111 protein-coding genes, 2 tRNA genes and 2 pseudogenes (2 of these 115 running past the window's edge) are annotated in these 111109 nt (G+C 64.7%); 51 read left to right on the top strand and 64 right to left on the bottom strand.

The annotated features are described in order from the left end of the window. The 3 genes from smpB to dapA form a co-directional block, all read right to left on the bottom strand. Positions 1–32: the 5' portion of an SsrA-binding protein SmpB gene (gene smpB / locus FNV92_RS15740; RefSeq protein WP_015685647.1), read on the bottom strand. It extends 442 nt beyond the left edge of the window; the window shows 32 of its 474 coding nt (coding positions 1–32); the start codon lies at positions 30–32; its stop codon lies beyond the left edge, outside the window. Between the two features lie 74 nt (positions 33–106). Continuing rightward, positions 107–523, bottom strand: coding sequence for a large conductance mechanosensitive channel protein MscL (gene mscL, locus FNV92_RS15735; RefSeq protein ID WP_041748865.1), 417 nt, complete (start codon positions 521–523; stop codon positions 107–109). Positions 524–578: 55 nt separating this feature from the next. After that, the gene (gene dapA, locus FNV92_RS15730) at positions 579–1469 is read right to left on the bottom strand and encodes a 4-hydroxy-tetrahydrodipicolinate synthase (protein ID WP_015685645.1); all 891 of its coding nucleotides are present in this window, start codon (positions 1467–1469) and stop codon (positions 579–581) included. Between the two features lie 295 nt (positions 1470–1764). Between dapA and FNV92_RS15725 the strand changes: the two genes are divergently transcribed. Further along, the gene (locus tag FNV92_RS15725; RefSeq protein ID WP_168213698.1) at positions 1765–4194 is read left to right on the top strand and encodes a lytic transglycosylase domain-containing protein; all 2430 of its coding nucleotides are present in this window, start codon (positions 1765–1767) and stop codon (positions 4192–4194) included. 490 nt (positions 4195–4684) lie between these two features. Here FNV92_RS15725 and FNV92_RS15720 read toward each other — a convergent pair whose 3' ends face one another. Next, positions 4685–6256 carry a porin gene (locus tag FNV92_RS15720; protein ID WP_015685643.1) on the bottom strand — a complete coding sequence of 524 codons (1572 nt, stop codon included), beginning with the start codon at positions 6254–6256 and terminating at the stop codon, positions 4685–4687. A gap of 664 nt (positions 6257–6920) precedes the next feature. On the opposite strand from FNV92_RS15720, the gene FNV92_RS15715 reads away from it, so the two are divergent. Next, positions 6921–7013 (top strand) — tRNA-Ser (locus FNV92_RS15715). 257 nt (positions 7014–7270) lie between these two features. Here the strand turns inward: FNV92_RS15715 and FNV92_RS15710 are convergent. The 8 genes from FNV92_RS15710 to FNV92_RS15675 all read right to left on the bottom strand — a co-directional run bounded on the left by FNV92_RS15710 (position 7271) and on the right by FNV92_RS15675 (position 15151). Then, the gene (locus FNV92_RS15710; protein WP_015685642.1) at positions 7271–7537 is read right to left on the bottom strand and encodes a hypothetical protein; all 267 of its coding nucleotides are present in this window, start codon (positions 7535–7537) and stop codon (positions 7271–7273) included. A 1527-nt stretch (positions 7538–9064) separates the two neighbouring features. Beyond that, a complete protein-coding gene (gene gatB / locus FNV92_RS15705; protein WP_143845761.1) occupies positions 9065–10543 on the bottom strand; it encodes an Asp-tRNA(Asn)/Glu-tRNA(Gln) amidotransferase subunit GatB in 1479 nt (492 codons plus the stop codon). Then, complete coding sequence (locus FNV92_RS15700) at positions 10540–10842, bottom strand: hypothetical protein (protein ID WP_143845762.1); 303 nt, start codon at positions 10840–10842, stop codon at positions 10540–10542. Before FNV92_RS15700 ends, gatB begins: the two co-directional genes overlap by 4 nt. Beyond that, complete coding sequence (gene gatA, locus FNV92_RS15695; RefSeq protein WP_143845763.1) at positions 10833–12308, bottom strand: Asp-tRNA(Asn)/Glu-tRNA(Gln) amidotransferase subunit GatA; 1476 nt, start codon at positions 12306–12308, stop codon at positions 10833–10835. The genes FNV92_RS15700 and gatA overlap by 10 nt, the downstream gene beginning before the upstream one ends. Further along, the gene (locus FNV92_RS15690) at positions 12305–12520 is read right to left on the bottom strand and encodes a hypothetical protein (RefSeq protein ID WP_014494728.1); all 216 of its coding nucleotides are present in this window, start codon (positions 12518–12520) and stop codon (positions 12305–12307) included. Before FNV92_RS15690 ends, gatA begins: the two co-directional genes overlap by 4 nt. Before the next feature lie 24 nt (positions 12521–12544). Next, positions 12545–12832 carry an Asp-tRNA(Asn)/Glu-tRNA(Gln) amidotransferase subunit GatC gene (gene gatC, locus FNV92_RS15685; protein WP_015685636.1) on the bottom strand — a complete coding sequence of 96 codons (288 nt, stop codon included), beginning with the start codon at positions 12830–12832 and terminating at the stop codon, positions 12545–12547. A gap of 76 nt (positions 12833–12908) precedes the next feature. After that, positions 12909–13985, bottom strand: a complete 1077-nt coding sequence (locus tag FNV92_RS15680; protein ID WP_143845764.1) for an NAD(P)H-dependent flavin oxidoreductase — start codon at positions 13983–13985, stop codon at positions 12909–12911. Between the two features lie 143 nt (positions 13986–14128). Then, positions 14129–15151 (bottom strand): NAD(P)H-dependent flavin oxidoreductase, encoded by a 1023-nt coding sequence (locus FNV92_RS15675; protein WP_143845765.1) that lies wholly within the window; start codon positions 15149–15151, stop codon positions 14129–14131. A 96-nt stretch (positions 15152–15247) separates the two neighbouring features. On the opposite strand from FNV92_RS15675, the gene FNV92_RS15670 reads away from it, so the two are divergent. Then, positions 15248–16138: a LysR family transcriptional regulator gene (locus FNV92_RS15670; protein WP_143845766.1), complete on the top strand. Its 891-nt coding sequence runs from the start codon at positions 15248–15250 to the stop codon at positions 16136–16138. Here FNV92_RS15670 and FNV92_RS15665 read toward each other — a convergent pair. After that, positions 16125–16340 carry a hypothetical protein gene (locus tag FNV92_RS15665; protein WP_143846306.1) on the bottom strand — a complete coding sequence of 72 codons (216 nt, stop codon included), beginning with the start codon at positions 16338–16340 and terminating at the stop codon, positions 16125–16127. The genes FNV92_RS15670 and FNV92_RS15665 overlap by 14 nt on opposite strands. A 47-nt stretch (positions 16341–16387) precedes the next feature. Between FNV92_RS15665 and ruvX the strand changes: the two genes are divergently transcribed. Beyond that, the gene (ruvX, locus tag FNV92_RS15660) at positions 16388–16879 is read left to right on the top strand and encodes a Holliday junction resolvase RuvX (protein WP_162006282.1); all 492 of its coding nucleotides are present in this window, start codon (positions 16388–16390) and stop codon (positions 16877–16879) included. A gap of 3 nt (positions 16880–16882) precedes the next feature. Next, a complete protein-coding gene (locus FNV92_RS15655; protein ID WP_143845768.1) occupies positions 16883–17806 on the top strand; it encodes an AEC family transporter in 924 nt (307 codons plus the stop codon). Positions 17807–17943: 137 nt separating this feature from the next. Here FNV92_RS15655 and FNV92_RS15650 read toward each other — a convergent pair whose 3' ends face one another. The 4 genes from FNV92_RS15650 to FNV92_RS15635 form a co-directional block, all read right to left on the bottom strand. Next, positions 17944–18708 (bottom strand): CPBP family intramembrane glutamic endopeptidase, encoded by a 765-nt coding sequence (locus FNV92_RS15650; RefSeq protein ID WP_143845769.1) that lies wholly within the window; start codon positions 18706–18708, stop codon positions 17944–17946. 147 nt (positions 18709–18855) lie between these two features. Next, a complete protein-coding gene (locus tag FNV92_RS15645; protein ID WP_143845771.1) occupies positions 18856–20499 on the bottom strand; it encodes an acyl-CoA dehydrogenase family protein in 1644 nt (547 codons plus the stop codon). Positions 20500–20518: 19 nt separating this feature from the next. Further along, positions 20519–21238, bottom strand: coding sequence for a M15 family metallopeptidase (locus FNV92_RS15640; RefSeq protein WP_244623834.1), 720 nt, complete (start codon positions 21236–21238; stop codon positions 20519–20521). A 50-nt stretch (positions 21239–21288) separates the two neighbouring features. Beyond that, positions 21289–22683 (bottom strand): NADase-type glycan-binding domain-containing protein, encoded by a 1395-nt coding sequence (locus FNV92_RS15635; protein WP_168213700.1) that lies wholly within the window; start codon positions 22681–22683, stop codon positions 21289–21291. Positions 22684–22854: 171 nt separating this feature from the next. Here FNV92_RS15635 and FNV92_RS15630 point away from each other — a divergent pair, with 171 nt between their 5' ends. The 4 genes from FNV92_RS15630 to FNV92_RS15615 all read left to right on the top strand — a co-directional run bounded on the left by FNV92_RS15630 (position 22855) and on the right by FNV92_RS15615 (position 27101). Further along, positions 22855–23802, top strand: coding sequence for an aspartate carbamoyltransferase catalytic subunit (locus FNV92_RS15630; protein WP_143845774.1), 948 nt, complete (start codon positions 22855–22857; stop codon positions 23800–23802). Between the two features lie 5 nt (positions 23803–23807). Next, entirely contained in the window at positions 23808–25109 is a 1302-nt protein-coding gene (locus tag FNV92_RS15625) for a dihydroorotase (protein ID WP_143846307.1), read from the top strand. Positions 25110–25156: 47 nt separating this feature from the next. Further along, positions 25157–25753, top strand: coding sequence for a glycerol-3-phosphate 1-O-acyltransferase PlsY (gene plsY / locus FNV92_RS15620; protein WP_015685624.1), 597 nt, complete (start codon positions 25157–25159; stop codon positions 25751–25753). 148 nt (positions 25754–25901) lie between these two features. Further along, positions 25902–27101, top strand: coding sequence for a patatin-like phospholipase family protein (locus FNV92_RS15615; RefSeq protein WP_168213701.1), 1200 nt, complete (start codon positions 25902–25904; stop codon positions 27099–27101). On the opposite strand, the gene FNV92_RS15610 is transcribed toward FNV92_RS15615, so the two are convergent. Then, a complete protein-coding gene (locus FNV92_RS15610; RefSeq protein ID WP_143845776.1) occupies positions 27093–28337 on the bottom strand; it encodes an amidase in 1245 nt (414 codons plus the stop codon). The two genes, FNV92_RS15615 and FNV92_RS15610, sit on opposite strands and share 9 nt — an antisense overlap. A 90-nt stretch (positions 28338–28427) precedes the next feature. On the opposite strand from FNV92_RS15610, the gene dprA reads away from it, so the two are divergent. After that, positions 28428–29570, top strand: a complete 1143-nt coding sequence (dprA, locus tag FNV92_RS15605) for a DNA-processing protein DprA (protein ID WP_143846308.1) — start codon at positions 28428–28430, stop codon at positions 29568–29570. A 199-nt stretch (positions 29571–29769) separates the two neighbouring features. Here the strand turns inward: dprA and FNV92_RS15600 are convergent, their stop codons facing one another. Further along, positions 29770–30180, bottom strand: a complete 411-nt coding sequence (locus FNV92_RS15600; protein WP_143845777.1) for a winged helix-turn-helix transcriptional regulator — start codon at positions 30178–30180, stop codon at positions 29770–29772. A gap of 83 nt (positions 30181–30263) precedes the next feature. Between FNV92_RS15600 and FNV92_RS15595 the strand changes: the two genes are divergently transcribed. Continuing rightward, the gene (locus FNV92_RS15595) at positions 30264–30872 is read left to right on the top strand and encodes an FMN-dependent NADH-azoreductase (protein WP_143845778.1); all 609 of its coding nucleotides are present in this window, start codon (positions 30264–30266) and stop codon (positions 30870–30872) included. Between the two features lie 57 nt (positions 30873–30929). Here FNV92_RS15595 and FNV92_RS15590 read toward each other — a convergent pair whose 3' ends face one another. Together FNV92_RS15590 and FNV92_RS15585 are read right to left on the bottom strand one after the other, a co-directional pair. After that, the gene (locus FNV92_RS15590; protein WP_143845779.1) at positions 30930–31112 is read right to left on the bottom strand and encodes a hypothetical protein; all 183 of its coding nucleotides are present in this window, start codon (positions 31110–31112) and stop codon (positions 30930–30932) included. Between the two features lie 177 nt (positions 31113–31289). Next, a complete protein-coding gene (locus tag FNV92_RS15585; protein ID WP_015685616.1) occupies positions 31290–32069 on the bottom strand; it encodes a glucose 1-dehydrogenase in 780 nt (259 codons plus the stop codon). 121 nt (positions 32070–32190) lie between these two features. On the opposite strand from FNV92_RS15585, the gene FNV92_RS15580 reads away from it, so the two are divergent. Continuing rightward, complete coding sequence (locus FNV92_RS15580; RefSeq protein ID WP_015685615.1) at positions 32191–32658, top strand: winged helix-turn-helix transcriptional regulator; 468 nt, start codon at positions 32191–32193, stop codon at positions 32656–32658. Between the two features lie 205 nt (positions 32659–32863). Here FNV92_RS15580 and FNV92_RS34615 read toward each other — a convergent pair whose 3' ends face one another. Then, positions 32864–33007 (bottom strand): hypothetical protein, encoded by a 144-nt coding sequence (locus FNV92_RS34615; RefSeq protein WP_240536176.1) that lies wholly within the window; start codon positions 33005–33007, stop codon positions 32864–32866. A 323-nt stretch (positions 33008–33330) separates the two neighbouring features. Here FNV92_RS34615 and topA point away from each other — a divergent pair, with 323 nt between their 5' ends. From topA to arsA, 11 genes are all read left to right on the top strand, one after another. Continuing rightward, a complete protein-coding gene (topA, locus tag FNV92_RS15570; RefSeq protein ID WP_143845781.1) occupies positions 33331–36078 on the top strand; it encodes a type I DNA topoisomerase in 2748 nt (915 codons plus the stop codon). 8 nt (positions 36079–36086) lie between these two features. Then, positions 36087–38444 carry a ribonuclease R gene (gene rnr / locus FNV92_RS15565; RefSeq protein ID WP_143845782.1) on the top strand — a complete coding sequence of 786 codons (2358 nt, stop codon included), beginning with the start codon at positions 36087–36089 and terminating at the stop codon, positions 38442–38444. Beyond that, the gene (locus FNV92_RS15560; RefSeq protein WP_015685611.1) at positions 38438–38878 is read left to right on the top strand and encodes a DUF983 domain-containing protein; all 441 of its coding nucleotides are present in this window, start codon (positions 38438–38440) and stop codon (positions 38876–38878) included. The genes rnr and FNV92_RS15560 overlap by 7 nt, the downstream gene beginning before the upstream one ends. A gap of 32 nt (positions 38879–38910) precedes the next feature. Continuing rightward, positions 38911–39663 (top strand): NUDIX hydrolase, encoded by a 753-nt coding sequence (locus FNV92_RS15555; protein WP_143845783.1) that lies wholly within the window; start codon positions 38911–38913, stop codon positions 39661–39663. A 258-nt stretch (positions 39664–39921) separates the two neighbouring features. Next, entirely contained in the window at positions 39922–41247 is a 1326-nt protein-coding gene (locus FNV92_RS15550; RefSeq protein ID WP_143845784.1) for an LLM class flavin-dependent oxidoreductase, read from the top strand. 124 nt (positions 41248–41371) lie between these two features. Next, positions 41372–41539, top strand: a complete 168-nt coding sequence (gene rpmG, locus FNV92_RS15545; RefSeq protein WP_008139339.1) for a 50S ribosomal protein L33 — start codon at positions 41372–41374, stop codon at positions 41537–41539. Positions 41540–42821: 1282 nt separating this feature from the next. Next, positions 42822–44060, top strand: a complete 1239-nt coding sequence (locus FNV92_RS15540) for an acyltransferase family protein (protein ID WP_143845786.1) — start codon at positions 42822–42824, stop codon at positions 44058–44060. A 111-nt stretch (positions 44061–44171) separates the two neighbouring features. Further along, positions 44172–44591 carry a RidA family protein gene (locus tag FNV92_RS15535; protein WP_244623691.1) on the top strand — a complete coding sequence of 140 codons (420 nt, stop codon included), beginning with the start codon at positions 44172–44174 and terminating at the stop codon, positions 44589–44591. A 243-nt stretch (positions 44592–44834) separates the two neighbouring features. Next, positions 44835–45521 carry a DUF6064 family protein gene (locus tag FNV92_RS15530; protein WP_143845788.1) on the top strand — a complete coding sequence of 229 codons (687 nt, stop codon included), beginning with the start codon at positions 44835–44837 and terminating at the stop codon, positions 45519–45521. Further along, positions 45518–46021 carry a DUF6789 family protein gene (locus FNV92_RS15525; RefSeq protein ID WP_015685605.1) on the top strand — a complete coding sequence of 168 codons (504 nt, stop codon included), beginning with the start codon at positions 45518–45520 and terminating at the stop codon, positions 46019–46021. The genes FNV92_RS15530 and FNV92_RS15525 overlap by 4 nt, the downstream gene beginning before the upstream one ends. 55 nt (positions 46022–46076) lie before the next feature. Next, complete coding sequence (arsA, locus tag FNV92_RS15520; protein ID WP_143845789.1) at positions 46077–47831, top strand: arsenical pump-driving ATPase; 1755 nt, start codon at positions 46077–46079, stop codon at positions 47829–47831. A 47-nt stretch (positions 47832–47878) separates the two neighbouring features. Here arsA and FNV92_RS15515 read toward each other — a convergent pair whose 3' ends face one another. Beyond that, a complete protein-coding gene (locus FNV92_RS15515) occupies positions 47879–49111 on the bottom strand; it encodes an MFS transporter (RefSeq protein WP_143845790.1) in 1233 nt (410 codons plus the stop codon). Between the two features lie 129 nt (positions 49112–49240). Between FNV92_RS15515 and FNV92_RS15510 the strand changes: the two genes are divergently transcribed. Then, positions 49241–49822 (top strand): TetR/AcrR family transcriptional regulator, encoded by a 582-nt coding sequence (locus FNV92_RS15510; protein ID WP_015685602.1) that lies wholly within the window; start codon positions 49241–49243, stop codon positions 49820–49822. Between the two features lie 92 nt (positions 49823–49914). Here the strand turns inward: FNV92_RS15510 and FNV92_RS15505 are convergent, their stop codons facing one another. After that, positions 49915–51177, bottom strand: coding sequence for a serine hydrolase domain-containing protein (locus FNV92_RS15505; protein WP_143845791.1), 1263 nt, complete (start codon positions 51175–51177; stop codon positions 49915–49917). A gap of 10 nt (positions 51178–51187) precedes the next feature. Further along, entirely contained in the window at positions 51188–52408 is a 1221-nt protein-coding gene (locus tag FNV92_RS15500) for an ABC transporter substrate-binding protein (protein WP_143845792.1), read from the bottom strand. Between the two features lie 298 nt (positions 52409–52706). Between FNV92_RS15500 and FNV92_RS15495 the strand changes: the two genes are divergently transcribed. After that, on the top strand, positions 52707–53423 hold the full coding sequence (locus tag FNV92_RS15495) for a TetR/AcrR family transcriptional regulator (protein WP_015685599.1): 717 nt from the start codon (positions 52707–52709) through the stop codon (positions 53421–53423). Positions 53424–53482: 59 nt separating this feature from the next. On the opposite strand, the gene FNV92_RS15490 is transcribed toward FNV92_RS15495, so the two are convergent. Continuing rightward, the gene (locus tag FNV92_RS15490; RefSeq protein WP_015685598.1) at positions 53483–54856 is read right to left on the bottom strand and encodes a PleD family two-component system response regulator; all 1374 of its coding nucleotides are present in this window, start codon (positions 54854–54856) and stop codon (positions 53483–53485) included. Positions 54857–54870: 14 nt separating this feature from the next. After that, positions 54871–55236, bottom strand: a complete 366-nt coding sequence (locus tag FNV92_RS15485) for a response regulator (protein WP_015685597.1) — start codon at positions 55234–55236, stop codon at positions 54871–54873. 228 nt (positions 55237–55464) lie between these two features. Here FNV92_RS15485 and FNV92_RS15480 point away from each other — a divergent pair, with 228 nt between their 5' ends. Continuing rightward, the gene (locus FNV92_RS15480) at positions 55465–55776 is read left to right on the top strand and encodes a DUF3572 domain-containing protein (RefSeq protein ID WP_143845793.1); all 312 of its coding nucleotides are present in this window, start codon (positions 55465–55467) and stop codon (positions 55774–55776) included. Next, a complete protein-coding gene (locus tag FNV92_RS15475; protein ID WP_143845794.1) occupies positions 55773–57062 on the top strand; it encodes a DNA polymerase IV in 1290 nt (429 codons plus the stop codon). Before FNV92_RS15480 ends, FNV92_RS15475 begins: the two co-directional genes overlap by 4 nt. A gap of 70 nt (positions 57063–57132) precedes the next feature. On the opposite strand, the gene FNV92_RS15470 is transcribed toward FNV92_RS15475, so the two are convergent. From FNV92_RS15470 to FNV92_RS15455, 4 genes are all read right to left on the bottom strand, one after another. After that, positions 57133–57534 carry a hypothetical protein gene (locus FNV92_RS15470; protein ID WP_143845795.1) on the bottom strand — a complete coding sequence of 134 codons (402 nt, stop codon included), beginning with the start codon at positions 57532–57534 and terminating at the stop codon, positions 57133–57135. 324 nt (positions 57535–57858) lie between these two features. Next, positions 57859–58020, bottom strand: coding sequence for a hypothetical protein (locus tag FNV92_RS15465; RefSeq protein WP_168213702.1), 162 nt, complete (start codon positions 58018–58020; stop codon positions 57859–57861). Positions 58021–58029: 9 nt separating this feature from the next. Beyond that, positions 58030–58431 (bottom strand): RidA family protein, encoded by a 402-nt coding sequence (locus FNV92_RS15460; RefSeq protein ID WP_143845796.1) that lies wholly within the window; start codon positions 58429–58431, stop codon positions 58030–58032. Positions 58432–58505: 74 nt separating this feature from the next. After that, positions 58506–59351, bottom strand: coding sequence for a cell envelope integrity EipB family protein (locus FNV92_RS15455; RefSeq protein WP_143845797.1), 846 nt, complete (start codon positions 59349–59351; stop codon positions 58506–58508). 247 nt (positions 59352–59598) lie between these two features. Here FNV92_RS15455 and FNV92_RS15450 point away from each other — a divergent pair, with 247 nt between their 5' ends. From FNV92_RS15450 to FNV92_RS15435, 4 genes are read left to right on the top strand one after another with little or no spacing between them, the layout of a single operon-like run. Beyond that, entirely contained in the window at positions 59599–60066 is a 468-nt protein-coding gene (locus tag FNV92_RS15450; RefSeq protein ID WP_015685590.1) for a RidA family protein, read from the top strand. 5 nt (positions 60067–60071) lie between these two features. Then, entirely contained in the window at positions 60072–60818 is a 747-nt protein-coding gene (locus FNV92_RS15445) for a glycerophosphodiester phosphodiesterase (protein ID WP_143845798.1), read from the top strand. A gap of 56 nt (positions 60819–60874) precedes the next feature. After that, positions 60875–62116: a GNAT family N-acetyltransferase gene (locus tag FNV92_RS15440; protein WP_143845799.1), complete on the top strand. Its 1242-nt coding sequence runs from the start codon at positions 60875–60877 to the stop codon at positions 62114–62116. 53 nt (positions 62117–62169) lie between these two features. Further along, positions 62170–62598 (top strand): HIT family protein, encoded by a 429-nt coding sequence (locus FNV92_RS15435; protein WP_015685587.1) that lies wholly within the window; start codon positions 62170–62172, stop codon positions 62596–62598. Positions 62599–62611: 13 nt separating this feature from the next. Here FNV92_RS15435 and tsaA read toward each other — a convergent pair whose 3' ends face one another. The 4 genes from tsaA to FNV92_RS15415 all read right to left on the bottom strand — a co-directional run bounded on the left by tsaA (position 62612) and on the right by FNV92_RS15415 (position 65361). Next, positions 62612–63103, bottom strand: a complete 492-nt coding sequence (gene tsaA / locus FNV92_RS15430; RefSeq protein WP_015685586.1) for a tRNA (N6-threonylcarbamoyladenosine(37)-N6)-methyltransferase TrmO — start codon at positions 63101–63103, stop codon at positions 62612–62614. Positions 63104–63135: 32 nt separating this feature from the next. After that, positions 63136–63486, bottom strand: coding sequence for an AzlD domain-containing protein (locus FNV92_RS15425; RefSeq protein ID WP_041748253.1), 351 nt, complete (start codon positions 63484–63486; stop codon positions 63136–63138). Further along, positions 63483–64223, bottom strand: coding sequence for an AzlC family ABC transporter permease (locus tag FNV92_RS15420; protein WP_143845800.1), 741 nt, complete (start codon positions 64221–64223; stop codon positions 63483–63485). The genes FNV92_RS15425 and FNV92_RS15420 overlap by 4 nt, the downstream gene beginning before the upstream one ends. A 223-nt stretch (positions 64224–64446) precedes the next feature. Continuing rightward, on the bottom strand, positions 64447–65361 hold the full coding sequence (locus tag FNV92_RS15415) for a transglycosylase SLT domain-containing protein (protein WP_168213834.1): 915 nt from the start codon (positions 65359–65361) through the stop codon (positions 64447–64449). A gap of 144 nt (positions 65362–65505) precedes the next feature. Between FNV92_RS15415 and FNV92_RS15410 the strand changes: the two genes are divergently transcribed. Next, positions 65506–66522, top strand: coding sequence for a TRAP transporter substrate-binding protein (locus tag FNV92_RS15410; protein WP_168213703.1), 1017 nt, complete (start codon positions 65506–65508; stop codon positions 66520–66522). Between the two features lie 69 nt (positions 66523–66591). Here FNV92_RS15410 and FNV92_RS15405 read toward each other — a convergent pair whose 3' ends face one another. From FNV92_RS15405 to FNV92_RS15380, 6 genes are read right to left on the bottom strand one after another with little or no spacing between them, the layout of a single operon-like run. After that, positions 66592–66786: a hypothetical protein gene (locus FNV92_RS15405; protein WP_015685581.1), complete on the bottom strand. Its 195-nt coding sequence runs from the start codon at positions 66784–66786 to the stop codon at positions 66592–66594. 41 nt (positions 66787–66827) lie between these two features. Then, the gene (locus FNV92_RS15400) at positions 66828–67070 is read right to left on the bottom strand and encodes a hypothetical protein (protein WP_015685580.1); all 243 of its coding nucleotides are present in this window, start codon (positions 67068–67070) and stop codon (positions 66828–66830) included. A 58-nt stretch (positions 67071–67128) separates the two neighbouring features. Next, positions 67129–68430 (bottom strand): glycoside hydrolase family 130 protein, encoded by a 1302-nt coding sequence (locus tag FNV92_RS15395; RefSeq protein WP_143845804.1) that lies wholly within the window; start codon positions 68428–68430, stop codon positions 67129–67131. 34 nt (positions 68431–68464) lie between these two features. Further along, positions 68465–70750, bottom strand: coding sequence for a glycosyltransferase family 4 protein (locus tag FNV92_RS15390; RefSeq protein ID WP_143845805.1), 2286 nt, complete (start codon positions 70748–70750; stop codon positions 68465–68467). A gap of 45 nt (positions 70751–70795) precedes the next feature. Continuing rightward, entirely contained in the window at positions 70796–71044 is a 249-nt protein-coding gene (locus tag FNV92_RS15385; RefSeq protein ID WP_143845806.1) for a hypothetical protein, read from the bottom strand. A gap of 55 nt (positions 71045–71099) precedes the next feature. After that, complete coding sequence (locus FNV92_RS15380; RefSeq protein ID WP_015685575.1) at positions 71100–71294, bottom strand: hypothetical protein; 195 nt, start codon at positions 71292–71294, stop codon at positions 71100–71102. Between the two features lie 326 nt (positions 71295–71620). Between FNV92_RS15380 and FNV92_RS15375 the strand changes: the two genes are divergently transcribed. Then, entirely contained in the window at positions 71621–72259 is a 639-nt protein-coding gene (locus FNV92_RS15375; protein WP_143845807.1) for an HAD family hydrolase, read from the top strand. Here FNV92_RS15375 and FNV92_RS15370 read toward each other — a convergent pair whose 3' ends face one another. Continuing rightward, on the bottom strand, positions 72260–73300 hold the full coding sequence (locus FNV92_RS15370; protein ID WP_143845808.1) for a phenylacetaldoxime dehydratase family protein: 1041 nt from the start codon (positions 73298–73300) through the stop codon (positions 72260–72262). It lies immediately after the preceding gene. 28 nt (positions 73301–73328) lie between these two features. Next, positions 73329–74345 carry a carbon-nitrogen hydrolase family protein gene (locus FNV92_RS15365; RefSeq protein WP_143845809.1) on the bottom strand — a complete coding sequence of 339 codons (1017 nt, stop codon included), beginning with the start codon at positions 74343–74345 and terminating at the stop codon, positions 73329–73331. A gap of 195 nt (positions 74346–74540) precedes the next feature. On the opposite strand from FNV92_RS15365, the gene FNV92_RS15360 reads away from it, so the two are divergent. The 6 genes and pseudogenes from FNV92_RS15360 to FNV92_RS15335 all read left to right on the top strand — a co-directional run bounded on the left by FNV92_RS15360 (position 74541) and on the right by FNV92_RS15335 (position 79460). After that, positions 74541–75494 carry an AraC-like ligand-binding domain-containing protein gene (locus FNV92_RS15360; protein WP_143845810.1) on the top strand — a complete coding sequence of 318 codons (954 nt, stop codon included), beginning with the start codon at positions 74541–74543 and terminating at the stop codon, positions 75492–75494. A gap of 168 nt (positions 75495–75662) precedes the next feature. Next, a complete protein-coding gene (locus FNV92_RS15355) occupies positions 75663–76688 on the top strand; it encodes an aldo/keto reductase (protein ID WP_041748251.1) in 1026 nt (341 codons plus the stop codon). A gap of 121 nt (positions 76689–76809) precedes the next feature. Then, positions 76810–76971 carry a hypothetical protein gene (locus FNV92_RS15350; RefSeq protein WP_168213704.1) on the top strand — a complete coding sequence of 54 codons (162 nt, stop codon included), beginning with the start codon at positions 76810–76812 and terminating at the stop codon, positions 76969–76971. Between the two features lies 1 nt (position 76972). Continuing rightward, positions 76973–77302 carry a c-type cytochrome gene (locus FNV92_RS15345; RefSeq protein ID WP_143845811.1) on the top strand — a complete coding sequence of 110 codons (330 nt, stop codon included), beginning with the start codon at positions 76973–76975 and terminating at the stop codon, positions 77300–77302. A 156-nt stretch (positions 77303–77458) separates the two neighbouring features. Next, a pseudogene (locus tag FNV92_RS15340) lies at positions 77459–78879 on the top strand (MFS transporter). A gap of 122 nt (positions 78880–79001) precedes the next feature. Next, positions 79002–79460: a peptidase associated/transthyretin-like domain-containing protein gene (locus FNV92_RS15335; RefSeq protein WP_015685566.1), complete on the top strand. Its 459-nt coding sequence runs from the start codon at positions 79002–79004 to the stop codon at positions 79458–79460. Between the two features lie 70 nt (positions 79461–79530). On the opposite strand, the gene clpA is transcribed toward FNV92_RS15335, so the two are convergent. The 3 genes from clpA to FNV92_RS15320 form a co-directional block, all read right to left on the bottom strand. Beyond that, positions 79531–81930 (bottom strand): ATP-dependent Clp protease ATP-binding subunit ClpA, encoded by a 2400-nt coding sequence (clpA, locus tag FNV92_RS15330; protein WP_015685565.1) that lies wholly within the window; start codon positions 81928–81930, stop codon positions 79531–79533. A 295-nt stretch (positions 81931–82225) separates the two neighbouring features. Then, entirely contained in the window at positions 82226–82558 is a 333-nt protein-coding gene (gene clpS, locus FNV92_RS15325) for an ATP-dependent Clp protease adapter ClpS (RefSeq protein ID WP_015685564.1), read from the bottom strand. A 431-nt stretch (positions 82559–82989) separates the two neighbouring features. After that, positions 82990–83328, bottom strand: a complete 339-nt coding sequence (locus tag FNV92_RS15320; protein WP_015685562.1) for a phasin family protein — start codon at positions 83326–83328, stop codon at positions 82990–82992. 390 nt (positions 83329–83718) lie between these two features. Between FNV92_RS15320 and FNV92_RS15315 the strand changes: the two genes are divergently transcribed. Then, a complete protein-coding gene (locus FNV92_RS15315) occupies positions 83719–85554 on the top strand; it encodes a D-alanyl-D-alanine carboxypeptidase (RefSeq protein ID WP_143845813.1) in 1836 nt (611 codons plus the stop codon). A 217-nt stretch (positions 85555–85771) separates the two neighbouring features. Here the strand turns inward: FNV92_RS15315 and FNV92_RS15310 are convergent, their stop codons facing one another. The 4 genes from FNV92_RS15310 to FNV92_RS15295 all read right to left on the bottom strand — a co-directional run bounded on the left by FNV92_RS15310 (position 85772) and on the right by FNV92_RS15295 (position 89556). Beyond that, positions 85772–86500 carry a DnaJ domain-containing protein gene (locus tag FNV92_RS15310; RefSeq protein WP_015685560.1) on the bottom strand — a complete coding sequence of 243 codons (729 nt, stop codon included), beginning with the start codon at positions 86498–86500 and terminating at the stop codon, positions 85772–85774. 59 nt (positions 86501–86559) lie between these two features. Then, complete coding sequence (locus FNV92_RS15305) at positions 86560–87309, bottom strand: vWA domain-containing protein (protein ID WP_143845814.1); 750 nt, start codon at positions 87307–87309, stop codon at positions 86560–86562. Between the two features lie 123 nt (positions 87310–87432). Next, positions 87433–88293, bottom strand: a complete 861-nt coding sequence (locus FNV92_RS15300) for an alpha/beta fold hydrolase (RefSeq protein ID WP_015685558.1) — start codon at positions 88291–88293, stop codon at positions 87433–87435. Between the two features lie 339 nt (positions 88294–88632). Beyond that, a complete protein-coding gene (locus FNV92_RS15295) occupies positions 88633–89556 on the bottom strand; it encodes a division plane positioning ATPase MipZ (RefSeq protein ID WP_143845815.1) in 924 nt (307 codons plus the stop codon). Positions 89557–89837: 281 nt separating this feature from the next. Here FNV92_RS15295 and panC point away from each other — a divergent pair, with 281 nt between their 5' ends. Then, positions 89838–90689: a pantoate--beta-alanine ligase gene (gene panC, locus FNV92_RS15290; RefSeq protein ID WP_143845816.1), complete on the top strand. Its 852-nt coding sequence runs from the start codon at positions 89838–89840 to the stop codon at positions 90687–90689. 57 nt (positions 90690–90746) lie between these two features. On the opposite strand, the gene FNV92_RS15285 is transcribed toward panC, so the two are convergent. From FNV92_RS15285 to FNV92_RS15270, 4 genes are all read right to left on the bottom strand, one after another. Then, a complete protein-coding gene (locus FNV92_RS15285; RefSeq protein ID WP_143845817.1) occupies positions 90747–91187 on the bottom strand; it encodes a DUF1489 family protein in 441 nt (146 codons plus the stop codon). Between the two features lie 42 nt (positions 91188–91229). Then, complete coding sequence (locus FNV92_RS15280; protein ID WP_143845818.1) at positions 91230–92219, bottom strand: hypothetical protein; 990 nt, start codon at positions 92217–92219, stop codon at positions 91230–91232. Positions 92220–92372: 153 nt separating this feature from the next. Further along, positions 92373–92564 (bottom strand): hypothetical protein, encoded by a 192-nt coding sequence (locus tag FNV92_RS15275; RefSeq protein ID WP_015685553.1) that lies wholly within the window; start codon positions 92562–92564, stop codon positions 92373–92375. Between the two features lie 286 nt (positions 92565–92850). Beyond that, a complete protein-coding gene (locus FNV92_RS15270) occupies positions 92851–93513 on the bottom strand; it encodes a glutathione S-transferase family protein (RefSeq protein WP_143845819.1) in 663 nt (220 codons plus the stop codon). A gap of 124 nt (positions 93514–93637) precedes the next feature. Between FNV92_RS15270 and FNV92_RS15265 the strand changes: the two genes are divergently transcribed. Continuing rightward, positions 93638–94363: a DUF599 domain-containing protein gene (locus FNV92_RS15265; protein ID WP_143845820.1), complete on the top strand. Its 726-nt coding sequence runs from the start codon at positions 93638–93640 to the stop codon at positions 94361–94363. Between the two features lie 312 nt (positions 94364–94675). Here the strand turns inward: FNV92_RS15265 and FNV92_RS15260 are convergent, their stop codons facing one another. The 4 genes from FNV92_RS15260 to mgtE all read right to left on the bottom strand — a co-directional run bounded on the left by FNV92_RS15260 (position 94676) and on the right by mgtE (position 98627). Beyond that, a complete protein-coding gene (locus FNV92_RS15260) occupies positions 94676–95674 on the bottom strand; it encodes a hypothetical protein (protein ID WP_143845821.1) in 999 nt (332 codons plus the stop codon). 49 nt (positions 95675–95723) lie between these two features. Further along, on the bottom strand, positions 95724–96542 hold the full coding sequence (locus tag FNV92_RS15255) for an aldo/keto reductase (protein ID WP_143845822.1): 819 nt from the start codon (positions 96540–96542) through the stop codon (positions 95724–95726). Between the two features lie 157 nt (positions 96543–96699). Next, a complete protein-coding gene (locus FNV92_RS15250) occupies positions 96700–97002 on the bottom strand; it encodes a helix-turn-helix domain-containing protein (protein ID WP_143845823.1) in 303 nt (100 codons plus the stop codon). 203 nt (positions 97003–97205) lie between these two features. After that, complete coding sequence (gene mgtE, locus FNV92_RS15245; RefSeq protein WP_143845824.1) at positions 97206–98627, bottom strand: magnesium transporter; 1422 nt, start codon at positions 98625–98627, stop codon at positions 97206–97208. Between the two features lie 83 nt (positions 98628–98710). Here mgtE and FNV92_RS15240 point away from each other — a divergent pair, with 83 nt between their 5' ends. Together FNV92_RS15240 and FNV92_RS15235 are read left to right on the top strand one after the other, a co-directional pair. Then, the gene (locus tag FNV92_RS15240; protein ID WP_143845825.1) at positions 98711–99517 is read left to right on the top strand and encodes a polysaccharide deacetylase family protein; all 807 of its coding nucleotides are present in this window, start codon (positions 98711–98713) and stop codon (positions 99515–99517) included. 162 nt (positions 99518–99679) lie between these two features. Next, a complete protein-coding gene (locus FNV92_RS15235; protein ID WP_143845826.1) occupies positions 99680–100981 on the top strand; it encodes a polysaccharide deacetylase family protein in 1302 nt (433 codons plus the stop codon). A gap of 3 nt (positions 100982–100984) precedes the next feature. Here FNV92_RS15235 and FNV92_RS15230 read toward each other — a convergent pair whose 3' ends face one another. Next, positions 100985–101359, bottom strand: a complete 375-nt coding sequence (locus tag FNV92_RS15230; RefSeq protein WP_143845827.1) for a hypothetical protein — start codon at positions 101357–101359, stop codon at positions 100985–100987. Positions 101360–101622: 263 nt separating this feature from the next. Here FNV92_RS15230 and FNV92_RS15225 point away from each other — a divergent pair, with 263 nt between their 5' ends. Beyond that, positions 101623–101895, top strand: a complete 273-nt coding sequence (locus FNV92_RS15225) for a hypothetical protein (protein ID WP_041748247.1) — start codon at positions 101623–101625, stop codon at positions 101893–101895. A 207-nt stretch (positions 101896–102102) separates the two neighbouring features. Then, entirely contained in the window at positions 102103–103344 is a 1242-nt protein-coding gene (gene zigA / locus FNV92_RS15220) for a zinc metallochaperone GTPase ZigA (RefSeq protein ID WP_143845828.1), read from the top strand. Here the strand turns inward: zigA and FNV92_RS15215 are convergent. Further along, positions 103325–104593 carry an ABC transporter substrate-binding protein gene (locus FNV92_RS15215; RefSeq protein ID WP_143845829.1) on the bottom strand — a complete coding sequence of 423 codons (1269 nt, stop codon included), beginning with the start codon at positions 104591–104593 and terminating at the stop codon, positions 103325–103327. The two genes, zigA and FNV92_RS15215, sit on opposite strands and share 20 nt — an antisense overlap. An 86-nt stretch (positions 104594–104679) precedes the next feature. After that, positions 104680–105366, bottom strand: coding sequence for a DJ-1/PfpI family protein (locus tag FNV92_RS15210; protein WP_143845830.1), 687 nt, complete (start codon positions 105364–105366; stop codon positions 104680–104682). 92 nt (positions 105367–105458) lie between these two features. Between FNV92_RS15210 and FNV92_RS15205 the strand changes: the two are divergent. Further along, positions 105459–106396: pseudogene (locus tag FNV92_RS15205) on the top strand (GlxA family transcriptional regulator). An 89-nt stretch (positions 106397–106485) separates the two neighbouring features. On the opposite strand, the gene FNV92_RS15200 reads toward FNV92_RS15205, so the two are convergent. Next, positions 106486–106570, bottom strand: a tRNA-Leu gene (locus tag FNV92_RS15200). Between the two features lie 173 nt (positions 106571–106743). Next, a complete protein-coding gene (locus FNV92_RS15195; RefSeq protein ID WP_015685538.1) occupies positions 106744–106986 on the bottom strand; it encodes a FliM/FliN family flagellar motor switch protein in 243 nt (80 codons plus the stop codon). 67 nt (positions 106987–107053) lie between these two features. On the opposite strand from FNV92_RS15195, the gene lipB reads away from it, so the two are divergent. Together lipB and FNV92_RS15185 are read left to right on the top strand one after the other, a co-directional pair. Then, on the top strand, positions 107054–107791 hold the full coding sequence (gene lipB / locus FNV92_RS15190) for a lipoyl(octanoyl) transferase LipB (protein ID WP_041748246.1): 738 nt from the start codon (positions 107054–107056) through the stop codon (positions 107789–107791). Between the two features lie 200 nt (positions 107792–107991). Continuing rightward, positions 107992–108705, top strand: a complete 714-nt coding sequence (locus FNV92_RS15185; protein ID WP_168213705.1) for a DNA helicase — start codon at positions 107992–107994, stop codon at positions 108703–108705. A 44-nt stretch (positions 108706–108749) separates the two neighbouring features. Here FNV92_RS15185 and FNV92_RS15180 read toward each other — a convergent pair whose 3' ends face one another. Then, positions 108750–109112: a tautomerase family protein gene (locus tag FNV92_RS15180; protein WP_143845831.1), complete on the bottom strand. Its 363-nt coding sequence runs from the start codon at positions 109110–109112 to the stop codon at positions 108750–108752. A 108-nt stretch (positions 109113–109220) separates the two neighbouring features. Between FNV92_RS15180 and FNV92_RS15175 the strand changes: the two genes are divergently transcribed. Both FNV92_RS15175 and FNV92_RS15170 read left to right on the top strand, forming a co-directional pair. Beyond that, positions 109221–110072 (top strand): LysR family transcriptional regulator, encoded by an 852-nt coding sequence (locus FNV92_RS15175; protein WP_143845832.1) that lies wholly within the window; start codon positions 109221–109223, stop codon positions 110070–110072. A 136-nt stretch (positions 110073–110208) separates the two neighbouring features. Further along, a protein-coding gene (locus tag FNV92_RS15170) for a PAS domain-containing sensor histidine kinase (RefSeq protein ID WP_143845833.1) crosses the window boundary here: on the top strand, positions 110209–111109 show its 5' portion. Its footprint extends 620 nt past the window's final position; the window shows 901 of its 1521 coding nt (coding positions 1–901); it begins with the start codon at positions 110209–110211; its stop codon lies beyond the right edge, outside the window.

Here is a 111109-nt window from a genome sequence, read left to right as displayed (position 1 = left end):
ACCTTGATCGGACGCTCGTTCTTCTCGGCCATAACTTGTCAAAACCTGGCAAACAAACCTGAGCAGGATGCACGTGGACGCTAACAGTTCGGATGAAGCGAGCGCCTCAGGGCTTCCTGAGGAGATCGCGGATCTCGGTCAGCAACTCGACCTCGGCCGACGGCTTCGGCGGAGTGGAGGGCGCGGCCTCCTCCTTGCGCTTCAGCGTATTGATGCCGCGGATCACCAGGAACAGCACGAAGGCAATGATGACGAAGTTGATCGTCAGCGTGAGGAAGCTGCCCCAGGCAAGTACGGCACCTTGCTTCTTCGCATCAGCTAAGTTGGTGGCGGTGACCGCCTTGGACAAGGGGGTGAAGTAGTTCGAGAAGTCGAGACCACCGGTGATCGCGCCAATCAACGGCATGATGATGTCGCCGACCAGCGACGTGACGATGGCGCCGAAGGCCGCGCCGATGATGACGCCGACCGCGAGGTCGACGACGTTGCCCTTCACGGCGAATTCGCGGAATTCCTTGAGCATCCGGGTGCCCTTTTCCTCGATTGCGCTCATGACGGACTCCCCGGCAGCTGGCGTATCAGTTGATCAGACCAGCATGGACCATGGCGCTGCGCACGGCAACGCGCGTCGGCTCGGTGACCGGCACCATCGGCAGCCGCAGCGTCTCGTCCAGCTTGCCGAGCAACGACATCGCGTACTTGATCGGCGCCGGATTGCTCTCGATGAAGAGGTTGTTGTGCAACGGCATCAGCTTGTCGTGAATCTTCAGCGCGGTGGCGTGATCGCCCTTTGCCCAGGCGGCCTGGAACTCCGAGCACAGCCGCGGCGCGACGTTCGAGGTCACCGAGATGCAGCCGTGGCCGCCATGCGCCATGTAGCCGATGATGGTGGCGTCCTCGCCGGACAGCTGGTTGAAATCCTCGCCCATGGCCGCACGCTGCTGCGACACGCGGACCATGCTGGCGGTCGCGTCCTTGACGCCGGCGATGTTCTTCAGCTCCCACAGCCGCTTCATGGTGTCGACCGACATGTCGATCACCGAGCGCGGCGGGATGTTGTAGATGATGATCGGAATCCCGATCGCATCGTTGATCGCCTTGAAGTGCTGGTACATGCCCTCCTGGGTGGGCTTGTTGTAGTAGGGTGTCACGACCAACACGGCGTCCGCGCCCGCCTTCTCGGCGTGCTGGGCGAGCTCGATCGCCTCCTTGGTGGAATTGGAGCCTGCCCCCGCAATCACGGGCACGCGGCCCTTGGCTTCAGCGATGCACCATTCGACGACCTTCTTGTGCTCGTCGTGGCTGAGCGTCGGGCTCTCGCCGGTGGTGCCGACCGGGACGAGGCCGTTGGTGCCCTCCGAGATCTGCCAGTTGACCAGGGAACGGAAAGCCGCCTCGTCCAGCGAGCCGTTCTTGAACGGCGTGACCAAGGCGGTGAACGACCCCCGGAATTTCGTCTTGGCTGCCATGGACTTCCTCCGCACGCGGCAATCTTGTGAGCAAGCCCCATTCATACCGGGTCTAATCAGGCGGTAAAAGGGCCGCAGCCGTGTGACTCACCGTTTAGGCCGCGATTTTGCCGCGGTGCTGGTGCAAACCGGCCCCAGGTAAGCGGCTGTTGGTATTTTGTCCGCATATTCAATCAAATACAGCCAGATCTTGTACAGATAGGTCTTGAGCCAATTGACTGATTCGGGGCGACGAAACGCCGTGACCTCTTTTCCTCGTGCTGTATGGCGATCCGCGGGTCTGGTTGTGAGCCTGATGGCAGGGCTGTCGGTCGGCTGCGCCGCCTTGGCCAAGTCCAACGAGACGACCGCGGAAGCAGCCAAGGAGACCACAAAGCCAGCTGCCAAGGATGCGGCAAAGGGCTCCACCAAGGGAACCGGCAAGGAAACGGCGAAGGACGCAGCCAAGGAAACGGCCAAGGGCGCGACCAAGGGTGCAAGCGCCCCAGCCAAGGACGCCGCAAAGAAACCCGCCAAGGATGCAAACAAGAACGCCGGCAAAGAGCCCGCGAAGGATAAGCCTAAACCTGCCGCGCCCAAGGCTGCTTCGTCCAAGCCTGCCGTACCCAAGGCTGCCGCAGCGGCCCCTGCGCCAAAATCGACACCGGCCGCCAACAGTTCGTCGCCCAAGGCCGCACCTGCGCCCACCGCGACGGCCACCGTCAGACCGACCGCCCCTGCCCCCGCCAAACCGCTCGCCGCTCCAGTGCTTGCTCCTGCGACCCGCCAGCACGCCGCGCCGCGCAAACCCGTGACGCCGGCTGCTGTCGCTGCGACCTCGTCGACGTCGCAAGCCGACAAGGACACGCTGGAGAGCGTCATCGAGCTCGTTCGCAAGCGCAAGGCGGGTGACGCCACCAACGCCGCAGCCTCGATCTCGGATCCCGTCGCGCGAAAGCTCGCGGAATGGATCATCCTGCGCAGCGAGGACAATGGCGCGACCGTGGAGCGTTACCGCGCCTTCCTCTCCGCCAATCCGAGCTGGCCGTCGCAGACCTTCCTGCGCCGCCGCCTCGAAGCTGCGATGTGGGACGACAGACGCGACGATCAGGTGGCGTGGTCGTGGTTCGAGAACGAATCCCCCGTGTCCGCCAAGGGCCGCTTCACGCTCGCCAAGGCGATGCTGGCGCGCGGCGACCGCGCCAATGCCGAGCGGCTGGTGCGCGATGCCTGGCGCAGCGATCCGATGTCGGAGGATACCGAGAACAACGCGCTCGAGCAGTTCGGCGCGTTGCTGACGCCGGGCGACCAGAAGGCGCGGATGGACACGCTGCTCTACGGCAGCGAGAACGAGGCCGCGCTGCGCGCAGCAAAACGTCTCGGCGCGGGCTACGTCGCGCTCGCCAAGGCCCGCATCGCTTCCCTCAAGAAAGCGCCGAACGCGCGTGCGCTGCTGGAGGCCGTGCCGCGCGAGCTGCACAGCGATCCCGGCTTCATGTTCAGCAAGATCCAACTCCTGCGCCGCGAGGAGAAGTTTGCCGAAGCCGCCCAGCTCATGCTGTCGGCGCCGAAGGATCCGAACCGGCTCTACAATCTCGACGAATGGTGGATCGAGCGGCGCCTGCTGGCGCGCAAGATGATCGACACCGAGGAATTCCGCAGCGCCTATCTGATCGCGCGCGATGCGGCCCTGCCCTCGCGCGACATCTACAAGACCGAGCAGGAATTCACCGCGGGCTGGATCGCGCTGCGCTTCCTCAACGATCCCGCCTCGGCCGCGCAGCATTTCGCCCGCATCGGCGTCGGCAGCGTCAACCCGACCGCGCTGGCGCGCGCCGGCTATTGGCAGGGCCGCGCGGCGGAAGCGGCGGGCCGCCAGCAGGAGGCCCGCAACGCCTATGCAAGGGCGGCGGAGCAATCCACCAGCTATTACGGCCAGCTCGCGCGCGCCAAACTCGGCCTGCCGCAGATCGAGCTCAACAGCCAGCCGCGCGGCCGCGGCGCCGAACGGCTCGAAATCGTGCGCGCCGCGCAGCTGCTCTACGAGCTCGACGAGCGCGAGATGGCGGTGCCGATGCTTGCCGACATGGGCGAGAACGGCGATCCCGAAGCCCTCACCGGCCTTGGCGAGCTCACCCAGCGCTACAACGATGCGCGCGGCATGCTGCTGGTCGGCAAGGCCGCGCTCAACCGCGGCCTGCCGTTCGACTTCTATGCCTATCCCGTCAACGGCATTCCGCAGTTCACGCCGATCGGCCCCGAGGTCGAGCGCAGCATCGTCTACGCGATCGCCCGGCAGGAGAGCGCGTTCAACCCTTCGGTGGTCTCGCCGGCGCAGGCCTACGGCCTGATGCAGGTGACGCCGGATGCCGCGCGCTATGTCTGCAAGCGGCACGGCGCGACCTACGATCTGGGGAGGCTGAAGAACGATTCGGTCTACAACGCCACGCTCGGCTCGGCCGAGCTCGGCGGGCTGCTCGAGGACTATCGCGGCTCCTACATCATGACGTTTGCCGCCTACAATGCCGGCCGCGGCAGCGTGAAGAAGTGGGTCGATCGCTATGGCGATCCGCGCGACCCCAAGGTCGACGCAGTCGACTGGGTCGAGCTCATTCCATTCTCCGAGACGCGCAACTACGTGCAGCGGATCATGGAGAACCTTCAGGTCTACCGCGCCCGCTTCGGCGGCGGCACGCGGTTGCAGATCGAGGCCGACCTGCGCCGCGGCGCCGGCAGCGTGGAATAAGGCGCCTCTTCACCGTTTCGGTTGGGAGGAGATCGGCGGCGCGCCGTACGTGCTGCCGTTTGTTCGGCAGCCTCTAGAGCGATATCAATCCGCTCTGAAGGTACGTTGAGAGCTGCCGGCGTCGCAGTCATGCCGACTGTTCACCACCACCAATCAGCCCTCGAAGACAGCTGCCGATCCCCCAACCACGCCGCCGCTTCGTCGTGACGATCACGTCCCTTGCCCGCCGCCGACGCGAGGCGCTCCGCGGGCCTGGTCGGTGATGCGGGGCACAGGTGATCGCTTCCGAGGTGAAGCCGCTCGCGGCAACTGTCAGAGAGAGGTTCGCTTACGGCCTGCCGCTCCGGCGGGCCGCACTGCTCTCTTGCCGAAGACGGGGAGCTGTCCGCCGGACCGGTGCAGCACGCCGGCATCGCCAGAGCACGACCGGCAAAAAGAAAAGCCCCGGCGGTTTCCCGCCGGGGCTCTCGGTCAGATCGTTAGACCGAACTTACCAGTTGCGCTGAGCGCGGAGGAGCAGGGTGATGCTGTCCTGATCCTTCAGCTCGTACACGGCAGCCGGCTTGGCGGTCGCGCCGGATCCAGCGTAGCCGACAGTGCCGGCATACTTCTGGTCGAGGTGCGTCCAGTTGAGGTCGGCCGAGAACGTCAGGTTCTTGACCGGGGTCCAGCGGGTGATCAGGCCGATCTGGCCGATGGCGAAGTCCGGGTTACACGAGGTAACGCCAGCCTGAGCCACACCCGTGACGAACACGCCGCCGACGCCGCAAAGTGCGTTCTTGGCGAGCGAGCCGTACTGAGCCTGAGCGTAGGCACCGTACAGCGCGGTGTTCCAGTAGGGATCCCAGTTGTGGGTGTAAGCACCGCGGAAGCCCCAGGTCTTGACGGTCTCCTGCGAGCTGCCCGTGATGTACACGGTGTCCGGAGCATTGGCGAAGCCGACGCTCTGGTAGGCAACGCCCGAGCTGCCGAACATCGAGTAGGAGCTGCCCGCCAGGTTCTGGAAGTTGTAGCGGGTCGCACCGTCGGTGTAGACGCCCTGGATGTTGATCACGTCACCCGCGCCGGTCGGGATGTTCTTGATCGAGAGAGCCAGCTGAACCGCCCAGCCCCACTTGTCGTCGGGGTGGCCAGTCGGCTCGGTCGCGCCGTAGTAGGCAACGTGGTTGTCATGCGCGGCAACCGACGCCTGGAAGAGACCCCAAGCCTGGTCGACACGGACCATACCAACGAGGTTCGGCGAACGCGAACCGCCGATGGCGTTGGAACCGTACGCACCACCGATCATACCGGTCGCGGACGCGCCGGTGAGGTTCTGGTTGCCGGCCTGCATGTAAGCAGTCGGGTCTTCAGCCGAGAAGGCCGCCGTCACGCCCTGACCGAAGTCAGCGGTATAGCTGAACTGGTTGATACCAGTGACCGTGCCGCTGCCGCCGACGAGACCGTCGAAGTTGTTGCCGGGATAGTTGGTCCAGGGCGCGTCGAACTGCGACACGGCCTTACCCATCGTGAAGCCAGCGAACTGGATGAAGGCGTAGTACACGCCGAGCGAACCGGCCGAGGTGTTGCCGTCGGTGCCGTTGATCGAAGAACCAACCAGCGCCGGGGTCGCACCCGAGGTGTTGAGGGCCAGCGTACCGGTGTAGGCGGTGCCGCCCGTCGCGGAGCCGGTACCTTGATAACCGCCGGTGGTCCAGGAGAACACGCCGTCGAAGAAGGTACGGACGACGCCGTATTCGGTCGCGGTGCGCGTGTCGATGTTGAGGTCTTCACGAGCGCGCATGGTGTAGTAGTTGCTCAGACGGTTATGCGCACCACCGGGCGAGCCGTTGGCCGGACCGTAGTCTGCGTTGGTGCCCAACGCGACTTCGGCGCGCAGGTAACCACCCAGCTTGATGCAAGTGTCAGTGCCCGGGATGTAATAGAATCCGGCACCGTACAGGGAGCAGATCTTCACGTACTCGACCGCTTTGGCCTTCACGGGGAGATCGGCTGCCTGAGCTCCGCCAACGGCGATCAAACCCGCCGCTGAACCGAGCAAAAGGCTCTTAACCAACTTCATGTCAAACCTCCAAGTTTGCTCTATAGGGAAGGTTCCGGATCCGCTGGGTGAAGACACCCTAAGGTTGGTTCCCTTGTCCCTTAACTTCACCGCTTAGCCGCTTCGCGCTTTCGGACACACCCGCTAACGCGAGGGACTTAAGCGAACCACCTAAACCGGGACGACCTCGGGATGCCCCCCTCCGTCGCTCAGTGACAATTACCGAACGTCCTTGCACACACAACAAAAGAACGCTCCGAAACGGGCCAACTAAGCTCGTTTTCCGAAGGGTGTTGCACAAATAACACGCAGATGTGATCGGGCCACCCTCATAACAAATTGTTTTTATTGACGTTTTTTCTGCGGTTCCATCTGCTGCAAAAGTTCCCCGCTGGGAGACGCCCGAGGCGAAGCCTTGGCGTGAGGGGGCTTTTGCGTGCTCGAATGGTGGAATCAGAAGGAGACTCGGGGCTTCCAATCTGGCGCAAGCCCGGTCGCGGGGATGGCCACCGCGCGCGGTGGCCACTCATTATGAATGAAGGCGCGAATTATCGGGATCGGGGCGGCTTTACGCTCTCGCCCGGAGAGCAACCTGCATGTTTTGAAAATCGCTGGGAATATTCGAGCGAAAACACACGCTTCCAAATTGACCGGCCCAAGCAATTAGATGCATAAGGCTGGCACCGGAGAGGTGGCCGAGTGGCTGAAGGCAACGCTTTGCTAAAGCGTCATACGGTCTCAAGCTGTATCGAGGGTTCGAATCCCTCCCTCTCCGCCACCCAGCAGCAGAATCAAGTCTGAGCGTTCTTTGAACGGCGACGGGCGCGAAAGACTGACGCAAGGATCTGCGCGGCTGATTTCAGTCCGATTCGTCTATATATATATGTGCGCTGAGATGGGGGGCGCCGTGTCCGCTCATGCGAAGGCGATATCGACACCGCCTCCCCGGCCCAAGCCTTGACTCAAGATGCCGGAACTCCGCCGGCACGGAAACCGGCTTGCCGAGAAAACGTGGGTCCCGAAGCGCGTCTCCGCTCAGTTGGCGGAGATCCAGGCCCTTGCGTCGCGCTGCGCGGCCGAGATCTCGGCATCCGACATCTGCCCGGCGACTTCCTGGCGCAGCGTCACGGCGTCCTTGCGGCCTTTCAGGGCGGCGAGGTTGAACCATTTATGCGCGGCGACCAGATCGACGAGGCCGGAGCGGCCGCTCGCCCAGTAGATCCCGCGCTCGAACAGCACGTCCGACAGCGCGCTGGCGTCGATCGGCGTCGCCGTCTCCAGATCGAAAGTACCCTGAAACATAACGCATCCCCTTTTTCTTATGCCGCCTCGTCCCCCGAGCGCGGCTCCCGTCCAGAAACTGTTCAACTCATCCCATGCCGTTTGCCGGCTTGTTGGAGGCGATGATGGCGGGCAAATTTGAATGGCAGTTTAAGTATCGCGATGAAGCAGACGTAAACGCAGCGACGCGCATCCCGCGCGTGAAATTCAAAAAGCCCCGTTTTGCAGGCACTTCTGCGATTCGTCAGATTCGGTTTACCCTGGGATTTTCGCAGAACGATAACCATCGCGCGTTGTGGCGTGGGCGTCGGGGATTTGGCGCCGCTCGTTGTCGCCACCCGCGCCCCGGCCACGCCAGGGCTGCACCGGGCTTGCGATCCTGGAACGCCGAAGTTCAGCGAAGGCGGCAGGCGGGTGCCCCGACAATCCTGAGACGGCAATCGTCTCACTGGAGGCCGCGGCATGCTGGATCGCGCGGTCGGCGCGGAACGATGACACCGTGAGCCGGGAAGCACCGCGCGAACGCCGAACGCGCCCGCCCAAGGCAGCGCGGCCACGTCGCGATCAGATCAGCAATGTCGGGAAAGGAATGCCGGCAATACCCCGGCCTCAAGGAACGAGGGCGTCGGCGAACACGTCAGGACCAGATTCCACTTTGACCGCAAGGTTACTCGTGAAATTGCAGAACCGGCGAACCGACCCCGCACCGAACGAAGAAAACTTGTTTCTTCTGCCGGATCGTACTTTGGCGAGCGAACCCGCGAAAGAGAACGATCCGACCGTTGACCTGATGTCTCGCCGACACCCTCTATCGTCGACCAGAACCTGTTAGGAGGCGCTGATGACGTGCCGGCTCACAGGGAGCCGGCAACTTCAGAAGTCGAAGTTACTTCTTCTTCGCGACCTTGCGGGTCTTCTTCGCAGTCTTCTTCACTGCGCTCTTCGCCTTCTTCGCCTTCTTCGCCTTCTTAGCTTTCTTGGCCATGTTGCCCTCCGATGTGTGAGATGGCTTATTCGCTGTGTGCACTCGCGGATCGAATGCACTCATCTGGAATACACCAACACGACGAAAAAAACAGCTTCCCGCTTAAAGAAGTGTTGACGCAGCAAGGCGCGTGCGCTTGGCGAGCGCGATGCAAGCGCACCGCATGACGTGTTCGCGCGATCGCGAAGAGCGGGCGCATCATCGGTGTTCGCTAGAGTAGTGATTGCAGGAAAACACTATGCAGAAAGTATTTTTCTGCACTCACGCACCGCGCATGATCAACACGATGACGCGTCTCGCGACGCGCGCGATCGCCTCGCAAAGGCGTTTCGCGGACTCTGAGTCGCGAGTTTTGGCAACGAAAATATTTTCATGATTAACGGCGCGAGCGCTCGCCGGAGCGTGTGCAAGTCGCCGTTTCGCACGAATCGCGTGACGGCGATTCGGTCGTCGCATCACCGTCGGTCGGGATGAAGTGTGCCGCCGAGGGCGCACGCGAGCATCGCATCGCGAACTGAAAACGAGGTGACGGAGCATCCGTCACCTCGTTCGAACGCGTGAGATCAGATGCCGAGCTTGGACTTGAGCAGGTCGTTGACGCTCTGCGGGTTGGCCTTGCCGCCGGACGCCTTCATCACCTGGCCGACGAACCAGCCGAGCGACTGCGGCTTGTCCTTGACCTGCGCGGCCTTGTCGGGATTGGCCGCGATGATGTCGTCGACCACCTTTTCGATCGCCGAAAGATCCGTCACCTGCTTCATGCCGCGGCTTTCCACCAGCGCGCGCGGATCGCCGCCCTCCTGCCAGACGATCTCGAACAGGTCCTTGGCGATCTTGCCCGAGATCGTCCCCTCGCCGATCAGGTCTATGATCGCAGCCAGTTGCTCGGCGTTGACGGGCGAGCCCGTAATATCCCGGCCTTCCTTGTTGAGACGGCCGAACAGCTCGTTGATCACCCAGTTCGCCGCCATCTTGCCGTCGCGGGCGCGGTTGCCGAGCTTGTCCAGCGCGGTTTCGTAGAACACCGCGCTCTCGCGCTCGGCGACCAGCACGCTCGCGTCATAGGCCGACAGGCCGAGATCGGCGACGAAGCGCGCCTTCTTCTGGTCCGGCAGTTCGGGCAGCTTCGCCTTCAGTTCCTCGACGAAGCTCTGCGAGAACTCCAGCGGCAGCAGATCCGGATCGGGGAAGTAGCGATAGTCGTGCGCCTCTTCCTTGGACCGCATCGAGCGCGTCTCGCCCTTGTTGGGATCGAACCGACGCGTCTCCTGCTCGATCTGACCGCCGTCCTCCAGGATCTCGATCTGGCGCCGCGCTTCATACTCGATCGCCTGACCGATGAAGGTGATCGAGTTCATGTTCTTGATTTCGCAGCGGGTGCCGAGCGGCGCGCCGGGCTTGCGCACGGACACATTGACGTCGGCGCGCAGGCTTCCCTTCTCCATGTCGCCGTCACAGGTGCCGAGATAGCGCATGATCGAGCGCAGCTTGGTCACATAAGCCTTGGCCTGCTCGGCGTCGCGGATGTCCGGTTTCGAGACAATCTCCATCAGCGCCACGCCGCAGCGGTTGAAATCGATGTAGGACAGCGACGGCGACCGGTCGTGGAGCATTTTGCCGGGATCCTGCTCCAGATGCAGCCGCTCGATGCCGATGGTGGCCGTCTTGCCGCCGTCGAGATCGACGATCACCTCGCCTTCGCCAACGATCGGAGATTTGTATTGGCTGATCTGGTAGCCCTGCGGCAGGTCCGGATAGAAATAGTTCTTCCGGTCGAACACCGAACGCAGGTTGATCTGCGCGTTGAGACCGAGTCCGGTCCGGACAGCCTGCCTGACGCATTCCTCGTTGATGACCGGCAGCATGCCCGGCATCGCCGCATCGACCAGGGACACATGCGAGTTCGGCTCGCCGCCGAACGCGGTGGAGGCGCCCGAGAACAATTTTGCGTTCGAGGTCACCTGGGCATGGATCTCCATGCCGATGACCACCTCCCAGTCACCGGTGGCGCCTTTGAGAAGCTTGTGCGTGGCCGTGCTCATGTCCTGCTCCCAAGCAGCGTGGCAGCGATACGCTCCCACTCCGCCTCCAATGAATCCTTTGCCGCCGGCTGGCCGGCCTGGCGATACCAATAGCCGGCATTGCCGAGATCGCCTTCGACGCGGTGCAGATACGCGTGCACCCAGGCCGCGTCGCGGCTGCTCTCGTCCTGAACGATCCTGTGCGCCTGATCCCAGTCGCCCTTGCCGGCCCACCAGAGACCCGCGAGCGGCGCGTTCAGGTCCGGCGCCGGCGCCGCGCCGTCGAGACTCGCGATGAATGCCGCGACATTCACCACCACCTCGCGGGCGTGAAGCGGCCGGCGGCCTGCTCGATCACGTCACCGAGCGAGAACAACGTCTCCTCTTCGAACGGGCGGCCGATGAGTTGCAGGCCGAGCGGCAGGCCCTGCGCGTCCTTGCCGGCGGGCACCGCGATGCCTGGCAATCCCGCCATGTTCACGGTCACCGTGAAAATGTCGTTGAGATACATCTCGACGGGGTCAGCGCCGCCCTTCTCGCCAATGCCAAAGGCCGCCGACGGCGTCGCCGGCGTCAGAATCGCGTTGACGCCCTTGGCGAAGCAATCCTCAAAGTCCTTCTTGATCAGCGTACGCACCTTTTGGGCGCGCAAATAGTAAGCGTCATAATAGCCGGCCGAAAGCACATAGGTGCCGATCATGATGCGGCGGCGGACCTCCGCGCCAAAACCTTCGGCGCGAGTGTTCTCGTAGAGCTCATTGATATTCCTGCCCTGCTCGCGCAGGCCGTAGCGGACGCCATCATAGCGCGCGAGGTTGGACGAGGCTTCTGCCGGCGCGACGATGTAATAAGCTGGCAGCGCGTACTTCGTGTGCGGCAGCGAAACCTCGACGAGCTCGGCGCCGGCGGCCTTCAGCCATGCCGCGCCCTCGCTCCAGAGCTTCTCGATCTCGGCCGGCATGCCCTCGAGACGATATTCCTTGGGGATGCCGATCTTCATACCCTTCACGGACTTGCCGACTGCCGCCTCGTAATCCGGCACGGGGATATCGACCGACGTCGTGTCCTTCGGGTCGTGCCCGGCCATCGAGCGCAGCAGCATCGCGCTGTCGCGCACGCTGCGCGCGATGGGGCCAGCCTGGTCGAGCGAGGAGGCAAAAGCGACGATGCCCCAGCGCGAGCAGCGGCCGTAAGTCGGCTTGATGCCGACCGTCGCGGTGAACGCCGCCGGCTGGCGGATCGAGCCGCCGGTGTCGGTCGCGGTCGCACCCATGCACAGCAGCGCCGCGACGGCCGAGGCCGAGCCGCCGGACGAGCCGCCCGGCACCAGCGTCGTGTTGGAGCCATCGCGCCGCCAGGGATTGCCGACGGGACCGAAGCACGAGGTCTCGTTCGCCGAACCCATAGCGAACTCGTCATTGTTGAGCTTGCCGAGCATCACCGCACCGTCGCGCCAGAGCTGCGAAGTGACCGTCGACTCATAAGTCGGCACGAAATTGCCGAGGATCTTCGAGCACGCCGTGGTGCGCACGCCCTTGGTCGCGAACAGATCCTTGATGCCGAGCGGGATACCGGCGAGCGGGCCGCCCTCGCCTTTGGCGATCTTCTCGTCGACGGCCTTCGCCATGTCGCGCGCCCGGTCCGGCGTCTCCATCACGAAGGCATTGAGCACGCGCGCTTTCTCGATCGCGCTCAGATGCGCGTCGGTCAGCTCGAGTGACGTGAAAGTCTTGGCCGCGAGACCCTTGCGGGCCTCGGCGAGCGTCAGCGATGTCAAATCGGTCATTTATTGATCGGGCTGCAGAAGAAGGGGGACAGGGTCTTGTCGTTGGCCGGATCGTCTTTTTTCTTGGCGGCGGCGTTCGCGGCGGCCTCGATCTCGTCGAGCACGGCATTGACGGCGACATTGGGGTCGGCAGCCTTGCCCTGCCGCTCCATCTTGTCGAGATAGTTCATGTAGGCCTGATAGGCCTTCTCATCGTCGCAAAGCATGCACATCGGACGGCGTCCTGAATAGAGATCTTACTCGACGACCTTCGGCACCAGGAAGAAGTGACCTTCGGTCGCGGGCGCGTTGGCAACAATATCGTCGGCGATCTCGCCGTCATTGACCACGTCCTGCCGCTTCTTCATCTGCATCGGGGTGACCGAGGTCATCGGCTCCACGCCCTCGACATTGACCTCCGAGAGCTGCTCGACAAAGGCGAGCATGGCGTTCAGCTCGCCCTGCAGATGCGGAACCTCACCCTCGGAAACCGCAATGCGCGCCAGATGCGCGATGCGGCGGACGGTAGCGACGTCGACAGACATTATATAAGGCCTCTCACGGCAAAATCTAACTGCCGTATAGCAGAGGCCGGTTTTGCGCCGCAACCGGCGCCGGGAGCTAGCCCGCCATCTTCCGCAGGCGCGCCAGCGCCGATTTGGCGAGATCGCGGGTTAATTCGGCCGCCGGGACCTCGCGGCCCAGGGCGATGGCCTGGCCGGCCCAGAGATTGGTGAAATCCACCCTGCCCTGCTTTTCGGCTGCCGCCTTCAGCGGCCCCAGGGGAGTCGCCGCGTGGGGGAACGGCGGCGCATCCGGCGAGATCGGGCCAGCCTCGCGCATCAGGCGATTCTGGACCCCGCGCGCGGGCCGGCCGGTCATGACATTGGTAATGACGGTGGAATCGTCCCGCGCCTCGGCGAGCGCCTTGCGGCCCCCCGCGCTGACCTTGGATTCCGAGCAGCGCAGATAGGCGCTGCCGATCTGCACGCCGGAAGCGCCGAGCGCGAAGGCCGCGGCAATGCCGCGCCCGTCGGCGATGCCGCCCGCCGCGATCACCGGCACCTTCACGGCATCGGCAACCTGCGGCACCAGCGCGAACGTGCCGGGCTGCTCGGAAATCTTGTCGGTCAGGAACATGCCGCGATGGCCGCCGGCCTCCGCACCTTGCGCAATGATGGCATCCACGCCGCGCTGCTCGAGCCAGACCGCTTCCTTCACGGTGGTGGCGGAGGAGATCACGAGGCAGCCCGCCGCCTTGACGCGTTTGAGCAGCGCCTGCTCCGGCAGGCCGAAATGGAAGCTCACGACCTCCGGCTTCAGCTCCTCGACCACTTCGCAGAAGGCCGCATCGAACGGCGCGCGGTTCGCAGCGTTGATCGGCGCCGCCGGATCGAGACCATGCTCAGTGTAATAGCCCGCCAGCCGCTGCTTCCAGCGCGCTTCGGCCTCGGCCGTGAGCTCGATCGGCGTATGGCAGAAGAAGTTCATGTTCACCGGCGCCTTCACACGCTGGCGGATTATGTTGACCTGCTCGCGCGCCTTCTCCGGAGACAGCATCGCGCTTGGCAGTGAACCGAGCCCTCCGCCCTCTGCCACGGCAATCACCAGCTCCGCATCCATCACGCCGGCCATCGGCGCCAGCACGATCGGGAATTCGGTCTTGAAGAGATCGATCAGTCGACGGTCAGGCCACATGGTTTTCTCTCTCGTTGTGCTTACCCTCCCCTGGAGGGGGAGGGTCGATCGCGCGTAGCGCGAGCGGGGTGGGGTGACAGTCTCTCCACGGAGGCGGTGCCCGAATGGAGAGATCACCCCACCCCGCTCCGCATTCCGCTTCGCTACATGCGCAGCGACCCTCCCCCTCCAGGGGAGGGTGAAAAATTCTGCGGCGCCGTCACGGAATTCCGTCGCCCAGCAAGCAACTGCTCCGCCTCAACCGCAATCCGCTCCACGATCTCGGCCGCCGGTGGAATATCATGGATCAATCCGACCGCCTCGCCTGCGATCACCGCGGCAATATCGAAATTGCCGGCCGCTTTCGCCGCAGCATAGTCCGCCGCGACTGCGGCAACATTCTGCATCAGTTCGACCTCGCGCCCGATCCAGCGCCGAGCGTGGTCGTTGACCAGACACCGTCCCGTGAACGGCGCCGGCCAGACATTGTTGCGGGAGAGGTCGAAGATGATGCCGCGCACGGTCGAGCCGCTGTTCGCCGCACAGATGCGCCGCTTCGCTTCCTCCGCGCCGTCGGCCTCCTGGCTTGCATAGAAGCGCGTGCCGAGCAGCACACCGCTCGCGCCAAGCATCATCATGGCGGCGAGGCCGCGCCCGTCGGCAATGCCGCCGGCCGCAACCACCGGCACGCGCCCGGCCGCGAGATCGACGATGGCTGGCACGAGATCGACAGTGGTCCGGGAGGCACCGTGACCGCCCGCCTCGCTCCCCTGCGCGATCAGAACATCGGCGCCGGCATCGAGCGCCTGCCGCGCCATCGCTTCGTCCTGCACCTGGCAGATCAGGCGCGCCCCCGCAGACTTGATCCTTGGCGCGAACGGCGCAGGATCGCCGAACGACAACATGATTGCGGATGGTTTTGCCGCGAGCGCGATGTCGAGAAGCTCGGGCCGCCTGGCGAGGCTCCAGGTGATGAAGCCGACGGCGAACGGCGCGGACAAGCCGGCGAGCTTGGCACTCTCCCGCTCAAGCCATTCGCGCTCGCCATAGCCGCCGCCGAGAATGCCAAAGCCGCCTGCACGGCTCACGGCCGAGACCAGTCGGCTGCCGGCAACGACGTCCATCGGCGCCAGCAGGATCGGATGCGTGATCTCCAGCAGCGTGATCAGCGGCGTTGCAATCGGCATCGTTTCTCCCCGTCTGGACAGCGAGACTACGCGCGACTAACATTCTCGAAAAATGAATTATCGCGAACGCTGTCATCACAAAAACGAAACGACGCCATGGAACTCAGCGACATCCAGACCTTCGCCGCGGTCGCCCGCACCGGCGGCATCACGCGTGCCGCCGAAGAGCTCAACACAGTGCAATCCAACGTCACTCAGCGCGTGAAGGCGCTGGAGGCCGAGATCGGCACGCCGCTGTTCGAACGCCACAGCCGCGGCATGACGCTGACCGGCGCCGGCAAGCGCCTTTTGCCTTACGCGCAGCGGATGGCGGCGCTGTCGCGCGAGGCCGTGCTCGCCGCGCGCGACGATGGCGAGCCGAAGGGGCCGCTGGCGATCGGTTCGATGGAGACGACCGCCGCGGTGCGGCTGCCGCCCCTGCTGGCCGATTTCCACCGCCGCTTCCCGGCCGTGCGGCTGAGCCTGCGCACGGCTACCACAGCGGACCTCGTCGCCGGCGTGCTTGAAGGTACGTTCGACGGTGCCTTCGTCGCAGGTCCCATCGCGCATGCCGACCTCACCGCGACCAGCGCCTTCCGCGAAGAGCTGGTGCTGGTCAGCGCGCGGCGCTGGAGCTCGCTCGCCGAGCTGCGCGCCGGAACGCCGGAGTCCGGTCCGACCGCCCTGGTGTTCCGCACCGGCTGCACCTACCGCCAGCGTCTCGAACAGATCTTCGTCGAGTTCGGCTGGCCCTCGGCGGCGCGCTTCGAACTCGGCACGCTCGACGGCATGATCGGCTGCGTGGCCGCCGACATGGGCGTCACGCTTTTGCCGCGCACTGTCGTCGAGCGCAGCGCGATGAACGGCAGCGTGTCGATCCACGCGTTGAGCCCCCTGCACGCGCGCGTCGAGACGCTCTTCATCCAGCGCAGCGCCGGACATCAATACAGCGCGTTGAATGGCTTCATCTCCTGCCTGAAGAGGGACGATCAGGTCATCGCGGCCTGAGATGCCACCGCCGCAGTGCGACGACGGCCCAGATCGCCTCGACCACGCCGAACGGCCAGGCGCCCTGCAGGAAGCCGTAGGCTGAGCCGAGCGCACAGGACACCGCGAACACCAGCACGAACCAGTGGCTGCGGTCCTCCAGCGCGTAGGTGACCAGCATCGCGGTCACGGCAAACAGGCCGAATAAAGTCAGCGCATCCATCATTCCGGGTTCACTCCGCGGCGCGACGCGTGATAAGCGCTAGTCCCATGCCGGCTCTTATCCTGCCCCTGGTCGATGCTGCAACCCACTGGCCCGAGCGCGGCGGGTTGGTCGGCCTTGATCTCGGCACAAAAACCATCGGCGTCGCCGTATCCAACCCCGACCGGCGGTTAGCAACCGGCGTCGAGACGATCCAGCGCAAGGCGTTCAAGCAGGATGCCGCCCGGCTGCTTGCGATCGCGGCCGAGCGCAAGGCGGTCGGCTTCGTGCTCGGCCTGCCCATCAACATGGACGGCAGCGAAGGCCCGCGCGCGCAGTCGACGCGGGCGTTTGCCCGCAATCTCGCCGGGCTGACCGCGCTCCCGATCGGCCTGTGGGACGAGCGTCTTTCGACCGCGGCGGTCGAGCGCGAGCTGATCGGGATGGATGTCAGCCGCGCCAAGCGCGCGGAGGTGATCGACGAGCACGCCGCGATCTTCATCCTGCAAGGCGCGCTCGACCGCCTCGCCAATCTTCGCGCCAGCCCGGGGGCCGTCTGATCCATGGCCGTCGTGATCGCGGCGCTGCTCCCGGTCTTCATCCTCATCGTGCTCGGCGTGGTGCTGAGGCACAGTCTGATGCGGCTGGACACGCAATGGCACGGGTTGGAACGGCTGACCTATTACGTGCTGTTTCCGATGCTGCTGGTCCAGACGCTGGTGAAGGCCGATCTTACGAAAGTGCCGGTCGCCGGCGTCGGCGGCGCGCTGCTGCTGTCGGCGCTGGTGATGTCCCTGCTCTGCCTCGCGCTCCGCCCGGCTCTCGCCCGGCTCGACATCGACGGTCCTGCCTTCACCTCGATCTTCCAGGGGGCGACGCGCTGGCAGACCTACGTGGCGCTGTCGGTGTCCGCCAACATGTTCGGCGACGTCGGACTGGCGCTGGCCTCGGTCGCGATGGTCGCAATCATTCCGCTGGTCAACGTGTTCAGCGTCGCCGTGCTCGCGCATTATGCCTCGCCCGAGAAGCAATCGGCGCGCGCCATCGTCATGACGGTGATCCGCAATCCCCTGATCTGGGCCTGTGTCATCGGTCTCGTCATCAACGTCGTCCATATGCCGCTGCCGAAAATCTGGCATGAGGTCGCCGATGCGCTCGGCCGTTCCTCGCTCGCGATAGGCCTGCTCGTCACCGGCGCGGGCCTGCAGCTCAAGGGCCTATTCCATCCCAGCGTCAGCGCGACGCTCGGCGTGACGTTCAAGCTCGTGCTGATGCCGGTGCTCGCGCTGGCGCTTGCCGTGTGGTTTGGTCTGTCCGGCAACAGCCTCGCCATTGTCGCGATCTGCGCGGCGGTTCCGACCTCGCCCAGCGCCTACGTGCTGGCCCGCCAGATGGGCGGCGACGCCCCGCTGCTGGCGCAGATCATCACGTTGCAGACGATTCTGGCGGCAATCACGATGCCGATAGCGATCGCGCTGGTGGCGTAGACCCCCGTCATTGCAGCGCAGGTCCCACCTCGTCATTGCGAGGAGCGAAGCGACGAAGCAATCCAGACTGCCTCCGCGGAAGGACTCTGGATTGCTTCGCTGCGCTCGCAATGACGGAGGATGAGGCAGCCGCGGGGTTAGCTCCCCAGCCACATCGTCAGCACCACCGCCGTCAGGTTGTTCAGCGCGTGCAGCAGGATGGTGAGCCAGAGCGAGCCAGAGCGGTAGCGCATGTAGCCGAACCACAGGCCGATGCTGAAGACCTCGGCGAGGAAGTACATGTCGTATTGCAGATGCACGACCGTCCACAGCAGCGACGACAGGATGATCGCGCCGGGAACGCGCAGGAAGCTCGCCGACCAGCCGCGATAGAGGAAGCCGCGCGCCAGAACTTCTTCCGACATCGGCGCGGCCACGCTGAAAGCGAACAGCAGCAGCAGAGCCGCCCCCTTATCACGGCCCGATTTCAACAGATCGGTCATGAATCCGGGTGTCGCCTCGCGTCCGAGGCTTCGCGATATCGTCTCCCACGCCACCACGATCAGGATAAGCCCGACGGCCCCGAGCAGCAGCTGCTTCCAGGACGGCCAATGCAGCGCGAGGTAATCGACGAAGGACGCCTTCTTGATGCGGATGGCGAGCCACACCGCGACAAGCGTCGCCGGCAGGCCCATGGTCACCGACAGCGCGAGCGCCTGCGGCTCGCGACCGACGAGCTGGATCGAGGCAAGGTCCATCGGCAGGCCGCGCAGCGCGACCAGCAGGGCGACGCCGCCGATCTGCCCGACGAACATCGCGGCAAAAATGAAGAGGCCCCACAGCGCCGTGCCCCAGAACTTCCAGACGCGCGGCGGCACCGGCGTCACTGTCAGCGGCGGCAGATCGGGATTGAGGGAGTCCATTGAAGGGCTTTCGTTACAAACGGCGAAACATCGAAAGATCGTCATGCCCGGGCTTGTCCCGGGCATCCACGTTCTTCGTGACGCTCCACAAGACGTGGATGGCCGGGTCAAGCCCGGCCATGACGGAGTGGAGAGCGCCTGTCCCTTTCAAGGCAGCGCCCGCTCCAGCAAAGCACGCACGTCGCCGGTCTCCAACTCCACCGCGCCATACATGCTGGCATGATTGGCGGCAAGCCGCGTGGCGGCGAACAGCTCGGCATGACGTGGTGTTACGCCGTTGAGCGCGGCGGCAGCCGCAAGCAGCGCCAGCTTCTCGACTGCGAGGCGCGCGACGCGCTCGCCGTCGGCGCGGCGGAACGTCTTGCCGACGAACGCGGCGGCCTCGCTTGCCCCGGGCAGCCCCTTGGTCTCGGCCGCCAGCGATTGCAGCACAGCCATCGCCGCCTCTGGCTCGCGCGCGAGCGCGCGCAGCACGTCGAGGCACATCACGTTGCCGGAGCCTTCCCAGATCGCGTTGACCGGCGATTCCCGGTAGTGGCGCGCGAGGATGCCGTCCTCGACATAGCCATTGCCGCCGAGGCACTCCATCGCCTCATAGAGAAACGCCGGCGCGCTCTTGCAGGTCCAGTATTTGATCGCGGGCGTCAGCAGCCGCATATAGGCGGCCTCGGCCGCATCGTACGGCGTGCGGTCGAAGGCACGGCAAAGCCGCATCACCAGCGCCGTGCTCGCCTCGACATGCAAGGCCATGTCCGACAGCACCGCCTGCATCAGCGGCTGGTCGGCTAGATGCTTCTGGAACACGCTGCGGTGACGGGCGTGATGCAGCGCATGTGCGAGCCCCGAGCGCATCAGGCCGGTGGAGGCAATAGCGCAATCCTGCCGCGTCAGCTGCACCATCTGGATGATGGTGCGGATGCCCTTGCCCTCCTCGCCGACCCGTTCGGCATACGCACCTGTGAACTCGACTTCCGAGGAGGCGTTCGAACGATTGCCGAGCTTGTCCTTCAGCCGCTGGAACTGGATCGCGTTGACCGACCCATCCGGCGCAAAGCGCGGCATGAAGAAGCAGGTCAGCCCCTCCTCGGCTTGCGCCAGCACCAGGAATGCGTCGCACATCGGCGCCGACATGAACCATTTATGGCCGGTGATACGGTAGGCGTTCCCGTCCCGCACCGCGCGCGTCATGTTGGCGCGAACGTCGGTGCCGCCCTGCTTCTCGGTCATGCCCATGCCGAGCGTCATGCCGCGCTTCTCCCACCACGGCGCGAACGTGGAATCGTAGCTCTTGATCGAAAGCACCGGCATCACCTTGCCAAGCAGGTCCGGCTGCATCGCCAGCGCGCCGACAGAGGCGCGCGTCATTGTGATCGGACAGAGATGGCCGGTCTCGACCTGCGAGGCCATGTAGAATTTTGCGGCGCGGATGACCTCGGCGGCATCGCCGGCCGGCTTGCCATCCGTGGTCCACGTCGAATTGTGCACGCCGCCCTGCGCGCTGTGCGCCATCAGCTCGTGATAGGCCGGATGAAACTCGACCTGGTCGCGGCGATTGCCCTTGGCGTCGAAGGTGCGCAGCTTCGGTATATTCTCGTTCGCCAGGCGCCCGCGATCGGCCATCGCGGCCGAGCCCCAGGTCTTGCCGAACTGCGACAGCTCGCGCTCCGCCGTCGCGCCGCCATTGGCCTTCACCGCGTCGACCAGCGGACGGTCCACGGCGAACAGGTCGACGTCCTCGAACGGCGGCGACTGGTTGAAGACCTCATGGGTCGCAAAGCTTGGCTGGGTCATCTGCTTCCTCGGCGCGGACTCAGTTCCGTCGCGGCTGGATCGGGAAATCATAGGCTGCCCCGCCGGCCCCAGGCAGCGAAAAATGCCACCACTCCTTCGAATAGTTCACAAAGCCTTGCTTCGCCATCGTAGCCACCAGCCGCCTGCGCCAGGCGCGTTGTTCCGGCGTGATCGACGGTGCCGCAGTATGGCCTTTCGTGTCGGTGCAGTCATAGCCGGTGCCCATGTCGACGCTGCCCTCTGGCAGCCGCGCCTCAACCGGCGCCGTGCAGTCGGCATAGGTTTTCGACGGATCGTACTTGCCGGAATTGTCAGCCTTCAGGTCGACCAGCGTCAGGTCCAGCGCCGCGCCGGTGGAATGCTGCGAGCGGCTCGCGATGTAGCCAAGCCGGAACAGCTCGGTCTTGGGAATTTTGGGATTGTAGCGCCGCTCGGCGGCCGTCTCGCGGCCGTTCTGCGACCACTTCACCATGTCGAGCGAGGCCCGCGCCGGCCGGTAGCAGTCGAACATTTTCAGCGACAGGTTCTGCGCCGCCAATTCCTGCTGAACCGCCTTCAGCCGCAGCCCAACCTCGCGCTTCACCACGCACTCGCCGGCGCCGTAGCCCGCGAGCGGACGGCCGACGAAATTGTTCGAGGTGGCGTAGCGGATGTCCTGGATGATCGTGGGATCGATGTCTCTGAGATAGACGAACCCACCAGGCAATGTCTGGGCTCGCGCCGGCGCGAGGGTCGACATCGCAAGCAGCACGACGAGCGCCGCGCGCTCTATGATTGCCGGCTTTGCGATCATTGCACCGGATCCGAGTTGACCAGCAGCTTCGTGATCGCGGTGTCTGTGTATTTGTTGCCGGCCCAGACGTCGTCGATGATGAATTGCATCCAATAGGCCGAGACCTGCGGCCGCAACGTCAACAGCTGCGCCGACAGCTTGTCGTCGAGGATGAAGATCTGCGACTCGCCGCCCGAGAACAGCACGCGGATCTGACGGACCCTGTTGTTCTTGGCGAAGATGTCCTGGTTCTTCTGGTAACCGTTCTGCACGTGGATCGACTTGACCCGACGCAGGGTTTCGAACTCGACCGTGATCCATTCGCCGATCCCGTTGCCCGAGGCGCCTTCGACCCAGGCGGTCCCGGTCGACGCGTCGAACAGATTCGATGCGCCATATGAATTGCCGAATTGCGGCTTCAGCATCGAGCTGACGCAATAAGTTTCAAAGCCGCTGCGGGCGCAGCTTTCGCCGGGCGCGGACGGACGCGGCGGCCGCATCGCCGCGCGCTCCGCGACGGCAGGCTTTGCCGGTGGTTTCACCAGCATGCCAGCCACGGCCTGTTCCGACGACAGCGGCGCCCAGAGAAATATCCGTCCGCCGAGCGTCTGGTCATAATAGGCCGGCGTCTGCTCGTGCGGCGCGGGTTGTCCTGCACGGTCGCTCGCCGTCAGCGCCAGCGCCGCCACGCGCTCGCGCACCTCGACGGCGAGATCGCCGAGATGCAGTTCGGGTCGCTTCAATTGCTCGACGAAGATTCGCGTGAACACCGAATTATGCGCCGGATCGTTGCTGCCCAGCTGGTCGAGCGCGGTCTGGCCGATGCCTGCGGAATAGAGCGTGAAGATCCCGCGCGCGGGCCGAGCATCGGCGAGGCCCCGCGTGTTCCCGATCGAACGCCCCGCGGCGCGCGGAAACGGGTTGTCGCGGCAGGCATCGATGACGACGAAGGCGACGCGCACCGACTTCGCCTGCAGCTCCGCAATCACGTCGGGCTCGGCGATCGAGGCACCGCGCACCCGCGCTTCGGCGCCCTCGGTGACGGCAGGCACGTCGCTCGGCACGAGATAATTCACACCCCCGATCGCAACGCCATGTCCCGCATAGAACACCGCAGCCGTATCGCCTGGCTCGAGCCGCGCGGTGAAATCCGAAAGCCGGTCGATCATGCCCTGACGGCCGAGATTGGTCCCCAATACGATCTCGAACTGGAGCGCCCGCAACGCGTCCGCGACGCTGGTCGCATCATTGGCCGCCTTCTTCAGCTGCCGGTCCACAGGCAAATTCGGATAGAGATCATTGCCGATCACGAGCGCGACGCGCTTGTCCGCCAGCGCCGGCGCCGCCAGGCCGACCACACATGCGGCTGCCAGCGCAGCAACATTGCGCGCCAGTCGACTAAAATACCGCATGCTCGTCATAACCCGGTCCGTGACGCAACGAATGGCACGAGTCTAGCGCAAAGCGGCAGCCCCGGACACAGGCCGGCGGCGCCCCCTTGCATGCATTGCACCGTGGATAAGTCCGCAGGCCGGATTTGTGGCTTGCCCCCCCCGCCATCCCCGCCTATAGCTCTCGCTTTAATGACATCCAAATCGACCTTCGTCCTCGGCCACCGGCATTTGCTGGGCATCGAGGGCCTTTCCGCGGCCGACATCACCGGCCTGCTCGACCTGTCCGAAGAATATGTCGAGCTCAACCGCCAGGTTGACAAGAAGCGTACCGTCCTGCGTGGACGGACGCAGGTGAACCTGTTCTTCGAGGCCTCGACCCGGACCCAGTCCTCGTTCGAGCTCGCCGGCAAGCGGCTCGGCGCCGACGTCATGAACATGTCGGTGTCCTCCTCGTCCATCAAGAAGGGCGAGACGCTGGTCGACACCGCGATGACGCTGAACGCCATGCACCCGGATATCCTGGTGGTCCGGCATCACGCCTCGGGCGCGGTGGAACTGCTGGCCCGCAAGGTCGACGGTTCCGTGATCAATGCCGGCGACGGCGCGCACGAGCATCCGACCCAGGCGCTGCTCGATGCGCTCACCATCCGCCGCAACAAGGGCCGGATCGAGGGCCTCGTGGTCGCGATCTGCGGCGACGTGCTGCATTCGCGCGTCGCCCGCTCCAACATCATCCTGCTCAACACCATGGGCGCCCGCGTCCGCGTGGTCGGCCCCTCCACCCTGCTGCCGCCCGGCATCGAGCGGATGGGCGTCGAGGTGGCGCGCGACATGCGCGAGGGGCTCAACGGCGCCGACATCGTCATGATGCTGCGGCTCCAGCGCGAGCGCATGAACGGCTCCTTCGTGCCGTCGACCTCGGAATATTTCCACTATTTCGGACTCGACCAGAAGAAGCTCGCCTACGCCAAGCCGGACGCGCTCGTGATGCATCCCGGCCCCATGAACCGCGGCGTCGAGATCGACACCGCGGTCGCCGACGGCGCGCAATCGCTGATCCGCGAACAGGTGGAGATGGGCGTGGCCGTGCGCATGGCCGTGCTCGAAGCGCTCGCCCGCAATTTGCCGAACGCGTGATGCTCATGCTGACTGACCGCCGCCCCATCCTGCTCGCCAACGCCCGCGTCGTCGACCCCTCCAGGGATTTCGACGGCCCCGGCGATGTCCTGATCGCCGACGGCATCATCCGCGAGACCCGCCGCGGCATTGGCGCGGCCGGCGTCCCCGAGGGCACCGACGTCGTCAACTGCGCCGGCAAGATCGTGGCCCCCGGCCTGATCGACATGCGCGCCTTCGTCGGCGAGCCCGGCTTCAGCCATCGCGAGACATTTGCGTCCGCGAGCCAGGCGGCCGCGACCGGCGGCATCACCACCATCATCTGCCAGCCCGATACGTCTCCGGTGATCGACAATTCGGCGACCGTCGACTTCGTGATGCGCCGCGCCCGCGACACCGCGATCGTCAACATCCAGCCGATGGCTGCGCTGACCAAGGGCATGCACGGCGAGGAGATGACTGAGTTCGGCCTGCTCAAGGCCGCCGGCGCGATCGCCTTCAGCGACAGCGACAAGAGCGTGACCAATGCGCAGGTGATGCGCCGCGCCCTCACCTACGCGCGCGATTTCGACGCGCTGATCGTGCACTACACCGAGGATCCCGATCTCGTCGGCGAAGGCGTGATGAACGAGGGCGAGTTCGCCTCGCGGCTCGGCCTGATGGGCATCCCCAATGCCGCCGAGGCCGTGATGCTCGAGCGCGACATGCGCCTCGTCGCGCTCACCGGCGGGCGCTATCACGCGGCCTCGCTGACCTGCATCGACTCGCTCGACGTTTTGAAGCGCGCCCGCGACGCCGGCCTCGCGGTGACCGCCTCGGCCTCGATCAACCATCTTGCGCTGAACGAGAACGACATCGGCCCCTACCGTTCGTTCCTGAAGCTGTCGCCGCCGCTCCGCACCGAGGACGACCGCCGCGCGCTGGTCGCCGCCGTGGCCTCCGGCCTCGTCGACGTCATCATGTCGGACCACAATCCGCAGGACGTCGAGGTCAAGCGCCTGCCGTTCGCGGAAGCGGCAGCCGGCGCCATCGGGCTCGAGACCATGCTGCCGGCCGGCTTGCGGCTGGTCCACAATGAAGAACTCGACCTGAAGACGCTGATCCGGGCGATGTCGACGCGGCCCGCCGAGATCCTGGGACTGCCGGGCGGAACCCTTCGCACCGGGGCGCCAGCGGACGTCATCGTGATCGACCCTGACGTGCCCTGGGTGGTCGATCCCGCCGACCTCAAATCGCCCTGCAAGAACACCCCGTTCGACGAGGCACGCTTTACAGGTCGCGTGGTGCGCACCATTGTCGGCGGACGGACGGTCTATGAGCATGTCTGACGTGCGGAGCTGCAGCCAGGGAATTTGCAGACAGGGAATTTGCAGACATGGCGCTTGAATTGTTTCTGCCGGTCGCCTTCGTCATCGGCTACCTGCTCGGCTCGATTCCGTTCGGGCTGATTCTCACCAGGCTCGCCGGCACGCAGGACATTCGCTCGATCGGCTCCGGCAGCATAGGCGCCACCAACGTGCTGCGCACGGGACGCAAGAGCCTTGCCGCTGGCACCCTGCTGCTCGACGCGCTCAAGGGCACCGTGGCCGTGGTGATCGCCGGCTACATCGCCGGCCCCAATGCCGCGATGCTGGCCGGACTCGGCGCCTTCCTCGGCCATCTCTTCCCGGTCTGGCTCAAGTTCAAGGGCGGCAAGGGCGTCGCCGTCTATATCGGCATCCTGCTCGGATTGTTCTGGCCGGCCGCACTGGTGTTCTGCCTGCTGTGGCTGGCGACCGCCTTCACCACCCGCTATTCCTCGCTCTCGGCGCTGGTGGCGTCGTTCATCACGCCGCTGTTCCTGTGGTGGTTTGGCCACCTCGCGCTCGCAGCGCTGGCCGCGGTGCTGACGCTGCTGCTGTTCTACGCGCATCGCGAGAACATCAAGCGGCTGCAATCAGGCAAGGAAAGCCGGATCGGCGAGAAGGCGTAAACCGGAAAAAGTACGGATACCGCCGCACCTCCTCCGCATTATATGCCAAATCCTGTTCGCAACTCGGAAGCCCATCGCGGCCGGAGTAGCGAACAGGTTCCATGCCTGTCATCCTGACGGCGGAAATGGCGTCACGCGGTTGCTCAGAATGAGCGAGAAGACAGTCGGCACGCATATCGACGGTGGTACGCAAGGTGCGGCGCGCACCGCGGCGAGCCAGCTGCTCTCGGCGACCAACATCTGGTCCGATGCGCCCTCGCCGCCTCCCGCATCGCAACCAATCCCCCTTGCGCCAACGGCGTCGCCACCTGATCCCGTCGCGCAAGTGCCTGTCACGGTCGCGGTCGCCATCACGGCCGCGCCGGTCGCCGCCGCGCGCATCCGCTCCGACCAATGGCCGCCGCGAAAACTGTCGATGGCGCTTCAGGGCGGCGGCACCTTCGCGGCCTTCACCTGGGGCGTGCTGGAGCGGCTGCTGGAGGAGCCGTCGATCGAATTCGACACGATCAGCGGCGCCAGCGCCGGCGCCATCAACGCGCTTCTGCTCGCGTGCGGCCTTGCCGAGGGCGGCCGCGAGGCCGCCCGCAGCCGGCTGAACCGGTTCTGGATCCGCCTGATGCACGAGGCCTCGTTCCGCTCGCTGATGCTGGTCGGTGGCTTCTCTGCGGCGGGAAGCTCGGTCGCGTTCGGACCGACGCTGCGCTCCGGCCAGTTCGATCCGTTCGACCTCGATCCGCTGCGGCAGGCGCTGTCGCGGGACATCAATTTTGCGGCGCTGCGCGACGCGGCCTGTCCAAAGCTGCTGATCGCGGCGACGCGAATCCGCGACGGGCAGCAGCAGATCTTCGGCAACGACAACGTCACCGCCGATGTCGCGCTGGCCTCGACCTGTCCACCGCTGGTCCACTGCGCCGTCGAGATCGAGGGCGAGGCCTATTGGGATGGCGGCCTTGGCGGCAATCCGCCGCTGCTGCGTCTGGCGCAGCAAACCACGGCGACCGACGTGCTGCTGATCCAGGTCACGCCGGCGCGCGATAGCTTCGTGCCGATCACGCTCGCCGCGATCGACCGCAGGCTCGACCAGATTGCGGCCAATGCCGCCCTCAAGGCCGAGATCGCCGCGATCGAATGGGCGCAGTCGCACGCGGCCCCGTCGCTGCGCCTGTTCAGGATCGCGGCCGAAGACTCCGTCGACGGGCTGGCGCAACGCTCATCCACCGATCTCGGTCGCGGCTTCATCCGCCTCCTGCACCGCAGCGGCCGCGAGGCCGCCGAGCGCTGGCTCGGGCAAGGCGCGCCCCCGACGCAAAGCGCCGCGCCCCGAGCGGCCGAGCCGGCGCTAGCCTGACTTCGCCAGCGCGTCCTCCAGGAACCATGCGGCCGCCAATGCGACGGGATCGTTGCCAAAGCGCGCAATCACCTGCACGCCGATCGGCAGGCCGCCGACCTTCATCACCGGCACGGCGACGCAGGGATTGCCCATCAACGTCCAGAGCCGGTTGTAACGCGGCGAGCCGGTCGAGGCGAGCTCCTTGGCCGGCGCGGTACCCGGCGCCGAATAGGTCAGCAGCACGTCGAACCCTTCGAACAGCTCGCCGAGCTCGCGACGGCCACGACGCGCGACCCGGCGGGCGTCGTCATATTCCTTCGGCGTCAGTCCGACGGTCTCGTCGAGGCTGGCGCGCAGCATCGGCGCGATCTCGTCGTGGTGCTCCGAAAATTCCCAGGCGAGCGCGCGATGCGCCTCGAAATCCTGGATGATGGGATGGATGCGCCATGCCTCCTGCACCGACTCGGGCAGGTCGATGGTCTTGACGCTGGCGCCGGCCTTCTCGGCCGCCTTGATCGCCGCCTGCAAGCCCTCTTCGGCCGCCGGCTCGACGGCCTCGGCGAACTCCTGCCTGACCACGCCGATGCGCGGCGCCTTGGCCGGCACGATGCCGGAGAATTCGGTGCGCCCGGTCATCGCCAGCAATCCGCGCGCGAGATCCTCCGCCCGCGATCCGAACAGCCCGACCGTGTCGAGCGCCCACGAATAGCACTTCACTCCGATGGTCGGCAGCATTCGGAACGACGGCTTGATCGCGGCAGCACCGCAATAGGCGGCGGGGCGGATCACCGAGCCACCGGTCTGGGTGCCCAGCGCCAGCGGGATCATGCCCGCGCCAACCGCTGCCGCCGAACCCGAGGACGAGCCGCCCGGCGTGTGGCCGGGATTGTGCGGATTGAGCGTCGGGGTCGGATCGCGCGAGGCGAACGCCGTTGTCGTGGTCTTGCCGATGATGGTGGCGCCTGCCCGCTTCAGCATCATCACGACCGGCGCGTCCGAGCGCGGCTGCCAGCCGCGGTAGATCTCGGAGCCCATCTCGGTCGGCATGTTGGCGGTGTCGATGATGTCCTTGATGCCGACCGCGATGCCGCGCAGCGGGCCGGAGGCCTGCGCCTTCGCGGATTTGTCATGGCGGACGAAGGCGCGGACATCCTTCTCTTTGGCCTCGATCGCCGCATGCGACTGGGCGATGGCGTCATCGGGCGAAAGCTCGCCGGCTTCGATGCGGCGCTGGAGGTCGGCGAGTGAGATCATGACAAAACCCTTCTTATTGGGATCGCTTTTAGCATCGCGACGGGGTCGCGCAAGCACACGAAGCCGTTGCCCACGTCCTCAGGTTGTTCCATTCTGTCCTTGCAAGGAGACGCCGTGGACGCCATCAATCCCCGCATGGAGCTGACCGAGGCTGAGCGGATCGACCGCCTGCGGCTGATCCGGTCCGACAATGTCGGGCCGCGCACGTTTCGTTCGCTGGTCGATCATTTCGGCACCGCGCGCGCCGCGCTGGAGCGGCTGCCCGATCTCGCACGCCGCGGCGGGGCCGCGCGATCGGGACGGATCTGCAGCGCCGACGACGCCAGGGCCGAGCTCGCCGCCAGCCGCAAATCCGGCATCGCCTGGCTCGCGCCCGGAGAGGACGGCTATCCGACGCGGCTGGCGATGATCGACGATGCGCCGCCGCTGCTCGCCGTGCGCGGCGACAACGCGACCTTGATGCGGCCGATGATCGCCATCGTCGGCTCGCGCAACGCCTCCGGCGCCGGCCTGAAATTCGCCGGCCAGCTTGCCCGCGAGCTTGGCGAAGCGGGCTTCATCGTCATCTCGGGACTCGCCCGCGGCGTCGACCAGGCCGCGCACCGTGCCAGCGTCGAGAGCGGCACGATCGCAGTGCTGGCCGGCGGCCAAAATTGCATCTACCCGCCCGAACACGGCGATCTGCTGGCCTCGATCCTCGATCACAACGGTGCGGCGATCTCCGAGATGCCACTCGGTCACGAGCCGCGCGCCCGCGACTTTCCCCGCCGCAACCGGCTGATCTCGGGCGCCTCGCTCGGCGTGGTCGTGGTCGAGGCCGCGCACCGCTCGGGCTCGCTGATATCAGCGCGCATGGCCGCCGAACAGGGCCGCGAGGTGTTCGCGGTGCCCGGCTCGCCGCTCGATCCGCGCGCCGCCGGCACCAATGACCTGATCAAGCAGGGCGCGACCCTCGTCACTGAAGCTGCCGACATCATCAACGCCGTCGCACCGATCATGGAGCGGCCGCTGATGCATTCCGCCGATGAGCCCGACAGCGACCCGTTCGAGAGCGATCCGCAAGGGCACGACCGTGACCAGATCACCGGCCTGCTCGGCCCCACCCCCATATCGATCGACGACCTCGTGCGGATGTCCGGCGCCTCGCCCGCGATCGTGCGCACAGTCCTGTTGGAGCTCGAACTCGCGGGACGGCTCGAACGCCACGGCGGCGGATTGGTGTCACTGCTCTGATGGAAATCAGGCTCGAACTGTTACCCTCCCCTGGAGGGGGAGGGTCGATCGCGCGCAGCGCGAGCGGGGTGGGGTGATCTCTCCACTCGAGCACTGTCCGACATGGAGAGACCGTCACCCCACCCCGGCTCACGTTTCGCTACGCTCAACATGAGCCGACCCTCCCCCTCCAGGGGAGGGTAAAAGCGGCCCGCGCGCTTCAGCTGCCGTTCCTCTCATCAAACCGCGTCCGTGCCGTCGCGATCTGCTCCTGGTGCTCGATCGCCCATTGCCCGAGTGCCTTGACCGGCTGCTGCAGCCCGCGGCCGAGATCGGTCAGCTCGTAATCCACGCGCGGCGGGATGGTCGGAAAGATCGTGCGCGTGACGAGGCCGTCACGCTCGAGGCCCCGTAGCGTCAGGGTCAGCATCCGCTGCGAGATGCCGTTGATCATGCGCTTCAGCTCGTTGAAGCGCTTCGGACCGTCGCTCAGCATCATGATGACGAACACGCTCCATTTGTCGCCGACGCGGGACAGGATCGAGGCCACGCCGCGGCAGTCGGCATGGTCGCGATCCGGCATCTGCGCGGCAGGCAAATCGGTGTGTGCAGGTTTCAAGGATGTGCCCATGGCTCAAAAAAGTGCGTTCTTGCGGGAAAATCGACAGTCACTCATGTAGCTCCGGTTACAAACATATACCATGGGTGACCCCAATGAAACTCCTCCACATCGATTCCAGCGTGCTCGGCCCCCACTCCGTCTCCAGGCAGGTGTCCGCCGCCATCGTCGACCGGCTACGGGCGGCGACGCCGTCGCTCGAAATCGCCTATCGCGACCTGACCCAGACCCCGCTCGCCCATCTCTCCGGCTCGCACCTTGCGGCCGCGCAAGGCGCACCTGCGCCCGCGGAACTCGGACCCGACCTTGCGGCGAGCGCCGCGGTGCTGAACGAGTTTCTCGATGCCGACATCGTCGTGATCGGCGCGCCGATGTACAATTTCACCATCCCGAGCCAGCTCAAGGCCTGGATCGACCGCGTCCTCGTGGCGGGGAAGACGTTCAAGTACGGCGCTAACGGTCCGGAGGGCCTTGCCGGCGGCAAGCGTGTGATCGTGGCGATCTCGCGCGGCGGCTATTATGGAGCCGGCACGCCTGCGGCGTCGCTGGAGCACCTCGAAACCTACTTGCGCGGCGTGCTGGCCTTCATGGGCATCACGAGCCCCGAATTCATTATCGCCGACGGCATCCAGGTCGGCCCAGAGCATCGCGAGAAGTCACTCGCGAACGCACTTCAGGCCGCCACCAGCTTGCGCGCGGCGTAAGACTCGCACCGACACAGCCGCTGCCGGACCCCGGCGGCGGCTGACAGATCGATCGAGCTAAAACCAGGCGCCCTGAACGCCGAGGATGACGGCGACGAGCGAAATGAACAGGCCGATGCCGGAGAAAAGCGCCACTCCAACCAGCTCCGAAATGTTGGAGCGTTCGGCGGGAATGGCGGAACGTTCGGTGTCAATGCGCGGTGCTGAAATCGACGAAAAAATGCGAGCTGCCTTTGGCATCACGGGCTCCCTGAAAATTGAGTCTTGTGACCCCTCGCCCGTAAAAATGTCTGTGCGGCGGATGCGAAGGTTCAACGCCTCACGCAAGGTTCAGCCAAATACGTTCTCCGAGATGCAGGAATCGGCCGGCACAACCGCAGAGATCGCGCCGGCCGATTCAATTTTCGCAAATGTCGATCAGCCGCGATAGATCGGCGCGCCGGCCGGCGAGGCAACCGCGCCGCCGTCGACGAAGATCTCCTGGCCCTGAATGTGCGCGGCATCATCGGAAGCGAGGAACAGCACCGTCTTCGAGATGTGATCGGGTTCGCCAATGCGGCCGAGCGGCGTGGACAATCCGATGCGCGCTTCGAACGCCTTCTCGGCTTCAGGCGTTGCGATCGCGGCGCCCCAGATCGGCGTGCGGATCGCACCGGGCGCGACGACGTTGACGCGGATGCCGCGCGGAGACAGTTCCGAGGCCATGATCCGCGCCATCGCACGCACGCCGGCCTTCGCGGCGCCGTAAGCCGAATAGCCGGGAATGCCGAGCACTGAGATCACCGAGCCGTTGAGGATGATCGAGGAATTGTCGTTGAGGTAAGGCAGCGCGGACTGCACTGTGAAAAACACACCGGTGAGGTTTGTGCGGATGACCTTTTCGAAGGCCTCCAGCGTTGCCGAACCGAGCGGCGTGCCGCCGGCGCCGGCGATACCGGCATTGGCGAACACGATGTCGAGCTTGCCGAATTTTTCGCTGCCCTTCTTGATCGCGGCATCGGTCGCCGCGATGTCGGTGGCATCAGCGACGAGCGCGAGCGCATTGGGACCGAGTTCCTTCGCCGCGGCGTCCAGCGTCTCCTTGTTGCGCCCGGTGACGATCACCTTCGCGCCCTCCGCCACGAACAGTTTGGCCGTCGCCAGGCCAATGCCGCTGTTGCCGCCGGTAATGAGGGCCGTCTTGTCTTTCAGTCTCATGCTCGTCTCCAGTGGTTTCATAATGAAACTATGTTGCCATCTAGGCTAGATGGTTTTATGATGCAACCACACAAGCGCGTGATCGGTTCTGAAATCGGGCGAATGCGATAGGACGAGGACGATGGTGAAACGAACGAGCTTCGAGGGTGATGCCTGCCCGATCGCGCGGTCGCTGGAAGCGATCGGCGACTGGTGGTCGCTCCTCATCATCCGCGAGGCGCTGTTCGGCCTGCGCCGCTTCGGCGAGTTTCAGAGCAAGCTCGGTATGGCCAAGAACATCTTGTCCGCGCGCCTGCGATCACTGGTCGACCACGGCATCCTGGCGACGGCGCCAGCCTCCGACGGCAGCGCCTATCAGGAATATGTGCTGACGCCGAAGGGCCGCGGCACCTTCCCGATCCTGGTGGCGCTCCGCCAATGGAGCGAGGAATTCGACGACCATCCCGAGGAGATCGCGACCATCCTGGTCGACCGCGCAAAAGGCCGTCCGGTGAAGAAGCTGGAGATGCGCGCGGAGGACGGGCGCCTGCTCACGCCGGCCGAGACGACGCTGAAGCTACGGCCGGCGCCGCGAAGGCGCTCGGCCTGAGCCGCAGCGGCTACCGCGTAAATCATTAGGACAGCGCGCCCAAATCTCGCACCGTCACCCTGAAGTGCTCGCCTCTTCGGCGAGCCTCGAAGGGCGACGGCCCACATGCATCGGCGGGGCCGTTCATCCTTCGAGGCTCCCGGCGCGATGCTTTGCATCGCGCCACTCGCACCTCAGGATGACGGAACCGATAAAGGCGGAAACCTCACGACAGCTTGCGCTTGCTCCGCAGCCGAAGGTGCTCGTCAGCCTCGAGCTTGGTCATGCCGAGCAGATAATGCAGCACGTCGAGCTTGTGGCGCTCGGCGAGCTTGCGCAAGGCCGTCACCTGCTCGGCGATGAAGGCCACGGCTTCATCGACCCCGCCCTCCCCCGGTTCCTCATTGCGCAAGCCTCCCCGCGCGCCAGACGCGGCGCGCGCTCGTTTCTTTCCTGGCTTTGTCACCAGACCCCACCCGAATCCATGCCCCGGAAGAACTTTAAGCTCACATTGATCGCAACTCCAAGGTGGTATTTTGCAACTTTCTCGATATGAAACTTTTCCCATCGGCGCCGCCGTCAACACCCCTCGATTTGACAGCGGGGGCCTCACCACCCATGTTCGGGACGAAAGGGCCGACCCGAATCTCATCGAATCTGGCCCAGAATTTCCCCGTAAGCTACTGGAACTACATGAATATCGTCATTGTGGAGTCGCCGGCGAAAGCCAAGACGATCAACAAGTATCTGGGCTCGTCCTACGAGGTTCTGGCCTCGTTCGGCCATGTCCGGGACTTGCCGGCGAAGAACGGCTCCGTCGATCCCGACGCCAATTTCAAGATGATCTGGGAGATCGACCCCAAGGCCGCCGGCAGGCTGAACGATATCGCCAAGTCCCTCAAAAACGCCGACCGCCTGATTCTCGCGACCGACCCTGATCGCGAGGGTGAGGCCATCTCCTGGCACGTGCTGGAGGTGTTGAAGGAAAAGCGCGCGCTGAAGGATCAGAAGATCGAGCGCGTTGTGTTCAACGCCATCACCAAGCAGGCCGTCACCGACGCGATGAAGCATCCGCGCCAGATCGACGGCGCGCTGGTCGACGCCTATATGGCGCGCCGTGCGCTGGACTATCTGGTCGGCTTCACCCTCTCCCCCGTGCTGTGGCGCAAGCTGCCGGGCGCCCGCTCGGCGGGCCGCGTGCAGTCGGTGGCGTTGCGGCTGGTCTGCGATCGCGAGCTCGAGATCGAGAAGTTCGTCGCGCGCGAATACTGGTCGCTGATCGCGACCCTGCTGACGCCGCGCGGCGATGCGTTCGAGGCCCGTCTGGTCGGCGCCGACGGCAAGAAGATCCAGCGCCTCGACATCGGCACCGGCGCGGAAGCCGAGGACTTCAAGAAGGCGCTGGAAGCAGCCAGCTACACCGTGACCGCGGTCGATGCTAAGCCGGCCCGGCGCAATCCGCAGGCGCCCTTCACCACCTCCACGCTGCAGCAGGAAGCCAGCCGCAAATACGGCTTTGCGCCGGCGCACACGATGCGCATCGCGCAGCGCCTCTACGAAGGCATCGACATCGGCGGCGAGACCACCGGACTCATTACTTATATGCGTACCGACGGCGTGCAGATCGATCCGTCCGCTATCACCCAGGCGCGCCAGGTGATCGGCGAGGATTACGGCAAAGCCTACGTGCCGGATGCGCCCCGCCAGTACCAAGCCAAGGCCAAGAACGCCCAGGAAGCGCACGAAGCAATCCGCCCGACCGACATGTCGCGCCGCCCCGACAGCATGAACCGCAAGCTCGACGCCGATCAGGCAAGGCTCTACGAGCTGATCTGGAAGCGCACCATCGCGAGCCAGATGGAATCGGCCGAACTCGAACGCACCACCGTGGACATCGCGGCGAAGGTCGGCGGCCGCACACTGGAGCTGCGCGCCACCGGTCAGGTCGTCAAGTTCGACGGCTTCCTCGCGCTCTATCAGGAAGGCCGCGACGACGAGGAGGACGAAGACTCCCGCCGCCTGCCTGCGATGAGCCCGAACGATGCCTTGAAGCGTCAGTCGCTCGCCGTCACCCAGCATTTCACCGAGCCGCCGCCGCGCTTCTCCGAGGCCTCGCTGGTCAAGCGCATGGAAGAGCTCGGCATCGGCCGGCCCTCGACCTACGCCTCGATCCTCCAGGTCCTGAAGGACCGCGGCTACGTCAAGCTGGAGAAGAAGCGCCTGCATGGCGAGGACAAGGGCCGCGTCGTGGTCGCGTTCCTGGAAAGCTTCTTTGCGCGCTACGTCGAATACGACTTCACCGCCAATCTCGAAGAACAGCTCGACCGCATCTCCAACAACGAGATTTCCTGGCAGCAGGTTCTGAAGGATTTCTGGACCGGCTTCATCGGCGCCGTCGACGAGATCAAGGACTTGCGCGTCGCGCAGGTGCTCGATGTGCTCGACGACATGCTCGGACAGCACATCTATCCGCCGCGCACCGATGGCGGCGACATCAGGCAATGCCCGAGTTGCGGCAACGGCCGGCTCAATCTGAAGGCCGGCAAGTTCGGCGCCTTCGTCGGCTGCTCGAACTATCCGGAATGCCGCTACACCCGTCAGCTTGCCGCCGACAGCGAGACCACTGCCGACCGTTCGCTCGGCCAGGATCCTGATACGGGCCGCGAGGTCTGGGTCAAGGCCGGCCGCTTCGGCCCTTACATCCAGCTCGGCGAGCAGAAGGACTATGCGGAAGGCGAAAAGCCGAAGCGCGCAGGCATCCCGAAGGGCACCTCGCCCGGCGATATCGAGCTCGAGCTTGCGCTCAAGCTGTTGTCGCTGCCGCGCGAGATCGGCAAGCATCCGGAAACCGGTGAGCCGATCACCGCCGGCCTCGGCCGCTTCGGGCCGTTCGTGAAGCACGAGAAGACCTATGCCAGCCTGGAGGCCGGCGACGAGGTGTTCGATATCGGCCTCAACCGCGCGGTGACGCTGATCGCGGAGAAGGTCGCCAAGGGCCCGAGCCGCCGTTTCGGCGCCGACCCCGGCAAGGCGATCGGCGATCACCCGACGCTCGGCACGATCACCGTGAAAAGCGGCCGTTACGGCGCCTATGTCACGGCCGGCGGCGTCAACGCGACGATCCCGAGCGACATCGAGAAAGACGCGGTCACGCTACCGCAGGCGATCGCGCTGATCGACGAGCGCGCCGCCAAGGGCGGCGGCAAGCCCAAGAAGGCTGCCAAGCCGGCGAAGAAGGCGAAGGCAACCAAGTCCGGCGACGACGCCGCGCCAAAAGCCAAGAAACCCGCCGCGAAGAAGGCGGCCAAGCCCAAATCCGACTCCACCAGCAAGGCGCGCGCAGCCGTGTCGTCGACCGCCAAGACTTCAGCAGTCAAGACGTCGCCGACTAAGGCGGCGGCCGCCAAAGCTCCGGCCAAGAAGAGTGCCGGCACGACTTAAGAGGTTAAGTGAAACGCAAGAATGACCGTGGCTTTCCCGACCGGGCAGCCATCGTCGCCTTCATCAAGGCAAATCCCGGAAAGGTCGGGACCCGCGAAATTGCGCGCGAGTTCGGCCTCAAGAACGCCGATCGCATCGAGCTCAAGCGCATGCTGCGGGAGCTCGCCGACGACGGCCTCGTCAAGAAGAAGCGCCGGACGATTTCGGAGCCGGACACCCTGCCGTCGACGCTGGTCGCCGACATCACCGGCCGCGACGCTGACGGCGAGCTGATCGCCGCCCCCACCGAATGGGACGAGGTCGAGAGCGGCGAGCCGCCAAAGATCCTGATCGTGTTGCCGCGCCGGCCGAAGCCCGGCACCGCGGCCGGAAGCGGCGACCGCGTGCTGCTGCGCGTCGAACGCCTGGACGAGAGCGAAGGCCCGGCCTATCGCGGCCACATCATCAAGGTGTTCGACAAGACCAGGAGCCGCATCCTCGGCGTCTTCCGCGAGCTGCCCGAAGGCGGCGGACGGCTGATCCCGGTCGACAAGAAGGGAGCCGACCGCGAGCTCAACATCGCCGCGGCCGACACGCACGGCGCGAAGGACGGCGACCTCGTCAGCGTCGACATCATCCGCTCGCGCGGCTTTGGCCTCGCCTCGGGCCGCGTCAAGGAGAAGCTCGGCTCGGTCAAGTCCGAGAAGGCGATCAGCCTGATCGCGATCTACGCCCACGACATTCCGCTGCAATTCCGCCCCGCGGCCGAGCGCGAAGCCGAAGCCGCCGAGCCCGCCAATCTGAAGGGACGCGAGGACTGGCGCGACGTCCCGCTCGTCACCATCGATCCGCCGGATGCCAAGGATCACGACGACGCGGTGCATGCGCAGCCCGATCCGGACCCGAACAACAAGGGCGGCTTCATCGTCGACGTCGCCATCGCGGATGTGAGCTTTTATGTCCGGCCGGGCACCGCGCTCGACCGCGACGCGCTCGACCGCGGCAACTCGGTCTATTTCCCCGACCGCGTCGTGCCGATGCTGCCCGAGCGCATCTCCAACAATCTGTGCTCGCTGGTGCCGGGCGAGCCGCGCGGCGCGCTCGCGGTGCGGATGATCATCGCGCCTGACGGGCGCAAGCGCTCGCACAGCTTCCACCGCATCCTGATGCGCTCGGCCGCCAAGCTGAGCTACGCGCAGGCGCAGGCCGCGATCGACGGCCGGCCGGACGACACCACCGGCCCCCTGCTCGATCCGATCCTGAAGCCGCTCTACGCCGCCTATGCCTGCGTCAAGCGCGCCCGCGACGAGCGCGATCCGCTCAATCTCGATCTGCCCGAGCGAAAAATCCTCTTGAAGAGCGACGGCACGGTCGATCGCGTCATCGTCCCGGAGAGGCTCGATGCGCACAAGCTGATCGAGGAGTTCATGATCCTCGCCAACGTCGCGGCGGCGGAGATGCTCGAGAAGAAGTCGCTGCCGCTGATCTACCGCGTGCACGACGAGCCGACGCTGGAAAAAGTCCACGCGCTCCAGGAATTCCTGAAGACGCTCGACGTCCCCTTCGCGAAATCAGGCGCGCTGCGCCCGGCCCTGTTCAACCGCGTGCTGGCCCAGCTCGAAGGCCACGACCATTTCCCGCTGGTCAGCGAGGTCGTGCTGCGCGCGCAGGCGCAGGCCGAATATTCGTCGGAAAATTACGGTCATTTCGGCCTGAACTTGCGCCGCTATGCGCATTTCACCTCGCCGATCCGCCGCTATGCCGACCTCGTCGTGCACCGCGCGCTGGTCCGCGCGCTCGGGCTTGGCGAGGGTGCCCTGCCCGACACCGAGACGCCGGAAACCCTGAGCGAGGTCGCTGCCCACATCTCGGTGACCGAGCGGCGCGCGATGAAGGCCGAGCGCGAGACCGTCGACCGCCTGATCGCCCATCATCTCGCCGACCGTATCGGCTCGACGTTTCAGGGCCGCGTCTCTGGCGTCACGCGCGCCGGCCTGTTCGTCAAGCTGGCCGAGACCGGCGCCGACGGCCTGATCCCGATAAGGTCCCTCGGCACGGAATATTTCAACTATGACGAGGGCCGCCACGCCCTCGTCGGCACGCGCAGCCGCACCATGTATCAGCTCGGCGACGTGGTCGACGTCCGTCTGATCGAAGCCGCTCCCATCGCCGGAGCGCTGCGCTTCGAGCTGCTGTCGTCCTCCAGCGAGACCGCGCCGCGCGATGGCAGGCAACCCGGTCCGCAGCGCCGCCCCTCGTTCAAGGCCCAGCCCGGACGCAGCCCGGACAGAAAACGCAAGCCGGCGAAGCCGAAATCCGGCAAGCCGAAGAAGAACAAGGGCAAGAACAAGGGAAAAGGCGGGGGGCAGAAAGGCAAGGCATGGTAGCGACGAGCACAGCGTCAAAGATATGGACGCGCGAGACTGGCCTCATCGAGAAGCGCGACCTCTGGACGGCGATGAAGCGCGGCTTCCGCGGCCGTTGCCCGCGCTGCGGCGAGGGAAAGCTGTTCCGCGCCTTCCTGAAGACCGCGGACAATTGCTCGGTGTGCGGCCTCGACTTCACGCCGCATCGCGCCGACGATTTGCCGGCCTATCTCGTGATCGTCATCGTCGGTCACATCGTGGTGCCGACCATCCTCTGGATCGAGACCAATTACACGACGCCGGTCTGGATCAGCTTTGCCGCCTATCTGCCGTTCACGTTCGTCGCCTCGCTGGCGCTGCTGCAGCCGGTGAAGGGAGCCGTGGTCGGCTTGCAATGGGCTCTGCGCATGCACGGCTTTGACGACAACCCTCCGGATGGTATTCCGCCGGTCTGAGCGAATAATCAAAAAGGCGTTTGGGTGAGGACATGACGGATACGGCGCAAGCGGAAAAAACCAAGATCCACGAGGGCAAGGAAGCCGACCACCATCCCTATTTCCGCCCGAAGGATGCGGCGACACTGATCCTGGTCGATCGCAGCGGCACGACTCCAAAGGTCCTGGTCGGCAAGCGCCACGACAAGGTGGTGTTCATGCCCGGAAAATTCGTCTTCCCCGGCGGCCGTGTCGACAAGGCCGATTATCGCGTCCCCGTCGCCGCCCCCATCACGTCAGAGCTGGAAGCCAATCTCGCCAAGGGCAGTCCGAAAACGCCGCCGTCGCGCGCAAAGTCGCTGGCGATCGCCGCGATCCGCGAGGCCTGCGAAGAGACCGGCCTCTGCCTTGGCCGCAAGGTCGAGGGCAAGGTGCCCAAGCTTGACGGCAACTGGAAGCCGTTTGCAGATGCCGGCCTGCTGCCCGATCCGTCCAGCCTGTTCCTGATCGCGCGCGCCATCACCCCGCCCGGCCGTGTCAAGCGGTTCGACACGCGCTTCTTCACAGCGGATGCCTCCGCGATCACCCACCGTGTCGACGGCGTGATCCATGCGGACGCGGAGCTGGTCGAGCTGGTCTGGGTCGAGCTCGGCTCGAAACCGCTCGCCGACCTGCATCCGATGACGCGCAACGTGCTCAACGAGCTCGATACGCGTCTGGCCACCGGCCCGCTCCGCCACGATGCGCCGGTGCCGTTCTTCCATTTCTACGGCGGCAAGATGCAGAAGGATATCTTGGGGGCTTAGCCCTCGTCGTCCCGTCATTCCGGGCACGCCTCTCTCCTCCGTCATTCCGGGGCTCGCGTAGCGCGAACCCGGAATCCATCTATCGGCAGTCTCTGCGGCCCAATGGATTCCGGGCTCGCCGCTCCGCGGCGCCCCGGAATGACGAGAACGTGCTGAGCTCGCATCGAAAAACAAAAAATTCTTCCCATCCATCTCGCTGGCGGAGTTCCCCGGCGTGCCTATGTGTCGATGAACGACACCCAGTACGGATACGGGGCGATGGCACAACGGCAACTCAAGCTTGGCGCGTTCATGCGCCCGATCAGCATCCACACCGGCGCCTGGCGCTATCCCGGGGCCTGGCCCGACGCCAATTTCAACTTCGGCCACATCAAGACGCTGATAAGGAAGCTCGAGGCCGGCAAGTTCGACGCCTTCTTCATGGCCGATCACCTCGCCGTGCTGAACATGCCGATCAATGCGCTCAAGCGCAGCCACACCGTGACCTCGTTCGAGCCGTTCACGCTGCTGTCGGCGCTCTCCGCCGTCACCGAACGGATCGGCCTGATCGCGACGGGCTCGACTACGTTCGACGAGCCCTATCACGTGGCGCGCCGCTTCGCCTCGCTCGACCATCTCAGCGGCGGCCGCGCAGGCTGGAACATCGTCACCACCTCGAACCCGGACGCGGCGCTGAATTTTGGCCTCGACGATCACATGGAGCACGCCGAGCGCTACAAGCGCGCCCGCGAGTTCTACGACGTGGTCACCGGCCTCTGGGATTCCTTCGCCGACGATGCCTTCGTGCGCGACGTCGAGAGCGGGCTGTTCTTCGATCCCGCGAAGATGCACACGCTCGACCACAACGGCAAATACCTGAAGGTTCGCGGCCCGCTCAACATCGCCCGGCCCGTGCAGGGTTGGCCGGTGATCGTGCAGGCCGGCGCGTCCGAGGACGGCAAGCAGCTTGCGGCGGAGACCGCGGAAGCCGTGTTCACCGGCGGAGGCAGCCTCGCCGACGGGCAAAAGCTCTACGCCGACATCAAGGGCCGCATGGAGAAGGTCGGCCGCGATCCTGAACACCTCAAGATCCTGCCCGGCGCTTTCGTCGTGGTCGGCGACAGCGTCGACGAGGCCAAGGAGAAGCGCGCGCTGCTCGACAGCCGCGTGCATTACGACAGCGCCATCGCGTCGCTCTCCGTCATCCTCGGCACCGATGCCTCCGGCTTCGATCCGGACGGCCCGCTCCCCGAAATCCCCGAGACCAACGCCAGCAAGAGCGGCCGCCAGCGCATGGTCGACCTCGCGGCCCGCGAGAAGCTGACCGTTCGCCAGCTCGCCCAGCGCGTCGGCGGCTATGGTGGGCTCGCCTTCGTCGGCACGGCGAAAACCATCGCCGACCAGATGGAGGAATGGCTGGTCGGGCGCGGCTCCGACGGCTTCAACATCATGTTCCCGTTCCTGCCCGCCGGGCTCGACGATTTCGTCGACAAGGTCGTCCCGGAGCTGCAAAAGCGCGGGATCTTCCGCAAGGAGTATGAAGGGGCCACCCTGAGGGAGAATCTGGGCCTGCCGCGGCCTAAAAATCGGTTCTTCGAGGCCTGATCGGGCCGATTTGGGTGGTTTCTGGCCCCTAAAACCTTGACATCAGGCGGTTTCTGGCTAGGTTGCCGGCCAACGCGGGCCGTTTGGCCGGCTCCAGATTCCCTTCATTCCTGAGGTTCTGAACATGGCCAAAGCGGTCACCATCAAGGTCAAGCTCGTGTCCTCGGCCGACACCGGCTTCTACTACACTGCCAAGAAGAATTCGCGCACCATGACCGACAAGCTGGTCAAGAAGAAGTACGATCCCGTGGCGCGCAAGCACGTCGAATTCCGCGAAGCCAAGATCAAGTAAGATCGCGGGACATTACGGACTTTGACGGGGCCCTCGCGGGCCCCGTTTTTATTTTGACCGTATCCCCGCGCGCTACAATGCCACCAGCGCGTTCACGCGCGTCTTGCTGAACACAACCCTCGATTGCCTTGCTCGCAATGCATGATATCGTGCATTGATCGGGACGGCTGTTCCGTCCCGACATCGGGAAGGACACAGTCATGAGATTGCCCTCGAGCCTCGTCGTGCCTTCGGCCCTGGCTTTTTTGTCAACGGCCGTTCTGTGCGGCCCGGCCGCGTCACAAATCCCAACCGGCTCCGCCGCCACGCTACCTCCCGTCACCGTCGCTGCGCCGGCGGCAAAGCCACATCGGACGGAGCAGACGACCAACACCGGGATCTCATCGCGCCGGACAGCGTCACCCGCTCGAACGTCGTCGTCGGCTACATCGACGCCGTCACATGCCCCGGGCTCTGTGATGGGAAGGATTGCCAGCCTGGAGAGAGTCGCCAGCAGCTGCAACGGTGGCTGTGCGTCGAGTTTTGCACACGGCAAGGAGCCCTGGATTGGCTGCAGCGAGTCGGGCGGCAACATCGATTATGGACCTTTCTCGCCAACGTGCCGGGACACCATCACCCATAAATCCTACATGGATTGCGTCGACACGAGGGTGTTCCTGGGTGACAATCGAAACAGAGCTCACTGGATGTGCAGCAGCCTGGCCGCCGGCAACAGGTTTCAAGTCGCTGAACTCAAGCGATCAAAGCGTGCGCACTAGTATGACCGAGAACGGCAGCCCGCTGCTTGATCTCGTTATCTAGTGTCCCGGACGCGCGGAAACTTAACGCGTTGCCGCGCTCCGTCCGGGGCACGAGACCGAAGTTAACGCTCTCGTCTTTCTCAGCGTCGTCATTGCGAGGAGCAGCTGCGACGAAGCAATCCAGATTGTCTCCGCGCAGGGATTTTCTGGATTTGCTTCGCTTCGCTCGCAATGACGAAGTGAGAGTGACAACCCCGCCCCCTCTCGTGTCCCGGGCGCGCTGCAACGCGCGAGCGTTGCTGCGCAGAACCGGGACCCAGGAAACCACTCGGCGCGATGCCGATACGTGGGCCCCGGCTCTGCAGCGCACCGTCGAAGCGACGCTGCGCCGCGTCCGGGGTAGGAGCGCTCTGACTCACGCTACTCCACACTCCGATCTGCGCATTCCGACGGCGGCGGACCAAGTGTGACCCACCTCAAAGAGCGCCGTGACGGATTTCCATATCTCCAGCGGGATCGTTGCATGAATTTGGTCCATTCCCGTGAAGAGCCATTTGCCGTTGCTGGATCCGCTGCGCTTCGCCGCCGCCCTCGGAGTCGCCATTTTTCACCAGATGTTCTGGTCATGGGCCTGGGTTTCGATTGGCGTGCCGGGTTTCGAGCGCACCGTCGCCGCCGATGTTATCTACCCGTCCGCCGCGCCCTTCACTTGGTTCGGCTGGGTCGGCGTCGAGATCTTCTTCGTGATTTCCGGCTTCGTCATCGCGAATTCCGCAAGCCAGGCCTCACCGGGCGAGTTTCTCCTCGGCCGCGCGCTCAGGCTTTATCCGGCCGTCTGGGTGTGCGCCACCGCGACCTTTCTCGTCCTGCTTCTGTTCGGAAGCGGACCGGCATCCGAACTGATCCTGCCCTATCTCCACGCCATGCTGATGGTTCCCAAGGGCGTCACGGGCCAATGGCTCGACGAGGTCTACTGGACGCTGGCCGCCGAGACCGCGTTCTACGGTCTCGTGTTCTGCGCGATGCTCACGAAGAGGATCACCCTGCGCCACCTCGCCTTCGGCCTCACCATCTACAGCGCCATCTTCAACGCGATCGCGCTGCTGGTGATGTCCTGCACGACGCCATCCGACCTGCCCTATCTGGTCATCCTGATGTTTCGGGTGCCGTGCGCGGCATTCCTGCTGACGCATGGCTGCTTCTTCGCGCTGGGGATCTGGCTGTTCATCTCCGCGAACAGGGAATTGACAGCGCTCGAACAACTCGCCGTCGCCGTCACGTGTCTTTCGGGCGCCGCGGAAATCTACGTCTTCGCCAACTTCTTCCTGACGTCCATCCCTGCCATCTCGGATCAATCAGCCCTCGTGCCGATCATGGTCTGGGCGGCCGCGGTGCTCCTCATTGCCCTTGCCGCGAAGCGAAGCAGGCGCGCGGCGAACATCGCGTCGCCCGAAACACCGGCCTACCTGAGAACGCTCGGACTGATCACCTATCCGCTCTATCTCACCCACAACGTCATTGGCACGGCGATCATTCGCGCCCTGGTCGATGCGGGCCTTGATGCCACCTCGGCCCTATGGATCGCGCTGGGCATGCTTGTCCTGATCTGCTGGCTCATCTGCGCGAAGATCGAGCCGGCCGTCAGGTGCGCGTTGATGCAAGCCCTCGCGCATATCGGCAAGCTGCCGAAGCGGCAGCCGAAATCGCGTCGTCCGGCATTGGCCCGGGGGCTACGGCTTCCGGTGCCCGTTGCGGTCAAGGTGAAGGTCGCGACATCCTAACTTTGACGCACGTGATGCCATCAATGGGCTACGAGCCGATTTTCCCTTTGCTGGCCTTCTGCTCTACTGATGGCGGCGCCGCTGGCTGGCGCTCTCGCCAGGGGAGAAATCATGAGCCGAATGGTACATGTTCCTGTCGGAATCTTCGATAGCTCGCGTTACGGTTTCGCGCAGGTTGCCACCGTCCCCACACCATTCGGCGATGTCGTGTATGTGTCCGGCCAGGTCGCTTGGGACGCAGATCAGAACGTCGTTGGAGCTGGCGATATCGGCCGTCAACTCAGCAAGAGCCTCGAAAATCTTGGCGTTGCGCTGGCGACGGTTGGTGCGACACTCGATCAGGTCGGTGCGTTGCGGCTCTACATCAAGCAAGGCCACATGCACGAGGGTGCGGCCATTAGCGTCGCCCTCAAAGCGGCGTTCGGCGATAACCCACCGTGCACAACCTGGATTGGAGTACCAAGCCTCGCCAAGGAGGAGTTCCTCATCGAGGTGGAGCCTTCTGTGGTTTTCTTGGCGCGAAGTAGCTGATAGCTGCTCAGGATCACAGGCGGCCCCATCACGGCCAGACAGCGCGGCATCCGCCGAAGCTCTCAGCCGGCGGAAGCGACCACCCGTCCCAGCCAAGCCGTCCGCAATACCGGTGTTGGCGGCTGCGACGGGCAGCCTCCGTGTCACGCCTCGGCCACGGCTTGACCCCGAGGCACGTTGATCCTCGTCAAGCAGCGAAGCAACGCAGTCCTCTACGCTTGAACTATCGGGCAGGAGCGCACCATGCTTCCCTTCACGCTTGAGCAGTTCCTCAACGTCTTCGCGGCCTACAATACGGCGATCTGGCCCGCGCAAATTCTTGCTTATGCGATTGGAGCCATCGCCGTTGTCGCCCTTTTCCGGAAGGGCCGCGCCTCTGATCGTGTTGTCTCAGCCGTTCTCGGATTGATGTGGCTGGGCACCGGTTTTTTCTACCACGGCGTCTTCTTTTCCTCGGTCAACAAGGCCGCGTTCGCCTTTGGCGCCTTGTTCGCTATAGAGGGCGCGGCACTACTCTACACGGGTGTCGTCCGCGGCGGACTTCGCTTCGCGATGAGTTTCGGGCTTCGAGCGGTGATCGGCGCAGGCTTTATTCTCTACGCATCTCTCATTTATCCGCTGATCGGTGTTGCTACGGGGCATTCCTGGCCGAAATTACCGATGTTCGGTGTAGCTCCCTGCCCTGTCACCATCTTCACCTTCGGTCTGTTACTTATGACGACCGACCGCTTCTCCTATTGGCTTCTGGTGATACCCTTCATCTGGTCAATCATCGGCGGGAGCGCAGCCATCCTCCTGGATGTTCGGCAGGATTGGTTGCTTCTGGTTAGCGGCTTCATTGCCGTTCCAATCGTAGTCGTCGGAAACCGACATGCACTTGCCGTGCTTGCCGAGACGAGATTGACGCCCTCAGCCGAATTGAGCCCATGATCGTGACGAGTGGCAGCGACCGCGCGCCCATGTTGGAAAGCCATCGCATGCCTTCAGGCAACAGGATTTGGAAGGCAGTTGTTGCAGGGTTGTGCGGAAGCATCGCGCATTCGCTGCTGATGTACTTCAAGTCCTGGGCTGGAGTGCTTCCATCATTCCAGCCCTACGAAAGTTTCCAGACGACGCTGGGCCATATGACCGGCACAGCAATCCATCCAGTAGTGCCGTGGCTGCTTTCGTTCCTGAACGGCTCAACCTTCGTCAGTCTCGCCTTTGGGCATCTTTATCGATGGCTACCAGGCAGTACCGGTGCGATCAAAGGAATGACATACGGCGTGCTCGGATGGGCGACTATGGGGTTGGTGTTCTTTCCCATGATCGGGCTTGGATTTTTCGCAGTGCAGGCTGAACTTGGCATTTCGCCAGCACTGTTCTCGCTGGCGATGCTCCTGACTTACAGCGTGGTCTTGGGCATGGTTTACGGCGCACTCAACTCCTGACCTGTTCGATCAAGAGACCAGGCATATGACCGCTCCGGCCGAAGGATAGCCCAAGATGCCCCACTTTCGCGCGCTGACCGCCACGACCCCATATCTGTTTTTCACCGGAAAGGGTGGAGTCGGCAAAACCTCTCTTGCGTGCGCCACGGCTGTTGGCCTCGCGGACCGTGGACTGCGCGTTCTCATCGTCAGCACGGACCCTGCGTCGAACCTCGACGAGATGCTCGAAGTCACCTTGAGCGATCGCCCTACGCCGGTGCCCAGCGTGACCGGACTTTCGGCGATGAATATTGACCCCGAGGCCGCTGCCGAGAGTTATCGCAAGAGAGTGCTCGAACAGCTCGGACCGGAGGTTACAGCTGACGAGCGATCGACTGTGCGCGAGCAGCTCTCCGGCGCCTGCACCACCGAAATAGCGGCCTTTGACGAGTTCGTGGGACTGTTGGACGGCGACATAGCAGGGTTCGATCACATCATATTCGATACCGCGCCGACCGGCCACACGCTGCGGCTCCTGAGCCTGCCAAAGGCATGGACCGGCTTTCTCAAGGACAACGATCGGGGCGCGTCCTGCCTCGGCCCGCATTCAGGTCTGAAGATTCAGGAGGACCGATTTCGTAAAGCGCTTCAGGCCCTGGGTGATTCCAGGCAGACCACCATCATCTTGGTCACCCGCGCCGATCGGGGCGCGATTCGCGAGGCGGCGAGAACATCGGGCGAACTTGATGCGCTCAATCTCTCGAACCAGATTCTCGTGGTGAACGGGCGCTTCCACGCCACGGACCCCACCGATGTCGTCGCAGTTGCACTCGAGCGGGATCAGGACGAGGCGCTCGCCGCGATGCCTGCGGCGCTCGCCAAACTGCCGCGAGACGAAATTCCCTTGCTTGGCTTCGATATCGTCGGCGTAACGGCTCTGAGGGCGCTGCTCTCGCCCTCCAATCAGCCCTCGGTTTCATCCAGCGAGTCAAATGCAGAAGCGGTCGACCTGCCGGGCCTGGACCGGTTGGTCGATGACATCGCGCAAGGCAAGCGCGGCCTCATCATGGTCATGGGCAAGGGCGGCGTCGGAAAGACGACGATCGCTGCCGCCATCGCGGTGGGGTTGGCGAAGCGGGGGCATGCCGTCCATCTCAGCACGACCGATCCCGCGGCCCACGTCAGCTTCGTCGTCGATGGCGTCATGCCAGGTCTGACGGTCGACCGGATCGACCCGCGGGTCGAGACGGAGCGGTATGTCGCGAAAATACTGGCGAGCCGTGGCCGTGACCTCGACGAGCAGGGCAAGGCCCTGCTGCTCGAGGATCTTGCTTCGCCGTGTACCGAGGAGGTCGCTGTGTTTCATGCCTTCTCGCACGTCGTTGCGGAAGCGCGAAGCGCCTTCGTGGTGCTCGATACGGCGCCGACGGGCCACACACTCCTTCTGCTGGACGCGACCGGCGCCTATCACCGCCAGTTGACGAGCCAGCTTGCACCGACCGGTGCGGGACGTATCGTTACCCCGCTGATGCGGCTCCAGGATCCGACCCACACCAAGGTGATCCTGGTGACGCTGCCGGAGACGACGCCGGTTTCCGAGGCCGCCTCCCTTCAGGATGATTTGCGGCGTGCCGGCGTCGAACCATATGGCTGGGTCATCAACAAGAGCCTCACCGTCTCGGGGACCTGCGATCCTCTGTTGCGGCTGCGGCTCGACAAAGAGCAGGCACAGATCACGCGCGTCAGGAAGGGGCTCGCCAAGCGCGCTTTCATCATCGGATGGCGAACCAAGCCGCCAACCGGTGTGGAAGAGCTCAAAACTCTGTCATGAACGTTGCTTAGGCTCTGAAAGCCGGCACCTCTGAGCACCCCCGCCGCCTACGCCGTCCGCAACACCGGCGGATGCGACGGCCGGATCAGCGCGAAGGCCACCTGCACGATCCCTCCGGCAAGACCCAGCGCGACGCCGATGCGCCAGGCCATCGTGTACGAGCCGAGCGCGTCGTAAAGCACCCCGCCTCCGTAGGCGCCGAGGAAGCTGCCGATCTGGTGGCTCATGAAGGCGAGGCCCTGGATCATCGCCTGCCAGCGCAGGCCGAACATCTCAGCGACGGCGCCTGCGACCAGTGGGCCGACGCCCATCCACAGGAAGCCCATGATCGCGCCGAACAGCAGCGTCGAGGATGGCGTTGCCGGCAGCATGAAATACCAGGCCAGCGCGAGCGAACGCAGCACGTAGATGCCCCCTAACAGCGCCAGCTTGTTCCAGCGCTGGCCGGCCCAGCCGAAGAACAGCGAGCCCAGCACGTTGAAGCCGCCGATCATGCCGAGCGTCTGCGCGCTCAGCATCGGATCGAGGCCGCAGATGGCGAGATACGACGGCAGATGCGTGGTGAGGAACACCAGCTGCATGCCACAGACGAGATAGGCGCAGGTCATGACCACAAAGGAGGCATTGCCGAACGCGGTCCTCGCCGCAGTGGTGGCGGTGGCATCGCTGATGTCATCGGCGGCCGGCTTCGGCAGCGGAATCTTGTCGACGCGGCCGGCGTACCAGGCCGCGGGAATCATCAGAACCGACATCACCACGAAACCGGCGAGTCCGGCGCGCCAGCCAAATCCTTCGTTGAGCATCTGCCCGAGCGGCGCCGACAGCAGCGCGCCGAGCGAGCCCGCGCCGGAGACGATGCCGAGGACCGTGGAGCGCACCGTTGCGGGTACCGCGCGCGCCGCCACCGACATCGCGATCGCAGCCGCGGTGCACGCGAGCGAGGTGCCGATCAGCACGCCGGCCCCGATCATGATGCTGACCAGCCCGTTCGCGGTCGCCATCAGGATAAGGCCCGCGATGTACATCAGCGACCCCAAGATCATGATGGGACGGAAGCCGTAGCGCGTAGTCATCGCGCCTGCGAGCGGCTGAAGAAAGCCCCAGGCGAGGTTCTGCACGGCCAGCGCCAGCGTGAAATCCGAGATCGAAATGTGGATGTCATGCGTGAGCGGCTGCATGAAGATGCCGAGGCTCTGCCGCAGCCCCATGCTCAGCGTCAACATGATCGAGGCGCCGATCAGGATGGGCAAGGTCGGCCGCAGGACCTGCAACAGGGGCATTTCATTCTCCCTCTTGGGCGCGGCGCGCGCGCCGGCGTCTGCAATTCGCAATGATTTTGGTTACACAGACCTGTGCACTTAGGCTATGGATAGCCGGTGCTGTCAAGCCAAGAGGACGTTCGCTGTCGCATGGCTCCCCCGCCCGCCCCACAGACGATGAAAGAACGGATCCTCGAGACCGCCGACAAGCTGTTCTACCTGCAGGGCATTCGCGCCATCGGCGTCGACACCATCGCGGCCGAGATCGGCATCTCCAAGCGCACGCTCTACAACCACTTCCCCTCCAAGGACGCGCTGATCGCGGCCTATCTGGAGCGCCGCTTCGTCGCTCAGCGCCCCTCCGACAAGCCGCCGGCCGAGCAGATCCTCGCCACCTTCGATTCGCTCGAGCGGCGTTTTTCGGCCAAGGATTTTCGCGGCTGCCCGTTCGTGAATGCGGTGGCCGAGCTCGGTCCCACGGACCGCGCCGTGAAAAAGATCGCCGTCGCCTTCAAGGAAAGCCGCCGCGTCTGGTTTCGCGACCGGCTGACCGAACTCGGCGTCGCCGATGCGGACGCGCTCGCCACCCAGCTCGTGCTGCTGGTCGACGGCGCGATCGCGCAGGACCTTGTGCGCGACGATCCCGCGATGGCGCGCGCGGCGAAGGACGCGGCGAAGGTGTTGTTGCGCAACGCGGGGGTGGATGTGGCGCGATCGAGCAGCAGCGCTTAGGGGATTGCAAGCCCACACCGCCTAACCGCTGGGTTCGTATCGCAAGACGCTAGCGAACGCGGCGCATCGCTGCTTCGCGATGGTTGTTCGGCTCAACCAAGTCCACCCTGCAATGCGCCGTAGATGGCGCGTTGATAGACCGGCAAGGCCCTTCGGCCCGCGGCGCCACGGCCCGTCGCAATCGTCGCGCCCGAGTTTGCCGAAACGGGCACCTGATGCTGAATCAGATAGATCATGATCAGATCGTGAACCGGATCGGCTTGCCACCAGGTACCGAATATGCCCGGCCAGGTGATCGAGCCAGGAGCGCCGCAAGCATAGGGATTGTCGATGGGATCTTCGGCAATCGAGAGCCCCAGTCCGAAACCGGATTTCTGCCAGAGCGGCATGCCTGCGAACGAGACCTGGCGCTGGGCATCGGTCAGCCGGTTCGTTCGCATCAGCTGGACAGTCTCGGGCCTCAGCAATCGAACGCCATCGTGCTCGCCGCCGCCGAGCAGCATGAGCGCGAACCGGTGATAGTCCGGCGCGGACGAAATCAAGCCGCCCCCGCCCGGCGTATAGGCCGGCGGTTCGTCGTACATATCGGGCACGACTCTCAAGAGCTGACCGGCCGTCTCATCATATCCGTAGAGGCTGGCGAGATGGCCGCGCCTGTCCTGCGGAAGCCAGAAGTCCGTGTTCTCCATGCCCAGCGGCGCGAAGATCATCTCCCGCAGAACGCTTCGCAACGGCTTTCCGAGCAGACGCCCAATCAGAAAGCCAAGAACGTCCGTCGAATGGCCGTAGTGGAACAACTCGCCCGGCTGATAGGCCAGCGGCAGTGTGCCGAGCGCCGCCAGCCATTCGTCGGGCGTCAAACGATTCATCGCGGGATCGCCAAGCGCCTCCTCATAGGCCTGCTTGAGGGGCCCCTCCGAGAAGAACGCGTAAGCGATTCCCGAACGATGCGTCAGCAGATCCTCGAGCGTGATCTCGCGCCGCGCCGGCACCGTGTCTTCCAGCGGCCCCGCGGCATTCCGCATGACCTTTGGCTCGGCGAGTTCTGGAATCCAGCGCGATATCGGGTCCGACAGCGCGATCCTACCCTGCTCCACGAGCATCAAGGCCGCCACCGAAGTGATCGGTTTGGTCATCGAGGCGATGCGGAACAGGGTATCCGGTCGCATCGCCGTCTTCGTTTCGACATCGGACCATCCAAGCGCCTCGGATTGAACGGTCTTGCCGCGATGCGAGGTGAGCGTCACGATGCCTGCGAGCTCACCCCGATCGATGAATTGCCGGAGCGCCGGACCGGCTTCGGCAAGCTTGGCGGGATCAAGACCGCCAACGCTGCCAATGACACCATGGGTCATGCTGGGAGCTTCAATCCGCCTTGAAATCGTCGGTCAGGATCGGCCCGAACAGCACCCAGCGCTGCCCGTCGAACTTCATCATCTGGAATTGCTTGTTGATGCGATAGTCGTCGGGACTGGTGTTGATCGACATTCCAGGCAATCCCAGATCGGGGACGAAGCCCTTGATGCTGGTGGCCTGCTTCATGATGTTGGCGCGGGTGAGTTCGTCGCCGCATTGCTTCAAGATGTGGACCAGCAGCGCCGCCGTCGAATATCCGTAGGTGGCGAAGCCGCTGTTGGCATCTTCGCCGGGCGCGTATTTCGCCATGAAGGCCTTGTAGCGCTTCATGCCCTCGTCGTCAGCCCATTGCGGATCGAGCGGGTCTTTGCCGTAGTTGACCGAGATGATGTCCTTGGCATTCTCGAGGCCCGCCGGCACGAGGACTTGGCCCACGGCTGTCGCGTTGACCTCCAGGATATGGACGGGCTTCCAGCCGAGCTCCGTCGCTTTCCTGATCGATTGCGCGGCGAATTTCGGCGTCGACATGTTGTAGAAGAGATCGGCGCCTGACGCTTTCAGCGTCACCATCTGGGAGTCGATGGTCGGGTCGGCCAATTCGTAGGACAGCTCCTTGACGATCATGCTCGTCTTGGCGCCGAGCCCTTCCTTCAGGCCCTTGACGTAATCTTTGCCGAGATCGTCGTTCTGATAGAGGATGCCGATCTTGGCGTTCGGATAGTTTTCCAGAATATGCTTGGCGTAGATGTGCGCTTCCGACTGGTAGTTGGGGTTGGCGGAGATCGTCCAGGGGAAATTTTTCGGGTCAGTGAAGCGTGATGCTCCACTTCCCGCGAGGAGTTGCGGGACCCCCTTGCTGTTCAGGTATTTCTGCACGGCCGAGTTCGGCGGCGTGCCAATGATCTGGAACGTTGTGAGCACTTCATCGCTTTCAACAAGCTTGCGAACCTGCTCGACCGTCTTCGGCGGGCTGTAGCCGTCGTCGTACTGGATGAGATTGATCCGGCGGCCGTTGACCCCACCCTGCTCGTTGATCATGCGGATGTAGGCGGCCTCCGCTTTGCCGATGGCTCCGAATGCAGACGCCGGGCCGCTCAACGGGTTGGTCTGACCGATCTTGATCTCTGTGTCGGTTGCGCCGGTGTCGTATTTCTTTTGCGCAAGTGCGGGTGTCGCAAGTGTGGTGCCGAGCATCAGCATCGCTGCTGCCATCGACTTCAAGCCAGTCATGGAATCCTCCCGTCAGGCAGCTGGTCGTTGCCAGCCGATGTTCTGGATTGCGTTCACGTCCAGCGGCCGCCGGACGATCGCGGATTGTTGGCAAATGCCGGATGCCGTGGTCCGGCTCCTTCGCCACTACCCCGGGGGGTCGCGGCAGGTCAAGTTCATTCATTTAGCACTAAATGAAAATTATGGACGAACGGCCGGCTCACGCTTGACCGGGCCGGGCCCGCATCCCATCGTGAAGTCGAGTTGATCGGATCAATTGCTGTCTTCCCGGACGCGTCCGATCAGGAAGACGGAGATCATGCCAGCAGCGCAAAAACTCGAGGGCCGCCGTACACGCGCCGAGCAGCGGGCGGCGACCGTGAAGCTGATCCTCGACACGAGCGAGGAGCTGTTCGCGCAGTTCGGCTATTTCGGGGTCACGATCAAGGACGTCGCCGACAGGATGGGCATCCATCCCGCGCTCATTCACTACTATTTCGATGGCAAGACGTCGCTGTTCGATGCCGTGTTCGAACGCCGCGTCGCGCATGCGGTGACGTTGCGGACCGCCGAACTCGACGCCTACGAGGCGAGGACCAAGGGCCGCCCGACCGTCGAAGGCGCGCTCCGCGCCTATTACGATGGCGCCTTCGACGTCTACATCAATGACGAGCAGGCCTGGCGCAATTTCGGCCGCATCTTCGCTCAGGTCAACAACGCGCCGGGCTATGGCGCGGAGAAGATGGAGGCCTATCTCGATCCGCTCGTGCTGAGGCTGATCGGCCTGCTCCAGAAGGCCCTGCCCGACGCGAAGCCCGAGGACTTGTTCTGGGGCTTCCAGTTCACCTCGGGGGCCTATTCGCTGCTGATGTCGCGGACGGGCCGCATCGACCGTCTCTCAAAGAATTTGTGTTCGTCCGATGACTTCGAAGCCGTTCGCGAGCGCTTCGTCACGTTCATGGCGGGCGGCTTCAACGCGCTCTACAAGCGGCGCAAAGGCAGGTCGCGCCCGTCGACGCGCACCTTGCGATCGTAGCGCGGGACCATCAGTGCCCGCGGAACCGCCCCGGCATGGTGTTGGTGTCGCCGCCGGCCTCACGCCGCCTGCGACACCACGCGATTGCGGCCGTCGTGCTTGGCGCGGTAGAGCGCGGTGTCGGCGCGCTTGAGGACATCGGCAACCGCCTCGCCCTTCTGCTCCAGCGTGGTCAAGCCGATCGAGATCGTGACCTCGATGCGCTTGGTGCCCTTGTGGACCGCGAACGGCTCGCCCGCGATCGAGCGGCGCAGGCGTTCCGCGACCATGCCGGCGACGTGCAGGTCGGTCTCCGGCATCACGATAACGAACTCCTCGCCGCCATAGCGGCAGGCAAGGTCGATGCCACGGATCGATTTGCGCACGCGCACCGCGAATTCGCGCAGCACGTCGTCGCCGGCGTCGTGGCCGTAATTGTCGTTGATCGACTTGAAATAGTCGATGTCGAGGATCATCAGCGCCAGCGGCTTGCCGCGGGTCGAGGCCTGCTCGGCGAGCGTCGCCAGATGGCTCTCCATGTAGCGACGATTGTGCAGGCCGGTCAGCGCGTCCGTGATCGCCATCTCGATCGAGTTCTGCACGTTGTCGCGCAGGTGATCGGTGTAGCGGCGGCGGCGGATCTGGGTGCGGGCGCGCGCAAGAAGTTCGGTCTTGTCGATGGGACGCAGCAGATAGTCGTTGACGCCGATCTCGAGGCCGCGGAGCAGCCGCGTCGAGTTCTCGGGGTCCGCGATCGCCAGGATCGGCACGTGGCGCGTGCGCTCCAGCGAGCGCGCCTGGCTGCACAGCCGCAGGCCATCGAAATTGTTGAGATCGAGCGAGACGATCAGGAGGTCGTAATTGCCCTCGGCGGCGTGGAACAGCGCTTCGGTCGGGTTCGGCTCGACGTCGACGGTGTGCTCGGCCGCGAGCAGGCCCGCCAGCCGCTCGTAGGAGGACTGGCGGTCGTCGACCAGCAGGATGCGGCCGCCCTTGCCGGTGTCGGCGACCGCGCTACGCTCGGGCGCCTGCATGCCGATCTCGAGCGAGGTGATGGCGCGCATGCGCAGCTCGTCGGTCATCATCTTCAGCCGTGTCAGCGAGCGCACGCGCGCGATCAGCACGACATCGGAGACGGGTTTGGTCAGGAAGTCGTCGGCGCCGGCCTCCAGGCCGCGATTGCGGTCGGCGGGGCTGTCGAGCGCGGTGACCATCACGACCGGGATGTGGTGCGTCGCCGGATCGCTCTTGAGGCGGCGGCAGACCTCGAAGCCGTCGATGTCGGGCATCATGACGTCGAGCAGAATGATGTCGCATTCGGCGCGGGCGCAGATCGCAAGCGCCTCGGTGCCGTTCGAGGCGGTCATCACGTCGAAATATTCGGCCGACAGGCGGGCTTCGAGCAGCTTGACGTTGGCAGGGACGTCATCGACAACGAGGATACGCGCGGACACTTTGAACTCACTTCCTATCCGATGAAACGCCGGACCGTCTCAATGAATTTGCCGACCGAGATCGGCTTGGACAAATAGGCCTCGCAGCCGCCCTCGCGGATGCGCTCTTCGTCGCCCTTCATCGCGAACGCGGTGACCGCGACGACGGGAATGGCACGCAGCTCCGGATCGTCCTTGATCCAGCGCGTCACCTGCAGGCCGGAGACCTGCGGCAATTGGATATCCATCAGCACGAGGTCGGGCCGCATCTTGCGAACGAGGTCCAGCGCCTCGTAGCCGTTGCTGGTGCCGGTGGTCTGGTAGCCGTGCGCCTCCAACAGGTCGCGGAAGAGCTTCATGTTGAGCTCGTTGTCTTCCACGATCAGGACGGTCTTAGCCATCCCGCCCTCCTGTTTGGTCCGTGGACCGATGCATGTGACGCCTCAGGCGCCGCTCGCGGGCGCTTCGAAAACTGGATTCAAACTAGCCTCAGATTCGCTCTAGTTTCGTTAAACCCGAGGGCCCACTTTCTGCGATGTGGTTTCCAGTTGCTTGTCGAGGGTCCAGAGACTCGGGCATGATGGTTTCAAAGTAGACACCTAAAGTTAACGGAAAGGCAAACCGGCCCCTTGAAAAAGCCTGTTCACAACCCCCGCGAAGTCGCTGAAATCGTTGCGATTCAGGCTTTGTCCTTCGTCGCGGGCGATCCCGAGCGACTGGGCCTGTTCCTGGCTGAGACAGGTGTCGGCCCTGAGTCCTTGCGGAACGCCGCCTCGGATCCCGGTTTCCTGCTCAGCGTGCTCGATTTCGTGATGCGCGATGACGCCACCGTGAAGGCCTTTGCCAGCTCCGTGGAACTGCACCCCACCAACGTGGCTGCTGCCCGGCAGGTCCTCGGCGACGCGCTGGGCGACCGGACCTGGGAGCGCGACGTGCCGTGAGCGCCCCAGAGGCGGCCGGGCCCCGCTGTTTCTGCCGGGATTGTTCGGCCGATCTGGATGTGGGCGTGCGGCGCTGTTCCGCCTGCGGCTCCCCCCGCCTCGTCCGCCACCGCGCGCTCGCGAGCCTGACCATCGCCCATATCGACTGCGACGCCTTCTATGCGACGGTCGAGAAGCGCGACAACCCTGACATCGCCGATAAGCCCGTCATCATCGGCGGCGGCAAACGCGGCGTGGTGTCAGCCGCCTGCTACATCGCCCGCACCTATGGCGTGCGTTCGGCGATGCCGATGTTCAAGGCGCTCGACGCCTGCCCGCATGCGATCGTGATTCCGCCGGACATCGCGAAGTACGTCCGCGTCGGCCGCGAGGTGCGCCAGGCCATGCAGGCGCTGACGCCGCTGGTCGAGCCGCTCTCGATCGACGAGGCCTTCCTCGATCTCTCCGGCACCGAGCGCGTCCACGGCATGATCCCGGCCAAGGTGCTGGCGCGCTTCGCCCGCGAGGTCGAACGCGACATCGGCATCAGCGTCTCGGTCGGCCTGTCCTGCAACAAGTTTCTCGCCAAGATCGCCTCCGACCTCGACAAGCCGCGCGGCTTTGCCGCGCTCGATCAGGAGGAAGCCCGTCTGATGCTCGCCGAGAAGCCGGTCGGCTTCATCTTCGGCGTCGGCCCCGCGACGCAGGAGCGCCTGGGGCAGCGTGGCTTCCGTCTCATCGCGGACCTGCAGAAGGCCGACGAGATCGAGATGATGCGGCAGTTTCCGAGCGACGGCCGCAGGCTGTGGCGGCTCGCGCGCGGCATCGACGACCGCCGCGTCGAACCTGATCGCGGCGCCAAAACGATTTCCAGCGAGACCACTTTCGAGACCGACATCCGCGATTTTGCCACGCTGGAAAAGATCCTGTGGCGGCTGTGCGAGAAGACGTCGTCACGCCTCAAGAGCAGCGAACTGGCCGGCTCCACCGTCACGCTGAAGCTGAAGACCGCCGATTTCCGCCAGCGCACCCGCTCGCAGTCGATCGTCGCCCCGACGCAGCTCGCCGCAAAGATCTTTTCGATCTGCCGCGAGATGCTGGGCAAGGAGATCGACGGCACCGCCTTCCGCCTGATGGGCGCCGGCGTCAGCGCGCTGCGCGAAGGCTCGCCTGCCGACGACACCGACATGCTCGACCGCCGCGCCGCCCATGCCGAACGCGCGGTGGACAGCCTGCGCAAGAAGTTCGGCAGCGCCGCGGTGATCCGCGGCATCGCCTATGAGGGGCCGGAGAAGGCGGAAGAGTGAACAGAACCTTATTTGTTTTGCCGCACTTGCTTAGGACTTGGTCGGCACCACCAAGGTCGTGCCAAGCGTCCTACCCCTTCCCCAACGCAAAACTCAGGTTTCGTCTTCCCCGCTCTGCGTCTAGGCCAAGTATTGTAACGCAGCCGATCAAGTCTCCACTCGAGTTCCAGAACGCGTGAACGGCGCCTGTTGGCGCGAGAAAGGGCTGTCCCTCGATCACATCGTTCGCGTCATGAGCCGACAAGGATTCGATCAGTTCGGCCAAACCGCAGGCTTCAATACCTTGCTCGCGACAATGGGCCTGCCGGAGCCGGTAGACACGCAATAAATCTGCTGCGGTGCTGCTTGCACCGGAGCTCACATTGCCCGCGAAAACAACATGCTCGTTGCCGAGAGCAGACAGGGCGACTACGGCCCATTCATTGGCCGCATGCGCCTGCAACGCCGAGACGAGCCTGTTCTTTACGTCCACGATCCAATCATCAAAGTGCGCGTGATCCGGGTCGAGCAAAATCCGGGCTACAGGTTCGTAGCCCGGATGGAGCGAAGCGCAATCCGGGCTCAGGAATCAATCAGGGACCTCGGCGCCTTCCGAAAAATCCCACGATGTCATCATGCCACTGTTTTGCCCGACGCGTCAAATAAAATTCGCCAAATACGAAATAAAGACTCATACTCGCAACTCCCCGCGATTGCTACGCGTTGGCCGACAGGCGCGTGGTCGGCCGTCGGTTGTCGAAGACTCCGCCTCGCCGAAGATGCCGCGCTCCTTGCCGGTGTGTCGCTGATTTGCCAATCACGGCAAGAGCTTGATCGAACAAACATTGTGCCCCCGTGCCACTGCGGCTCTACTGTGCATGGGGTTGTTTTTCAGTTTCTTGCGGGCCGGCTTGCGCAGAGGACCGTCGTCGCGGCTGATCAGGGCCGCGGCGATCCGGATGGCTTCATTCGATGTCATGTCGACGCTTCAATCCGCAACGGCGATCGCCTCGATCTCGATCAGCCATTCCGGCGCCGCGAGCGCCGAGACGCCGACGAGCGTCGAGGCCGGCGGCTCCATCCCTTCGAAGAAGACCGAGCGGGCCTTGCCGATGATCGGGCGCAGCTCCGGCTTGTAGCCGACGACGAAGGTCGTGATCTTGACGATGTTGGCGTAGCTTGCACCGGCCGCCTTCAGCGCGTGGCCGAGATTCTGCATCACCTGCGTGGTCTGCGCGGCGAGATCGCCCTCGCCGACGATCCGCCCTTCCTCGTCCACGGCCACCTGGCCGGAGATGTAGATGGTGCGTGCGCCGGTGGCGGTGACGACGTGGGAATAAGCGGGGTTGTTGTGAAGGCCGCTGGGACGGAGATGGGCGAGCTTGGGCATGGGCTTTCTCCCGGAGGTCAGAGGTTGGGAGCAAGCGTAGCCGCAGAGTGCGACAAGGGCTAGACGTCTCGCCCTCAATTACAGGGCTTGCTGTCCTTCACGTCGAACTTGCCCATCGCGCCGGAAATCACGAAATCGTTGTAATCCAGCACGAGCTGGCGGGAGACGCCGTTTTCGTAGAGCTCGAACGCCATCGCGTAGACCGGCGTCTGCTCGCCCTCTTTCTGCTGGGACTCGCGGTCGAAATAGCTGACGGTGACGGGCCAGCGCTTCAGCGACTTCATGTGCTCGTCCGACGTCGATGCATCGGGCGAGGCGGTGCGGTCGGCAGGGATCGGCTGGCCGATCACGGTCAGGGTATTGTAGACCTTCTGGCCGTCGTCGGAGCCGTCATAGACGGAGAGCTCGAGCAGAGACTTGCCGTCCTTGGCGGCGGCGATGATGCGCTGGATCTGCTCGGTCGGGAACACGATCTTGCCGTCGAGGGTGAAGCTCTTCGGCGCCGGCAGCTTCAGCTTGACGTTGATATGGTCGCCGTCGCGCTCGGCCGAACCGTCGACACGGCCGGCGTCGGCCTCGTTCATCCGCGTCTCGATCTTGAAGCGGTAGCTCTTGCCCGCGGCGTCCTCCCAGGAATTGGAGCGGAGGTCGCTCAGCGTGATCTTGCCCTCGCCGCTGTCGAGCTCGGACACCTGCCGGAATTCGGAGGTGTAGCCCTCGCACGAGCTCCCAGTGAAGTTGTAGAGGATGCGGCCGCGCGCGCTGTTGACCGAATTGGAGCGCGATTTGACCAGGCTGAGGTCATAGAGCGCCTGATGCGCGAGGAACGGACCGCTGGCCGCCTGCGCTCCGCCGCTGGAGCCGAGGGCTGCCGCCGCGAGCGCCATCACACCGAGCGAAGTCCGGAAAAGGTGCACCATGTCTGTTCCTTGAAGATGCGTCCTTGGGGAAAGCGCAGATTCGACAGTTTAGTGACCGTTCCATTGCGTCGCAACTGAGGCGGTCTCACGTAAAATTGCGGCCCGCCCGCTGAACCTCCTGCCCTGCCTCAACAAAATGCATCCCCTCCGGTTGCTTGCATGTGGCGGCACGATGGGCGAAACAGGGCCCGCCCGGCCGCCAATGCAAGCGCCCGGGCGGATGATTTTCAGGACAACGAGGTCGAACATGGCGGGCACGGTCGAGCAGAAACTGGCGGAACAGGGCATCAAGCTGCACGAGGCTCCGACCCCCGTGGCCAACTATGTCCCGTTCGTGCGCACCGGCAATTTGCTGTTCGTCTCGGGCCAGGTCTGCTTCGCCCCTGACGGCAAGCTGATCGCCAAGGGCAAGCTGGGTGCCGGCGTCTCCATCGAAGAGGGTGCCGCGGCGGCACGCGGCTGCGCGGTCAATTTGCTGGCCCAGGTCAAGGCGGCGCTTGGCGACCTCGACAAGGTCGTGCGCGTGGTGCGCCTCGGTGGCTTCATCAACTCGGCGCCGGACTTCCTGGACGGGCCGAAGGTGCTCAACGGCGCCTCCGACCTGATGGTCGCCGCGTTCGGTGACAAGGGCCGCCATGCCCGCACCACGGTCGGCGTCGCCTCGCTGCCCGCGGATGCGGCGGTCGAGGTCGAAGGCGTGTTCGAGGTCGCCTGACGCGCATGCGCGCTCCGGATTGGCTGACAGCCCGGCCGGTCGCCCATCGCGGCCTGCACGACATTTCCCGCGGTATCGTCGAGAACATGCCCGGCGCGGTGCAGGCTGCCGTCGCCGGCAATTTCTCGATCGAGGTCGACATCCAGCTCTCCGCCGACGGCGAGGCGATGGTGCACCACGACCATGCCCTGGGCCGCCTCACCGAGGCCACCGGCGCGGTCGTGGCGAAGACAGCCGCGGAACTGAGAGCCGTCAAATTCAAGGACACGGACGAGCGAATGATGTCGCTCTCCGACCTCTGCGCCATGGTCGCCGGCCGCGTGCCGCTGGTGATCGAGGTCAAGAGCCATTTTGACGGCGACCGCAAGCTGGTGACGCGGATGGCCGAGGTGCTGGCGTCCTATCAGGGCCCCGCGGTCGGCATGTCGTTCGATCCCGACCAGGTGCTGGCGCTGCGCCAGTTGCTGCCGTCCCGCCCGCGCGGCATCGTCGCCCAGCGGAGCTATGAGGACGAATACTGGGCCACCCTGACCCAGCAGCAGCGCGACAGCATGCTGTACCTGCGCCACGGCTTCCAGACCCAGCCCCACTTCGTCGCCTTCAAGGTCGACCACCTCCCGGCGCCCGCCCCCTGGATCGCCCGCAACGTCTTCGGCTGCGCCCTGCTCGGCTGGACTGTCCGCACCCCGGAGCAGCGGACGCGGGTCGGACAGTATGCGGACCAGATGATTTTTGAGGGGTTCGTGCCGTAGGGCCTGACGTTCCCGCCCTCTTGAAGTCGCTGCTGCAATGCACGATCTTGGGCGCGATGGGATCATCTGAAATCACGCTCGAGGCCGTACCTTCCATTGCCGAGGTGGCTCCTGAGGATTGGGACGCCTGCGCCAATCCAGGCGGTCGGTGCAATGGGAGGAGCAACGGAACCTCACCCGCCCCTTCAGGCGATTCGGCCGGCCTCTTAGGACCCGCCTATAACCCGTTCGTCTCGCACGCGTTTCTTTCGGCTGTTGAGAAATCGGGTTCAGCGACGATCCGCACCGGCTGGGGACCGCGGCACCTCGTGGCCAAGATCGATGGCCGCGTCGTTGGCGTCGTGCCCTGCTATCTGAAATCGCACTCGCAAGGCGAATACGTCTTCGACCGCGGTTGGGCGGATGCCTATGAGCGGGCCGGCGGGCGCTACTATCCCAAGCTTCAGGTCTCGGTTCCCTTCACCCCGGCCACGGGGCCGCGGCTGCTGGTTCGCGATGGCGTCGACCGCGAGCGTATCACCGAGGCGCTCGCGAGCGGGCTGGTGGCGCTGTGCGGCGTCAGCAAGGCCTCGTCGGTGCACGTCACCTTCGCACTTGAGGTGGAGTGGAAGCTGCTCGCCGCGCACGGCTTCCTGCAGCGGACCGACCAGCAGTTCCACTGGCACAATGAGGGATTTGCGACCTTCGACGACTTCCTCGCCACGCTGAATTCGCGCCACCGCAAATCGATCAAGCGCGAGCGCCGCGATGCGCTGGCCGCCGGCATCAGCATCCACTGGCTCACGGGCAAGGACATCACCGAGGATGCCTGGGACGCCTTCTTCGAGTTCTACATGGAGACCGGCTCGCGCAAATGGGGCCGCCCTTACCTCACGCGCGAGTTCTTCTCGCTGATCGGCGAGACCATGAGCGACGACGTGCTCTTGGTGATGGCGCGTCGCAACGATCGCTGGATCGCGGGCGCGATCAACTTCATCGGTTCGGACACACTGTTCGGCCGCAACTGGGGCGCGGTCGAGCATCATCCCTTCCTGCACTTCGAGGTCTGCTACTATCAGGCGATCGACTTCGCCATCAAACGCGGCTTGAGGTATGTCGAGGCCGGCGCGCAGGGCGAGCACAAGATCGCGCGCGGCTACCTGCCGCGAACCACCCACTCCGCCCACTTCATCGCCGATCCGGGCCTGCGCCGCGCCATCGACGACTACCTCAAGCGGGAGCGCGCCTATGTCGCCGAGGCCGGACGCGAGCTCGCCGAGCTCGGCCCGTTCCGCAAAGGCATCGACGAGGCGCCTTGACGGTTCACCGTGGCTGATGACAGTAAGCGCGAAATTCTGAGGGAGCCGCCGCCATGACCGCCTACGACACCAACAACATCTTCGCAAAAATTCTGCGCGGCGAATTTCCCTGCCACAAGGTCTATGAGGACGAGCATGTGCTGGCCTTCCTCGACATCATGCCGCGGGTGCCCGGCCATACGCTGGTGATCCCGAAGGCCCCCGCTCGCAACATCCTCGACATCAAGCCGGACGACTACGCCCATGTCGCCCGCGGCGCGCACAAGATCGCCGCCGCCGCGATGAAGGCGTTCAACGCCGACGGCATCACCGTGCAGCAATTCAACGAGCCCGCCGGCGGGCAGGTGGTGTTTCACCTCCACATGCACGTGATGCCGCGCCATGACGGCGTCGCGATGCTGCCGCCGGCCAGCCGCAAGGAAGACGTCAAGGTGCTGGAAGAAAACGCGACCAAGCTGATCGCGGCGCTGAAGGCGGGCTAGGTCTATCCGCTCGTCATTCCGACTGAAAATCCCCGGCCTGCGGCGCCGCTAGTGGCGTGAACTCGCAGCGGTCGGGCTTGATGTCGATCAGCGGCGTGTTGTCGATGCAATCGAGCCCGCGCACGAGGATGGCGTTTCCCTCGATGCCGACCAGCTTCACGATGGAGGTGCCGATCGGATTGGGCCGGACCGGCGAGCGCAGCGAAAAGGTGCCGCGGGTCTTCTCGTTGTTCTTAGGGCTTTGCAGCACGATGTCGCGGCGCGAGCGGTCGAGCCAGTACAGCACCTCGAGGTTGCCATAGAAGTCGACGCCCTTGATGGCCGGCACGAACGGCTCGAAGATCTCGAGGCGGCAGATCGGTCCGTCGGCGCGGCCCTGCCGCGGCGTCTCCAGACGCGAAGTCCAGGGCGTGCGGATACGACCGATGAAGACCAGACCGGCATCCTGCGTCGGCGGCAGCTCGATGGCGACCTCGCCCTCGCGGAGCTCGTTTTCGCGAACCATATTTCCAGTTCCTCAGCTATTCGGAGGCGGTTTTAGCCCAACCACCACGTGCCGGCCAGCATGAACACTTCGCCCGTCACCACGCCCGCGAAGATCGAGCGGCGGGTCAACAGGAAGACGACGAAGCCGGCGGCGACCGCGCCATAGCGCAGAACGTCCGGCACGCTGGCGAGCGCCCCTGGCGGCTCGACCACGATCTGGGCGATGACGCCGGCCAGGATGGCAGTGGCGACCGCCCTCACCCAGACCAGCAGCTCGGAGCCTTCGTCGATGCCGCCGCCGAACCACAGGCCCAGCATGCGCCAGATCTGGTTGGGAACGACGCCGGCGACGAACAGCACCGCCAGCGCGTGCCAGTCACCGATAAACTGGGCAAAACTCATGCGCGCACCACCCGCCACCAATGGACGCCATAGGCGATCGTCCCCGCGACGAGGCCGCTGACGAGGATATCGAGGCCGGAGTTCATCTTCGCCGCCAGCGGATAAAGCAGGATCCCCAGCGTCAGCGCGACGACATCGGCAACCTCGCGGCTGTTGCGCGCGGTCGAGAACAGGAAGGACAGCGGCGTCAGCAACAGGATCGCGGCGCCAAGCGTCTGCGTGAGATTGGCGGCAAGGAAATAGCCGACCGTGTTGGCGGTAAGGCACACCGAGACCAGACCGCAACCGAGCCCATGGACGAAAGCGATGCGCCGCTCGCGCGGCACCTGCGGCAGGAAGCGGTGGCACTCCACCCACAACGTCACCGCCGTGAGATGCGCGGCGAATACGAGTTCGCGCCGCTTCGTCGTCGGCATGCGCATCAGGGGCAGCACCGAGACCACCATCGGAAACAGGCGGATGGCGCTGACGGTGACCGCGATCGCCGACTGGATGACGGTCGCGCCCGAGCCGAGCGTGGTGATCAGGATGATCTGCGCCGGACCTGCCCAGACGAACAGCGTCGAGCAGAGCGCCCAGAGCAGGCTGAAATGCGTGTCGTGGGCGAGCGCGCCGATGCCGAGATACGTCACGAACAGCACGACGGTGAGGATCGTCTGCGTGATCGAGCGCACCCCCCACGCAAAGGCGCGCCAGGGACTATGCCATTGAGGAGAATCGAGCGGAGGAAGCGCCACGGGACGGCCGGCTTGGATGAGGAATCGTTCCCGCATAACGGGCAATGCGGTGGCCTGCGTCAAGGAAGCTCACGGCGGAGCTGACATGCGCGACTCCGACATTCTCCGCCGTCATTCCGGGGCGCGACGCAGTCGCGAACCCGGAAGCCATTGGGCCACAGAGATTGCCGTGCGATGGATTCCGGGCTCGACGCTTCTCATCGCGCCGGAATGACAGCTTACCCTACCCGCTCATGCCCCGGTTCTTCAGCACGAAGCACGCGCCGCCGGCCTTGCGGATGCGGTTACACAACTCATCCGCCTCGCTGCGCGTGTCGGCACCGATGCGCACCTGGTAGAAGGAACGCGTGCCGCGGCTGCGCACCACCGAACTCAGCAGGCTCGGGTCTCGTTCGCCGATCACGGCGCTCAGCCGCGTCACGGCGCGGGAGTACATCGCCAGCGCCCGGCTGCGGTCGAACCCGGCGGCGAGCTGCACGCCCCAGACCTTTGCGGCAGCCAGCTCCACATGCTGCTCGAGCTCGGCAACGAAGGCATTCGGTGCACGCTTCAACAGCGCCATCAGATCGCGGCAGCTCGTTGGCGGCGAACTCGGCGGCCCCTTGCCGGTGCTGCCTGCCTTCGCCCACGCGTCGACACTCGTGCCCGTGATGGCGAAGACATAGTTGCGGGTCTGCTCCGGCATCGGACCGGTGCCGGCGAGCCATTCCTGCACCCGCCGCGGCCCGGCATTGTAGGCAGCGGCGGCCAGGCCGAGATTGCCGAACTGGTTGCGCAGCTCGTTGAGGAATTCGGCCGACTTCGGCAAGGCCTGCACCGGGTTGAAGGGATTGAGCAGCCCGCGCTCGCTCGCTGTGCCCGGCATGAACTGCGCGATCCCCTGCGCCTGCGCGCCGCTCCGCGTCATCGGGCCCACCGCATCGGCCTGGAAGCGGCTCTCCTGCCAGATCACGCGGGCGAAGAATTCCATCGGCAAATTGGCATCGCGCGCGGCCGCCTCGACGATCAGGCAGATCGACTCCCGCGTGTCGCTCTCGCGCGCATCGGGCTTGGCGGGAGGCACCGCAAGCTCTTCGACGCTTGGGATGGCGACACCCGTCCTGGCAGGCGAGCTGTCCCACGCCGCGGCCTGCGACATCGCGAGCAGCAGCGTCGCTGCGACCAGTGATACAAATCGCGCCAGCACTGCCCAAGCATCGCTGTGGCGCGCGTCGGCGCGCCATGCGACAAAGTGATCCGCCATGTTGTGGCACCGTGCCATGTTTCGACGAGCTGCCAATCTATGCTGCCTGACCTGCTTCTCCCAATGCGATTCCCCGCCAAACGGATCCACGCGATCCTTGCCCTCACCGCGCTCTTGCTGTCCGCCGTGCCGGCCGCCGCCCAGGTCACTTGGCAGATGACCACGGAATACCCGCAAAACAACATTTCCGGGATCGGGCTCACCACTTTCGCCGAACGGGTCGCCGCGCGCACAAACGGTTTCGTGACCGTGGCCAACGCCTTCGACAACGAGCTCAAGATCAACTCGGGCGCGATGCCCGGCGCGGCGACGGACGGCCGCATCGCCGGTGGCGATGCCTTCGCGGGCGCGCTCTCGGGCCTTGACCCGGTGCTCGCATTGTCTACCCTGCCCTTCCTGGTGCAATCGGTCGACGTCGCCCGCGCCACCAATCTGCGGGCGCGCCCGCTCTACGAAAAGGCGCTCGCAGCACGTGGTCTCAAGCTGCTTTATGTGACGATCTGGCCGGCAACGGGTCTTTGGTCCGAGCACGCGCTCGCGAACGCCGACGACCTGCCGAAACTGAACTTGCGGGCTTACGACGCCAACTCCAGCGAGGTCATGCGCGCGGCCGGCGCGAATGCGCAATTCCTGCCGATGGACGCGGCGCTCGCCGGCCTCAGGGAGCACCGGCTGAATGCGTTCCTCACCTCCGGTGACGGCGGCGCAGGACGCAAGCTCTGGGACATCCTGCCCTATTTCACGGCCATCAATTACGCGATGCCGGTCTCGATCGCCTTTGTCCGCAGCGACGCCTTTGCCGAGCTGTCCGAAGGAATGCAGCGCGAGGTGCTGGCCGCAGCGGCCGAGACTGAGCAGAGCCAGTTCGCGCTGCTCACCCATCGCACCACCGAGAACTACGCGCGCATGCGTGACAACGGCGTCCGCATCGCCGAACCGGCGCCCAGCTCGCTCATCGCCGCACTTCGGACAGCTGCAACCAGCGCCCTCTCCACCTGGGAAGCGCAGGCGGGCGCGGACGCCACGGCGATCGTCGAGTGGGCGAGACAGCAATAGCGCGGGCGGGCGGCATGATGCGGAAGAGCCGGCTTGATGCCCGCCACTCCGCCCTTCCTCTCCTCGACGTTATGCCGAGGCGGGTTTCTCTGCGCTGATTGCACGGTCTAGGGCATCGATCAGCGTCTGAAGTTCGACGAATTTGTTCCGTGCTCGCTCGGCCTTATCACGGTCAAAGGGCGCGGCCAGCACTTTGGCGTGCTCGTCCCTGTCCTCGATCATGCGATCGCGGGCCTTATTCAACATATCCAGTCGCGCGTTCATCTGTGCTCCTCTCCAATACCTGGCCAACCGCAACCAATGACTCAGTCGAATCCTGCCGGAAGCTCGCCCTTTCGGAAGAACACCGTCGGCTCGTCGTCATAGTCACCCATTTCGGCATCACCGCTGGACGAGAACGCGACCACACCGAGCTTGCTCAAGGCAAGTCGCTCCGCCGTCCGCAGCGCACCGCTTTCCGACTTGCAGACGATGGGAGAATCCGCCTTCAGATTTCCACCCTTGCCCGCATTGAATGCCTGCACCACGTAGGTTGTTTCGCGAACCATGACGGCTCCCCTGGCCTGCTGTGAACGGAGTAGACGTCGGCGAGTGCGAACGCCGCGCTCAGCGTTGCATCGACGCGATGAGCGCCGAAATCCCGATTGTTGCAAAACTCGAGAAGGTGTCAGACACCGCATAGGGCAAGATGATCCGGTCCTTATGCCTCATCGCACCGCAGGTATAGACGACGTTAGGAACATACCCTTCACGCTCGGACGGTTCAGGTCGGAGCAGCGGCTCCGCCGAACGTGCCAGCACCTTGGATGGATCGCGCTTGTCGAGCAGCGCCGCTCCGATCGAATATTTGCGGACCGGGCCGACACCGTGTGTCAGCAGCAGCCAGCCTTCGTCTAGTTCTATGGGCGATCCGCAGTTCCCGATCTGGACGAACTCCCAGGGAAATTGCGGTTTCAGAAGCGGGACCCCGCCGCCTTCCCACGTGTAGAGATCTTCCGAATAGAGCAGGTACAGGTTCTCATTGTCTTGTCGCGCGATCATGGCATATCGGCCGTCGATCTTGCGCGGGAACAGCGCCATGCCCTTGTTGTGTGCGGCGCTCCCCCGCAACGGCGACAGCCGAAACGACCTAAAATCGGCGGTCTCGATCAATTCCGACCGGATCGCGCGTCCGCTGTAAGCCGTATAGGTCGCGTAGTAGGTCTGCCGATCGCCCTCGTTGAATTTGACAAAGCGGACATCCTCGATGCCGTTCGATTGGGATTCCGTCACGGGAAAGATGACGCGCTCGCTGAGGTCTTCCTCGGGCCTGAACATCAAATCCACACGGTCGCCCTCCGGCCCGGATACGCGACTGGTAATCCGGGGAACCGAGGCAAGGCGCGCCGTCGGATCGACGGCCAGGCTTCCATCAGCCGCAATCGTTCCGGTTCGAAACGTCAGCGACGACACATGCCCCTCGCCGATAGCGCGAAGACTGAGGATGAAGCGCAAGCCTCCCGTTGGTGCGCCGGATTGATCGGGATGCGGGACGATGCTGGGGTTGAACAAGGCAGAGGCTTCGAACGAATATTCACTGAGGAAATAGGCGCCGACCAGCTGACGCTGGGCCTTCGAGAAGAGGCCATGCGTCGCGAAAGCATCCTCCATTTCATCCGCGCGAGCCTCGAAACTCTCCAGGAGGTTACGATGTCGCCCCTCGAAATTGTCGAGGACGTCCGCAAGCTGGACCGCGACGGCCTCCGAACTGAGCGCGAGAACCCGGTCGACGATATGATTTGCCCGCATCTTGTCGGTCGGATTCAGATCGCGGGGTTCGGTTGCCGGCTTGAAGGGCCGCACGATAACGCGCGCCGGATCGGGGCGCAGATGAAGCCCCTGCCGATTCAGGAATGAAGCTGGTGACACGGTATCCTCGGCTTGCTCAATGAGAAGATCAGGTTCAGGCGCCCACGGCGCGCAAGGCCGTGGGCCTGGTCAGGCTCGGGGTGACGCGCGCAAGCTGTCGCATCTCCGCAAGCCCGAGCAGATAGCAAACAACCGACTCGCCCCCGCGGTTTTCGTTGGCGCGGTCAGGGTGCAAACCATCCCGGCAGCTGCCCGTGAGCGGATCGATCAGCGCCACCGAGAGATCGTTGCTGCCGAGGAACCAGGCGAAGGCCCGCGTTGCCATGGCTCTCCATTCGGCATCGCCGTCGGCGCGCCACGCGGTGAGGCAGGCGGCGATCGTTGCCGTTGCCTCCACGGGCTGTTGATCAAACGCACGCGGACGTTGCCGAAGCTCGCCGAAGCCGGCGGTACCGACCGGCCGGAAATGGCCTGCCGCGGTGGTCTGTTGCGTCATCAGCCAGCGCAGGGATCTCAATCCGGCATCGAGATATCGAGGCGTTTCCGTCGCCACGCCCGTGAGGATCAAGGCCTGCGGCAATCGCGCGTTGTCGTAGGCCAGCCCTTCCTCGAACCACACCCAGTCCGGCGTCTCGACCGACGCCAGGCAAGCCATCAACCTGTCGGCAAGCGAATGCCGGATTTCCCTGGCGTAGAGATCTTCCGGAGCTACGGCACAATAGGCGTCCAAACCCAGCAGCATGAACGCCCATGCGCGAGGTGAACGAAAGCTCGTCGCGATCGACAATGCCTGCCCGAACAAGGCAGCGGCCCACAGGCGCCGGGCCGGGCTCGCGTCTCTGCGTGCAACCTCGCCCAAGGCCCATAGCGTTCGCCCGTGACTGTCTTCGGAGCCCCTGTCTTCAAGCCAGGTTCGATTGAACCCCATGAAGTTGCGGAATTGCCTGGTGTCCTGGTTCCAGGCATGCTGCACGAATGCCGCGAACCTGCTCGTCAAGACCTCCGACAGCGGCTGTTCGCCCGGACCGTTGAGTGCGCAGGCCAGCAGCAGCGCTCTCGCGTTGTCATCGACGCAATAGCCATGTCCGCGATCCGGAACCGAAAAAACCGCGTGCTGGAACAGACCGACATCATCGCACATCGATAGGAAATGGCCGATCTGCATGTCGGGCGGCGCCGGACCACGTGGCTCCGGCGCGGTCATGTCGGAGCGCGCGAAGATCTTCAACCGATGACCTTGCCGCGCATTTTCGAAGACGGACACGTAGCGCTCGGCCACCTGCTCCCATGTCATCATCCGGCTCGCCGCATAGGCGCGCCGGGACATCGCCTTCCGCCTGTTATCGTCGGTCAGCAGGTTCGCGATTTCGTTGCCGATCGCCGCGGAATCGCCGAACGGCACCAGGATGCCGCAGCCGTCGGCAAGCAGCTCGCGTGCGTGCCAGTACGGGGTCGATACGACCGGTTTGCCCAGTCCGAAACTATAGGCCAGTGTTCCCGAGGTCATCTGGGCCTCGTTGAGATAGGGTGTGACGTAGACGTCGCACATCGAGATGAATTCGAGCAGCGTGGCCAGATCGGCGAACCGATCGAAGAACACCACGTGGTCCTCGATGCCGAGCTCGCGCACCCGCGCGATGAGGCTCTCACGATAGGCCTCGCCCTGGTTTCGGACCAGATTGGGGTGCGTTGCGCCGAGCACGACGTACACCGCATTCTTGCAGCGCTTCAGAATCGACGGCATGGCGTCGATCATGACTTCGATGCCCTTGTTCGGCGACAACAGGCCGAATGTCAGGATGACCGATTTTTGCTCAAATCCAAGCCTGGCTTTCGCTGCATCCGGCTCGGCGAAGGCGACATCGGGAATACCGTGGGCGATCACCTCGATCTTGTCGTCACGCACGAGATAGACGTCACGCAGCAGTTCGCGGCCCTTATGGGCCATCACCACGACCTTCGACGATGCCTCGACGATGCGCTCCATGACGGTACGTTGCGCAGGCGTCGGATCGGCCAGCACCGTATGAAACGTCGTAACAACCGGCATCGTCAGGCGGGACAACAGCACCAGGATATGGGCTCCGGCTTCCCCACCAAAGATCCCGAACTCGTGCTGCAAGCACACGGTGTCGAACCGGCCGGCATTGAGGAAATCCGCGGCCCGCATGTAATCTTCGATATTGCCATCCTTGATCTGGAACGCGACCGCCGGAGGATAGTCATAGGCTTGACCGCGATCGGTCATTGCCACGATGCAAGTCTCGAGATCCTGGCGCGAAATCGATATCGCGTTCTTCAGGTCGGTCGTATAGGTCGCAATTCCGCACCGGCGAGGCAGCGAGTTGCCAATGACGGCGATACGGCGGAGCGGCGTCATGTCGGCACCTCGATGATTTGGCTTGATGTCGGAGAGTGCACGGCCTCAGCAACCGCGGCAGATATTCTTCAGTTTCGCGGCGGTTCTGGCCTCTTCCGCAACGAACGGGTCCTTGTAGGCCGCCCGCGCTGCGTCACTTTCGACAGCAGTGGGTTGCTTCCCCTTTGGTGGAAACGCAGCATCGTAACAGGCGAGCCGTCCACTCGTGCTTTCGATAATGCGGCAGTCCGGCTCTTTCGCGACGGCACTTTGCGCAAATGTGCCAAGCGCCAATACGACAATGAGCATCTTCATGGGATTGTCTTCCTCGCGCAGGGTCGGGGCGCGGTCGTTGACGCCCGCGCGCGCCTCATGCCTCGAACTGGTCGAATTCGTCGGACAGCAGAATCCGCCCCTGCGGAGTGCAGATCCGCACGTCGATATAGCCTTCCTGCAGCAGCTCCCTCGCCTTCTTCAGGGCGGCGGCCGTCGTGGTGCGGCCCAAGCTGACGTAACCGCTCTGATCGCGTCCGCTCACAAGGTATTGCAGCTGCGTCTTATCCACGCAGGAGCGCCGCAGCGGCCACCAGAAGCAATAGAAACAGCGGAACGACCACCGGCGGCACGATCCAGTCGGCCAAACGAAATCGAGGCATGCGCGCTCCTCCTCAGTCGGCGGGAGCGTGAGTGACCCTCAGTCACCGATGGATGCCATTGGAAGGGCGGTGATCGCTGGACCCTACGCCTAAGCCCCGCCAATAGCGAGCTTTTAAAGCGGAGAACCGCATCAACGAGCCAGATTTCGCCTTGCCAACCGTTGCACATTGCCTTGGCCTGCGGCCTCGTTTAGGTCACGCAACAGACGGCAATATCAGCACGGGCACGACCAGCATGGTGACAATCTATTTCGATCTCGACGGCACGCTGACCAACCCGAAACCCGGGATCACCCGCTCGATCCAATACGCACTGGAATGTCTCAGCCTCGCAGTGCCGAGCGAGGACGATCTGACCTGGTGCATCGGCCCGCCGCTCCACGCCAGCCTGCAAAAGCTGACCGGCAGCGCGGAACTCGCCGACCGTGGGCTGCTGCTCTATCGCGAGCGTTTCAGTGATATCGGCCTGTTCGAGAACGAGGCCTATGCCGGCATCTTGGACACGCTGACGACGCTTGCTGCGACCACGCCGCGCATGTTCGTGGCGACCAGCAAGCCCGCGGTCTACGCAAACCGCATTGTCGAGCATTTCGGCCTGAAGCCGTATTTCGAGCGGGTGTTCGGCTCCGAGCTCGACGGCACGCGCGTCGACAAGCGCGACCTGCTGCGCTACGCGCTCGACGAGACCAAGGTCGATCCGAGTGGCGCGATCATGATCGGCGACCGCAGCCATGACGTTGTCGGCGCCCGCGCCAACGGCATGACCGCGATCGGCGTGCTCTATGGCTATGGCAGCGAGGCCGAGCTGCGCGATGCGGGCGCGCATCACATCTGCACGGCGCATCCCGAGCTGCTTGGCCACTGCGTGGCCTGATCAGGCGCCGGCGCTTTGCACCGCCGCCAGCATCCCCGTTTTCGGATGACAGCTCAGATATTCGAAGAATTGCTCGTCCGCGGCCGCGACGGTGACCTCGTGATAGAGCCGCAGCTTGGCTGAAGGCCCGAGCGTCGACAGATATTTCATCGCCGCGCCGAAGATTTTGACATGGGTCGGATGCGACTCCGCCCAGCGTTCCAGCGCGGCGAGACTCTTCCACCAGCTCTGGCCGTAGGATCTTTCACTCGCACGGCTGCCCGCCGCGAGCACCTGCATGTAACGGTTGGCGTAGCAGCCGATGACAAGACCGTCCTCGCGCAGAAAGTCCATGCCTTCGCGCAGCACCGGTTCGACGTCGTCGAGATAGAGCTTTCGTTCCGAGGCCTCGGTGTCGCTCCAATCCTGCCCAGACCTGATCAGGCAGAGATTGTCATGCGCCTTCACGCGCAGGCGGGCGCCGTCGCGGATCAGCTCCGGAGCGCCGCCGGGCGTCATGGGATCGGTCTGCGACAGCGGGATGCGATCGCGCATGCCACCCCAATAGGCGTGCTCCTGCACCTCGCCGCTCATGCCGTCGGCAATGACGGCGACGCCCTCGGGCCGGCCGAGCGAAGAAAACAGCGTCTCGTGTCGCGCCACGGCAGGACGCAACACTTCGATGAAGGTGCCAATCTCCTCGCGGCCCTTACCTGTCCATGCTTCACGCGACGGCTCGAACCAGGCGTCGAAACGCGGGATGTCGTCCCAATAAGCAGCCGAGACGACATTCGTGTATCCGGCCTGATCGACGTAGTGGGCGCGGTCCCAATGCGTGGGGCCTCCCTCGCCTGCAAACCGTTCGCCAATTGCCGCCAGCGCCTCCATCGCAGCCGCCGGGGCCACGTCGCGATACTGGACACCGAAATAGGCCATGACGACCCGGACAACCTCCGGCTTGTAACGCGCCACGAAGGACGGATATGGCGGCTGGTAATCGTCCGGCACGCGCTTGTGGCGCGTGCGCTGGGTCTCGAGATGCAGAGGAATTGCGGATTCCATGATCGTTCCCTCCCCTCGATTTCGACGATCAATTCGCCGCCGCGGCGATGTCCGCAGGCTCGACGCTGTCGACGGGCAGCGCAAACTGCTCGACGCGTTGGTAGCGCTTCTTGTTGAGCAGCAGCCGCGTCACGTCGGGCCGCGAATAGTGCCCGGCGGGATCGGCGGCGTTCTTGGCGACGCCGATAGCGCCAAGATCGATCTCGGCCATGAGAAGCCCCTCCTGGTCCGGCGCCAGCTTGTCGCCGATCTGGCTGCCGTCGGGGCCGTAGATCGCGGCGAACCCGCCGCCCACGTGCAACAGCGCGTTCTTGTCGGGCCGGTCGCAGAGCTCGTCGATCATGGCCTGTGATACCGTCGCGCAAGGCGCGAGCACGAAGCAGGAGCCCTCGACCGCGTAGACGCGCGAGGCGGCGTTGTTCACCTCGGCGCCGAGCGCCGGCGCAAACGGATCGTAGAGCGAAAAGCTCGGCCAAGCCGCGACGTGCACCTGCTCGTTCTGGGCGTACATCGCATATTTTGAAAGCGGCTGAAGATGCTCCCAGCAGCACAGCGCGCCGATGCGGCCGATGTCCGCCCTGGCGTGGACCGCGAGATCGCTGCCGTCGCCTTCGCCATAAACGGTGCGCTCGGCGTGGGTCGGCCGCAGCTTGCGGCGCTTTGCGATGCTTTCGCCGTCCGGGCCGATCAGCCATTGCGCGAGATAGAGGCTGCCACCGTCCCGCTCGGAGAGGCCGAGCACAGCCGTCAGTTTCGCCTTCCGAACGGCGTCGCGCAGCCGCTCGGCCTGCGGGCTGTCATAGGACAGCGAATTGTCAAAATAGCGCTGCACAAAGCCGCGGCCGATTGCCCAGGCCGGCGAGTCCATCCAGATGTGCCAGGGGTAGCCGGGGATGAAGGCTTCGGGAAAGGCGATCAGCTTGGCGCCCTTTTCGGCCGCTTCCCGGATCAGCGCGATCGACTTGTCGATCGAGGCGTCGAGGTCGAGCCAGGCTGGCGCCGCTTGCACCACCGCCACCTTGTATTTCGGATGTTCGACGCCCATTGCCGCCTCCTTTGCCGGTTGATCGGAGATCACGTCCGATGCAATCTATTTGGCGAACCGCGTGGCCGGGCGCTCGACCGCAGCGGAACAAAAACTCGACTGGATAAGGATCGCCCCCGGTACGGAACTTGCCTCCGGGATGCCGGATCTGCGCTCATATGCCGTTTTGCAGGATGTGAAAGGGAGGCTGTCCAGATGCCAATCCAGTTCACTACGGACGACAGCCCTGGCTATCGCCGGCTCGCGCTCTGGCAGGACATCGTCTGCGACGTCTTCGTCGGGCTCGACTGCAAGTCCGACCTCGGCAGCGCCTTCCGCGGCTCGGTCACGCAGGCCACGCTCGGCAAGGCGGTATGCTCCGAAGTCTGCTCCGACCGCCAGCATGTCTTCCGCACCCCCTCGCGCATCGCGCGCTCCGATCAGGATTTTGTCCTGGTCGCGCTCGGCAATCGCGGCGCTGGTGGCGTGGTGCAGGACGGCCGCGAGACGGTAATCCATCCCGGCCAGTTCGCGCTTTACGACACGACGCGGCCCTATGAGCTGAAGTTCAACGACAGCTTCACGCAGACCATCTTCAAGGTGCCCCGCGAGATGCTGCAGCGCCGGCTCGGCGGCACCGAGACGCTGACCGCGATCTCGTTCGGCGCCGACGCCCCGCTCGAACGGCTCGCCTGTGATTTCATATTCAGGCTCTGCCAGAGCGCGGACCGGCTCGCGCCGGACCATGCCGATGCGCTGTCGGAACAGGCCGTTGACCTGCTGGCGATGGCGCTCAGCGAGCGGCTCGGCAAGACGCCGCTGCCGTCATCGACCCACCGCTCCGCCCTGCTCTACCGGCTCAAGGCCCATATCCGGGCTCACCTCGCCGATCCCGACCTCGCGCTGGCGCAGGCCGCGGCAGCGCTCGGCATCTCGCCGCGCTATGTGAACGATCTGCTGGCCGACGAGGACACCTCGTTCCAGCGCTACGTTCTCGGCGAACGTCTCGCCCAATGCCGGCGCGACCTCGCCTCGCCCGTGCTCGCCCACCGCCATGTCAGCGAGATCGCCTTTGCCTGGGGCTTCAACGACCTCTCGCATTTCGGCCGCGTCTTCCGCGAGCATTTCGGGATGTCGCCGCGCGACTTCCGACAGAGCCTGCGGCACTGACGCGGCCGACGCCGCAATTCCGGCGCGGCCCGTCCACTTCCGATCAAACAAGGACCTCGCGAAGCAGAGCCGCCATGTGCGCGCGCAATGGTACGAGGCGCATGCTTGCATTAGCATCCGCCGCTAGGGCCGCACCGACCAATCAGCGGACAGCCGAGGAGCATATCGATGGAATACCGACGCTTGGGCCGGTCAGGCCTCATGGTTCCCGCCTTGAGCCTTGGCACCGGCACGTTTGGCGGCGTCGGGCGCCTTGCTGCATGGGGCACCACCGACGCGACCGAAGCGCGGCGACTTCTGGATATCTGCCTCGATGCCGGCGTGTCGATGTTCGACACCGCTGACGTCTATTCGCTCGGCGAGTCCGAGCGCGTGCTCGGCGAAGCCATCAAGGGCCGCCGCGACAAAGTCCTGATCTCGACCAAGGCCACCTTTCGCTTCGGTGATGGGCCCAACGACATTGGCTCATCGCGACAGCATCTGCTCGCGGCCATCGACGGTTCGCTGAGCCGGCTCGGCACCGATTACATCGATCTGTTTCAACTCCATGGCTTCGACGCCTTCACCCCGCCCGAAGAGGTGCTCGCAACCCTCGATGTGCTCGTGCGCGCCGGCAAGATCCGCTATGTCGGCGTTTCCAATTTTTCGGGCTGGCACCTGATGAAGTCGCTCGGCGTTGCCGACAAGCACGGCTTCCCGCGCTACGTCGCTAACCAGACCTACTATTCATTGATCGGGCGCGACTATGAATGGGAGTTGATGCCGCTAGGCCTCGACCAGGGGATCGGCGCAGTGGTCTGGTCGCCGCTCGGCTGGGGGCGCCTTACCGGCAAGATCCGCCGCGGTCAGCCGAAGCCGGACATCAGCCGCCTGCCCAAGACCGCCGAGTTCGGCCCGCCCGTGCCCGACGAGCACGTCTATCGCGTCGTCGAAGCGATCGACGAGGTCGCGAAGGAAACGGGCAAGAGCGTCTCGCAAATTGCGCTCAACTGGCTGCTCCAGCGTCCGACCGTCTCGACACTGATCATCGGCGCGCGCAACGAGACGCAGCTCCGCGAAAATCTCGGCGCGGTCGGCTGGTCGCTGACCAAAGACCAGATCGCAAGGCTCGATGCCGCCAGCAAGGTCACGCTGCCCTATCCTTACTGGCACCAGCGCACGACCTTCACCGACCGCAATCCTCCGGCGGTGTAGCAACACGGCGCGTTGCGGCCCGGCGCGCGATGCCGGCCTCGTCCAGGCGCGTCTCGACCTTGAGCTGCATCAAGCGGTCGTCCGCCGGCCGTGTCAAATTGCGTGCTTCGCGAGGCTCCCGATGCGCCGATTTGCCATGAAGGCCCTGTTCACGGCCCTCAACCTCAGCCGGGCCGAAAGAGATCGGATCAATTGGGATCGCCTCATCCTGGTTGTTTCCACCCTGGTGACCATCGGGCTGATCGTGCTTTACGCCTATGGCAAGGCAACTTTTCGATGGTGACATGAAGCCGTTCGCGTTCGCGCCTCTGATCGTCTTGTTGTGGGGTTCGTTTGCCCACGCCCTCGATGCCGAGCAGCGGGACGGCCAGAGTCTCCTGGAGCAGATGTGCTCGCGGTGTCATGCCGTCGGCCCGACCGGCTCAAGCCCCAACAAGCTTGCGCCGCCGTTCCGCCATCTGGGCGAGAACAAGCTCTACGACCCCGACTTCGTGCAGCGTCTTCAGGACGGCTACAGCAGCATTCATCGCGCCATGCCGACGTTCCGCTTCGACCGGGAGAGCGCCGAGGCCGTCGCCAGCTACCTCAAGGCTATCCAGACAAAAAAGCACTAGCCTCCCCCGCGAGCTGCCTGCAAAGTCATTACACAGGCTCCTGCCGCCGGGAGCACTGCGGGCACTGGAACCGTCCCGGTCCTGCCGGGTTGCGATCCATCCTGCAATTTCCTAATCCGGGGATGCATCACGGCTCGAATCAAGCGCGCCTCCATCATGTCGTCCGCCCCCATCGAGCATGCCGACGGCCTGCCGCAACCCCTGCGCAACCAGGCGGTCCTGACCATTGCGCTCGGCATCATCATGGCGGTGGTCGACAGCGCTATCGCCAACGTCGCGCTGCCGACGATCGCGGCCGACCTCGACGCGAGCCCGGCCTTCTCGATCTGGATCGTCAACGGCTATCAGCTCGCGATCACCATCTCGCTGCTGCCGCTGGCCTCGCTCGGCGAGATCGTCGGCTACCGCCGCGTCTATCTGGTCGGGCTGGCGCTGTTCACGCTGGCATCCGCCTTCTGCGCACTGGCGGATACGCTGCCGTTGCTGACCATCGCGCGGATCATCCAGGGCTTTGGCGCGGCCGGCATCATGAGCGTCAACGCGGCGCTGGTGCGCTTCACCTACCCGCGCAGCCAGCTCGGCCGCGGCATCGGGCTCAACGCGCTCGTCGTCGCCTTCTCGGCCGCGGTGGGCCCTACGCTCGCCGCCGGCATCCTCGCGTTCGGAAGCTGGCCCTGGCTGTTCGCCATCAACGTCCCGCTCGGCGTGGTGACGCTGGTGCTGGGCCTGCGCAGCCTGCCTCACACGACACCCGCCGGGCGTTCCTTCGACTGGCAGAGCGCGGGGCTGTCGGCGATCACCTTCGGCGTCGGGATCGCGGCCGTGGACAGCGTCGGCCACGGCGAGGCCGTGATCACCTGCCTCGTTCAATTCGCAATCGCCATCGCCGCAGGCGCGCTGCTGATCTACCGCGAAACCCACATGACCTCGCCCCTGCTGCCGGTCGATCTGCTGCGCATCCCGGTCTTTGCGCTGTCGATCGCGACCTCGATCGCCTCGTTCTGCGGGCAGATGTTGGCCTTTGTCTCGATCCCCTTCTATCTTCAGAGTCGCTTCGGCTATTCGGCGGTGCATATGGGCCTGTTGATCACGCCATGGCCGATCGCGGTGGCGTTCGCGGCGCCACTGGCCGGCCGCTTGGTCGAGCGCTATCCGGCCGGCCTGCTTGGCGGCATCGGACTCACGCTGTTCGCCTGCGGTCTCGGCGCGCTCGCCTTGCTGCCGGCAGCCCCGACGCCGTTGGACATCATCTGGCGCATGGCGCTCGCCGGCGCCGGCTTCGGCCTGTTCCAGACCCCCAACAACCGCACCATGATCGCGGCCGCCCCGCGCGAGCGCGCCGGCGGCGCCAGCGGCATGCTGGGCACCGCGCGGCTGCTCGGCCAGACCACGGGTGCGGCGCTGGTCGCGCTGCTGCTCGGCCGCTATCCGATCGAAGGAACACGGCTGGCGCTTCTCGCCGCGTTGGATTTGCGCTCTGCGGCGCACTGCTGAGCATGCTGCGGCTGTCTCCCGCAGGTGCGCGCGGCGCCGAGCACGTCCGCGTACAGGACGACCAGCGGCTGCGAGGCGAATAGGCCCCCGCTCCGGCTACCGTTATTGCATCAAGCAACCTGTGCGTGGCTTAACCATCCGGACCAATGACGCATTGCCCTCCCGCTCAGGTTGCGCTTCACTGCGGCCGGGCAAGGGGCATTTCATGCGTTCATTTGGAATTGTGGCGCTCAGCGTCATGCTGGGCGGCTGCGCGTCTGTCACGCGCGGCACGACCGAAAACATCAGCATCTCGTCGACGCCGTCAGGCGTGGAGGCCGTGGTCAGCGGATTGGAGGTTCCGACCACCTGTACGACGCCTTGCGCGGTGGTCGTCAAGCGGAACGCCGACATTTCGATCACCTTCCAGAAGGAAGGCTATGAACCTCAGATCGTACCGCTCACCCGAGACATACCGACCTCCGGCGCCGCCGGCTTTGCCGGCAATCTCCTGCTGGGCGGTGTCGTCGGCATGGGCGTCGATGCCGCGACCGGGGCGGCAACCGATCACAAGCCGAATCCAGTCATCGTGACGATGCAGCCGTCAGCCCCTGCCCGCGCGCGGCCGCCCGCGCCGAGGAAACCTAGGCCGCCGGCAGCGCCCGCGCCCGACACGGGTACTTAGAACCCCGCACCACGACGCAAACAAAAAGGCCGGCTTTTCAGCCGGCCTTTTCGATTGATGACGCTCGCGATCAAGCCTTGACCAGCGGGCTCTTGGTCGGCCCCTTGGAGCCGCCGCCTGGCTTGGACTTGCCCGGCGGACGCTTGCGGGCGCCGGGCAGCTTCTCCTGCTTCGGCGTGACCGGCCCTTCGACAAATTCGAAGCCGATCTTGTCCTTGGTCTCGTCGGCCTCGTCCTTGAGCAGGACGACGCGGACGTGGCCGCCGCCCTTCAGCTTGCCGAACAGCACCTCGTCGGCCAGCGGCTTCTTGATGTGCTCCTGGATCACGCGGGCCATGGGCCGCGCGCCCATCTGCTCGTCGTAACCATGCTGGACCAGCCAAGCCTTGGCAGGCTCGGACAGTTCGATGGTGACGTCGCGATCGCCAAGTTGCGCCTCGAGCTGAAGCACGAACTTCTCGACCACGGTGCCGATCACCTCGACGCTGAGATGGCCGAACGAGACGATGGCATCGAGGCGGTTGCGGAATTCCGGCGCGAACTGCCGGTTGATCGCCTCGTGGTCGTCGCCTTCCCGCTTGGAGCGCGTGAAGCCGAACGCCTGCTTGGCGAGATCCGAAGCACCCGCATTCGTGGTCATGATCAGGATCACGTTACGGAAGTTGACCTGCTTGCCGTTGTGGTCGGTGAGCCGGCCGTGATCCATGATCTGCAGCAACACATTGTAGAGGTCGGGATGCGCCTTCTCGATTTCGTCGAGCAGCACCACGCAATGCGGATGCTGGTCGACGCCGTCGGTTAGCAGGCCGCCCTGGTCGAAGCCGACATAGCCGGGGGGCGCGCCGATCAGGCGCGACACGGTATGCCGCTCCATGTATTCGGACATGTCGAAGCGCAACAGCTCAACGCCGAGCGATGCCGCGAGCTGCTTTGCGACTTCGGTCTTGCCGACGCCGGTCGGCCCCGAGAACAGGTAGCAGCCGATCGGCTTCTCCGGCTCGCGCAAGCCGGCCCGGGCGAGCTTGATCGATGCCGCAAGCGACTCGATCGCCTTGTCCTGACCGAAGACCGTGCGCTTCAGCGTCTGCTCGAGATGCTTGAGCACCTCGGCATCGTCCTTGGACACGCTCTTTGGCGGAATCCGCGCCATCGAGGCGATCGTGGTCTCGATCTCCTTGATGCCGATGGTCTTCTTGCGCTTGTTCTCCGCCACCAGCATCTGGGCCGCACCGGACTCGTCGATCACGTCGATCGCCTTGTCGGGCAGCTTGCGGTCGTGGATATAGCGCGAGGAGAGCTGAACCGCGGCCTCGATCGCCTCATTGGTGTACTTCAGCCGGTGGTAGTCCTCGAAGTACGGCTTGAGGCCCTTGAGGATCGCAATAGCGTCCTCGACGGTCGGCTCGTTGACGTCGATCTTCTGGAAGCGCCGCACCAGCGCGCGGTCCTTCTCGAAGTGCTGGCGGTATTCCTTGTAGGTGGTCGAACCCATGCAGCGGATCGTGCCCGAGGCAAGCGCCGGCTTGAGCAGATTCGAGGCATCCATTGCCCCGCCCGACGTCGCGCCCGCGCCGATCACGGTGTGGATCTCGTCGATGAACAGGATGGCGTTCGGGTGCGCCTCGAGTTCCTTCAGCACTTGCTTCAGGCGCTCTTCGAAGTCGCCGCGATAGCGTGTGCCGGCGAGCAGTGTGCCCATGTCGAGCGAGAACACGGTCGCAGCCGCCAGAACCTCCGGCACCTCGCTGTCGACGATGCGCTTGGCGAGGCCCTCGGCGATCGCGGTCTTGCCGACGCCGGCTTCGCCCACGAACAGCGGATTGTTCTTCTGCCGGCGGCACAGCACCTGAATCGCGCGGTTGATCTCGGAATTGCGTCCGATCACCGGATCGATCTTGCCGTCACGCGCCTTCTTGTTGAGGTTGACGCAATAGGTCTCGAGCGCCTCGCCCTTCTTCTTGGTGTCTTCGGTGCCCTTGGCCTCGGTCTCCTCGTCGACGCCGCGCACCGGTCGCGCCTCGGAAACGCCCGGCCGCTTGGCGATGCCATGGCTGATGTAATTGACGGCGTCGTAGCGCGTCATGTCCTGCTCCTGCAGGAAATATGCAGCATGACTTTCGCGCTCGGCGAAAATCGCGATCAGCACGTTAGCGCCGGTCACCTCTTCGCGACCGGATGACTGCACGTGAATCACGGCGCGCTGGATCACGCGCTGAAAACCAGCGGTCGGCTTGGCATCGTCGGCGCCATCCGTCACCAGGTTCTCGAATTCGGTCTCAAGATAGTTGACGAGGCTCGTACGGAGCTTGTCGAGATCGACGCTGCAGGCGCGCATGACGGCGGCCGCATCGGAATCGTCGATCAGGGAGAGCAAGAGATGCTCGAGCGTCGCGTATTGGTGATGACGCTCGTTTGCGATCGCCAGTGCACGATGCAGGGATTGTTCAAGGCTTTGAGAAAAAGTCGGCATTCGCGTCCTCTATGGCCCCCATCATCATGATCGCCATCGCCCGGTCAGGCAACAACAACCTTTGTCACATATAGTTATCCAAGACCGCGGCGAAAGACCGGTTCCGCGACTCGAGCGGGTACACACTTGCGGTATTTTCGATGCAAAACCCGTTCCGATTTGGGCGGGATCGGCGCCGAGACAGATTTTCTGTACGCTGGTCGGCCGGAACGGACATCGCGCAGGCATCACGCGACGATCACACAAAACGTTTGGAAGACGCAAAGATCGCCTACGTGAGCATCGTGGGGGCTTCTTATTTCTTCTCCATCACGCATTGCAGCGGATGCTGGTGCTTGCGGGCGAAGTCCATCACCTGCGTCACCTTGGTTTCGGCGATTTCGTAGGTGAACACGCCACACTCGCCGATGCCGTGATGATGGACGTGCAGCATGATCTTGGTCGCAGCCTCCACGTCCTTCTGGAAAAACTTCTCCAGCACATGGACGACGAATTCCATTGGCGTGTAGTCGTCGTTCAGGATCAGCACACGGTACAGGTTCGGCCGCTTGGTCTTCGGTTTGACCTTCGTGATGACAGATGTATTCGGACCCGTGGGGCCGCCCGAACGGTTCTCGTCATTGCTCATAAGGGGAGCGTAGACAGCGGCTGGCGCGGACAGGTCGAGTCTGGAAGTCAGGTGCGGCATGGCTCAGGCGTTCAAATTCCCCACAGAAGCGAATAACGGTCCGCCGCGCGACCCTACCTTTCGGAGCCTCGCACAGGCGCACCGCCTTGTTGGATCGCCGCTTCCAACCGATCCGGTCAAATCCGGATCGATTGCAAGCAATATGGGCCTGCCCCCGTCCTGCCGCAAGCGCTGCAAAGATCCAGCCTTTGCAGCCGCGGCGCTCCCGATTCCCGGTCCGGGCGATCCTGTCCGAGGTTAGTCAATCCGGACCGATTTGACAAAAATTTCCGGCCTGCCTGCTTAGAACATGTTGACCAGGAACCGGGCGCAAACGGAAAAAGCCCGGCTGCATCAGCCGGGCTTCTTGATTCCAGGACTTCCAGAAAGCGTTAGTTGGCGGCCGGGGTGAACTTCGACACGATGGTCTCGACCGGCTTGAAAGCCTGCTTGGCGAGGTCGCTGTAGAGGCCGGCGATCTTCTGCGATTCCGCAACGAAGGTCTCGTAGGCGGAGCGGGCGAAATCGGTCTGCGCTTCCATCGCCTTGTCCAGCGACTTCACGCCGGAAAGCTTCTCGACGAAGGACTTGGTGTCTTCAAACGACTTCTTGGTGTAGTCGCCATAAGCGCTGGCGATCGCCTGGAGGCCGTGCTGAACCGTGGTCGCGGAGGCGACGCACTGCTCGAAGTGCTCTTTGCCGTAGCTCTGAATGTCTTCAACCTTGAACATCGAAATCCCTTTTCCCTGGCATTCGTCCGGAAGCCCCGGCTCCCTGACTTCGCCCAAAAATAGTGCAACGCACAAAATGTGTCAAGAATCTTTGTGCGACGCACAAAAATAGATGCAAGTCGCGGAGATTCCCGGGCTTTCCCGCAATGGTTCCTTAAGCTTTTGGAAACTCCAGGCCCCTACCCTGATTCCCTGGACGTGTTCATCTTCAGAGAGCGGCCGAAAGCCGTTTTAAGAACATCACCTTAGCCAGAACAGCGGCTCAGGCCCAACGTCTCCCGCGGTGAACACCAGCGGAGGGACAGCCTGAGCAGGTAATGATCCCGGGTCCAATGGGCACAATTTCGCCTCACGAGCCGGTGATCAAGTCAGAAACGGGGACGGGGTTCCATGCTTCGTAAAAACTGGTCTTCCTCGCGCTTGGCGCGGGTTGGCGTTTTCGGGCTTCTCACGGTCACTGCCGCAGTCATTTTCACCACCGATGCTGCCGAGGCGCGGCGCCATCGGCATCGCTCTTACGTGCACCACCGGGTGCAGCGCGACGTGTCCGACAGTTCCAGCCCGAAATTCGCGTCGATCATCGTCGACGGCAATTCCGGCTCCGTGCTTCAGGCAACCAGCCCCGACGGGATCCGCCATCCCGCCTCGCTCACCAAGATCATGACGCTGTATCTGCTGTTCGAGCGTCTCGACTCCGGCAAGATGAAGCTCGATACCGAGATGCCGGTGTCGCAGCACGCCGCTGATCAGGATCCGACCAAGCTGAACCTGCGCGCAGGCCAGACCATTCGCGTCGAGGACGCGATCAAGGGTCTCGTCACCCGCTCCGCCAACGACGCAGCCGTGGTGATCGCGGAAGCGATCGCCGGCGACGAAGACGACTTCGCCCAGATGATGACGCGCAAGGCGCGCTCGCTCGGCATGTCCAAGACGGTCTACCGCAACGCCAACGGCCTTCCCAACGACGAGCAGGTCACGACCGCACGCGACCAGGCGACGCTCGGCCGCGCCATCCAGGAGCGCTTCCCGCGCTACTATCGCTATTTCGCGACCTCGACGTTCAACTGGCGCGGACAGTCGATCCGCAACCACAATCACCTGCTCGGCAGCGTCGAGGGCGTGGACGGCATAAAGACCGGCTACACCCGAGCCTCCGGCTTCAATCTCGTGACCTCGATGCGCCGCGGCAACCGTCATCTGATCGGCGTGGTGCTGGGCGGCCGCAGCGGCGGCTCGCGCGATGCCATCATGCGCAATCTGCTCGCCGAGAATCTCGAGAAGGGCGCCACCACCCATACCGTTGCCGCGGTGACCGAGCGCAGCGGTGCTGACAACACCGAGGTCGCCGATGCGTCGGATACCCCGGCCCGCGCCGCTCCGCAGGTTCAGGCGGCGGCCGCCCCTGCTCCCGAGTCAGCCCCATCGCGTCTCGCCTCGCGCTTGTCGGCGCTTGCCGCTGCGACCGCCGCGATGCCGCCGGCCCCAGCCAAGCCTGAAGTTCGGCCGACCGAGTCCAAGATCGAACCCGCGCCGCTCACCAATGGCGTAATCTCGAGCCAGCCGCTCTCGATCATCCCCGGTTCGTCCGAGCCGATGAAGCCGGTCCGGGTCAAGACCGTTCAGGTCAAGGCCGGCGCCGTGAAGGTCGCCTCCGCCGCGCCGGCTCAGGTTGCCCCGCAGGTTACCAACACGATTGCGTCCCGCTCCGACGTCGCGGAGACCTCCGGTGCCGTCGTCGCCCGCGCCGATCTCATCAACAAGCCCGAACTCGCAAGCCAGCCGGAAACGCCCAGGGCCGAGATCGCCCGCAGCGAAATGCCCCGTCAGCCGGCGGGCTTTGGCACCGGCAACGGCATCCTCGGCGTACTGCCGGCCGCGACCGCCGCCGCGCCCGCCCCTGCCACGGCCAAGCTTGCCTCCGCCGATCCGGCGCCACAGCCGATCCAGATGAGCGCCACCACCAAGCCGGTCGTCATGCACAGCGGCTGGATCGTTCAGGTCGGCGCGCTCGAGAGCGAGAACGAAGCCCAGCAGCGCATCGACGCCGCGCGCAGCTCGGCCCGCGGCCTGCTCAGCAAGGCCGATCCGTTCACCGAGCCTGTCGTCGCCAAGGACAACCGCAAGCTCTACCGCGCCCGCTTCGCCGGGCTCGAGCGAGACCAGGCCGAAGCCGTCTGCCGCGCCCTGAAGCGCGCCGACATCTCCTGCATCACCGTCCGCAACTGATCTTTCGCACCCCCCAAATCAAAATGCCCGCGCCTTGCGCGGGCATTTTTGTTTTGGGCCGGCACAGATGCCAGTTCCGCGACAACCTCTCGTCAACAATTTACGGTTAAATTTTTACCCAAGGGATCGACCACGCCGACAATGGCGGGCATCGGGGCGACGGCAAACAGAGCAAGCGGAGCTTACACGGACGGGCGTTTGTAGCGTGGTGCCGGAGTTAGCCGTTATGCGTACGAAGCAGAGTATCCTTGGCCTCGTTCACACGGGCAGCGAGATACGTCGAGCCCCCTTGGTCGGGATGCAGTTTCTTCATCAGGGACTTGTGAGCCCGACTAATGTCGTCGCGCCCCGCCCCCGGCTGCAGGCCAAGGATCTGATAGGCTTCCTCCGCCGTCATTTTGCCGCTCGACACCGTGCGGCGCTGCCCCCCTGCCGCGTCGCCCTGCGCGTTCTGACGCCAAGCGGGAAACCGGCGGTCCAGATAGCTTTCAAGTAAGGCAACGCTCTCGGCGTCGAAGGCCGGGACCATTGCCAGCAGGCCCGCGAGATCGAACTCTTCGAGATCGCGCCCGGCATGAGGCCCGGCGACGATCTGGCCTGAGAGCTGACCGGAATCGTGGTCGAGCCGCATGTCCAGGAATGGCGAGCGAACGCGCGAGGTCTGGCCGGTCGGACGCGTTGCGCCGCCGCCGCCGAACAGCCCGCCGATATTGCCGAAGCCGGCGTTCGCCAAGGGCGTCCAGCCCAGCAGCCCGGCACCGAAAATCCCGAGTGGGATTGCCACCGCCAGCTCGCCCCGCAGCCCCGTGAAGGCCGCGACCGCCAGCGCCAGCACGCCGCCGCCGAACTTGATGGTGCGCGCCAGCACCGCCGGATTGGCGGACCGGAACATCTGGAGCAGCAGATAAAGCGTGATAACAGCGACAGCGCCGGCGATCAGGGTCATGGCCGGAATATAGTCGCCCTCACGGCAAAATGCATGGCATCCGCCTCCGACGCGATCCGCTACCTCATCTGGCCGATCAGCTTCGCCGCGCCGCTCGCGCTCTTCGCCAATTTCAGCAGCGCCTCGCGGCCGCCGGCAGCATAGGCTGCAGCGGCGCGGAGCAGCTCGCGCAACTGCGCCGCGGCACCGGGATCGAACCGGCACCAGGCCCCGCCGGTCAGCCGCGCGATCTCGCGAAACGCCTGCTCGGCCACCGCGTCATGGCCCTCCTGAAACAGGAATACGGGAACCTTGAGCATGCCGAGCTCGCCCGCCTTGGCGCAGAGCTCGTCGACCTTCTCCTCCATGGCGTCGCCGACGAACACCACGGCACGCACGCCGGAGGCGACCGCCTCGCGCCGCGCCTCGCTCAGCACCTTGCCGATCTGGGTGTCACCGCCGCGGCAATCGATCTTCCTCATCAGCGTCGCAAGCCTGGCGCTGTCGGAGATCCAGCCCGAGGTGCGGCACTCGTTGAGACCGCGATAATAGACCAGGCGGATGTCGAGACTGCCGAGCGCGGCCGTCTCGCGGAACATGTCGGCCTGGAGTGCGCAGGCCATGTCCCAGGTCGGCTGCCGGCTCATCGTCGCATCGAGCGCGAAGATCAGCCGCCCCCTGGCGCCGGGTGCATGCGGCGACAGCGCCTGCGCCTTGGCGACGAAGGCGGCTATATCTTCCGCGGTCGAGGTCCTGCCCTGCGGCAGCGCGCCCTCTTGCTGCGCCGGGACGGCACCGCGGCCGCGCGGTTTGATGGAGTCGCCCGACATTCCTGCTTTGACCTTCCGTGAGCGACTAATGTGGTCAGCGCGCCCGGCCCGGTCAATGTGCAAAGCCTCCGCAGGCGGCAGCCGGCGGAGGCTTTAAGGATCGGAGATCGCTGCGAGCTGTCGCTAGCTCTTGGCTGGCGCCATCAAGGCGACCGGACCGGGCTCGAGAATCTTGGGAGGCGACGAGCGCGTATCGACCGGTGCCACCTCGCTGTCGGTGTCGCTCAGGAATTTATCGAGCATGCCCTGGATCGAGTTCTTGGCGGCATCCGGACCGGTGTCACGCATGTCGTTGTGCTGGAATTCAGTCTTCACGACCTGGATTCCGGCCTTTTCGCATTCCTCGTCGGTCGGGATCACGCCCGCATCGACCTTGAACTGCGGATCCGACGAACGGAACGAGAGGATCTTGAACTTGCCAGCGGTGACGAAAGGCACGCGCAGATTGTCGAGCGTAACGACTTTCTTGACCTCATCCGGATACTGCTTGGCAAAATACATTGTGATGTCGCCGCCCATGGAATGGCCGACCATCGTCACCTTCTCGTAGTCGGCGTTGGGCTGGACCTTCTTCATCTCCTGCATGGCGAGATGGATGTTGGCGACGCCGCGCAGGATCTGCGGCAAACGGCCGACATAGAGCTCGCCGGGCTTGGTCACCATCGGAGGATCGGTGGGCAGATCATGCTGCGGGCTGACGACGAGATAGCCGCGCGCGGCGAAGACGTTGGCGAGGAAACCGTATTCGGTGTTCTTGACCGTGTTGCCGTGATTGATCACGGCGACCGGCATCGTGATCATGCCGGCATTGGCCTGCATTTCCTTGTCGCGACGGATCGCGATATCGACAGGCACGGGACGGTTGTCGCGCGAGGCGTCGTAGAAGGTGATCGTCTCGTGCCTGATCGCCCACTTGCTCGCCGTGAAATAGGCGATGCCGCAGAGGGCACTGACCGAAACCAGAACGGCAATTCCACGCTTCATTTTCGTCCTCAGCCTCAGGCGCTTCGGCCTGAATCCCTGTTGAAAATCGTGTTCTCTAGGGCTCTTCGGCCCCTGGTCGCCTTTCGCTAATATATGTCACAGCCGCGTGACAGGAAGGCCAAATATTGTGAACTGGCAGCCCTTTCATTGTGCGTCGCACACGTTTCTTGGGCACCCCGTTCTCATACGGCTACGTCAGGGTGCAGGTCACCATCGGACGCAACCAATCTCGATCGGGTTCAATTTCGCGGTAAACGTGGGATGAAAACGGCCGAGCGCAGCCGCAGTTCCCGGGGGACCGGCTGGGTCGATCGACCTGAAGTACCGGCATACCGCCACTCAGGCGCCGAGGATGTCGTGGACCTCGAGCGGCTTGTCGACCTGGCTGAACCATTCGGCGCGATTTGCCGCACGGCGGCGGCCACGCTCGTCGAGCGGCAGCTTGAGCTGGCGGAGCAGGCTCGTCACTTCCTCCCGCGCGGTGAGATGGCCGAGATTGGGCCGCATGCCCAGCGTGGCCTCGTCGATCCCGTCGAGCGCGGTGAGCCCACGCGGGAAGAACTCGCGATAGACGACGCGCTCGGCGAAGCCGTCGACGTAGCGGAAGCCGAGCCGCAGCGACAGATCCTTCAGGCCGTCGGCGACCAGCTGCTTGTTGCGCGAGCCCAGCATCGACAGGCGGTTGCGCACCACGATCCAGTCGGTCGAGGAGCCGTCGAGCTGGCGGCGCTTGCGTCTGACGTCCCGCACCATCTCGGCATAGTGGCTCTCCCCCGTCACCGCGTAGTTGGCGGGATCGACGGTGCCGAGCACGTCGAAATCGAGGAAGCTGTCATTGATCGGCGTGACCAGCGTGTCCGCCATCGAATGCGCCAGGCGCATCAGATAGCTGTCGGTACCAGGTGTATCGATGACGATGAAATCGAAACTGGCCTCGACCGCCGAGACCGCGTCCATGAACTGGAGGAACTCGGAATTCTCGTTCTCGGCGACCTGCATGGTCTCGCCGAGCTTGATGCAGCGATGCGCGGGCAGCTCGAGGCCGAGGCCCGTGCGGCGCGCCCATGCAGCCCGATTGTTGATGTAGTGGGTGAAACTCTGTTGACGGCAGTCGAGATCGATGGTGGCGACGCGCTGGCCGGCTTTCAGAAGCGCGACCGCGATGTGCAGGGCGGTCGTCGACTTGCCGGAGCCGCCTTTCTCGTTGCCGAGCACGACCACATGCGCCGTGCCGGATTGGCCTTGGCTAGCCTGCACAAGCATGGCGATCCTCAACACCCCTATGGAATATCTTCGAGACGACCGCGTCGGCGGTCAAGTGAAATGCGTGACAGGACAAGCAATTCGCAGTGCGCCGTGCCCCATCATGAATCGCGCCGCGGTCTTTCGTCTGTGATCCAACCCACAATGTCGCGACATCCCGCGCGGTTTCGCAGGGAAAGCTGTGCCGCATCCGGATGCATGGCGTCCACGACCGCCGCTTGTTAAGGTTAGCCGCCGGGGCCGGATGCGCCCGCTCCGATTCCCAACCAAGTCGAGTCCTGATGTCACCGAGCCCCTTGATCGCCCGCACGGTCCCCACCCTGCGACGCGCCGTCGACAATCTTCGCAAGCGAAAGGCCACGATCGCGCTGGTCCCGACCATGGGGGCGCTCCATGACGGGCATGTGTCGCTGGTTCGCCTCGCCAGGCGGCGCGCCAGCCGCGTCGTGGTGTCGATCTTCGTCAACCCGACCCAGTTCGCGCCGACCGAGGATTTCGGCGCCTATCCGCGCACCTGGAAATCCGATATCGCCAAGCTCGCGGCCGAGGATGTCGACATCGTCTGGCACCCCGGCGTCGAAGCGATGTATCCGGAGGGCTTTGCGACCCGAATCGTGCCGGAGGGGCCGGCGCTGGCCGGCCTCGAGGACCGCTTCCGTCCGCACTTCTTCGGCGGCGTCGCCACCGTCGTCGGTAAGCTGTTCACGCAGTGCCGGCCGGACTTCGCGATCTTCGGCGAGAAGGATTTTCAGCAACTGCGGGTGGTGACGCAAATGGCGCGCGATCTCGACCTCGGCGTCAAGGTGATCGGCTCCCGCACGGTGCGCGAGCGCGACGGGCTGGCGATGTCCTCGCGCAACGTCTACCTCTCGCCACAGGAGCGGCAGACCGCGACTGTGCTCTACCGCGCCATGAAGGACAGCGCAGGCCGCATCCGGACCGGCGAAGCGATCGCGCCGGCGATGGCGCGGGGCGCCAGGACGATCGAGGCGGCCGGCTTTGCGCTCGACTATTTCGAGGCCCGCCACGCCGAGACGCTGGCCCCGGTCACCACACGCAAGGACGGACCGCTGCGCATCCTGGTCGCGGCCAAGCTCGGCAGCACCCGGCTGATCGACAATATCGCTGTGTGAGTTGTGTCTTGCGCATGACCTTTTCGGAAAACAGCTTCACACTTTTCCGGATCGTGCTCAGAGCAACCCGAGATCGCGCAGTTCGCGCCGCATCGGCTCCGGCATCGCCGCGATCGAGCCTGCGGCGGACTTGCCGAGATCGGGCGGCACGGAATCGTCGGCGAGATAGCGCCAGCCCTGGAACGGCCGCATCGGCCGGGGCGATACCGCGATCACCTTCGGCTGCATCACGATCCGGCAGCGGCCGATGCCGTCCTTGTCGCGGAACGGTTCGATGCCGATGATCTTTTCGCGCGCGGCGACCTCGCCCTTGATGACCCAGTAGAGCGACCCGCCCGCGAGGATCTCGGCGTCGCGCTTGGGCACCATGCGGGTGATGTGGATGTGATGTTGCGGCAGACCTTTCTTTTTGGCGGTCTGCATCCGTTCGGCGATCCACCCCTTCAATTCCTTGACGGAGTCGCAGCCGACGGCAAGCTTGATCAGATGTAGCGGCATGCCCCAGCATTAGCGGGCCGGCCGCTTGTTTTCAAAGCCGATCTACTCGTTATCCGCAGCCGCGGGAGCCGAGGCCGGCGGCGGCGCGAGCGGAACCGGTGCGGCCGCAGGCGCTCGCTTGGCAGCCGGCTGCTTCTTCGCAGCCGCGGGCGCGGCCGCAGGTGCAGCCGCCTGGGCCGAGGCCGCAGCGGGTGTGCGCGGGGCCGGCGCAGCGTTTGCGGCGGGCGCCGCCTGGCGCGTCGTCGCCGTGGGCGGCTCCGGAGTCATGATACTGACCGGCGGCGTCGACGACGCGCTCGGGAAATCCGCATTGGTCGGCTTGCCCGTCGGCATCGTCGGAGGCAGCCCGCCGAGCGCACCTGCGGCCGCCATCGCCGGCGCCGTTGCGGGCGCGTTCCAAACCGGCGCATAGCGCGCGACCAGCGCGTCGTAGAGATGGGAATCCATGTTGGCGGCGACCTGCTGCTGATCGGTCAGCGAGCGGAAGGCCGGGCAATCGAACTGGGTGCAGCCATCGCGCGCGACCAGCACCTGCGCAACGAGGCCATAGCGATCGTGCTCCAGCGACTTGCGCAGCACCTTCATCTCCAGCGTCAGGCTCTTCTCGGCGGTGGCGGCATCGCCGAGCGCGGTAAGCCGGTCGATACGGGACGCGGTGTAGGCAACGGCCGCAGCCGCAGTGTCGGGCGCGCCGAACAGCGCCTTCTCGCAGCCGACGGCCACGGCATCGCCCGCGAGATCGTCAAGGCAGGACAGCGCCGGCAGGCTCGCCGTCACCGTCGCTTGTGCGCGTGCCTCGGTCGGGGCTGCCTGCCCGGCCGGTCCGTAGAGGTGGACGGTGGCGGCCACCGCGACGGCAATGGCGAGCAGCGTGATGACGGTCAGCGCGCCGTTGGCGACCGACTTGTCGGCGCGCAGCAGCGTGATCAGCAGGATCAATCCGAAGAAGCCGGCAGCCGCCAGCGTCATCCACATCGGAAAGGCCGGCGAGCGCCAGGTTTGGTCGAGCGACGTGGCCCATGCCCAGTTCATGCGCGATATCCCCTCACGCGAGCAAAGAGCGAATGGTCAAAGCGAGCACCGCGAACCGGCAACTGCCCCCGGTTCACTCTGTCGAGGCCAAGCGGCCTTTTGACGGCGAGCGAAAGAATCGTCCGCAATGTCAATGCAAGGCACCGTGGCCCGTCAGGACTGTGCGAGCTGGCTTTCCTTGGCGACGCGCTCGAAGGCTTCGGTCGTGCTCTTGATGCGGTACTGGCAGTCGTCGCCGTCCGTCGGCAGCAGGCGAATGATCTCGTACGAACCACTCGCAGCCGGGCGCGCGACGTTGCTAGCCGTGAACAGTACGCGTGTTCCCACGGGAAATTTATGCTTCAACGCCCATCTCCATCACTCAAACAGCGCCGGCCGTGCCCAGGGTCCCACTGCGACGGACCGGCTGAAAACCCGGCCTGTCCTATAGCATGCGGCCGGCCGATTTGGCCAGCAGTATACAGGCATGGCAAACGTCCCGATCCCGCAGTGATTTCAGGACGATAGTCGTGGAACCGGCAGCCAATGATACCGCTGGGACCCGGACGCCTCGGACGGTACGGAGGCACCGGTCGCCGGGACCCGCATGCTCCCCGGTGCCAGCCACCTTCCGGCCGACCGGGATGCCGGCCTAGACGGTCTCGAACCTGTCGATGAGAAGCGTCTCGGCCAGCCCGTCACGCGTCCATTCCTGGAACGCCGGCACCGCCATCATCGTCTCCATGTAGGACTTTGCCTCCGGCCCAACATCGATTGCGTAAGTACGGAAGCGGTGCACGACCGGCGCATACATCGCATCCGCCGCGCCGAAGCCGCCGAACAGGAACGGTCCCCTGGCGCCATAGCGCGCCCGGCACTCGCGCCAGATCTCCTGCACGCGCGCGACGTTAGCGAGCGCATCCACCGACAGCGTCACGGGGCGCACCGGCCGATGCAGGTTCATGCCGCATTCGTTGCGCAGGGCCATGAAGCCGGAATGCATTTCGGCGCACACCGAACGGGCGTGGGCGCGCGCCGCGACATCGTCGGGCCACAGCTTCTTGTCCGGATAGCGCTCGGCGACGTATTCGATGATGCTCAGCGAATCCCACACCGTGATGTCGCCATCGACCAGCACCGGCACCTTGCCTGCGCGGCTGAAGGAGAGGATCCGCTGCTTGTCCGCGGGGTTGTCGGTGTAGAGAGGGATGACGGTCTCCTCGAACGGAATGTCGTTCGCGCGCAGCGCGAGCCAGGGCCGCAACGACCACGACGAGTAGTTCTTGTTGCCGATCGCAAGCTTGAGCGTTGCCATGTCACCGGTCCTTCCCGAGTCCGTTTGTGCGGCTGCTTTTAGCGCCAACGCCTGCCGCCAATCAATCGTTGCCGCGACCAGCCATGCGTGGCAATCGTTTGCGATTGCTGGCGAGGAGAACGACATGAGCAGGCATTGGGTCGACATCACCGCCGTCGGCTTCTTCGTCGTCGAATGGCTGGTCTATGCCCTGACGCTGGAGCATTCTGCCTATGGCCGCGACAGCCTGTCGGCGCGGATGAATCGCTATCGCGAGGTCTGGGTCCGCCGTCTGCTCGACCGCGACACCCGCATGGTCGACATGCAGATCATGGCCTCGCTCCAGAACGGCACCGCCTTCTTCGCCTCCACCAGCCTGTTCGCGCTCGGCGGCGCGCTGGCGCTGCTGCACGCCACCAACGACGCCATCACCATCCTGAGCAAGCTGCCGATCGACCTCAGCACCTCGCCGGCGATGTGGGAGCTGAAATGCGTCGGCCTCGTGCTGATCTGCGTCTACGCGTTCTTCAAATTCGCCTGGTCCTATCGCCTGTTCAACTATGTTGCGATCCTGTTCGGCGGCATGCCGCCGGCCGCCCAGCGCGACACGCCGGAAGCCGAAGCCCACGTCATCCGCACGACGCGCCTGTTCGAATCCGCCGGCCGGCACTTCAACCGCGGCCAGCGCGCCTTCTTTTTCGCACTCGGCTATCTCGGCTGGTTCGTCAGCCCCTGGGTGCTGTTCGTGACCACGGCCGCGGTGGTGATCGTAACCTGGCGACGGCAGTTCGCGTCCAGCGCCTGGCAGGCGATGGCTCCGGCGACGACAGCGGATGGCGAGGGTATGCGGACGCGCGGTGCTGCTCAATGACGCCAGCTCTCGTGTCCCGAGCGCGCTGCTGCGCAGAACAGGGACCCAGAAAGCAACACGACACAATCGGCGACATGGGCCCCGGCTCTGCAGCGCACCGTCGAAGGGACGCTGCGCTGCGTCCGGGGCACGAGAGCGGAGCGAGCCCGCACACTCTCCTCCTCGTTAGTGCGAGCGCAGCGAAGCAATCCAGAATCTCCCGCGGAAAGACTCTGGATTGCTTCACTGCGCTCGCAGTCTCGGTTCGCACTTTGAATCTCGGACACGCTTCTGCCCTGGATTGCGCTGCGCTCCATCCGGGCTACGGGACAACTACCCGCCGAAATCCCTGGGGCTGAATGGCAGGTCCATCACCTTCCACTCCCCGTACAAGCCAGCCGGCAGCATCTTGTAGGGCTGGCAGGATTCGAGCGCGCTGATCGCGGACTTCACAATGGCGACGCCCTTCGCGGACGGCGGGGCCTGGATCAGGATCGGCGGGCGCGCCAGCGTGCCGTCGGTGGCGAACACCGCACGCAGCTTGATGTTGACGTTGTCGGTCGGTGAAACCCCCGCCGGAAGCTTTGCACAGCTTCTCAGGCGGCGACGAAGCTCAGCGATGATTTCGGGCGGAAGCTTGGCGGCGATCGAATCCTTGGCGTCGCCGCCGTCGTCCTTGGGGGCGTCTTTCGGCTCGAGCGGCTGCTCCGGCGGCAGACCCAGCATGACGCCGTACTTGACGGTGACGTCAGGCTCCGGCGCCTGATAGGCCGGCGGCGGCGCGGCCGGCGGCTGCGACATTGCGGCGGGCGACGGCTGCGCCGGTGGCATCGACTGGGGCGGCGGTTGCGGCATCGGCTGTTGCAGCGGCAATTGCGATGGCTGCGGCTGTGGCTGCGAAGGCTGGGGTTGTTGAGGCTGCGGCTGCGCGGCGGCTTCACGCTGCTGCGGCGACGGCTGTGGCGGCGGCTGTTTCTGCTGCGACGGTTCAGGCGATGCCTGCTGCTTCGAAGACGACGCCGCGGCCTGCTCCTTGGCCGCAGGTTTCGGCGCCGTGGCCGCCTTGTCCTTGTCGGTGACATCCAGCTTCGGCAGCTTCAGGTCGAGGGGCGGCTCCGGGGGCTTTTCCTTCACCTCCGCCTCGGCCTTTTCCTCCGCCTTGGCCTCCTCCTGCTTCACCTGCTCCGGTGTGACGATGTCGACCGACACGGTTTCGGGCGGCGCGGCGTGAAACGGATGCACCTCGCTGATCACGATGATCAGCCCGACGAGCGTCAAATGCGCGATCGCCGACGCTGCAATGTCCGTTCGTATGATCTTCCGCAGTTCCATCGCCCGATCTTGGGTTGCCGCCGCGGTCCTACCATACCCCGGCCGCCCCTCAATCCCATTTTGGCGCGAAACCATAGTCGGTGAGACGGCCCTTCGGACTGGCCAGCGCGGCGATCCTGGTCATCTCGTCGTCCGAGAGCTCGAAATCGAAGATCTCGATGTTTTCCGAGAGGCGTTCGACGCGCGAGGTGCGCGGGATCGCGGCGACATTCTGTTGCACCAGCCAGCGCAAGCAAATCTGTGCCGGTGTCTTGTGGTACGCACGGCCGATCTCGCCAAGCGTCTGGTCGGACTTGATGCGGCCCCTGGCAATCGGGCTGTAGGCGACCAGCGCGAGACCATGCCGGTCGCAGGCCGCCTTCACCTTCGCCTGGTCGAGATAGGGATGGTATTCGACCTGGTTGCAGACCAGCGGCTCCGGGCACAACGCCACCGCCTCTTCGATCAGCGCAACCGTGAAGTTGGAGACGCCGATGTGGTGCGTCAGGCCCATGCGCTTGGCATGCGCCAGCGCGCCGAGCGTCTCCGCGAGCGGCACGTGCGAATTGGGCCAGTGCAGCAGCAACAGGTCGAGCGAGGAAAGCCGCAGCCGGACGAGGCTCTCCTTGACCGAGCGCTCGAGATCGTGCGGCGTGAAATGGCTGGTCCAGACTTTGGTCGTGAGGAAGATGTCGTCGCGGCGCACACCGGAGGCGCGCAGGCCGTCGCCGACCTCACGCTCGTTCTCGTAGACCTGCGCCGTGTCGATGTGGCGGTAGCCGAGCCGCAGCGCCTGCTCGACCACGCGTCCGCACGGGCGACCGCTCAGCTCCCAGGTCCCGAGCCCGATCGCCGGTATTCTTGCGCCATTGGCCTCGACGAACAGCATGAGGAAACCTCTCTGTTGTGGTCGTCCCAAGCATCATCCGGGCGTCATTATGGACCCGGTCCGTGACACTGCCAACGGAAGCCGCAGCGATCAGCCCGGATATTCAGCGCAATGCTAACGGGAGGTATCGTCAGGCCTTGACGTCAAGTCTTGACAGTCAGGCTTTGGCGAGCGCCTGGAACACGGTCTCCGGCGCATGCGCGATCACGGCGAGCAGCGCGCGGGCGGGTCCCCGCGGGGCGCGCTTACCCTGCTCCCAGTTGCGGATGGTCTCGACGGGAACGCCGAGTTTTGCCGCAAACTCCATCTGGGTGAGGCAGGCGCGGCGGCGCAGATCGCGCACCGCGAGCGGGCTGGCATCGGCCGGCGCTGCATTGGCCGCAGGCTGGATTGGAAACTCCTGCCCATCCCGCAGCTCGACAACCCGTCCGTCAGCCTTCAGCCGCACACGCATGCTCATTCCCCCAAGCGGGCGCAATCATGCGGCAGGTCGCTTAAGTTCGGATTAAAGATGTTGGCGGCGGTGCCCCGGACGCGACGCAGCGCTTCTTCAGCGGTGCGCTGCAGAGCCGGGGCCCACGTCGCCGCAGTACACCGTGCCGCTTTCTGGGCCCGGTTCTGCGAAGCAGCGCTACGCGCCGCAGCGCGCCCGGGACACGAGACCTACCTCAACCCGAACCACAACGTCGCAATGCCGAGGAAGGAGAAGAAGCCGACCACATCGGTCACGGTCGTGACGAACGTCCCCGACGCCACCGCGGGGTCGGCCCTGACGCGTTCGAGCGCCATCGGAATCAAGATGCCACCGAGCGCGCCGGCGACGAGGTTGACGATGATCGCAAGCCCGATGACGACGCCGAGGCCCGGGATCTTGAACCAGGCCACCGCCGCGATGCCGGTGATCACGGCGAAGGCAAGTCCGTTGACGAGGCCGACCATGCCTTCGCGCATCACCACGCGCCAGGCGTTGGAGGAGCCGAGCTCGCGGGTCGCCAGCGCCCGCACCGCGACCGTCATGGTCTGGGTCGCGGCATTGCCGCCCTGGCTCGCCACGATCGGCGCCAGCACGGCGAGCGCGACCATCTTCTCGAGCTGGCCCTCGAACAGGCCGAGCACGGAGGATGCGAGGAACGCGGTGGCGAGATTGACCAACAACCAGTTGAACCGCGCGCGCGCGATGGTGAACACGGTGTCGGAGAGCTCTTCGTCGCTGTTGACGCCGCCGAGCGCCTTGAGGTCCTCGTCCGCCTCTTCCTCGATCACGTCGACGACGTCGTCGACGGTGATGACGCCGACGAGGCGATCCTGGGTGTCGAGCACCGGGGCTGCGACGAGATTGTACTTGCCGAACATGCGCGCCACCTCCTCCTGGTCCTCCAGGACGGAGACCCGGCGGCGGTCCTCGTCGGTGAGTTCGGTGAGCGGCACCGGACGTCGGGCGCGGAGCAGCACGTCGAGCGAGACCGCGCCCTGCCAATGCCGATCCTTGTCGACGACATAGATCTCGTAGAAGCGATCGGGCAGATCCGGCGTGTCGCGCATGTAGTCGATCGCCTGCCCCACGGTGAAATCCTGGGGCACCGCGATGAACTCGGTCTGCATCCGGCGGCCGGCCGAATTCTCCGGATAAAGCAGGCTGCGCTCGAGCGCGACGCGCTCCTGCAGGGGCAGCTTTTCGAGGATCTCCTCCTGCTCGTCCTCGTCGAGGGTTTCCAGCAGTTCGACGGCGTCGTCGGATTCGAGCTCGCGGACGCCCTCGGCCACCGTCTCCGGCGGCAGCTCGTCGAGGATCTCCTCGCGGACGGCCTCGTCGACCTCGTTCAGTGCCGAGAAGTCGAAGTCGGCGCCCGTGAGCTCGACCAGGCGGACGCGGTCGTCAGGCGCAAGAGCGCCGATCAGATCGCCGAGATCGGCCTCGTGCAGCTCGGCGACACAGGCGCGCAGCGAGGCGCTGTCACCAGCCTCGATCGCACGGGCAATTTCCGCAACGAATTCGTGACGAATTTCGCCGTCTTCATTGCGCATCGGCACGTGGTCGAGTACCGAGGCCTCGGCGGATGAGGCACCGTCCATATGTTCATCCATGGGGCGCCTCGCCGTTTGACAGGTTGGAACGGGTGGTCTGAGCTGATGGTTCAGGCAATACCCACAAGGCAACAGCCAGCGCAATGACAAAGATGCTTCGACTGAGGTGGACCTCGATCGCGGCGGGCGCGGTCCTCGCGGCCGTCGCCGGCATTGCCTCGGCCGGGGCCGCGGACTGTCCGCGCAAGGACGCACTTGGAACCTCGCGGATTCTCAGCGTCGATGCGAAGGCCACGCCGCGCGTGGGCTTGAAGAGCTTTCCGCAGACGCTGGCGCTCGCCGATCACGAGGTCGTGCTGACCTTCGACGACGGCCCGCATCCGCCGACGACGTCGAAGGTGCTGGCGGCGCTGGCGCAGGAATGCGTGCGCGCAACCTTCTTCCTGATCGGCCTGCACGCCTCCGAGCACCCCGACATGGTCAAGCGCATCGCGCGCGAGGGCCACACCATCGGCCACCACACCTGGTCGCATCCGTTCATGGCGCGGATCCCGTTCGACAAGGCGAAGAGCGAGATCGACCGCGGCATCGCGGCCGACGAGATGGCGCTGAAGGGCGTCTCGACGACGACGCCCTCGACGCCGTTCTTCCGCTTCCCCTATTTCGAGTCGACGCCGGCGCAGCTCGACCTGCTGCAGTCGCGCGGCATCGTCGTGTTCGGCGCCGACCTCTGGGCCAGCGACTGGAACGAGATGACGCCGGAGCAGGAGCTGAAGCTCGTCACCGAGCGCCTCGCCGCCGCCGGCAGGGGCATCATCCTCTTCCACGACCCCAAGGCGCGCACGGCGGCAATCATGCCCGCCTTCCTGCGATACCTCAGGGACAACGGCTTTCGCGTGGTTCACGTGGTCCCGGCCGGCGCATCACAGAAGAACGCCGACGCACGTTGATGCCGGAATGTCACGCCGGCGCAAAATGGGGTGATTTGGGCCCTATTAACGATCTGTTCATGCTAGGCCATGCAAACATGGACGGGATATTGCGCCTGAACCTTTCCAGGGCGTCTCCGACCACCTAATGGCGGCCATCGCATATGAGGGCAGACGGGGTTCATGATCGGAAGTAGCGTTGTTGTCCGGACGCGATCGTGGATCGTCCTCTGTCTCGGATTGCTCACCGTCGGCACACCGGCGGCGTTTGCAGGCGATTGCCCCGGCCATCCGGACGCGCTCGGGACGTCCCGCACGCTCGTCGTCGATCCGCGCGAGCATCCGCGCATCGGCACGATGCAATATCGCGAGACGCTGCCGCTGAAGGACCACGAGGTCGTGCTGACCTTCGACGACGGTCCGCTGCCGAAATATTCCAACCAGATCCTCAAGATGCTCGACGACGAGTGCATCAAGGCGACCTTCTTCATCATCGGCGGCCAGGCCAAGGCGAACCCGGAAGGCGTGCGCAAGCTGGTGGCGGCAGGCCACACCGTCGGCACCCACAGCATGAACCATCCGCTGACGTTCGACAGGATGCCGATCGAGAAGGCCGAAGCCGAGATCAATGGCGGCATCGAGTGGACCTCGGCCGCGATGACCGATCCGTCCAGGCAACTCGCGCCGTTCTTCCGCATTCCCGGCCTGATGCGCGCCGATGGCGTCGAGAACTACCTCCTCTCGCGCGGCATCCAGGTCTGGAGCGCCGACTTCCCGGCCGACGACTGGCGGCATGTGTCGTCCGACCGCGTCTACCAGCTCGCGATCCAGCGGCTGGAGGCCAAGGGCAAGGGCATCCTGCTGCTGCACGACATCCAGGCCCGCACGGTGGCGGCGCTGCCGAAGATCATCCGCGACCTCAAGGCGCGCGGCTATCGCATCGTGCATGTGGTGCCGGCGACCGCCGAACTGCCGGCAACGCCGACCACGCCGGTGGAATGGCTGCTGCATCCGCCGACCGAGACCGTGCCGATCGCCCGCTGGCCGGCCGTGCCGAATTTCGTGTTCACGCAGACCCCGAGGCTTCCGGCGCCCAGCCTCGCCGATCTCAACGCACAGGCCGGGCACCAGCCGCTGCTGCCGCGCAAGACGATCGCGCAGGCGAATGTCGCGGCCACCCTGCCCGTGCCGGGCCGCGATCTGTTTGCGATCCCGGAAGGCTCGATCGAAGTGTTGCTGTCGACGACCTTGTCGCGGCGTGCCGCGACGCGGATGGCGATGGCTGCCGAGGCGCCGCGTGCGGCCAGGGGCAAGGCAGGCAAGCTGCACGGCTCCCGGAGCGCCCACGCGGCACACAGCACACCAAAACATGCCGCGCAGGCCGGGAGCACCGCTCCCAAGACCACGTCACCGAAGACTGCATCACCGAAGAGCGCCGCGGCGCATCCGACCCGCGTGGCGAGCCTGAAGAAGCGCGCGCAGTAAGCCTTACTGCCGCAGGATGTTGGCGACGCAGAGCAGCACGATCAGCGCCAGGAAGAACAGGTCCATATAGGACTTCAGCTCGCCGTCCCGCCGCAGCCGGGCGACATCGGCCACCACCTGCTTGCGTGCGTTGGTTCCGCCCGAGCCGTCATTGATCGGGGCTTGCAGGCGCTTGGTCTCGGCCTCCAGCTTCTCGATCTTCTGGAAGAAGTAGAACGCACGCAGCGTCGAGGCCGCGCGCATGCCGGCGTAGACCAGCACCAGGATCGCGATGATCGCCCGGTTCTGATACTTCTCCATGAAGTTCAGGCTGAAATAGACCATCGCCATGAAGGCGAAATTGGTCATGAAGCGGTAGACGAAGCTTAGAAAGACCATGCTGGCTCCGGCCTTGAGCGGTATGACCGTCTGGCTTTGTGGAATTCAGGATCGAGGATTGCAGGCCGGGACAGCCGGCCTACAGGTTGCGCGAGGGCCGTCTACGCCAACTTTGTTTCAACAAAGATACGATCGCCCGCGCAATGGCGCCTTTTAGCCACGCGCCGCCGTAATGCAAGCGAGCACGCAACCATCATCGTGTTCCCTCGCCGCGGCGCGATGGAGATTCGGTGGGACCTACGGTACACTGGCACAGCCACCGCATGTGGGGTCTGCCGATGCCGAAAAAGGGAATCACGGGCCACGACGACTGGGTTCTGACCGAGGCGCTGGCGACCGCGCTGGTCGCGCTGGAGCAGCTCGAACCAAAACACCAGCCGAGCGCGCATATGGACGACATCCGCAAGATGCTCGCAAACGGCAAGGAGCCGTCGGCGGTGAGCCTTCACCTCGCGCAGGCCAAATGCCGGCTGTTTCCGGAGTCGGATCCGCTGGAGATCTACAGAGAATACGGCATCGGCGAGGAATACGGCTGAGGACGCGTATCGCTCGGGCGTGTTGCTGTACTGCAATCGTCCCGCCGAGACCGCCGGGGCGATGATGAGGCACCCCAACATTTCCGGCTGAACCGCGAAACGACTTGACGAACACGTCGCCAGAGAATGTAATGTTATAACATTACATACTCGGTCCCATGCCCTCTCCCCCGCGCCGTCGCCCTCTGAAAAGGCTCTTCGACCTCCATGCAAAAGCTCCCCGTCACCGTCTTGTCCGGCTTCCTCGGGGCTGGAAAGACCACTTTGCTGAACCACGTCCTGAACAACCGGCACGGCCTGAAGGTGGCTGTGATCGTGAACGACATGAGCGAGGTGAACATCGATGCGGACCTGGTCCGCGATGGTGGTGCGAATCTGTCCCGGACTGACGAGAAGCTCGTCGAGATGACGAACGGCTGTATCTGCTGCACGCTGCGCGACGACCTCCTGAAGGAGGTGCGCGCTCTCGCGGCGAACGGCCGCTTCGATTATCTCCTGATCGAATCCACCGGCATCTCCGAGCCGCTGCCGGTCGCGGCGACCTTCGATTTCCGGACTGAGGACGGCGAAAGCCTCTCCGATGTCGCGCGTCTCGACACCATGGTCACCGTGGTCGACGCCGTGAACCTGCTCAGGGATTATTCGTCGACGGATTTTCTGGCGCAACGCGGCGAAGCGCTGGAGAACGACAAGCGCACGCTGGTCGATCTCCTCGTCGAGCAGATCGAGTTCGCCGACGTGATCGTTCTCAACAAGGTCGATGACGCCCTGCCCGAGCAGCGCGAGGCGGCACGCAAGATCATCCGCGCGCTCAATCCGGACGCGGACCTGATCGAAGCCAACCACAGCCGGGTCGCGTTCGATCGCATTCTCGACACCGGCCGGTTCGACTTCGAAAGAGCGCAGCAGCATCCGCTGTGGTACAAAGAACTCTACGGCTTTGCAGATCATGTGCCGGAGACCGAGGAATACGGCGTGACCAACTTCGTCTATCGCGCGCGCCGGCCGTTCGATCCCGAAAAATTCGACAAGTTCGTCAGGGAGCCGTGGCCCGGCGTCATTCGCGCCAAGGGCCATTTCTGGTTGGCGACACGCCCGCAATGGCTTGGCGAGATCAGCCAGGCCGGCTCGATCACGCGCACGGAGGCACTTGGTTTCTGGTGGGCCAGCGTGCCTGCGGAAAGATGGCCGGATGATCCCTCGTGGCGAAAGCAGTTGCGCGCGAACTGGAACGACATCTATGGCGATCGCCGCCAGGAGATCGTGTTCATTGGCACCGGCATGAACGAAGGCTCGCTCCGCGCCCGCCTCGACGCCTGCCTCGTCCCGGGCAAGCCGGCCATGAACGTCGCGGAATGGGCAAAGCTCGCGGACCCCTTCCCGATCTGGCGCCGCACGAACGAGAGGCGCCCTGCGGAAGCAGCCGAGGCTAGTTTGCCGATGCCTTGAGCAACGGGCATTCACTCTGGCTTAGGGGAAAAAAGACGTCGTCGGCGGAAATCTTCTCGACGACGTTGTAGTAACCCCAAGGGGTCTTGACGTCCTCGGGCTTCTTGACCTCCACCAGATAGAAATCGTGCACCAGCTTGTTGTCGGCACGCAGCCGTGCGCCACGCGCGTAGAAATCATCCACCGGCATGGCGCGCATTTTCTCGAGCACCGCGTCGGTCTCGTCCGTTCCAGCCGCAGCGGCCGCTCTCAGATACTGCAGCACGGCGGAGTAGACGGCGGCCTGCGGCGCGGTCGGCATGGCCTTGTGGAGCTTGTAGAACCTCTGGCCGAACGCCCGCGTTTCCTCGTTCAGCCCCCAATACCAGGCCGTGACGGTGGTCAGCCCCTTGGCCGTTTCGACGCCCATGGCGTGCACGTCGGTCAGGAACATCAGCTCGGCGACCGGCTTCTGCGCCCCCATGTTCATTCCGAACTCGTGCCATTGCTTCATCACGGTCACGAGCTGCTCGCCGGCATTGGCAAAGGCGACGACCTTGGCCTTCGAGGCCTGGGCTTGCAGCAGGAACGAGCTGTAATCGGCGTTTCCGAGTGGGTGAAAGACGGCACCCAGCGACTTTGCTCGTCCTTCCGCAAGCACACGCTGGGACACCTCCACCATATTGCGTCCGAACGCATAGTCGGCCGCGATGAAGAACCAGCTGTCATAGCCCTGGGACACCAGCCTGCGAACCGATCCGGAGACGAGGTTGTAATTGTCGTGCAGCCACATCAATCCGGTGCGTGAACATTGCTTGCCGCCGATCTCGGTGGTGCCGACGGCCGAATAGATGACCATCTTGTTCTTGTCGCGCGCAATCGACTGGATGGCGAGAGCCACCGCCGAATTGCCGACATCGGCGACCATGTCGACCCCGTCGACGTCGAACCATTTGCGGACAATTTGCGCCCCTATGTCCGGCTTGTTCTGGTGGTCGGCGAAGATGATCTCCACCTTGATGTCAGGTGTCGCCTTCTGAAAATCCTCCACGGCCAACTTTGCGGCGACGACGGAGCCTGGTCCGGAATTATCCGACAATGGACCCGACTGATCGTTGATGATGCCGATCTTGACCACTCCGCCGGAGAAGTCGGCAGCCGCACTCCGCTCGGCGAGCGCGACCGGACCCAGCGTCAGGACAAGTCCCAGGGTGAACCGGGCAAGCGGGACGCGCCATGACTGCAACTTACGAACACGACAAGGCGCCATTGCCCCACTCCATTCCAGCATCGCAACATCCGTCAGCGATGACCTGCCCAACGATCCCGATTCCAACTGCCGATTTTCGCAGCGTGTTATCCCTGCTGACCGACGGCCTTCCTGACGAACTCCAGCCGTTTCGCCTGTGCCGGCGCGACGCGCTCCTTCATCGCTGCGACGATCTCAGCCGGCGCCGTGTCCGGCGAGCCGGCCTCGAACGGCGGGGCGGGATTGTATTCCATGCGGAGCTGAACCATCTCCGCGGCGGCACGGCCCCTCAACATCGCGACCAGCGTGAGCGCAAAGTCGATGCCGGCGGTGATGCCGCCGCCGGTGATCCGGTTGCGATCGACGCAGACCCGCTCCCGCGACACCGATGCGCCGAAGAACGGCAATGCGTCGGTAGCGGTCCAGTGCGTCGCCGCGCGATAGCCTTGCAACAGCCCCGCTGCCCCAAGCACCAGCGAGCCGGTGCAGACCGAGGTGACGTATTGGGCGCCCTTCTCCTGCCTGCGCAGAAAGACGAGGACGTCCTCGTCGAGCATCAGCTCATCGGTCCCGTAGCCGCCCGGAACGCAGATCACGTCGAGCTGCGGGCAATCGGCGAACGTGATCGTCGGCGTCAGCGTAATCACGGAATCGCTCGGCACGGGTTCGATGCGTTTCCAGATCAGATGCACGTTCACGTCCGGCAGGCTGGAGAAGACCTGAGCCGGACCCGTGAGATCGAGTTGGGTGACGCGGGGAAAAACCAGAAGGCCGATCTGCAACGGACCCGACATATCCAACCTCGACATCGCGCTTGACGGTTGCAGCGTGCCATGTTGGCCTAGGCTGCGGAAACGGCGTAATTCCCTCATTTTTGGACGCGTCCATGATCGGCTTCCTGATCTTTCCAGAATTCCAGTTGCTGGATGCGGCCGGCCGATCTCGGTGTTCGAAATCGCCAGACGTCACGCACCGGACGCGCCGCAGATCATCACGATCGCGGCCAAGGCAGGCGCGGTGCGCAGCTCGTCGGGCACCGAGATGCTGGCGCGCAACCTGCGCGCGGCCAGCGCCGTCACGACGCTCTTCGTCGCGGGCGGAGAAGGCGTCGAGGCCGCGGCACGCTGCAAGACGACGATCGCGTTCATTCGCAGACTCGCCAAGCGTGGCGTGCGCATCGCCAGCGTTTGCAACGGGGCCTATCTGCTTGCCGAGGCGGGACTGCTGGATGGCCGCTGCGCGACGACGCACTGGTGCTGCGCGCGCGACTTCACTGGGCGCTACCCGAACGTCAGGCTCGAGCCGGACCAGATCTTCATCCGGGATGATCGGGTGTGGACGTCGGCCGGCATCACCGCCGGGATCGATCTTGCGCTTGCCATGATCGCCGAGGACCACGGCGAGGAGATCTCGCAGGCGACCGCCCGGCAATTGGTCCTCTATCATCGCCGCGGCGGCGGCCAATCGCAGTTCTCGACCCTGCTCGAGCTCAAGACGCCGAACGGCCGCTTCGGCAGCCTGTTGTCCTGGATGCGCGAGAATCTGGATGCGCAGCTCACGGTCGACTCACTTGCCGAGCGGGCGGGCTTGAGCTCACGGCATTTCGTCCGCTCCTTCATCGCCGAAACCGGCTCCACGCCGTCCAAGGCGCTGGAGCGATTGCGGGTCGAGGTCGCGCGCGAGCGGGTGCAGTCGTCGGGCGAGGCGATCGAGCGCGTCGCGCAATCCACCGGCTTTCGCGATCCCGAGCGGATGCGCCGGGCCTTCATCCGCGCCTTCGGTCATCCGCCGCAGTCGCTGCGGCGGTCGGCGCGGAGTGCGTGAAGGACGAATCGAGCCAAATCCGGGGCGAGGCAACGCTGGTCCCGGGGCAAAAGTCAGAAAACTAAGGGATACCAGCCAATATTGGCTTGTGGTGCGCTCGGAGGGACTCGAACCCCCACGATTTTACTCACTGCCACCTCAAGGCAGCGCGTCTACCAATTCCGCCACGAGCGCTTTGGGGATGCCGGCTTAAGGCTTGAGGCCTGCCGGATCAACGGCGCCGATCTAACAAATCCATCAGAGGGGTACAAGCCTGCAAAGGCCCCGAATTCCACAAGCTTGGCAGGAAAATTCTGGCTTCCTGCCCGGATCGGCCCTATGGGGGCCGAGCCCTGCCTGCCCGGCCGCTACCGCGTGCCGGTCGTGCGCGGCAGCATCTGCTTGACCTCGACCGCGATGCGGTTGCGGTCGACCAGCACGACGCCGGAGGCTACGGGGAGATTGTTGGCCAAAACCTTGACCTCGTCGGCCTCGGTTGCGTCCAGCTCGATGATGGCGCCGCGGGAAAGACGTAATACTTGATGGATCGGCATGGTGGTCGTCCCGAGGACGACCATGAGATCCACGGTGACTTTATCGAGTGTCGGCACTGTCATGACCACCGCAACTGGAGACTGGCATTTGCACCTGCGATCATCACCACGTTATGGTTAGCCAATGGTTAATTCGCCTCAAAACCCCCGCCAAGACCTCGATTTGACCTCGTTTTCCGCCACGGACGGCGTCCCCGTCGAATGGCGGATCTCGGACGCGCCGGTGCCCTATCCGGAAGCCGTGGCCGCCATGGAGGCCCGAGTCGCGGAGATCGCGGCGGGCGAGGCGCCGGAACTGGTCTGGCTGCTCGAACACCCCCCGCTCTACACCTCCGGCACCTCGGGCAAGGCCTCCGACCTGCTCGATCCCCGCTTCCCGACCTTTGCGACCGGACGCGGCGGCCAGCTCACCTATCACGGGCCCGGCCAGCGGGTGGCCTACATCATGCTCGACCTCAAGCGGCGCCGGCCGGACGTGCGGGCCTATGTCGCGAGCCTGGAGGAGTTGATCCTGCGCACGCTCGCGGCCTTCAACGTCCGCGGCGAGCGGCGCGAGGACCGGGTCGGCGTCTGGGTCAAGCGGCCCGACAAGGGCGCGGAGCACGAGGACAAGATCGCGGCGATCGGCGTGCGGCTGAAGCGCTGGGTTTCGTTCCACGGCATCGCCATCAATGTCGAGCCGGAGCTGTCGCATTTCGCCGGCATCGTGCCCTGCGGCGTCGCCGATCCCCGCTACGGCGTCACCTCACTGGTCGATCTCGGCCAGCTCGTGACCATGGCCGATGTCGATATCGCACTCCGGCAGGCGTTCGAAGAGCTGTTCGGGCCGACGCGTGCGCTGCTGCCGGAGGCGGCGGTCTAGCACTTTTTCTGTTCGAGCCTGACCGCGCGTTTTCCGCTCGCCGCGGAATCGGCTACACTGGTTGCAGGTGCCGCCCACGCCTCCCCCCTCCGCCGGGAAAGTACAGATCATGCCGGGCGATGCGATCATCGGACCGACTGTTCGAGCGCCAAGGCATAAGGAGGGATTGCGCTTTCTGCTCGCAATGGGAGGTTCTGACCATGAGACTGTCTGCACCGATCTATCATCTGAAGCGCAAGGCCAAGCGCCTGTCGCGCGAGCAAGGCATCCCCCTCCACGACGCGCTCGACCGCATCGCTACGGCGGAAGGGTTTCCCGCCTGGAGCATGCTCGCCGCGAAAGCCGCCGCAGCGACGCCTGCGAACCGGCTGTTTCCGCAATTCCGGCCGGGTGATCTGGTTCTGGTCGGGGCGCGCCCCGGTCAGGGCAAGACGCTGATGAGCATCGAACTTGCAGTGGAGGCCATGAAGGCCGGCCATCGCGCCGCGTTCTTCTCACTCGAATACACCGAGAGAGACGTGCTGGATCGCTTCCAGGCGATCGGCGCGAACCCGGCGGAGTTCGATCAGCTGTTCGAGGTCGATTGCTCCGACGCGATCAGCGCCGATTACGTCGTCAAGCAGATGGCCGCAGCTTCCCGCGGTACAGTCGTGGTGATCGACTATCTGCAGCTGCTCGACCAGCGGCGGGAAAATCCGGACCTGACCGTTCAGGTGCGCGCCCTGAAATCGTTCGCACGCGACAAGGGGTTGATCGTGGTCTTCATCTCGCAAATCGACAGGTCCTATGACCCCTCGATCAAGCCCTGCCCCGACCTCGACGATGTCAGGCTGCCGAACCCGCTTGATCTGAAGCTGTTCGACAAGACGTGCTTCATCAACGACGCCGAAGTTCAGTTCCGGGTGGCGAGCTGACGATCGGGCCGCGGGCGGGTTGGCTCGCCCGCGGCCTTCCTGTCTCACGCCGCCTGCAGCGCAATTTCGAGCTTGCCGGCGATGTAGCGGCGCTCCTGCGTCAGGCCTCCAAAGCCATAGGCATCGCCCTTGACCTCGTCGACATGGAGGTAGGTCTCGGGATGCAGCGGGCCGATTATGTCGGCCATCCGTTTGAACATCGCGGTGAGATAGGCCGCCTTCTCGTCCTTGGTGTTGGTGCCTTCGGTGACGTGGATGTCGATCCAGTAGCTCGCAAGCTTCTGCTCGGCGAGCGATTGGCCTCCCGCGAACCAGTCGCTCGCATCCACGGACTTCACGATGATGGCCGTCACCTTGGGATCCTTGTGCAGGATTTTTGCGGTGAGCTCGGACACGGCATTGGCGATGTCTCCTCAAGATGCGGCGCGGTGTTCGCGCGGCGTTGGAGAGAAGCTAGACCTTCCGCCGTCATTTTGGTATCTTATCTCTGTTGATACCAGTGATAATGAATAATTATGACAGCCACCCTCGACATCGCCACCATCAAAGCGTTCCTGCTCGTCGCCGACCTCCAGAGCTTTACCCGCGCCGCGGAAGCGCTCGGCACCACGCAGGCGGCGGTCAGTCTCAAGCTGCAGCGGCTAGAGACCTTGCTCGGCAAACGGCTCGTCGAGCGTTCGCCCCGCGCGGTCCGGCTCACCGCCGACGGCGCAGCGTTCGTCGATCGCGCGCGGGCGCTGATCGACGCGCATGACCGCGCGCTATCGGGCGAAGCAGCGGCCGCGCAATCGCTCTCGCTCGGCATCTCCGACCATGCCGCGGGCCCCGAGCTGGTGCCGCTGCTCGAACGCCTGCACGCGATGTCAGCGAACCTCATCCTCGCCGTCACCATCGGCTTCTCGCGCGAGATGCAGGACGCCTATGATGCAGGCCAGCTCGATGCGGTGATCGTCCGGCAGGAAGGCAGCCGACGCGGCGGCGAAAAGCTGACTGAAGACGAGTTCGGCTGGTTCGCGTCACGACGCTTCTCCCTGCCGAAGGGCGAGGCGCTGCCACTCGCGACACTCGCCCCGCCCTGCGGCGTGCGCGCCATCGCCGTGCGCGCGCTCGACAAAGCCGGCATCGCCTGGCGCGAGCGTTTTGTCGGCGGCGGTGTCACGGCGGTGGCGGCGGCAGCTCTTGCCGGACTCGCGATTGCGCCGCTGGCGCGGCGGATAGCACCGGCGGGTCTGATCGATATCGGGCCCGCGCACAAGCTACCCAAGCTCGGCAGCTCGAAAGTGATGCTGCATTCGAAGGTCAGCGATCCCGCAAAACTGGCGGCGCTGCGAGCCATCGCGGCGACCTTCAGGAGCGCAGCGTCCTGACGCCGCGATCAGCCCGATCAAGGGCCGGCTGCCTTGCCTGCTGTATACCGTTGCGCAAAGTTGCCCAAGAATCCTTCAACCGGCGGGAACCAAACGGACCTTCAAACGTTTGCCCCGATCAAGGCGGGGTCCCGGAATGGTTAAAAAATCCAGTCAACAGAGAGACTTGTTCGAAAGCGAGCGCAGTTTCAGGCTGTTGGTGGAAGGAGTCGCGGACTACGCCCTCTATATGCTCGATCCCGCAGGGATCGTCACCAGCTGGAATATCGGCGGCGAGCGCATCAAGGGCTACTCCTCCGACGAGATCGTCGGCCAGCACTTTTCCCGATTTTACACCGAGGCCGACCGGGCCAACGGCAAGCCCGCCCGCGCGCTCGGCATCGCGCGGGACCAGGGCCGCTACGAGGAGGAAGGCTGGCGCGTCCGCAAGGACGGCACGTTCTTCTGGGCGAGCGTCATTATCGACCCGATCTACGAGGATGGCGCCCTCGTCGGCTATGCCAAGATCACCCGCGACATCACCGAGCGCCGCAATACGCAGGTCAGGCTCGAGGCAATGCAGACGCAGCTTGCCGAGTCGCAGAAATTCGACGCGCTCGGCCAGCTGACCGGCGGCGTCGCGCACGATTTCAACAACCTCCTGATGATCATCAGCGGCAGCCTTCACATCCTGAAGAAGGGCACCCAGGACGACGCCAAGCTTCACCGCGCGATTTCGGCGATCGAGACCGCGACCAAGCGCGGCGCCGCGCTGACCGGCCAGCTCCTGAGCTTCGCGCGGCGGCAGAGCGTCAATCCGCAGGCGATCGATTTCGCCGAGCGCATCGCTTCGATCCGCGAGGTGCTCGATGCCGGCGTCGGCAGCTCCATTCGCCTTGCCTTCGACATCGACCACGATCTCTGGCCAATCAGGACCGACGCTTCCGAGTTCGAGACGGCGCTGCTCAACCTCGTCATCAATGCCCGCGATGCGATGCCTGACGGCGGCACCGTGACAGTCAGCGCGCGCAACGTCGTGCTGGACGAGACGCTGCTGA

Source organism: Bradyrhizobium cosmicum, assembly GCF_007290395.2.
GTDB classification, from domain to species: Bacteria; Pseudomonadota; Alphaproteobacteria; order Rhizobiales; family Xanthobacteraceae; genus Bradyrhizobium; species Bradyrhizobium cosmicum.
Note: the sequence above shows the minus strand (reverse complement) of the source record. Positions and strands in the feature narration are given on the sequence as shown.

Excerpts from the sequence above, each read along its gene's own strand:
- FNV92_RS15175 (WP_143845832.1), top strand. The coding sequence starts at position 109,221 with ATGACAGCCACCCTCGACATCGCCACCATCAAAGCGTTCCTGCTCGTC.
- FNV92_RS15360 (WP_143845810.1), top strand. The coding sequence starts at position 74,541 with ATGCCAATCCAGTTCACTACGGACGACAGCCCTGGCTATCGCCGGCTC.
- FNV92_RS15650 (WP_143845769.1), bottom strand. The coding sequence starts at position 18,708 with ATGGACTCCCTCAATCCCGATCTGCCGCCGCTGACAGTGACGCCGGTG.
- FNV92_RS15630 (WP_143845774.1), top strand. The coding sequence starts at position 22,855 with ATGACATCCAAATCGACCTTCGTCCTCGGCCACCGGCATTTGCTGGGC.
- FNV92_RS15260 (WP_143845821.1), bottom strand. The coding sequence starts at position 95,674 with ATGGAACTGCGGAAGATCATACGAACGGACATTGCAGCGTCGGCGATC.
- FNV92_RS15645 (WP_143845771.1), bottom strand. The coding sequence starts at position 20,499 with ATGACCCAGCCAAGCTTTGCGACCCATGAGGTCTTCAACCAGTCGCCG.
- FNV92_RS15580 (WP_015685615.1), top strand. The coding sequence starts at position 32,191 with ATGGTGAAACGAACGAGCTTCGAGGGTGATGCCTGCCCGATCGCGCGG.
- FNV92_RS15370 (WP_143845808.1), bottom strand. The coding sequence starts at position 73,300 with ATGGAATCCGCAATTCCTCTGCATCTCGAGACCCAGCGCACGCGCCAC.
- FNV92_RS15595 (WP_143845778.1), top strand. The coding sequence starts at position 30,264 with ATGAAACTCCTCCACATCGATTCCAGCGTGCTCGGCCCCCACTCCGTC.
- FNV92_RS15250 (WP_143845823.1), bottom strand. The coding sequence starts at position 97,002 with ATGAGCATGCGTGTGCGGCTGAAGGCTGACGGACGGGTTGTCGAGCTG.
- FNV92_RS15465 (WP_168213702.1), bottom strand. The coding sequence starts at position 58,020 with ATGACATCGAATGAAGCCATCCGGATCGCCGCGGCCCTGATCAGCCGC.
- FNV92_RS15635 (WP_168213700.1), bottom strand. The coding sequence starts at position 22,683 with ATGCGGTATTTTAGTCGACTGGCGCGCAATGTTGCTGCGCTGGCAGCC.
- FNV92_RS15725 (WP_168213698.1), top strand. The coding sequence starts at position 1,765 with ATGGCAGGGCTGTCGGTCGGCTGCGCCGCCTTGGCCAAGTCCAACGAG.
- FNV92_RS15315 (WP_143845813.1), top strand. The coding sequence starts at position 83,719 with ATGCTTCGTAAAAACTGGTCTTCCTCGCGCTTGGCGCGGGTTGGCGTT.
- ruvX (WP_162006282.1), top strand. The coding sequence starts at position 16,388 with ATGCCGGCTCTTATCCTGCCCCTGGTCGATGCTGCAACCCACTGGCCC.
- FNV92_RS15530 (WP_143845788.1), top strand. The coding sequence starts at position 44,835 with ATGCTTCCCTTCACGCTTGAGCAGTTCCTCAACGTCTTCGCGGCCTAC.
- FNV92_RS15525 (WP_015685605.1), top strand. The coding sequence starts at position 45,518 with ATGATCGTGACGAGTGGCAGCGACCGCGCGCCCATGTTGGAAAGCCAT.
- panC (WP_143845816.1), top strand. The coding sequence starts at position 89,838 with ATGTCACCGAGCCCCTTGATCGCCCGCACGGTCCCCACCCTGCGACGC.
- FNV92_RS15300 (WP_015685558.1), bottom strand. The coding sequence starts at position 88,293 with ATGAAGCGTGGAATTGCCGTTCTGGTTTCGGTCAGTGCCCTCTGCGGC.
- plsY (WP_015685624.1), top strand. The coding sequence starts at position 25,157 with ATGGCGCTTGAATTGTTTCTGCCGGTCGCCTTCGTCATCGGCTACCTG.
- FNV92_RS15355 (WP_041748251.1), top strand. The coding sequence starts at position 75,663 with ATGGAATACCGACGCTTGGGCCGGTCAGGCCTCATGGTTCCCGCCTTG.
- FNV92_RS15445 (WP_143845798.1), top strand. The coding sequence starts at position 60,072 with ATGCGCGCTCCGGATTGGCTGACAGCCCGGCCGGTCGCCCATCGCGGC.
- FNV92_RS15265 (WP_143845820.1), top strand. The coding sequence starts at position 93,638 with ATGAGCAGGCATTGGGTCGACATCACCGCCGTCGGCTTCTTCGTCGTC.
- FNV92_RS15585 (WP_015685616.1), bottom strand. The coding sequence starts at position 32,069 with ATGAGACTGAAAGACAAGACGGCCCTCATTACCGGCGGCAACAGCGGC.
- FNV92_RS15390 (WP_143845805.1), bottom strand. The coding sequence starts at position 70,750 with ATGACGCCGCTCCGCCGTATCGCCGTCATTGGCAACTCGCTGCCTCGC.
- FNV92_RS15385 (WP_143845806.1), bottom strand. The coding sequence starts at position 71,044 with ATGAAGATGCTCATTGTCGTATTGGCGCTTGGCACATTTGCGCAAAGT.
- FNV92_RS15615 (WP_168213701.1), top strand. The coding sequence starts at position 25,902 with ATGAGCGAGAAGACAGTCGGCACGCATATCGACGGTGGTACGCAAGGT.
- FNV92_RS15345 (WP_143845811.1), top strand. The coding sequence starts at position 76,973 with ATGAAGCCGTTCGCGTTCGCGCCTCTGATCGTCTTGTTGTGGGGTTCG.
- FNV92_RS15610 (WP_143845776.1), bottom strand. The coding sequence starts at position 28,337 with ATGATCTCACTCGCCGACCTCCAGCGCCGCATCGAAGCCGGCGAGCTT.
- FNV92_RS15550 (WP_143845784.1), top strand. The coding sequence starts at position 39,922 with ATGGCACAACGGCAACTCAAGCTTGGCGCGTTCATGCGCCCGATCAGC.
- FNV92_RS15320 (WP_015685562.1), bottom strand. The coding sequence starts at position 83,328 with ATGTTCAAGGTTGAAGACATTCAGAGCTACGGCAAAGAGCACTTCGAG.
- FNV92_RS15535 (WP_244623691.1), top strand. The coding sequence starts at position 44,172 with ATGAGCCGAATGGTACATGTTCCTGTCGGAATCTTCGATAGCTCGCGT.
- FNV92_RS15440 (WP_143845799.1), top strand. The coding sequence starts at position 60,875 with ATGGGATCATCTGAAATCACGCTCGAGGCCGTACCTTCCATTGCCGAG.
- FNV92_RS15515 (WP_143845790.1), bottom strand. The coding sequence starts at position 49,111 with ATGCCCCTGTTGCAGGTCCTGCGGCCGACCTTGCCCATCCTGATCGGC.
- FNV92_RS15280 (WP_143845818.1), bottom strand. The coding sequence starts at position 92,219 with ATGAACTGGGCATGGGCCACGTCGCTCGACCAAACCTGGCGCTCGCCG.
- FNV92_RS15485 (WP_015685597.1), bottom strand. The coding sequence starts at position 55,236 with ATGGCTAAGACCGTCCTGATCGTGGAAGACAACGAGCTCAACATGAAG.
- FNV92_RS15415 (WP_168213834.1), bottom strand. The coding sequence starts at position 65,361 with ATGTCGCAGGCCGCGGCGTGGGACAGCTCGCCTGCCAGGACGGGTGTC.
- FNV92_RS15235 (WP_143845826.1), top strand. The coding sequence starts at position 99,680 with ATGATCGGAAGTAGCGTTGTTGTCCGGACGCGATCGTGGATCGTCCTC.
- FNV92_RS15410 (WP_168213703.1), top strand. The coding sequence starts at position 65,506 with ATGCTGCCTGACCTGCTTCTCCCAATGCGATTCCCCGCCAAACGGATC.
- FNV92_RS15270 (WP_143845819.1), bottom strand. The coding sequence starts at position 93,513 with ATGGCAACGCTCAAGCTTGCGATCGGCAACAAGAACTACTCGTCGTGG.
- mscL (WP_041748865.1), bottom strand. The coding sequence starts at position 523 with ATGCTCAAGGAATTCCGCGAATTCGCCGTGAAGGGCAACGTCGTCGAC.
- FNV92_RS15405 (WP_015685581.1), bottom strand. The coding sequence starts at position 66,786 with ATGAACGCGCGACTGGATATGTTGAATAAGGCCCGCGATCGCATGATC.
- FNV92_RS15335 (WP_015685566.1), top strand. The coding sequence starts at position 79,002 with ATGCGTTCATTTGGAATTGTGGCGCTCAGCGTCATGCTGGGCGGCTGC.
- FNV92_RS15185 (WP_168213705.1), top strand. The coding sequence starts at position 107,992 with ATGAGACTGTCTGCACCGATCTATCATCTGAAGCGCAAGGCCAAGCGC.
- rpmG (WP_008139339.1), top strand. The coding sequence starts at position 41,372 with ATGGCCAAAGCGGTCACCATCAAGGTCAAGCTCGTGTCCTCGGCCGAC.
- FNV92_RS15210 (WP_143845830.1), bottom strand. The coding sequence starts at position 105,366 with ATGTCGGGTCCGTTGCAGATCGGCCTTCTGGTTTTTCCCCGCGTCACC.
- FNV92_RS15230 (WP_143845827.1), bottom strand. The coding sequence starts at position 101,359 with ATGGTCTTTCTAAGCTTCGTCTACCGCTTCATGACCAATTTCGCCTTC.
- dapA (WP_015685645.1), bottom strand. The coding sequence starts at position 1,469 with ATGGCAGCCAAGACGAAATTCCGGGGGTCGTTCACCGCCTTGGTCACG.
- gatA (WP_143845763.1), bottom strand. The coding sequence starts at position 12,308 with ATGACCGATTTGACATCGCTGACGCTCGCCGAGGCCCGCAAGGGTCTC.
- FNV92_RS15555 (WP_143845783.1), top strand. The coding sequence starts at position 38,911 with ATGACGGATACGGCGCAAGCGGAAAAAACCAAGATCCACGAGGGCAAG.
- FNV92_RS15510 (WP_015685602.1), top strand. The coding sequence starts at position 49,241 with ATGGCTCCCCCGCCCGCCCCACAGACGATGAAAGAACGGATCCTCGAG.
- FNV92_RS15655 (WP_143845768.1), top strand. The coding sequence starts at position 16,883 with ATGGCCGTCGTGATCGCGGCGCTGCTCCCGGTCTTCATCCTCATCGTG.
- zigA (WP_143845828.1), top strand. The coding sequence starts at position 102,103 with ATGCAAAAGCTCCCCGTCACCGTCTTGTCCGGCTTCCTCGGGGCTGGA.
- FNV92_RS15680 (WP_143845764.1), bottom strand. The coding sequence starts at position 13,985 with ATGTGGCCTGACCGTCGACTGATCGATCTCTTCAAGACCGAATTCCCG.
- FNV92_RS15450 (WP_015685590.1), top strand. The coding sequence starts at position 59,599 with ATGGCGGGCACGGTCGAGCAGAAACTGGCGGAACAGGGCATCAAGCTG.
- FNV92_RS15640 (WP_244623834.1), bottom strand. The coding sequence starts at position 21,238 with ATGTCGACCCTCGCGCCGGCGCGAGCCCAGACATTGCCTGGTGGGTTC.
- FNV92_RS15240 (WP_143845825.1), top strand. The coding sequence starts at position 98,711 with ATGACAAAGATGCTTCGACTGAGGTGGACCTCGATCGCGGCGGGCGCG.
- arsA (WP_143845789.1), top strand. The coding sequence starts at position 46,077 with ATGCCCCACTTTCGCGCGCTGACCGCCACGACCCCATATCTGTTTTTC.
- FNV92_RS15425 (WP_041748253.1), bottom strand. The coding sequence starts at position 63,486 with ATGAGTTTTGCCCAGTTTATCGGTGACTGGCACGCGCTGGCGGTGCTG.
- FNV92_RS15670 (WP_143845766.1), top strand. The coding sequence starts at position 15,248 with ATGGAACTCAGCGACATCCAGACCTTCGCCGCGGTCGCCCGCACCGGC.
- topA (WP_143845781.1), top strand. The coding sequence starts at position 33,331 with ATGAATATCGTCATTGTGGAGTCGCCGGCGAAAGCCAAGACGATCAAC.
- clpA (WP_015685565.1), bottom strand. The coding sequence starts at position 81,930 with ATGCCGACTTTTTCTCAAAGCCTTGAACAATCCCTGCATCGTGCACTG.
- FNV92_RS15400 (WP_015685580.1), bottom strand. The coding sequence starts at position 67,070 with ATGGTTCGCGAAACAACCTACGTGGTGCAGGCATTCAATGCGGGCAAG.
- clpS (WP_015685564.1), bottom strand. The coding sequence starts at position 82,558 with ATGAGCAATGACGAGAACCGTTCGGGCGGCCCCACGGGTCCGAATACA.
- FNV92_RS15365 (WP_143845809.1), bottom strand. The coding sequence starts at position 74,345 with ATGGGCGTCGAACATCCGAAATACAAGGTGGCGGTGGTGCAAGCGGCG.
- FNV92_RS15350 (WP_168213704.1), top strand. The coding sequence starts at position 76,810 with ATGCGCCGATTTGCCATGAAGGCCCTGTTCACGGCCCTCAACCTCAGC.
- FNV92_RS15590 (WP_143845779.1), bottom strand. The coding sequence starts at position 31,112 with ATGCCAAAGGCAGCTCGCATTTTTTCGTCGATTTCAGCACCGCGCATT.
- FNV92_RS15500 (WP_143845792.1), bottom strand. The coding sequence starts at position 52,408 with ATGACTGGCTTGAAGTCGATGGCAGCAGCGATGCTGATGCTCGGCACC.
- FNV92_RS15305 (WP_143845814.1), bottom strand. The coding sequence starts at position 87,309 with ATGTCGGGCGACTCCATCAAACCGCGCGGCCGCGGTGCCGTCCCGGCG.
- FNV92_RS15285 (WP_143845817.1), bottom strand. The coding sequence starts at position 91,187 with ATGCCGCTACATCTGATCAAGCTTGCCGTCGGCTGCGACTCCGTCAAG.
- FNV92_RS15675 (WP_143845765.1), bottom strand. The coding sequence starts at position 15,151 with ATGCCGATTGCAACGCCGCTGATCACGCTGCTGGAGATCACGCATCCG.
- FNV92_RS15505 (WP_143845791.1), bottom strand. The coding sequence starts at position 51,177 with ATGACCCATGGTGTCATTGGCAGCGTTGGCGGTCTTGATCCCGCCAAG.
- FNV92_RS15560 (WP_015685611.1), top strand. The coding sequence starts at position 38,438 with ATGGTAGCGACGAGCACAGCGTCAAAGATATGGACGCGCGAGACTGGC.
- FNV92_RS15215 (WP_143845829.1), bottom strand. The coding sequence starts at position 104,593 with ATGGCGCCTTGTCGTGTTCGTAAGTTGCAGTCATGGCGCGTCCCGCTT.
- FNV92_RS15600 (WP_143845777.1), bottom strand. The coding sequence starts at position 30,180 with ATGGGCACATCCTTGAAACCTGCACACACCGATTTGCCTGCCGCGCAG.
- lipB (WP_041748246.1), top strand. The coding sequence starts at position 107,054 with ATGGTTAATTCGCCTCAAAACCCCCGCCAAGACCTCGATTTGACCTCG.
- FNV92_RS15625 (WP_143846307.1), top strand. The coding sequence starts at position 23,808 with ATGCTGACTGACCGCCGCCCCATCCTGCTCGCCAACGCCCGCGTCGTC.
- FNV92_RS15665 (WP_143846306.1), bottom strand. The coding sequence starts at position 16,340 with ATGGATGCGCTGACTTTATTCGGCCTGTTTGCCGTGACCGCGATGCTG.
- FNV92_RS15375 (WP_143845807.1), top strand. The coding sequence starts at position 71,621 with ATGGTGACAATCTATTTCGATCTCGACGGCACGCTGACCAACCCGAAA.
- FNV92_RS15225 (WP_041748247.1), top strand. The coding sequence starts at position 101,623 with ATGTGGGGTCTGCCGATGCCGAAAAAGGGAATCACGGGCCACGACGAC.
- gatC (WP_015685636.1), bottom strand. The coding sequence starts at position 12,832 with ATGTCTGTCGACGTCGCTACCGTCCGCCGCATCGCGCATCTGGCGCGC.
- FNV92_RS15690 (WP_014494728.1), bottom strand. The coding sequence starts at position 12,520 with ATGTGCATGCTTTGCGACGATGAGAAGGCCTATCAGGCCTACATGAAC.
- tsaA (WP_015685586.1), bottom strand. The coding sequence starts at position 63,103 with ATGGTTCGCGAAAACGAGCTCCGCGAGGGCGAGGTCGCCATCGAGCTG.
- FNV92_RS15495 (WP_015685599.1), top strand. The coding sequence starts at position 52,707 with ATGCCAGCAGCGCAAAAACTCGAGGGCCGCCGTACACGCGCCGAGCAG.
- FNV92_RS15435 (WP_015685587.1), top strand. The coding sequence starts at position 62,170 with ATGACCGCCTACGACACCAACAACATCTTCGCAAAAATTCTGCGCGGC.
- FNV92_RS15310 (WP_015685560.1), bottom strand. The coding sequence starts at position 86,500 with ATGACCCTGATCGCCGGCGCTGTCGCTGTTATCACGCTTTATCTGCTG.
- FNV92_RS15255 (WP_143845822.1), bottom strand. The coding sequence starts at position 96,542 with ATGCTGTTCGTCGAGGCCAATGGCGCAAGAATACCGGCGATCGGGCTC.
- FNV92_RS15295 (WP_143845815.1), bottom strand. The coding sequence starts at position 89,556 with ATGCTTGTGCAGGCTAGCCAAGGCCAATCCGGCACGGCGCATGTGGTC.
- FNV92_RS15460 (WP_143845796.1), bottom strand. The coding sequence starts at position 58,431 with ATGCCCAAGCTCGCCCATCTCCGTCCCAGCGGCCTTCACAACAACCCC.
- FNV92_RS15710 (WP_015685642.1), bottom strand. The coding sequence starts at position 7,537 with ATGTTTCAGGGTACTTTCGATCTGGAGACGGCGACGCCGATCGACGCC.
- mgtE (WP_143845824.1), bottom strand. The coding sequence starts at position 98,627 with ATGGATGAACATATGGACGGTGCCTCATCCGCCGAGGCCTCGGTACTC.
- gatB (WP_143845761.1), bottom strand. The coding sequence starts at position 10,543 with ATGAGCACGGCCACGCACAAGCTTCTCAAAGGCGCCACCGGTGACTGG.
- FNV92_RS15455 (WP_143845797.1), bottom strand. The coding sequence starts at position 59,351 with ATGGTGCACCTTTTCCGGACTTCGCTCGGTGTGATGGCGCTCGCGGCG.
- FNV92_RS15720 (WP_015685643.1), bottom strand. The coding sequence starts at position 6,256 with ATGAAGTTGGTTAAGAGCCTTTTGCTCGGTTCAGCGGCGGGTTTGATC.